125 protein-coding genes, 5 pseudogenes, 1 riboswitch and 1 other annotated feature (1 of these 132 cut by a window edge) are annotated in these 115343 nt (G+C 35.3%); of the genes and pseudogenes, 37 read left to right on the plus strand and 93 right to left on the minus strand.

Annotation, left to right across the window (positions count from 1 at the left end; translation table 11 throughout):
* Positions 1-19: 19 nt before the first annotated feature.
* The gene (locus MHB74_RS16045; protein WP_061679193.1) at positions 20-595 is read right to left on the minus strand and encodes a TetR/AcrR family transcriptional regulator; all 576 of its coding nucleotides are present in this window, start codon (positions 593-595) and stop codon (positions 20-22) included.
* A gap of 216 nt (positions 596-811) precedes the next feature.
* Between MHB74_RS16045 and MHB74_RS16050 the strand changes: the two genes are divergently transcribed.
* The 3 genes from MHB74_RS16050 (at position 812) to MHB74_RS16060 (ending at position 2455) form a co-directional block, all read left to right on the plus strand.
* Entirely contained in the window at positions 812-955 is a 144-nt protein-coding gene (locus MHB74_RS16050; RefSeq protein WP_175562460.1) for a hypothetical protein, read from the plus strand.
* Positions 956-1020: 65 nt separating this feature from the next.
* The gene (locus MHB74_RS16055; RefSeq protein ID WP_061679192.1) at positions 1021-1785 is read left to right on the plus strand and encodes a MerR family transcriptional regulator; all 765 of its coding nucleotides are present in this window, start codon (positions 1021-1023) and stop codon (positions 1783-1785) included.
* A gap of 13 nt (positions 1786-1798) precedes the next feature.
* On the plus strand, positions 1799-2455 hold the full coding sequence (locus MHB74_RS16060) for a GAP family protein (RefSeq protein WP_061679191.1): 657 nt from the start codon (positions 1799-1801) through the stop codon (positions 2453-2455).
* Positions 2456-2766: 311 nt separating this feature from the next.
* On the opposite strand, the gene MHB74_RS16065 is transcribed toward MHB74_RS16060, so the two are convergent.
* The 7 genes from MHB74_RS16065 to MHB74_RS16095 all read right to left on the minus strand — a co-directional run bounded on the left by MHB74_RS16065 (position 2767) and on the right by MHB74_RS16095 (position 8671).
* Positions 2767-3738 (minus strand): alpha/beta hydrolase family protein, encoded by a 972-nt coding sequence (locus tag MHB74_RS16065; RefSeq protein ID WP_061679190.1) that lies wholly within the window; start codon positions 3736-3738, stop codon positions 2767-2769.
* A gap of 15 nt (positions 3739-3753) precedes the next feature.
* Entirely contained in the window at positions 3754-4878 is a 1125-nt protein-coding gene (locus MHB74_RS16070) for a helix-turn-helix domain-containing protein (protein ID WP_061679189.1), read from the minus strand.
* A gap of 329 nt (positions 4879-5207) precedes the next feature.
* Entirely contained in the window at positions 5208-5717 is a 510-nt protein-coding gene (locus MHB74_RS16075; protein WP_061679188.1) for a DUF6141 family protein, read from the minus strand.
* Between the two features lie 25 nt (positions 5718-5742).
* Positions 5743-5925 carry a hypothetical protein gene (locus tag MHB74_RS16080; protein ID WP_000875162.1) on the minus strand — a complete coding sequence of 61 codons (183 nt, stop codon included), beginning with the start codon at positions 5923-5925 and terminating at the stop codon, positions 5743-5745.
* A 269-nt stretch (positions 5926-6194) separates the two neighbouring features.
* On the minus strand, positions 6195-6671 hold the full coding sequence (gene ybaK, locus MHB74_RS16085) for a Cys-tRNA(Pro) deacylase (protein ID WP_061679187.1): 477 nt from the start codon (positions 6669-6671) through the stop codon (positions 6195-6197).
* Between the two features lie 562 nt (positions 6672-7233).
* Positions 7234-8589 (minus strand): transposase, encoded by a 1356-nt coding sequence (locus tag MHB74_RS16090; protein ID WP_270400964.1) that lies wholly within the window; start codon positions 8587-8589, stop codon positions 7234-7236.
* The gene (locus MHB74_RS16095) at positions 8582-8671 is read right to left on the minus strand and encodes a hypothetical protein (protein ID WP_161491756.1); all 90 of its coding nucleotides are present in this window, start codon (positions 8669-8671) and stop codon (positions 8582-8584) included. Before MHB74_RS16095 ends, MHB74_RS16090 begins: the two co-directional genes overlap by 8 nt.
* A gap of 204 nt (positions 8672-8875) precedes the next feature.
* Between MHB74_RS16095 and MHB74_RS16100 the strand changes: the two genes are divergently transcribed.
* Together MHB74_RS16100 and MHB74_RS16105 are read left to right on the plus strand one after the other, a co-directional pair.
* A complete protein-coding gene (locus tag MHB74_RS16100; protein ID WP_061680284.1) occupies positions 8876-10150 on the plus strand; it encodes a histidine--tRNA ligase in 1275 nt (424 codons plus the stop codon).
* Between the two features lie 162 nt (positions 10151-10312).
* Positions 10313-10624 carry a hypothetical protein gene (locus MHB74_RS16105; RefSeq protein ID WP_061680285.1) on the plus strand — a complete coding sequence of 104 codons (312 nt, stop codon included), beginning with the start codon at positions 10313-10315 and terminating at the stop codon, positions 10622-10624.
* 122 nt (positions 10625-10746) lie between these two features.
* On the opposite strand, the gene MHB74_RS16110 is transcribed toward MHB74_RS16105, so the two are convergent.
* Positions 10747-11127 carry a winged helix-turn-helix transcriptional regulator gene (locus tag MHB74_RS16110; RefSeq protein ID WP_000340656.1) on the minus strand — a complete coding sequence of 127 codons (381 nt, stop codon included), beginning with the start codon at positions 11125-11127 and terminating at the stop codon, positions 10747-10749.
* 129 nt (positions 11128-11256) lie between these two features.
* On the opposite strand from MHB74_RS16110, the gene MHB74_RS16115 reads away from it, so the two are divergent.
* The gene (locus MHB74_RS16115) at positions 11257-11940 is read left to right on the plus strand and encodes an NAD(P)H-dependent oxidoreductase (protein WP_061680286.1); all 684 of its coding nucleotides are present in this window, start codon (positions 11257-11259) and stop codon (positions 11938-11940) included.
* A 155-nt stretch (positions 11941-12095) separates the two neighbouring features.
* Positions 12096-12380 carry a DUF1292 domain-containing protein gene (locus tag MHB74_RS16120; RefSeq protein WP_098375618.1) on the plus strand — a complete coding sequence of 95 codons (285 nt, stop codon included), beginning with the start codon at positions 12096-12098 and terminating at the stop codon, positions 12378-12380.
* Positions 12381-12427: 47 nt separating this feature from the next.
* On the opposite strand, the gene MHB74_RS16125 is transcribed toward MHB74_RS16120, so the two are convergent.
* From MHB74_RS16125 to MHB74_RS16165, 9 genes are all read right to left on the minus strand, one after another.
* Positions 12428-13486, minus strand: coding sequence for a pyruvate kinase (locus MHB74_RS16125; protein ID WP_061680288.1), 1059 nt, complete (start codon positions 13484-13486; stop codon positions 12428-12430).
* 138 nt (positions 13487-13624) lie between these two features.
* Positions 13625-14239, minus strand: coding sequence for a hypothetical protein (locus MHB74_RS16130; RefSeq protein WP_061680289.1), 615 nt, complete (start codon positions 14237-14239; stop codon positions 13625-13627).
* A gap of 259 nt (positions 14240-14498) precedes the next feature.
* Entirely contained in the window at positions 14499-15368 is an 870-nt protein-coding gene (locus tag MHB74_RS16135) for a LysR family transcriptional regulator (protein WP_061680290.1), read from the minus strand.
* Between the two features lie 110 nt (positions 15369-15478).
* Positions 15479-16183 (minus strand): aspartate/glutamate racemase family protein, encoded by a 705-nt coding sequence (locus MHB74_RS16140; RefSeq protein ID WP_061680291.1) that lies wholly within the window; start codon positions 16181-16183, stop codon positions 15479-15481.
* A gap of 372 nt (positions 16184-16555) precedes the next feature.
* Positions 16556-17266: a hypothetical protein gene (locus tag MHB74_RS16145; RefSeq protein WP_061680292.1), complete on the minus strand. Its 711-nt coding sequence runs from the start codon at positions 17264-17266 to the stop codon at positions 16556-16558.
* A 338-nt stretch (positions 17267-17604) separates the two neighbouring features.
* Positions 17605-18363, minus strand: coding sequence for an SDR family oxidoreductase (locus MHB74_RS16150; RefSeq protein WP_061680293.1), 759 nt, complete (start codon positions 18361-18363; stop codon positions 17605-17607).
* Between the two features lie 56 nt (positions 18364-18419).
* Positions 18420-20078, minus strand: a complete 1659-nt coding sequence (locus MHB74_RS16155) for a putative ABC transporter permease subunit (RefSeq protein ID WP_061680294.1) — start codon at positions 20076-20078, stop codon at positions 18420-18422.
* Positions 20071-20796: an ABC transporter ATP-binding protein gene (locus tag MHB74_RS16160; protein ID WP_048525168.1), complete on the minus strand. Its 726-nt coding sequence runs from the start codon at positions 20794-20796 to the stop codon at positions 20071-20073. Before MHB74_RS16160 ends, MHB74_RS16155 begins: the two co-directional genes overlap by 8 nt.
* Before the next feature lie 89 nt (positions 20797-20885).
* Positions 20886-21080: a hypothetical protein gene (locus MHB74_RS16165; RefSeq protein WP_061680295.1), complete on the minus strand. Its 195-nt coding sequence runs from the start codon at positions 21078-21080 to the stop codon at positions 20886-20888.
* Positions 21081-21412: 332 nt separating this feature from the next.
* Between MHB74_RS16165 and MHB74_RS16170 the strand changes: the two genes are divergently transcribed.
* Positions 21413-21772, plus strand: coding sequence for a DUF3796 domain-containing protein (locus MHB74_RS16170; protein ID WP_061678928.1), 360 nt, complete (start codon positions 21413-21415; stop codon positions 21770-21772).
* Entirely contained in the window at positions 21760-21960 is a 201-nt protein-coding gene (locus MHB74_RS16175) for a helix-turn-helix transcriptional regulator (protein ID WP_061678929.1), read from the plus strand. The genes MHB74_RS16170 and MHB74_RS16175 overlap by 13 nt, the downstream gene beginning before the upstream one ends.
* Before the next feature lie 50 nt (positions 21961-22010).
* Here the strand turns inward: MHB74_RS16175 and MHB74_RS16180 are convergent, their stop codons facing one another.
* Both MHB74_RS16180 and MHB74_RS16185 read right to left on the minus strand, forming a co-directional pair.
* Entirely contained in the window at positions 22011-22973 is a 963-nt protein-coding gene (locus tag MHB74_RS16180) for a tubby C-terminal domain-like protein (protein WP_061678930.1), read from the minus strand.
* A 110-nt stretch (positions 22974-23083) separates the two neighbouring features.
* Positions 23084-23794 carry a YjjG family noncanonical pyrimidine nucleotidase gene (locus MHB74_RS16185; protein WP_061678931.1) on the minus strand — a complete coding sequence of 237 codons (711 nt, stop codon included), beginning with the start codon at positions 23792-23794 and terminating at the stop codon, positions 23084-23086.
* Positions 23795-24114: 320 nt separating this feature from the next.
* Here MHB74_RS16185 and MHB74_RS16190 point away from each other — a divergent pair, with 320 nt between their 5' ends.
* Complete coding sequence (locus MHB74_RS16190; protein WP_081110311.1) at positions 24115-24540, plus strand: DUF1648 domain-containing protein; 426 nt, start codon at positions 24115-24117, stop codon at positions 24538-24540.
* 37 nt (positions 24541-24577) lie between these two features.
* On the opposite strand, the gene MHB74_RS16195 is transcribed toward MHB74_RS16190, so the two are convergent.
* From MHB74_RS16195 to MHB74_RS16205, 3 genes are all read right to left on the minus strand, one after another.
* Entirely contained in the window at positions 24578-25600 is a 1023-nt protein-coding gene (locus tag MHB74_RS16195) for a tyrosine-protein phosphatase (RefSeq protein ID WP_061678933.1), read from the minus strand.
* Between the two features lie 89 nt (positions 25601-25689).
* Complete coding sequence (locus MHB74_RS16200; RefSeq protein ID WP_061678934.1) at positions 25690-26529, minus strand: hypothetical protein; 840 nt, start codon at positions 26527-26529, stop codon at positions 25690-25692.
* A 51-nt stretch (positions 26530-26580) separates the two neighbouring features.
* Positions 26581-27303, minus strand: coding sequence for a GNAT family N-acetyltransferase (locus MHB74_RS16205; protein WP_061678935.1), 723 nt, complete (start codon positions 27301-27303; stop codon positions 26581-26583).
* A gap of 123 nt (positions 27304-27426) precedes the next feature.
* Here MHB74_RS16205 and MHB74_RS16210 point away from each other — a divergent pair, with 123 nt between their 5' ends.
* Together MHB74_RS16210 and MHB74_RS16215 are read left to right on the plus strand one after the other, a co-directional pair.
* A complete protein-coding gene (locus MHB74_RS16210) occupies positions 27427-28266 on the plus strand; it encodes a DUF2785 domain-containing protein (RefSeq protein ID WP_061678936.1) in 840 nt (279 codons plus the stop codon).
* An 18-nt stretch (positions 28267-28284) separates the two neighbouring features.
* Entirely contained in the window at positions 28285-28734 is a 450-nt protein-coding gene (locus tag MHB74_RS16215; protein WP_061678937.1) for an NUDIX hydrolase, read from the plus strand.
* Between the two features lie 42 nt (positions 28735-28776).
* On the opposite strand, the gene MHB74_RS16220 is transcribed toward MHB74_RS16215, so the two are convergent.
* The 4 genes from MHB74_RS16220 to MHB74_RS16235 all read right to left on the minus strand — a co-directional run bounded on the left by MHB74_RS16220 (position 28777) and on the right by MHB74_RS16235 (position 33277).
* Positions 28777-31266 carry an FtsX-like permease family protein gene (locus MHB74_RS16220; protein ID WP_061678938.1) on the minus strand — a complete coding sequence of 830 codons (2490 nt, stop codon included), beginning with the start codon at positions 31264-31266 and terminating at the stop codon, positions 28777-28779.
* The gene (locus tag MHB74_RS16225) at positions 31263-32021 is read right to left on the minus strand and encodes an ABC transporter ATP-binding protein (protein WP_061678939.1); all 759 of its coding nucleotides are present in this window, start codon (positions 32019-32021) and stop codon (positions 31263-31265) included. The genes MHB74_RS16220 and MHB74_RS16225 overlap by 4 nt, the downstream gene beginning before the upstream one ends.
* Complete coding sequence (locus MHB74_RS16230) at positions 32014-32163, minus strand: hypothetical protein (RefSeq protein ID WP_081110313.1); 150 nt, start codon at positions 32161-32163, stop codon at positions 32014-32016. Before MHB74_RS16230 ends, MHB74_RS16225 begins: the two co-directional genes overlap by 8 nt.
* A gap of 76 nt (positions 32164-32239) precedes the next feature.
* The gene (locus tag MHB74_RS16235) at positions 32240-33277 is read right to left on the minus strand and encodes a tryptophan--tRNA ligase (RefSeq protein WP_141658071.1); all 1038 of its coding nucleotides are present in this window, start codon (positions 33275-33277) and stop codon (positions 32240-32242) included.
* A gap of 4 nt (positions 33278-33281) precedes the next feature.
* Positions 33282-33490: a binding site (T-box leader), on the minus strand.
* Positions 33491-33642: 152 nt separating this feature from the next.
* Between MHB74_RS16235 and MHB74_RS16240 the strand changes: the two genes are divergently transcribed.
* A complete protein-coding gene (locus MHB74_RS16240) occupies positions 33643-33957 on the plus strand; it encodes a hypothetical protein (RefSeq protein WP_061678941.1) in 315 nt (104 codons plus the stop codon).
* Positions 33958-34032: 75 nt separating this feature from the next.
* Here the strand turns inward: MHB74_RS16240 and MHB74_RS16245 are convergent, their stop codons facing one another.
* Together MHB74_RS16245 and MHB74_RS16250 are read right to left on the minus strand one after the other, a co-directional pair.
* A complete protein-coding gene (locus MHB74_RS16245) occupies positions 34033-35154 on the minus strand; it encodes an AI-2E family transporter (protein WP_061678942.1) in 1122 nt (373 codons plus the stop codon).
* 63 nt (positions 35155-35217) lie between these two features.
* Complete coding sequence (locus tag MHB74_RS16250; protein ID WP_000539721.1) at positions 35218-35466, minus strand: GlsB/YeaQ/YmgE family stress response membrane protein; 249 nt, start codon at positions 35464-35466, stop codon at positions 35218-35220.
* 136 nt (positions 35467-35602) lie between these two features.
* Between MHB74_RS16250 and MHB74_RS16255 the strand changes: the two genes are divergently transcribed.
* On the plus strand, positions 35603-36070 hold the full coding sequence (locus MHB74_RS16255; RefSeq protein ID WP_061678943.1) for a GNAT family N-acetyltransferase: 468 nt from the start codon (positions 35603-35605) through the stop codon (positions 36068-36070).
* A 33-nt stretch (positions 36071-36103) separates the two neighbouring features.
* Positions 36104-36246, plus strand: a riboswitch (cyclic di-AMP (ydaO/yuaA leader).
* Positions 36247-36343: 97 nt separating this feature from the next.
* Complete coding sequence (locus MHB74_RS16260) at positions 36344-36487, plus strand: hypothetical protein (RefSeq protein ID WP_000945246.1); 144 nt, start codon at positions 36344-36346, stop codon at positions 36485-36487.
* A gap of 54 nt (positions 36488-36541) precedes the next feature.
* Here MHB74_RS16260 and MHB74_RS16265 read toward each other — a convergent pair whose 3' ends face one another.
* The 4 genes from MHB74_RS16265 to MHB74_RS16280 all read right to left on the minus strand — a co-directional run bounded on the left by MHB74_RS16265 (position 36542) and on the right by MHB74_RS16280 (position 43069).
* Entirely contained in the window at positions 36542-39055 is a 2514-nt protein-coding gene (locus tag MHB74_RS16265) for a BC_3345 family exosporium-associated protein (RefSeq protein WP_081110315.1), read from the minus strand.
* Positions 39056-39074: 19 nt separating this feature from the next.
* The gene (locus MHB74_RS16270; protein ID WP_141658072.1) at positions 39075-41582 is read right to left on the minus strand and encodes a collagen-like protein; all 2508 of its coding nucleotides are present in this window, start codon (positions 41580-41582) and stop codon (positions 39075-39077) included.
* 146 nt (positions 41583-41728) lie between these two features.
* A complete protein-coding gene (locus MHB74_RS16275; protein WP_061678945.1) occupies positions 41729-42484 on the minus strand; it encodes a class I SAM-dependent methyltransferase in 756 nt (251 codons plus the stop codon).
* 42 nt (positions 42485-42526) lie between these two features.
* On the minus strand, positions 42527-43069 hold the full coding sequence (locus tag MHB74_RS16280; RefSeq protein WP_061678946.1) for a CGNR zinc finger domain-containing protein: 543 nt from the start codon (positions 43067-43069) through the stop codon (positions 42527-42529).
* A gap of 112 nt (positions 43070-43181) precedes the next feature.
* Here MHB74_RS16280 and MHB74_RS16285 point away from each other — a divergent pair, with 112 nt between their 5' ends.
* Positions 43182-44378 carry an MDR family MFS transporter gene (locus MHB74_RS16285; RefSeq protein ID WP_061678947.1) on the plus strand — a complete coding sequence of 399 codons (1197 nt, stop codon included), beginning with the start codon at positions 43182-43184 and terminating at the stop codon, positions 44376-44378.
* Positions 44379-44460: 82 nt separating this feature from the next.
* Here the strand turns inward: MHB74_RS16285 and MHB74_RS16290 are convergent, their stop codons facing one another.
* From MHB74_RS16290 to MHB74_RS16310, 5 genes are all read right to left on the minus strand, one after another.
* Positions 44461-45375, minus strand: a complete 915-nt coding sequence (locus MHB74_RS16290) for a tetratricopeptide repeat protein (protein ID WP_061678948.1) — start codon at positions 45373-45375, stop codon at positions 44461-44463.
* A gap of 166 nt (positions 45376-45541) precedes the next feature.
* Entirely contained in the window at positions 45542-46090 is a 549-nt protein-coding gene (locus tag MHB74_RS16295) for a DUF2179 domain-containing protein (RefSeq protein WP_061678949.1), read from the minus strand.
* A gap of 200 nt (positions 46091-46290) precedes the next feature.
* Positions 46291-46704 (minus strand): ATP synthase subunit I, encoded by a 414-nt coding sequence (locus MHB74_RS16300; protein ID WP_061678950.1) that lies wholly within the window; start codon positions 46702-46704, stop codon positions 46291-46293.
* A 51-nt stretch (positions 46705-46755) separates the two neighbouring features.
* Positions 46756-48084: a hemolysin family protein gene (locus MHB74_RS16305; RefSeq protein ID WP_061678951.1), complete on the minus strand. Its 1329-nt coding sequence runs from the start codon at positions 48082-48084 to the stop codon at positions 46756-46758.
* Positions 48085-48204: 120 nt separating this feature from the next.
* Entirely contained in the window at positions 48205-48612 is a 408-nt protein-coding gene (locus tag MHB74_RS16310; RefSeq protein ID WP_000285637.1) for a MerR family transcriptional regulator, read from the minus strand.
* 357 nt (positions 48613-48969) lie between these two features.
* On the opposite strand from MHB74_RS16310, the gene MHB74_RS16315 reads away from it, so the two are divergent.
* The 5 genes from MHB74_RS16315 (at position 48970) to MHB74_RS16335 (ending at position 53763) form a co-directional block, all read left to right on the plus strand.
* Entirely contained in the window at positions 48970-49683 is a 714-nt protein-coding gene (locus MHB74_RS16315) for a hypothetical protein (RefSeq protein ID WP_061678952.1), read from the plus strand.
* A gap of 99 nt (positions 49684-49782) precedes the next feature.
* Entirely contained in the window at positions 49783-50550 is a 768-nt protein-coding gene (rfbF, locus tag MHB74_RS16320; protein WP_061678953.1) for a glucose-1-phosphate cytidylyltransferase, read from the plus strand.
* Between the two features lies 1 nt (position 50551).
* A complete protein-coding gene (gene rfbG / locus MHB74_RS16325) occupies positions 50552-51607 on the plus strand; it encodes a CDP-glucose 4,6-dehydratase (RefSeq protein WP_061678954.1) in 1056 nt (351 codons plus the stop codon).
* 12 nt (positions 51608-51619) lie between these two features.
* The gene (locus MHB74_RS16330; RefSeq protein ID WP_061678955.1) at positions 51620-52843 is read left to right on the plus strand and encodes a class I SAM-dependent methyltransferase; all 1224 of its coding nucleotides are present in this window, start codon (positions 51620-51622) and stop codon (positions 52841-52843) included.
* A complete protein-coding gene (locus MHB74_RS16335) occupies positions 52840-53763 on the plus strand; it encodes an NAD-dependent epimerase/dehydratase family protein (RefSeq protein WP_061678956.1) in 924 nt (307 codons plus the stop codon). Before MHB74_RS16330 ends, MHB74_RS16335 begins: the two co-directional genes overlap by 4 nt.
* On the opposite strand, the gene MHB74_RS16340 is transcribed toward MHB74_RS16335, so the two are convergent.
* Positions 53732-54517, minus strand: coding sequence for a glycosyltransferase family 2 protein (locus tag MHB74_RS16340; RefSeq protein WP_081110317.1), 786 nt, complete (start codon positions 54515-54517; stop codon positions 53732-53734). The two genes, MHB74_RS16335 and MHB74_RS16340, sit on opposite strands and share 32 nt — an antisense overlap.
* 333 nt (positions 54518-54850) lie before the next feature.
* Between MHB74_RS16340 and MHB74_RS16345 the strand changes: the two genes are divergently transcribed.
* Positions 54851-55735, plus strand: coding sequence for a DMT family transporter (locus tag MHB74_RS16345; protein WP_061678958.1), 885 nt, complete (start codon positions 54851-54853; stop codon positions 55733-55735).
* 18 nt (positions 55736-55753) lie between these two features.
* Here the strand turns inward: MHB74_RS16345 and MHB74_RS16350 are convergent, their stop codons facing one another.
* Positions 55754-56290 (minus strand): hypothetical protein, encoded by a 537-nt coding sequence (locus MHB74_RS16350; protein WP_061678959.1) that lies wholly within the window; start codon positions 56288-56290, stop codon positions 55754-55756.
* A 20-nt stretch (positions 56291-56310) separates the two neighbouring features.
* Positions 56311-57132, minus strand: coding sequence for a pentapeptide repeat-containing protein (locus tag MHB74_RS16355; RefSeq protein WP_000181451.1), 822 nt, complete (start codon positions 57130-57132; stop codon positions 56311-56313).
* Positions 57133-57327: 195 nt separating this feature from the next.
* Between MHB74_RS16355 and MHB74_RS16360 the strand changes: the two genes are divergently transcribed.
* Positions 57328-57504 (plus strand): DUF1272 domain-containing protein, encoded by a 177-nt coding sequence (locus tag MHB74_RS16360; protein WP_002146550.1) that lies wholly within the window; start codon positions 57328-57330, stop codon positions 57502-57504.
* Positions 57505-57626: 122 nt separating this feature from the next.
* Here the strand turns inward: MHB74_RS16360 and MHB74_RS16365 are convergent, their stop codons facing one another.
* The 17 genes and pseudogenes from MHB74_RS16365 to MHB74_RS16445 all read right to left on the minus strand — a co-directional run bounded on the left by MHB74_RS16365 (position 57627) and on the right by MHB74_RS16445 (position 74309).
* On the minus strand, positions 57627-58685 hold the full coding sequence (locus MHB74_RS16365) for a lactonase family protein (protein WP_061678968.1): 1059 nt from the start codon (positions 58683-58685) through the stop codon (positions 57627-57629).
* Positions 58686-58819: 134 nt separating this feature from the next.
* Positions 58820-60361, minus strand: coding sequence for a gluconokinase (gene gntK / locus MHB74_RS16370; RefSeq protein ID WP_061678960.1), 1542 nt, complete (start codon positions 60359-60361; stop codon positions 58820-58822).
* 245 nt (positions 60362-60606) lie between these two features.
* Positions 60607-61275 (minus strand): fructose-6-phosphate aldolase, encoded by a 669-nt coding sequence (gene fsa / locus MHB74_RS16375; protein ID WP_061678961.1) that lies wholly within the window; start codon positions 61273-61275, stop codon positions 60607-60609.
* Positions 61276-61314: 39 nt separating this feature from the next.
* Positions 61315-62208 carry a phosphogluconate dehydrogenase (NAD(+)-dependent, decarboxylating) gene (gnd, locus tag MHB74_RS16380; RefSeq protein ID WP_061678962.1) on the minus strand — a complete coding sequence of 298 codons (894 nt, stop codon included), beginning with the start codon at positions 62206-62208 and terminating at the stop codon, positions 61315-61317.
* Between the two features lie 96 nt (positions 62209-62304).
* Positions 62305-63789, minus strand: a complete 1485-nt coding sequence (zwf, locus tag MHB74_RS16385) for a glucose-6-phosphate dehydrogenase (RefSeq protein WP_061678963.1) — start codon at positions 63787-63789, stop codon at positions 62305-62307.
* Positions 63790-64174: 385 nt separating this feature from the next.
* A complete protein-coding gene (locus MHB74_RS16390) occupies positions 64175-64651 on the minus strand; it encodes a heme-degrading domain-containing protein (protein WP_061678964.1) in 477 nt (158 codons plus the stop codon).
* 223 nt (positions 64652-64874) lie between these two features.
* Positions 64875-65326 (minus strand): annotated as a pseudogene (locus tag MHB74_RS16395) (STAS/SEC14 domain-containing protein).
* 141 nt (positions 65327-65467) lie between these two features.
* Positions 65468-66787 (minus strand): aromatic amino acid transport family protein, encoded by a 1320-nt coding sequence (locus MHB74_RS16400; protein WP_061678966.1) that lies wholly within the window; start codon positions 66785-66787, stop codon positions 65468-65470.
* Between the two features lie 1130 nt (positions 66788-67917).
* Positions 67918-69218 (minus strand): annotated as a pseudogene (locus MHB74_RS16405) (IS4 family transposase).
* A 243-nt stretch (positions 69219-69461) separates the two neighbouring features.
* Entirely contained in the window at positions 69462-69797 is a 336-nt protein-coding gene (locus MHB74_RS16410; protein ID WP_061680326.1) for an IDEAL domain-containing protein, read from the minus strand.
* Between the two features lie 125 nt (positions 69798-69922).
* On the minus strand, positions 69923-70336 hold the full coding sequence (saiR, locus tag MHB74_RS16415; RefSeq protein ID WP_001083471.1) for an Rrf2-family transcriptional regulator SaiR: 414 nt from the start codon (positions 70334-70336) through the stop codon (positions 69923-69925).
* Between the two features lie 194 nt (positions 70337-70530).
* Entirely contained in the window at positions 70531-70665 is a 135-nt protein-coding gene (locus MHB74_RS16420) for a BA3454 family stress response protein (RefSeq protein WP_061680327.1), read from the minus strand.
* A 30-nt stretch (positions 70666-70695) separates the two neighbouring features.
* Positions 70696-71091 (minus strand): transcriptional regulator SpxA, encoded by a 396-nt coding sequence (spxA, locus tag MHB74_RS16425; RefSeq protein WP_000236195.1) that lies wholly within the window; start codon positions 71089-71091, stop codon positions 70696-70698.
* Positions 71092-71447: 356 nt separating this feature from the next.
* Positions 71448-72014, minus strand: coding sequence for an SGNH/GDSL hydrolase family protein (locus MHB74_RS16430; protein ID WP_061680328.1), 567 nt, complete (start codon positions 72012-72014; stop codon positions 71448-71450).
* Positions 72015-72030: 16 nt separating this feature from the next.
* Positions 72031-72855 carry a hypothetical protein gene (locus MHB74_RS16435; protein WP_061680329.1) on the minus strand — a complete coding sequence of 275 codons (825 nt, stop codon included), beginning with the start codon at positions 72853-72855 and terminating at the stop codon, positions 72031-72033.
* A gap of 29 nt (positions 72856-72884) precedes the next feature.
* Positions 72885-73442, minus strand: coding sequence for a DUF7010 family protein (locus MHB74_RS16440; RefSeq protein WP_061680330.1), 558 nt, complete (start codon positions 73440-73442; stop codon positions 72885-72887).
* A gap of 27 nt (positions 73443-73469) precedes the next feature.
* Positions 73470-74309, minus strand: a complete 840-nt coding sequence (locus tag MHB74_RS16445; protein ID WP_061680331.1) for a phosphotransferase family protein — start codon at positions 74307-74309, stop codon at positions 73470-73472.
* A 175-nt stretch (positions 74310-74484) separates the two neighbouring features.
* On the opposite strand from MHB74_RS16445, the gene MHB74_RS16450 reads away from it, so the two are divergent.
* Entirely contained in the window at positions 74485-74694 is a 210-nt protein-coding gene (locus tag MHB74_RS16450; protein ID WP_000801653.1) for a hypothetical protein, read from the plus strand.
* A gap of 119 nt (positions 74695-74813) precedes the next feature.
* On the opposite strand, the gene MHB74_RS16455 is transcribed toward MHB74_RS16450, so the two are convergent.
* From MHB74_RS16455 to MHB74_RS16475, 5 genes are all read right to left on the minus strand, one after another.
* On the minus strand, positions 74814-75518 hold the full coding sequence (locus MHB74_RS16455) for an SDR family NAD(P)-dependent oxidoreductase (protein ID WP_061680332.1): 705 nt from the start codon (positions 75516-75518) through the stop codon (positions 74814-74816).
* On the minus strand, positions 75515-76078 hold the full coding sequence (locus MHB74_RS16460; RefSeq protein WP_061680333.1) for a GNAT family N-acetyltransferase: 564 nt from the start codon (positions 76076-76078) through the stop codon (positions 75515-75517). The genes MHB74_RS16455 and MHB74_RS16460 overlap by 4 nt, the downstream gene beginning before the upstream one ends.
* Positions 76079-76260: 182 nt before the next feature.
* Positions 76261-76809: a GNAT family N-acetyltransferase gene (locus MHB74_RS16465; RefSeq protein WP_061680334.1), complete on the minus strand. Its 549-nt coding sequence runs from the start codon at positions 76807-76809 to the stop codon at positions 76261-76263.
* A gap of 166 nt (positions 76810-76975) precedes the next feature.
* The gene (locus tag MHB74_RS16470; RefSeq protein ID WP_061680335.1) at positions 76976-78475 is read right to left on the minus strand and encodes a class I adenylate-forming enzyme family protein; all 1500 of its coding nucleotides are present in this window, start codon (positions 78473-78475) and stop codon (positions 76976-76978) included.
* Positions 78476-78608: 133 nt separating this feature from the next.
* Complete coding sequence (locus MHB74_RS16475; protein WP_061680337.1) at positions 78609-79142, minus strand: NAD(P)H-dependent oxidoreductase; 534 nt, start codon at positions 79140-79142, stop codon at positions 78609-78611.
* A 124-nt stretch (positions 79143-79266) separates the two neighbouring features.
* Here MHB74_RS16475 and MHB74_RS16480 point away from each other — a divergent pair, with 124 nt between their 5' ends.
* Positions 79267-79590: a winged helix-turn-helix transcriptional regulator gene (locus tag MHB74_RS16480; RefSeq protein ID WP_001072996.1), complete on the plus strand. Its 324-nt coding sequence runs from the start codon at positions 79267-79269 to the stop codon at positions 79588-79590.
* A gap of 245 nt (positions 79591-79835) precedes the next feature.
* Here MHB74_RS16480 and MHB74_RS16485 read toward each other — a convergent pair whose 3' ends face one another.
* The 5 genes and pseudogenes from MHB74_RS16485 to MHB74_RS16505 form a co-directional block, all read right to left on the minus strand.
* A complete protein-coding gene (locus MHB74_RS16485) occupies positions 79836-80102 on the minus strand; it encodes an ArsR/SmtB family transcription factor (RefSeq protein ID WP_061680336.1) in 267 nt (88 codons plus the stop codon).
* A 175-nt stretch (positions 80103-80277) separates the two neighbouring features.
* Positions 80278-81627 (minus strand): anti-sigma factor domain-containing protein, encoded by a 1350-nt coding sequence (locus MHB74_RS16490; RefSeq protein WP_340844312.1) that lies wholly within the window; start codon positions 81625-81627, stop codon positions 80278-80280.
* Positions 81620-82342 (minus strand): RNA polymerase sigma factor SigI, encoded by a 723-nt coding sequence (sigI, locus tag MHB74_RS16495; protein WP_061680273.1) that lies wholly within the window; start codon positions 82340-82342, stop codon positions 81620-81622. Before sigI ends, MHB74_RS16490 begins: the two co-directional genes overlap by 8 nt.
* A gap of 490 nt (positions 82343-82832) precedes the next feature.
* Positions 82833-82919: pseudogene (locus MHB74_RS16500) on the minus strand (glycosyltransferase); the annotation flags it as partial.
* 333 nt (positions 82920-83252) lie between these two features.
* Positions 83253-83906: a CPBP family intramembrane glutamic endopeptidase gene (locus MHB74_RS16505; protein ID WP_061680274.1), complete on the minus strand. Its 654-nt coding sequence runs from the start codon at positions 83904-83906 to the stop codon at positions 83253-83255.
* A 647-nt stretch (positions 83907-84553) separates the two neighbouring features.
* Here MHB74_RS16505 and MHB74_RS16510 point away from each other — a divergent pair.
* Positions 84554-85144: a TetR/AcrR family transcriptional regulator gene (locus tag MHB74_RS16510; RefSeq protein ID WP_061680275.1), complete on the plus strand. Its 591-nt coding sequence runs from the start codon at positions 84554-84556 to the stop codon at positions 85142-85144.
* 254 nt (positions 85145-85398) lie between these two features.
* On the opposite strand, the pseudogene MHB74_RS29215 reads toward MHB74_RS16510, so the two are convergent.
* The 3 genes and pseudogenes from MHB74_RS29215 to MHB74_RS16530 form a co-directional block, all read right to left on the minus strand.
* Positions 85399-86182, minus strand: a pseudogene (locus tag MHB74_RS29215) (LysE family translocator).
* Between the two features lie 85 nt (positions 86183-86267).
* Positions 86268-86525 (minus strand): DUF3963 domain-containing protein, encoded by a 258-nt coding sequence (locus tag MHB74_RS16525; protein ID WP_061680277.1) that lies wholly within the window; start codon positions 86523-86525, stop codon positions 86268-86270.
* A 146-nt stretch (positions 86526-86671) separates the two neighbouring features.
* On the minus strand, positions 86672-87151 hold the full coding sequence (locus MHB74_RS16530; protein WP_061680278.1) for a GyrI-like domain-containing protein: 480 nt from the start codon (positions 87149-87151) through the stop codon (positions 86672-86674).
* Positions 87152-87261: 110 nt separating this feature from the next.
* Here MHB74_RS16530 and MHB74_RS16535 point away from each other — a divergent pair, with 110 nt between their 5' ends.
* Positions 87262-88221 carry a helix-turn-helix transcriptional regulator gene (locus MHB74_RS16535; RefSeq protein ID WP_061680279.1) on the plus strand — a complete coding sequence of 320 codons (960 nt, stop codon included), beginning with the start codon at positions 87262-87264 and terminating at the stop codon, positions 88219-88221.
* A gap of 146 nt (positions 88222-88367) precedes the next feature.
* On the opposite strand, the gene MHB74_RS16540 is transcribed toward MHB74_RS16535, so the two are convergent.
* The 8 genes and pseudogenes from MHB74_RS16540 to bla2 all read right to left on the minus strand — a co-directional run bounded on the left by MHB74_RS16540 (position 88368) and on the right by bla2 (position 97108).
* Positions 88368-89117 carry an ABC transporter permease gene (locus tag MHB74_RS16540; protein WP_061680280.1) on the minus strand — a complete coding sequence of 250 codons (750 nt, stop codon included), beginning with the start codon at positions 89115-89117 and terminating at the stop codon, positions 88368-88370.
* Positions 89118-89879 (minus strand): ABC transporter ATP-binding protein, encoded by a 762-nt coding sequence (locus MHB74_RS16545; RefSeq protein ID WP_061680281.1) that lies wholly within the window; start codon positions 89877-89879, stop codon positions 89118-89120.
* Positions 89880-90034: 155 nt separating this feature from the next.
* Complete coding sequence (locus MHB74_RS16550; protein WP_061680282.1) at positions 90035-90376, minus strand: DUF1048 domain-containing protein; 342 nt, start codon at positions 90374-90376, stop codon at positions 90035-90037.
* A 75-nt stretch (positions 90377-90451) separates the two neighbouring features.
* Complete coding sequence (locus tag MHB74_RS16555; protein WP_000429486.1) at positions 90452-90772, minus strand: PadR family transcriptional regulator; 321 nt, start codon at positions 90770-90772, stop codon at positions 90452-90454.
* A 617-nt stretch (positions 90773-91389) separates the two neighbouring features.
* Positions 91390-92700 carry a condensation domain-containing protein gene (locus tag MHB74_RS16560; RefSeq protein WP_061680283.1) on the minus strand — a complete coding sequence of 437 codons (1311 nt, stop codon included), beginning with the start codon at positions 92698-92700 and terminating at the stop codon, positions 91390-91392.
* 493 nt (positions 92701-93193) lie between these two features.
* Positions 93194-94036 (minus strand): annotated as a pseudogene (hcp, locus tag MHB74_RS16565) (hydroxylamine reductase); the annotation flags it as partial.
* A 287-nt stretch (positions 94037-94323) separates the two neighbouring features.
* Positions 94324-95679 (minus strand): transposase, encoded by a 1356-nt coding sequence (locus MHB74_RS16570; RefSeq protein WP_270401889.1) that lies wholly within the window; start codon positions 95677-95679, stop codon positions 94324-94326.
* Positions 95680-96337: 658 nt separating this feature from the next.
* On the minus strand, positions 96338-97108 hold the full coding sequence (gene bla2, locus MHB74_RS16575) for a BcII family subclass B1 metallo-beta-lactamase (protein WP_061677625.1): 771 nt from the start codon (positions 97106-97108) through the stop codon (positions 96338-96340).
* A gap of 195 nt (positions 97109-97303) precedes the next feature.
* Between bla2 and MHB74_RS16580 the strand changes: the two genes are divergently transcribed.
* Positions 97304-97594 carry a DUF3784 domain-containing protein gene (locus tag MHB74_RS16580; RefSeq protein ID WP_061677626.1) on the plus strand — a complete coding sequence of 97 codons (291 nt, stop codon included), beginning with the start codon at positions 97304-97306 and terminating at the stop codon, positions 97592-97594.
* Positions 97595-97623: 29 nt separating this feature from the next.
* On the opposite strand, the gene MHB74_RS16585 is transcribed toward MHB74_RS16580, so the two are convergent.
* Complete coding sequence (locus MHB74_RS16585) at positions 97624-97905, minus strand: hypothetical protein (RefSeq protein ID WP_061677629.1); 282 nt, start codon at positions 97903-97905, stop codon at positions 97624-97626.
* 133 nt (positions 97906-98038) lie between these two features.
* Between MHB74_RS16585 and MHB74_RS16590 the strand changes: the two genes are divergently transcribed.
* Both MHB74_RS16590 and MHB74_RS16595 read left to right on the plus strand, forming a co-directional pair.
* Positions 98039-98233, plus strand: a complete 195-nt coding sequence (locus tag MHB74_RS16590) for a hypothetical protein (protein ID WP_061677630.1) — start codon at positions 98039-98041, stop codon at positions 98231-98233.
* A gap of 109 nt (positions 98234-98342) precedes the next feature.
* The gene (locus MHB74_RS16595) at positions 98343-99380 is read left to right on the plus strand and encodes a serine hydrolase domain-containing protein (protein ID WP_061677632.1); all 1038 of its coding nucleotides are present in this window, start codon (positions 98343-98345) and stop codon (positions 99378-99380) included.
* Between the two features lie 36 nt (positions 99381-99416).
* Here the strand turns inward: MHB74_RS16595 and MHB74_RS16600 are convergent, their stop codons facing one another.
* The 5 genes from MHB74_RS16600 to yeiL form a co-directional block, all read right to left on the minus strand.
* On the minus strand, positions 99417-99665 hold the full coding sequence (locus tag MHB74_RS16600) for a hypothetical protein (RefSeq protein WP_061677634.1): 249 nt from the start codon (positions 99663-99665) through the stop codon (positions 99417-99419).
* A 285-nt stretch (positions 99666-99950) separates the two neighbouring features.
* Positions 99951-100994, minus strand: a complete 1044-nt coding sequence (locus tag MHB74_RS16605; RefSeq protein WP_061677636.1) for a flavin-containing monooxygenase — start codon at positions 100992-100994, stop codon at positions 99951-99953.
* 139 nt (positions 100995-101133) lie between these two features.
* Complete coding sequence (locus MHB74_RS16610) at positions 101134-101871, minus strand: metallophosphoesterase family protein (protein WP_061677637.1); 738 nt, start codon at positions 101869-101871, stop codon at positions 101134-101136.
* A 42-nt stretch (positions 101872-101913) separates the two neighbouring features.
* A complete protein-coding gene (locus MHB74_RS16615; RefSeq protein WP_061677639.1) occupies positions 101914-102267 on the minus strand; it encodes a glyoxalase superfamily protein in 354 nt (117 codons plus the stop codon).
* A gap of 13 nt (positions 102268-102280) precedes the next feature.
* Entirely contained in the window at positions 102281-102973 is a 693-nt protein-coding gene (gene yeiL, locus MHB74_RS16620; protein ID WP_061677641.1) for a transcriptional regulator YeiL, read from the minus strand.
* 109 nt (positions 102974-103082) lie between these two features.
* Between yeiL and MHB74_RS16625 the strand changes: the two genes are divergently transcribed.
* The 3 genes from MHB74_RS16625 to MHB74_RS16635 all read left to right on the plus strand — a co-directional run bounded on the left by MHB74_RS16625 (position 103083) and on the right by MHB74_RS16635 (position 104591).
* Complete coding sequence (locus tag MHB74_RS16625) at positions 103083-103529, plus strand: DMT family transporter (RefSeq protein WP_061677643.1); 447 nt, start codon at positions 103083-103085, stop codon at positions 103527-103529.
* Between the two features lie 13 nt (positions 103530-103542).
* Positions 103543-104007, plus strand: a complete 465-nt coding sequence (locus MHB74_RS16630; RefSeq protein WP_061677645.1) for a DMT family transporter — start codon at positions 103543-103545, stop codon at positions 104005-104007.
* A gap of 89 nt (positions 104008-104096) precedes the next feature.
* Positions 104097-104591 carry a hypothetical protein gene (locus MHB74_RS16635; RefSeq protein WP_141658052.1) on the plus strand — a complete coding sequence of 165 codons (495 nt, stop codon included), beginning with the start codon at positions 104097-104099 and terminating at the stop codon, positions 104589-104591.
* A gap of 40 nt (positions 104592-104631) precedes the next feature.
* Here the strand turns inward: MHB74_RS16635 and aiiA are convergent, their stop codons facing one another.
* Positions 104632-105384 (minus strand): quorum-quenching N-acyl homoserine lactonase AiiA, encoded by a 753-nt coding sequence (gene aiiA, locus MHB74_RS16640; protein WP_061677651.1) that lies wholly within the window; start codon positions 105382-105384, stop codon positions 104632-104634.
* A gap of 188 nt (positions 105385-105572) precedes the next feature.
* On the opposite strand from aiiA, the gene MHB74_RS16645 reads away from it, so the two are divergent.
* The gene (locus MHB74_RS16645; RefSeq protein ID WP_061677653.1) at positions 105573-106592 is read left to right on the plus strand and encodes a zinc-binding alcohol dehydrogenase family protein; all 1020 of its coding nucleotides are present in this window, start codon (positions 105573-105575) and stop codon (positions 106590-106592) included.
* Positions 106593-106640: 48 nt separating this feature from the next.
* Here the strand turns inward: MHB74_RS16645 and MHB74_RS16650 are convergent, their stop codons facing one another.
* Positions 106641-108032 (minus strand): amino acid permease, encoded by a 1392-nt coding sequence (locus MHB74_RS16650; RefSeq protein ID WP_061677655.1) that lies wholly within the window; start codon positions 108030-108032, stop codon positions 106641-106643.
* 630 nt (positions 108033-108662) lie between these two features.
* Positions 108663-109862, minus strand: a complete 1200-nt coding sequence (locus MHB74_RS16655) for a multidrug effflux MFS transporter (RefSeq protein WP_061677657.1) — start codon at positions 109860-109862, stop codon at positions 108663-108665.
* A 363-nt stretch (positions 109863-110225) separates the two neighbouring features.
* Between MHB74_RS16655 and MHB74_RS16660 the strand changes: the two genes are divergently transcribed.
* On the plus strand, positions 110226-110777 hold the full coding sequence (locus MHB74_RS16660) for a DUF5823 family protein (RefSeq protein WP_061677659.1): 552 nt from the start codon (positions 110226-110228) through the stop codon (positions 110775-110777).
* A gap of 106 nt (positions 110778-110883) precedes the next feature.
* Positions 110884-111312 carry a cytidine deaminase gene (locus MHB74_RS16665; protein ID WP_061677661.1) on the plus strand — a complete coding sequence of 143 codons (429 nt, stop codon included), beginning with the start codon at positions 110884-110886 and terminating at the stop codon, positions 111310-111312.
* Between the two features lie 111 nt (positions 111313-111423).
* Here MHB74_RS16665 and bshB2 read toward each other — a convergent pair whose 3' ends face one another.
* Together bshB2 and MHB74_RS16675 are read right to left on the minus strand one after the other, a co-directional pair.
* Positions 111424-112086 (minus strand): bacillithiol biosynthesis deacetylase BshB2, encoded by a 663-nt coding sequence (gene bshB2, locus MHB74_RS16670; RefSeq protein ID WP_061677663.1) that lies wholly within the window; start codon positions 112084-112086, stop codon positions 111424-111426.
* Positions 112087-112101: 15 nt separating this feature from the next.
* Positions 112102-112452, minus strand: coding sequence for a YojF family protein (locus tag MHB74_RS16675; RefSeq protein ID WP_000407039.1), 351 nt, complete (start codon positions 112450-112452; stop codon positions 112102-112104).
* 262 nt (positions 112453-112714) lie between these two features.
* On the opposite strand from MHB74_RS16675, the gene MHB74_RS16680 reads away from it, so the two are divergent.
* Positions 112715-114040 carry an ArsB/NhaD family transporter gene (locus tag MHB74_RS16680; RefSeq protein ID WP_061677665.1) on the plus strand — a complete coding sequence of 442 codons (1326 nt, stop codon included), beginning with the start codon at positions 112715-112717 and terminating at the stop codon, positions 114038-114040.
* A 171-nt stretch (positions 114041-114211) separates the two neighbouring features.
* Here the strand turns inward: MHB74_RS16680 and MHB74_RS16685 are convergent, their stop codons facing one another.
* The 3 genes from MHB74_RS16685 to MHB74_RS16695 all read right to left on the minus strand — a co-directional run.
* Positions 114212-114439, minus strand: a complete 228-nt coding sequence (locus tag MHB74_RS16685; RefSeq protein ID WP_001047302.1) for a hypothetical protein — start codon at positions 114437-114439, stop codon at positions 114212-114214.
* Between the two features lie 99 nt (positions 114440-114538).
* Entirely contained in the window at positions 114539-115090 is a 552-nt protein-coding gene (locus MHB74_RS16690) for a GNAT family N-acetyltransferase (protein WP_061677666.1), read from the minus strand.
* Positions 115091-115303: 213 nt separating this feature from the next.
* On the minus strand, positions 115304-115343 hold the end of the coding sequence (locus tag MHB74_RS16695; RefSeq protein ID WP_061677668.1) for an iron-hydroxamate ABC transporter substrate-binding protein. The gene runs 869 nt beyond the window's last position; the window shows 40 of its 909 coding nt (coding positions 870-909); its start codon lies beyond the right edge, outside the window; it ends in the stop codon at positions 115304-115306.

A 115343-nucleotide genomic window follows, 5' to 3' on the forward strand; every position in this document is an offset into this window, starting at 1 on the left:
AATGTTTAAAAAAGAAAGACTATAGGTCTGCAATAGTCTTATCTACTAGACGATAGGCTAAATTTTTTTCTTTTTTATATTTAGACATTATATTCAGGCTATGATTTAAACTTAATAAAGAATATGCAACTAATTCAGTATCAGCCTCTTGTGAAATTTCTCCTCTCCTTTTTCCTTCTTCGATAACTTGCTTAAATATTTTTTCAAGTTCATTAAAATCATTTATGAGTATTTCTTCTATGGCAGGATCAATTTGTCCAATAAGCAAAGAAGAATTAGTTATAATACAGCCTTCTGGAATTTCATCTGAATAGCATTTTTCAATATGTTGATAAAAAAAGGATGTAAGTGATGCTTTTGTGTTTATACCGCTAAAAAGTAAATTTCTCTTTTGAGAGCCATAGTTTTTATAATGTTCCAAAACTAGTTTAAATAGTGCATCCTTATCTCCAAAACTATCGTAGAGAGTAGAGCGACTTATGCCCATCGTTTCAATAAGATCTGATATATATGTAGCATCATAACCTTTCTCCCAGAATAAATGCATCGCTTTATTTAAAGCATGTTCTTTGTTAAAACGAATCTTTCTACCCAATTAACAACACCCCCTATTATATAATTTAGTATAAATATTTCGGAACGATAAGTCCATAAAAACATTTTGAAACTTAGCCTTCAGTTAAAGAGTTATATAAATTTATTAATAAAACTCAAAAACACTTGAAGTTGACGTTGGGTCATTTTATATACTGTTAAGTAGCTACTATTTAGCAATTTCATAAAAGAAATTAGAAAAATAGGAGGTTTTTAGATGAAACAAGGCGATATTATTATTTATGGATGTGTCATTATAGGTGCAGGAATCGGACTGACATTGGATCATGCATTTCCTGGTGTGCTAATTGGATTAGGAGCAGGCTACTTACTTAAAAATCTTTTTAGTAAAGAAGAATAGATGTGGTATGAAGAAAATAATCGTTAACAATAAAACCTTAACGTTCAGAAAGGTAGGTTTATCAGTTGATACACATTAATAAAGTTGGAGAATTGACTGGTGTTACAGTAAGGACACTGCGTTATTACGATAAAATCGGATTATTAAAACCAGCATCAAAAACAGAAGGTGGCCATCGTTTATATACAAATGAAGAAATAAAAAAACTACAGCAAGTTCAATTTTTAAAAAAAGTTGGATTTCCGTTGCAAGAGATTAAAAATATGCTCGATTTCAATGAATGGGATTGGTCGGATAGTTTACAGAGTCAATTATCTTACGTAATAAAAGAGCAGGAACATTTAAAGAAAATAGAATTATCCTTACGGGAATTGATAAATGGAATTGCGATAGAAGGGGAAGAAAGCTGGATTGCGATTCAGAAGATTATGCAATTATCCAGCAAAGATAAAGATAAAGATATACAACAGTATTATCGCGAATCAATATTTAAAGAAAAAGAAATAAAGCTATTGGAAAAGGTTCCTAAAATGGCAAGTGACTGTCCTGATTCACTTGAATGGATTGCTCTCATCGGCCAGTTAAAGCGTTATATGAAGGATGGCCCAAAAGCAACAAAAGTTCAAAATATCATGAGAAGAATGGAGGAAAAACGCTTAGAAGAATTTGAAGGTGAGGATGAATTTCTAAATAAGCTTTGGGAGATAAGGATGTCTCCAAAACAATCAGAAAAACTTAGTTTATATCCAATTGATCAAGATGTGCTTCAGTTTATGAACGAGGCATATGACATTTTTATGACTGAAAAAAATAATCCTGAGCCGAAATAAGGGAGAACGAGCGATGGGTACAGAACAACTTCTCCTAATAGGCGGATTAGCTATATTGGACACGCTAAGCCCTACTACAATAGGAGTAACAATATATCTACTTTTAACAGATAAAGAGCGTCTTACGAAACGTTTATTTGTTTATTTATTGACGGTAGCTGGATGTTATTTTGCTGTTGGAATTTCACTAATGCTAGGATTAGATTTTTTGTTTGAGATTTTTTCTGGCGTATTTCAAAACCGAATCGTAAGCTGGACGTTCTTTATTATTGGATCCCTATTATTCATCGCAAGCTTTTATATTCCACCAAAGAAACGTTCAAAGCTCTCTTCACCAAAATCAAATAGCATTCTTTCAATAATTGCGCTCGGATTCACTACTACATTAATTGAAGCGGGGACTGCCTTTCCTTATTTTGCAGCAATTGGCATACTAACTACTTCTAATCTATCATGGATAGCATGGTCTTCTATTTTAGCTGGATACAACTTTATCATGGTATTGCCCTCTCTCTTGCTGTTTCTCCTCTATCTCCTATTTGGTCGATGGATGCAAAAACCTCTCGAGAGGCTTCGAATGAAAATCGCTAATTATTCAGGATCAGCTCTGTCATGGATTATGTGTATAGTTGGCCTCCTCCTAATATTAAATAGCCTGGATTATTTATAGGGGGTTATATAATTGTTCTAACTTTATTTTGAGCCTACACCTATATTGATTTAGATAAAAGTTTTGAAGCGGAATATGAATTTATACTTCGAACCTTATATAAACACCCCTATACAAAATTTAGTAGTATATTGAATTGATTAAGAGGATTTACTATAGCAATCTAATAATAAAAGCTTATTATCTTACTATAGAATGTACGGTCAGGGAGATATTCTTGGAACTACTAAAGAACTTATACCTATTATTAATCTAAGCTAATCCGTCTTTTACAGACAGTTACTCTCCTTTCCATCTCCCTCATATTCACTTCATGTTGATGTAGGGCTCTTATGCGAGATAAAACGCGCATCCATCCAATTCACAATTATCCCTTCTAACTCTGGATGAAGCGGCTTATCTGCACCTTCCGCATAAATCTTTTTAAATTGTAACGCTTTAAAATCACCTTCAAAATATTTTAAGGTATGATCCATATTTTTTACTACATATACTTCAGAATCGCCTTGTACATAATCACCAATTCTCTTCGCTTTTTCAGGGTTCGCCTGAAAGTCTTTATCACCAGCAATCGCTAATACTGGGCACGTTACTTTCATTAAATCTTTATAAATATCATGCTGAAAATGCTCTCTATACCATTTTGCGTTCATCGGTTTAAAACCAATTTTAACAATATCTTTTTTTGAGTTTATCATTTTCTCTGTTGCTTTTTGCGCCTGCTTTTCTCCTCGTTTCTCAATATTGAGAAGACGCATTAACTTTCCTTTTATTCCTTTTTGTTCTTTTAACTCCTTATAAATAATCTCTCTTTGTCTTTTCGTAGCTTCTTCTAACGATTCCGCAGCTCCTGTAAGAAGTATGAGTCCATTAACTGGTGTTCTTGCGTTTACTACAGTTGCTAACATACACCCTTCACTATGACCCACTAAAATGATATTTTCCGGATCAACAAATGGTTGTTCTTTCAAATACGTAATCGTAGCCTCTATATCACTAACTAAATCCCACATTCCAGTCTTCTGAAATTCCCCTCCACTCTTTCCTACCCCGCGCTTATCAAAGCGGAGCGTTACTACTCCAAGTCTCGCTATTACATGTGCTAAATCTTTGTAAATATTCGACGCAAGCTTTAACGGTACGATCATTCCATCACGATCAATTTCTCCAGATCCAGCGATAATGACAACAGCAGCATACTTCCCATCAGCTTTCGGTTTCGTAATCGTACCGCGCAAAGTAAATTCACTATTTATCACTACCTCATATTCATCAAAGGCCATAATTTTGTCCTCCCTCTATTCTTTTATATCCAATTTAAATTTCAAACTCGCTATTATATTTTTGTACTCTCTTACATCTTTCATCGGAGCAAAAACTGGATTCTCTGCAATACTTTTTAACATGCTCCGCTTTATAATCTCTTCATTTCTAACCGTTTTAGCACCGAGTGGAAATTCTGCAAACCATCCATCAATCGCATCAAAATAGGAATCGCCGTGTAAATGCAGACTATTTACTGTGAAACTAGCTGCACAAACTGTTGCGTATTTCTGCAACATTTCTAATGTTCTTTCAAAATTCCCTTGCATACAATATACTTGTGCAGCAGCATAGTATACTTTTAAAGTCATATTGGGATGTAATGTTTCTATTTCATATATATCTATTAACATGAAAGCTCTATTTAAAATTAACTCTACCTTTTCAGCGTTTGAAGCATTTACTACTACATAATTCGGTATTGTTGCAACGAGTTGTATTAAATGTTGATACATACTAATCTGCATAATTTCATTCGCCTTTTCAGTATTTCCAAGCATTTGATACGCCTGTGCGATTAGATCTTCCGCTGGGACGTTAGGACGTATCGTTTCGCCAAGTAATTGAAGCACCTCATTTGGTCTATTGAGTATAAGATAGCAAGTTGCTTGAAACGATACCGCCTCTTTCACAAGAGAAACATCGTCACTTTCTCCCTGCACCCTGCTAAAAAGAGACATTGCCTCTTCTAAAATTTCAATTCTTTTATCCGTATCCTCTGTTAACATATGGTGGTTTATAAAAAGTAGTCCCATTTGAAGTAATAACGGAAAACAAGAATAATATTTTTTAATCATTTCTCTGCACTCTATCATTACTTTATCAAACGGTTCTTCACTAAAAGCTTCCGCTAGTCGATGATATAAATTTTTAATATCTTCCTGTTTCATTTGCGGTGTATAACAGATTAGTTCATCTATACTTATGTTAAAGTACGATGCTAACAATGGTAAAAATGTAATATCCGGATAACTCTGCCCTGTCTCCCACTTAGAAACAGACGCCTTCGTAATACCGATATACGCCGATAACTCTTCCTGTGTAATTCCCTTTTGTTTTCTCTTATCCGCAATAATTTTATGAATGTTTATCTCCTTCACATCATCACCTCATACTTTTATTATATGCTTTTATTTCACACAAAATATGGATTTAAAGTCGACTTTCGTTAACAAAATCAACTGTTAGGAAACATCTCTTTAAAATTAAAGGCAGGAACATATTTGATATGTTCCTGCCTTTTTATTGTGGGGTACCGGTACGTGGTCATCTAGCTAAGATTTTGAAGTGCTTTAAAATCAAACATTTCATCTCACCACAGATTTTTTACATAATTTTCAATATAGGAAGTAAATTTAAGTTCTTTTTAAAGTAGGTATACCTAGTAGAAATTGTTGAATTGTGCCCGTTTGTTAAAGTTTAATTTTCATTATACTTTTTGTACTGAGTCCAGTGCTTTTTTTAATTCGCCTGATTTTTGAGTGCCGATTACTACTGTGTTATATTGCAACTTTAACTCTATTCCTTTATTTCCATTCATGTTATAGGCTTTTTCGTTCTTAAGGTTAAAACGAATTCCCCATCCTCCAAATCGTTTTATTGGACTGTAAGTAATGCATTCATAATGATGTATATCTTTGAAAAAGTACTGCTTATATTGAAAATGAAAAGGAACAAAGCGGACATAAAGACCTTTTTCACGGACCTCAATGATCAGTTTCAATACTCCAAGCATTAATACAGGAAAGGCAATCCCGAACAACAACCACATAACAATTAAGACACCATTAGGAGCTGGTTTATCTCCAAACGGGATATCAAGAATTATTTGTTGAATAAATCCATACCACATCAGCATGGAGATCCCTAATATGAGTATCCATACCCAAATTGGGGATCGCTGAACCTCACGAAAGATAACTTGTTCTTGTTGTTTCATTAATGATTATAACCTCCTAAAAGGTTTATTTTTTCTCACTCATTTTAAGCCGTTTTGCACTTCCAAAAAATGCGCTCCCAATTATGAATATAACGGAAGAAAGATACATTGTTATCCCTGAGTATTTATTATCAAAAATTGTGAAATTAAGTAAATTAATGAACATCATCAATATAAGTGATATGTACAATCCATTAATATATTTCATTTATCCCCCCCCTTTACTTTTTGAAACCCCCTATATGATAAATAGTGGTTTCTAAAGGTATTATTCAGAATGACCTTTTCCCTATTTTACCATTTTATAGAGTTGATATGTTGTTTGTTTTCGGTTGAATATTGTATACACACCCGGTTAACATAACGTCTCATTATCAGTAGCAAGAAAAAAGGATAATCCGTCCTCATAATGGACTAATTATCCTATAAATCTTTATCTAAATTTAATAAAACAAGAACTTCTTTTCCTATGTATATTTACTTCGTTATTTCACCAAACTGTGCTCTCGTCACTTTCGCTAAGCCATCCACTTTCAGCTCAATTTGTATACCAATTTTCCCGCCGCTTACTATGATCGTTTCAAGCGATTGAGCACTCTCATCAATGCATGTTGAAAATAACTTCTTCATTCCGACTGGTGAGCAACCACCGCGAATGTATCCTGATACTTTCGTAATATCTTTTACAGGAATCATTTCAATCTTCTTTTCACTAACCGCTTTTGCAGCAGCTTTTAAATTTAGTTCTTCATCTACTGGAATGATAAACACATGATAATTTTTACTATTCCCTTGAGCGATTAACGTTTTATATACTTCTCTCACTTCTCGTCCAATTTTCTCAGCTACTGATACACCATCAATTTTTCCGTCTTCCGGATCATATGACATCATCGAATATTCGATCTTTTCTTTATCTAATATTCGCATCGCATTTGTTTTATCTTTTTTCATAGTGATCTCCTTAAAAGGTTATTTCATATTATTAAGTTTTATTATACACTCTTTTCCATTTCTCCTACATAACTTCACGTATATTTCAAAACTAAAAATATCGATAATTCAAAAATCACCTGATATAATTTGGAAAAACTTATGTTAAGGAGAGATTCGTCATGCGAAATATTAATACTTCTTTCCAACTTCATCATCATACGTAACGCCGTGTATCCGAAGAAAAATTTTTCTTCGTGGGTACAGGGCTTTTCCTGTTGACCCACGAAGCGTTCGTCAACTACCCCCACTGAGATGAATCGTTTCAGTGGGGGCTTGAGTTCGAACGCTAGGTCTTTTCGTCTATCTCTAGACAGTTGACGCTCTAGCATCCATGCCACCTTCCGGTAACACCCCAAGTATGTTTTTGGTTGGTACTGGCAACGAACGATTGTTTTCCCACTTGCACCACCCTTTCGAAAAAGAGCAGTTCTTCCTTGTGGAAGAAGCCACCACTCAGATGAATCCGGCGTGTGCTACAAGCCCCGACAAGTCGCGTACACATGGATGGTTGACGCACCCACTAAGCTATGCGCGAAGCAACAGCCTTACGTTTTTGCACTTCTAATAGAATCGGCGTTTTTACTTTAAGATTTTCATCCAATTGTACCACTCTTGATTTTTCCAACGTATTCAGTGCACCATTAATATCAGCATGGATACATGTTCCTGCTTTACTTTGGTACAGACCACGAGTCATTCGTTTGCCACTAAAGTAATAATGGGTCCTATCATCCTTAGACCAAACTGGAACCGGATCTTTATCCAGAAAACTAGCTTTTGAAGTATAGCTTTCTTCTTGTTTTAAAAATCGGATGCCTTCTTTTACACATTTATTCTCAATTGCCACAATCAGTTTATGAAATGGGATTTGAACAAATTGTTGATTATTCTTTTTCCCCATACCAGATTTTTGTTTCCAACCAGCGTTATACCCTACGACAACCGTATCAATGTTAAATACTTTCATCTTTTTGAACAACAGGCCTACAGTTTGTGAAATGTAACCATTTATTTGTCGTTCTCGTTTATGCCAAAGTGTAGCCATTTTGTTCGTTACAACGCGTTTTGAAATTCCATTTTCTATATTTTTTTGCTGTAAATTACGTATCTTTTTGTTGAAGTACTGGTTAATAGATTTTAATTTCTTCCCATCCATTAAAAATGCATCACCTGTATTCGTTACGCAACTTACTAATCTATCTACACCTAAATCGCAACTCAAAGCATTACTCGTGGTCGTAGATTGTTTCTTCATTTGAGATACGTGCATTTCATATGTGTAATGCACCTCAAAGAACCGACCTTTTTGCTTCGGTACAATCTCAATGTAGGAGATTTTTTTATTTCTTAAGTTCTTTGGCATACGTATTTTAATGGAACCGAATTTTTTTCTGAATGCAACATTCATTGGGATTATCCAATACCCGTTATCATCCACTTTTGGAACTTGATAGATTTCAATAATTCGTTTGTCAGTCGAACGAGAATAATTCGGAAACTTAGGACGACCTGTGAAGGTTTCAGGTTTTTTCTTCCATTGTTCCAATGCCTTAAAAAAGCTTTTTACTTCTGTAAATAAGGCTCTACGAATAGCCTGCACAGAGTTTGATTGCATGCCCCAGTAGTTCATATCGGCTTGCATAGCAGTGTCCACTTCTTTTACAGTAGCTATATTGTTATGATTCAAGTAACTTTGTTTAATCGTATACAATCCAACATTTCGCAACGCTTTGGAACTATGTGACATACGTTGCAGTAAGCGGAATTCTTTAGCCGTGAGACAAGCTCGTCCGATATTTTGTTTCTGCGTGAATCGTTGCATAGTTTCTCTTTTCTTTTGTTTACGTAATACTTTCACTGCTTTCTTTCTAGCCATTGTTTTCACCACCTTTCTTAGAGAGTTCATTAAAATTATTAATTACTTTTGACAAATCAATACTTGGAACGAAACGGAACAAAATATGAATATGGTCTTCAGCGTAATTCCTTTTGGTTCAAGTAACTGAATGATGATTATTATCCAATTTCGTTATCTTAAGATATATTCCCTCCTTATTTCCGACATATCGTAAGACAAAAGAAACACATATTCTCCCTTGGAAAATTGTTATGGACGAAACCAAAGAGTTCAGCCTTATTGACTGACGGCAATTCATCTCCACCTGAATTGTTGGGTTTCACCCGTAACACAAATCAGATGGAGTCTTCTTGCCGAAAAGGATAAAATTAAAAGAGCTTGTGAAGACACGTTCGAACGATACGGATGTAAACCGTTAGAAACACCAACGTTAAATATGTATGAGCTTATGTCTTACAAGTACGGCGGTGGCGATGAAATTTTAAAAGAAATATATACGCTTAAAGATCAAGGAAAACGCGACCTTGCCTTACGCTACGATTTAACAATTCCATTCGCAAAAGTCGTGGCAATGAATCCGAGCATCCGCTTTCCTTTTAAACGGTATGAAATTGGAAAAGTCTTTCGAGATGGGCCAATTAAACAAGGAAGATTTCGTGAGTTCATACAATGTGACGTTGATATCGTTGGTGTAGAATCAGTCATGGCAGAAGCCGAACTTATGAGCATGGCGTTTGAACTGTTCCGAACGTTAAACTTAGAAGTAACGATCCAATATAATAACCGAAAATTATTAAATGGTATTCTCCAGTCTATTAACATCCCTACTGAACGAACGAGTGACGTCATTTTATCATTAGACAAAATCGAAAAAATTGGGATTGATGGTGTACGAAAAGATGTATTAGAGCGCGGAATTACTGAAGAAATGGCTGATACGATATGTAATACCGTTTTATCTTGTCTAAAGCTTTCAATTGCTGACTTTACAGAAGCTTTCAATACTCCACTCGTTGCCGAAGGAGTAAACGAATTACAACAATTACAGCAATATTTAATCGCCCTTGGAATAAATGAGAATGCTATATTCAATCCATTTTTAGCACGAGGACTTACAATGTATACAGGTACCGTGTATGAAATCTTTTTAAAAGATGGATCGATTACATCCAGCATCGGTAGTGGCGGTCGATACGATAATATTATTGGAGCATTCCGTGGTGATGATATGAGCTATCCAACAGTCGGTATTTCATTCGGTTTAGACGTTATTTATACAGCACTATCACAGAAAGAAACAATATCATCTACAGCGGATGTATTTATCATCCCACTCGGGACAGAATTACAATGCTTACAAATCGCCCAGCAATTACGTGCTACCACTTCCCTAAAAGTCGAACTCGAACTAGCAGGACGCAAATTAAAACGTGCCCTTAATTATGCAAATAAAGAGAATATCCCTTATGTGCTTATTATTGGGGACGAAGAACTTAGTACAGAAACCGTTATGCTGCGGAATATGAAGGAAGGTAGTGAAGTGAAGGTTCCCCTTTCTTCTTTAAGTAGTTATTTATAATACGAACCACCCTCGTTTGGGTGGTTTTTCTATTTAATAGATAACGAAACAATTAGTTAACATAAAATAATTATATTCTACTAAAAACCACAAGTATTTAATATCCAATCACCTATCAATTTTGGTAATATATAGATATGAATAATTTTAGGAGGATTTACTTTGAAAACTTACATACAAGCACTAAAGTGGACCACAGGGATCTATCATCTTTTATTGATTCCTTTTTGTTTTTTATTTCTAAGTCGTGTTAACCTTTATGGGATACCTTTACTACTATTAATCGCTTTACATATCACTACTATTTTATTATCTAAAAAAGAAGGCATGAATACGTATCCTCATTCTATCGGTATTATCGTTACCCTATTTGCCTTCTTTCCTTATATAGAACTGGTTCTACATTTTATAGCAGCCGTTTTCCTTTTATTAGATGCTGCTTCTACTACTAAAAAGGAAGTTTTTGATTCATAGCAAAATCAATAGTACATCCCAAGAATAGATTCTCATGCATTTTAATTACAACCAAAATTTTAGAAAGTAAAAAAATAAAAGGTGTCTTCACATATGGAAAACACCTTTTATTTCTACAACTCTTAACTATTATTTTTTGTATTTCTACTCTCCAAAACTTTCTCCATATTATGAGTTGCCCATTCCATCATTAATAAAATCATTGGACGTAGTGATTCACCAAGCTCAGTTAACGAATATTCTACTTTCGGAGGAACTTCACGGTATACTTCACGATGTATGATGCCGTCTGCTTCAAGTTCTCTCAGCTGCAGTGTTAACATTCGTTGTGTGATATTAGGTTTTAATCTTTTTAATTCATTAAACCTCTTTGTACCATCTAATAAATGATACAAAATAACCCCTTTCCATTTCCCACCAATAACCTCAACCATAGCTTCAACTGGACAAGAATATTTATTTAAAAATGGGTAATTTATATTATTTTCATTCGAACAATCCATCATAAATCCCTTCCCTTACCAATAGTATCTTTTTTGATACTATAACACATAAATGTGCGTACTTGTATCTATGTTACTTTAAAAATATAATTTACTTACAAAAATAAATTAATGAAAAGAGGTACTTTTATGACAAATACAAAACAAATTACAAAAGAAAAAATTATGGAGGCTTTCCATTTCAGACATGCATGTAAAGATTTCGATCCTATGCACAAAATTTCAGAAGAAGATTTTCATTTCATTTTAGAAACAGGCAGATTATCTCCTTCTTCTTTTGGTTATGAACCATGGAAATTTATTGTCGTACAAAATAAAGAATTAAGAGAAAAACTACAACCGTATTCATGGGGCGCTGGTGGGCAACTTGCAACAGCTAGTCACTTTGTTATTGTTCTTTCAAGAAATATTAAAGATATGCATTATGATGCAGAGTATATTAAATATATGATGAACGATATTATTGGATTACCTGAAGACACTCAAAAAATTAGATATGAATTCTTCAAAAAGTTCCAGGAAACAGATTTTAACTTATTACAATCCGATCGTGCTGTATTTGATTGGTCATCTAAACAATCTTATATTGCTTTAGGGAATATGATGACGAGTGCAGCTCAAATTGGCATTGATTCTTGTCCAATAGAAGGATTTGATAAAGAGAAAATAGATTCTTTACTTCGTCAAGAAGGCATTATAAAAGACGATAATCTTGAAGTGTCTGTTATGGTTGCCTTTGGTTACCGTAAAGAAGATCCAAAGCGTGATAAAACAAGACAGACAATGGATACAATTGTTGAATGGATTAAGTAATATAGCACTCACAAATGAAACTCCTTCTAGCTAAATACTTATTCTATTGAAGACTCAGTTGTTTTTCTAATGTATGAAATTGATTTTTCATGGAAAGATATGTTAGTATGTATACAGTTTGAGCGCTCTATTTTTTAGAGTCGAACAGGAGGAGAATGGATATGTCTGATATTGAAGTTGGCGAAGTGTTTACACTTAGTGATGAGAATAATGAGGATCAGGAAGTAGAAGTACTAGGAGCAATGGATGTCGAAGGCGCAGAATATATTGCAGTTGCCTTCGTAGAAGATATTCAAACAGATTCTGAGGAAGACATTGATATTTTCTTTTTAAAAGTAGAAGAAGATAATGAGTTTTCATACATTGAAAATGATGAAGAGTTTGACAAAGTATCTGCTGCTTTTGATAAAATTTTGGACGAGCAAGAGCAAGAAGAATAGGAATGAAAAACACGAGGGCGGATGCTTATCCGCCCTCTTTTTATTTATCACTCATCTAGAGACTCATGCAGCAATTCCAGTACATCTTTCATCACAAAAGGACCGTCTTTTTTCACATGCTCAGCGAATTCAGAAACGAGACGTAATGTTTTTACACTTTCAATTGGATGCTCGCCTGACGCACTTTCAGCAGAAAGCATAACAGCATTCGTTCCGTCCAGCACAGCTTGAAACACATCAGTTACCTCAGCCCTTGTTGGAATAGAATGATCTACCATTGATTGAAGCATTTGTGTCGCTGTAATAACATATGTATTCGTTCGATTACATTCCTGAATCATCATTTTCTGCAAGAGCGGAATAAATTGATACGGCAACTCTACTCCTAAATCGCCCCTTGCAATCATAATTCCATCTGCTTCTTTACATATATCTTGAAAATTCTCGATTGCTTCCATCGTTTCTATTTTGGCAATTATATTAGGTGATGTTTCTTTATATTGCTGTATATAATCTCGTATTTCTTTTATATGACTAGGTTTTCTTACGAAAGAACACGCGATAAAATCAACATCCTCTTCTAACAGAAACTGAATGTCTTTTTTATCTTTCTCTGTAATAGCTGGTAAACTAACGATTGCCCCTGGTAAGTTCACCCCTTTATGAGATGAGATATTACCACCTGTTTTCACCTTTGTTTCTATTTTATCCGCACTTACCGTTTCAACGATTAACTCAACTTCGCCATCATTAATTAAAATTCTACTTCCAACTTTCACGTCATTCACAATTCCTTCATAATCAACACTTGCTTCTTTATTGCTCCCTGTAACTGGTTGTGTATGTAAAATAAAAGAAACTCCCGCCTGAAGTGTAATTTGTTCTCCTTTTACTTCACCTAACCTTATTTTAGGACCTTGTACATCGCCTAAAATTTTAATAGAATCGTCTAGCGATTTGACTAAACGAATAATATCTTTATGACTTTCATGCGTGCCATGTGATAAATTCAATCGTACTATTTTCATACCATTGCTTATTAACTGCGCTAACGTTTCTTTATTATTACTTGCTGGCCCAATTGTACAAACTCGATCGATTGTCATTTTTATCACTATCCTTTTTCGTTAGGATTCCCACTAAAAAATGATTCATTCTCGTTATAGATGCTGTCCCAAAATATAAATCGGATGACAAAATGAAGTTATAACTTAGAGCTTATCATTACTCACTTAAGAAAAACTCTATAATTTCTTATGTAATGCCTTCATCGCTTTTTCTATGTTCATAAGTTCATTACGAATACTGTGTACATGAATTCCTGATTTTGTTAAGACCGCAAATAACCTTTCAAAGGCACGTAAAGCATCTTTATTTATTTCTTGTTCAATTGCAGTTAGTTCTTTGTTCATATTACCGATAAATTGGATTCTTTCTTGATGAATTGCTTCTAAATTGGCTATAGGTTTTCTATTAAAAATTTCGTGTAAAATTCCTTGCCACTTTTCTTTCTTTATTTCTTCTTTCAAACCTAGTTGTTTCTTCATAACTATAACTAGATCATGTAAACTTTTTTCTAATTGACTAAATTCCTTCTTCGCAAGAATTTTCTTTAATTTATTTGTAACACGCCAGCTCTGTTTTAATCCGACAAAAGCACCTACTAGAGGCAATATTATAACAAATGCTCCTCCTGATACAAATATAGCATTTGCAGCAAAAGTAAAAGCTGCTTGTCCTGCAGCGGCTAACGATGCACGACTCGTTGTGTCAATAGCCACATTTCGTGCTGCAAGCTGTAGAGGTAATTGCTCCCCGTCTGCTGCCATTAATCCGTTAGCTAAACTTTTACCTACCATTCAACACTGCCCCCATTTCCAAAAAAATTTTATATTAATCATGTTAAATACGTTACATCTTTTATACCAATAATGAATACTACTCTTTATTAACTAAACTCTTTCCTTCTTTTACATTTATATATCTTTATGTAGGTGTATACTTAATATTAATTTTCATTAAATTTTGTTTGATCATTTCTCTAGAAGTAAACGTTTTTCCCCATGCATATGAACTCCAGAACAAAAACAAACTGATTGATAAACCAATCAGTTTGTTTTATTTACACATCTTTTCTTTTAAAAAGTCAATAAAAACAGATTTTGGTCTGCCTTTTAAATAGATAAAATCAATACTAATATTAATCTTCACTGGAGGTGTCATTTCCACTCTGATCAATTCTCCATTTTCTAATTCTTGTTTGACACAATGTTCAGGCAAGAAGCTAATGCCCATCCCTTGTATCACTAAATTTTTCGCTGTTTCCATATTATCTACTTCTAAAAATATAGTCGGGCTTACATCATTACTTGAAAATAGCCGATGAATCATTAGCCAATCCATTGATCCATAATCGAAGAAGATAAGAGGTTGTTTACTTACATGTTCTATTGTTACTTTTTCTTCTTTTAACAATAAATGATTTCGAGGCACAAAAAGGCCAATAGGGTCATTATAAAGACGAATTGACTCTACTTGAGGATGTGTTTCTGTTCGTACGATGCCGAAGTCAACTTCTTTATTAATAACCTTCTGTAAGATGTCTTGTGAATGACCAGTTACAATTTTTATTCTAACATCCTTAAATTCAGATTTGAAACCTGGTAAAATTTCAGGAAGGATATTATTAGATATTGATGAAGCACTCCCAATTACCAAGTCATATGGGAGTGTTACTTGTTGCAACCCATACTTTGCTTCCTGATAAGATTGCAAAATTTTTTGTGCATGTGGAAAAAAATAATCACCTTTTTCAGTTAAAGAAATCTTATTGCCATTTCGATGAAAAAGCTTTATATTAATTTCACGTTCAAGCGATTGGATACGTGCTGTTACAGAAGGTTGGGTTAAATAAAGAGCTTCGGCTGCTTTATTGAAACTACCAAGTTGACAAACATATATAAAAGCTTCAATATTTTCAATATTCATGTCTAAATGCTCCTTACTTTGGCTCCCTATTATAATTTACTATAACATGTGCACGTAAAATCGTATGCATCAAACATTCATAAAATAAGAATGCACTCTCAACTTCTAAATTACACTATTATTATTTCTTTCTCTGTTCTATTAGCTATTTTAATAACCATTTTAGCTACAATTTCTGTTGGATCAATAACGCAAATATTTTCGGATGATTTCAATACTAGAGGAACCTCTGTGCAACCTGCTATAATAGCCTCAGCTCCGCTATCTTTCAATTTATGAGCAACCTTTGAAAGATATAAACATCCTGTTTCTAAATTTCCACTTTTAATAGCATATATTCCTTCCATCACTTTTTCTTGCATTTCTTTATCAGGTTCAATGACATCAATCCTGTAACTTTGACAACTGTTTTGGTATAGTTTCGTCTTAATCGTCCCATCCGTAGCTAACAAACCTACTTTTCTAAAATTATTTTCTTGCACAAAACGAGCCGTTTCTAAGGGCATATGCAAGATCGGAATATTAACAGATCTTTTAGCTGCTTTATAGAAAAAATGAGCGGTATTACATGCAATAACAAGAAAATCCGCACCAGCGTTTTGCAGTCGCTGTGCTGATTGTACAATGTACGAGGTTGGATCCATTCCATTTCCCAAAATAGCCGTTGTCCGATCAGGTATTTGAGAATAGTTGTCTGCAATGATATGGATATGATCTTGATCTTTCATTGCAGGTGTATAAGAAATAATTTTGTTCATTAAATCAACAGTCGCTAAAGGCCCCATGCCCCCAATAATCCCCACAACTTTTTGCATTTTATTCACCACTTTTAAACATATTTTGAAAGTCTAATCTTAATAACATTCTTAGTATTTCTGTAAATGTATTTTGAATGATCGACTTAATTATAAGTTTCTTTTTAAGTAATGAATTATAGAAAGAATCTATACAACAATAGAAAATATGTATTGATAACTAATGCATAAGAGGATTTTGATAAAAACGCCCAATTTGACGTTTCTTTTTCCTGCCTATTTTTAAGCAGAACATTTAGCTTTTTGAAGAGTAGTTTTTCCTCCGCCTACTATCATTTCTTTTTGAAATGACAGTCCCTTAACTTGATGGGCATGACGCCTCCCTCCTTTAACACCATAAAAAAGCCTACTCGTGTAAGTAGGCTTTTCAAACTACGAAAGTTTCGTTAATAACTGATTTAAATCTTTTTTCGTTTTCGTCGTTAATGACTTCATTTTATTAATATCTATCTTTTCTTTCTCCGCTCCTACAATTAACGGATACATACTTTGTCCGATTGTTTTAGATTCAGCTGGATGTGATGCTTCTAACTCTTTCTCGATTACATCCCACTTTTCATTAATTTGTTTTCCAAGTTTATTTACTGTTTCTAATTTAGGGTTTGCAGCTAATTGCTTGTCTAAGCTTTCAATTAATGCAGCAACTTCTTTAACATTTGTTTTCACAGCTACGCTTTTCTTCGGATCTTTCGTTGTTTTTCCGTTTGAGTTTGTACTTGTACTTTGATCTGTCGTTTTTCCGCTAGTCGTTTGATCATTCGTTTTTCCTGTCGTCTCTTTTTCTTTTGTTTTCACATTCTCATTTTGAGATGACGTTTTACCGTTACTTTCTGTTCCTGATGATTCTTTCGTATTTTTTGCATCTTTATCTGTTTTTTCATTTGAAGAAGTATTTGTTTCTTTTTCATTATCTTTCGTTGTTTTTGACGTCTCATCTGCACTTGTCGTTTTTGCTTCTCCTTCATTTTGCGCTGTTACTTGTTCTTTCTTGTCTTTCTCTTTATCTGTTGAAGGACTACAAGCTGCCATAGTAAGCATTGTACCAATTGTTATCGATGCGATAGCGACCTTTTTCATTTTCATATAAATCCCCCTATGTTTATATAATTTATCCTCCTCTTTACGATTCGATTTTCCCTTAAAAAATCCCTTTTCATACGAATTACCATCTTTCCGACAGTAATCTTCATAATAATACGTACAAAAAACGATAAACCTATTTGAACATTCGAGTTTCTTCTACTTCATTTTTCTTCTCTGCAGCAAAAGAAAAAGAGTATATTGTCACATGAAGAATTACTATCTTCATATGACGATATACTCTCCTATCAAATTTTTATCTTTACTGACATTTTATTTAAACAAAAAAATAAAATTTTCTTTCATTTTTTTGTTTCTCAACAATTGTTAACATAATATATTTATGAGTAACCACCATTTGAATGTATGACTTGCCCTGTAATCCATTTTGCTTCTTCACTTACTAAAAAAGAAATTAAGCGTGCTGCATCCGACGGTTCCCCTACTTTACCTTGCGGGAACTTCCATACTAAATGATGCTTCAGCTCCTCTGTAATCCATCCTGTATTCGTCGGTCCTGGATCAACTGCATTTACTGTAATCCCCTTCTCCATCGCAACCGGTGCTACTGATTTTGTAAATGCTTCAATTGCTCCTTTCGTCGCTACGTATGCTAATTCATCTGGCATCGGGCCTAACGACTGCCCTGACGTAAGATTAATAATACTGCCACTCGTTTTCAGCTCATAATGTTTTATAAATAATGAACTTAATAACATAGTAGCGCGGACATTCACTGTATAATGTTTATCTAACTGTTCTACATTTAATTCTTCAATTCTCGTATGAGTAGCATACGCTGCATTATTAATTAAAATAGATGGATCACCTAAACGTTCTGAGACCATATAAAACAAACGATTTGGCGAATACGACTGCGATAAATTGATTTCTGCCATTTCACAACGAACACCTAAACTTTCAATCTCCTCTTTTAACAAAAAGGGCTCTTTGTCATGCATTCCCCACGGCATCGCTTTATCATACTGAGACCAGTACGTGAAAAAAATGTCTATCCCTTCTTGAGCAAGCACCTTGCATACAGCTGCACCAATTCCATTCAGACGAGTTGCCCCTGTTACAATTGCTATTTTCTTCACCTTTTCTCCTCCATCTATGGATAAATCCCCTGCACGAATACAGAGGATCTATCTTTTTATTCAATATTTGCCAATATGCGTTCTGCACCTATCTTTAATATTTTGATTAAAATATAGTTGGCAATGGTAAACAATACAAATAAAACAATAAACATAACCCACAGTCCTACTTGAAGGAAGAAGTATAATAAACTTACTCCCGCTACAATAACTAAAGCTATAAAAATATTCGCTAAAAAGTTCCACAAAGTTGTATATCGGCTCTTAAATAATTTCTGCTCTGTATCCCAATGTATATCTGCAGTTTGTGCATCCCAGCGTGTACCGATTAAATTAATTAACAATAACCCGTTCGCACTTAGTAAAAACCACAGTAACATGAACACAGGAGAAATCCCTGCTACAACTGCCATCGTAATACCGAATACTGCTAAAATAATCACATTAATTAACCAAGCAGTAATCGCTTTCGCAAAAAAGATATCTGAAGCTTTTACAGGTAAATAACGATTTACAAACCATGAACTTCCATCACGTGAAAATGATGTTGTTGCGATAACGTTACTTCCCATTAAAAATAGCGATGCACAAAGACCAACGCCAATTGCAAGACCTGCTGATTTTGGATTATCAATATACCCTGTGATCCACTTTAAGTTTCCATCTTTCACGAATAAAACAAAGAATAACATAATCGGCATAACGAAAGTTTGTACGATACAATTTAAGAAAAATTGCGGTGTACGGAATAACGTTTTAAATTCTTTTTTCACATACGCTTTCAAATGTGAACTTTGTACCGTTGATTTCTGTAAACCTTCAGCTGAAATAACCTCTTTTTTTGCTGTGCTCGTTGAAAGGCCAATAACCCCTTTTAAATATGTACGCTCTGCAATGTAATAAAACAACACAAAGAATACAAATGAAATAAGCGCAAAGATGATTACGTATAACGGACCTTTCCAATTTGCATTTTCTACTAATGCCACTGCTCCGAAATATGTAGTTGGAAAATAATTTGTCATTTGTACTAAAAGTGAAGATTGGTTGTTCGCAAGGTAATTCGTAATTGCATCTTCAGAAAACGAGCTTTTATTTTTCCACTGTAAAAATACATTAATTCCTACAATAAATAGTATACTTACGATTCCAATAAATATATTGCCTCGGTCTTTATTTTTCGCTATATTCGTATACCTCATAATAACTGTCATCAGTAATGAAGCTAATACTAACGGCACAATCGGGAAGAGTAAGTAAATAAAAATCATGTATATGTAATATGTAATAAATGCACCACTTTTTAACCCGTACGTAATAAAGATTGGTAATAAAATGAATGAACTCATTACGTATTGTGTTATTAATACTGTTAAAAATTTTGCCGAAATAATCTGGGCTGGTTTTAATGGTAATGGTAGTAACATTTCAATGTCATTACTATAGTAAAATACAGTTAAAATGTTCGTTATACTCATTAAAAATACCCATATACTCGCAATCGCAAGTCCCATTGCGATAATCATTCCTGGATCTTGCCCTAAATGTATCATTCCCTCATACATTGCGTGCGTGATAGAACCAAATAGTAAAAAGCCGACAAATAAAATGGCTGCAAATGAAAATACATACGCCCATCGCTTCTTCTTATCTGTTATAAAATCTGCATAATTTAATTTTAATAATACTTTCGTTAACGTCCAAATTTTACTCATTGCCCGTCATCTCCAAGAACATTTTTTCAAGTGATTCATTGGATTTAAAATGATCTCTCATTTCATCTAAATTCCCTTTAAACTGAAGATTCCCCTTATTAATAATTGCAACGCGGTCACATATTTTTTCTGCTACTTCTAATACGTGTGTCGAGAAAAATACAATCTTTCCTTTATCCGCATGTTCTCTCATCATTTCTTTTAAAATATATGCGGATTTCGGATCAAGCCCCGTTAACGGTTCATCTAAAATCCATATATCTGGCTCATGCACGAGCACACCAATAATAACGATTTTTTGTCTCATACCGTGCGAATAACTTTGAATTTGATCCGATAACGCATTGTAAAGATCAAATTTCTTCGCTAAAGACTCAATTCGCTCTTGTCGTACTTCTTTCGGCACTTCATACATATCTGCCATAAAGTTTAAATATTCAATTCCTTTTAATCGTAAAAACATATCTGGGCTATCTGGGACATAACCAAACGTCCTTTTCGCTTCCATCGGATTTTTCATAATATCTATACCATTAATCGTAATCGTTCCTTTGTCCACCCCATGAATACCAGTAATCATCTTAATTGTCGTTGATTTACCCGCACCATTCGGCCCTAAAAATCCAAAAATTTCTCCGCTAGGCACAGATAAACTTAAATCTTTTACTGCATAAGTAGACCCATTATAACTTTTCGACACATTCGTAATTTCAATCATTACATCCAATCCTTTCCTTAATTACCAAATAACTATATCAACATTATAGCATACTTCTATTTTTAGATTTTTATATTTTTTCAGTTTTTTTAACCTTTAAAATAAATATACACGCCTAATCCAACGATTAAAACGACAGCCAGTAAAATATAGATTATCGTCAGCCGTTTAATATTCCCTTTTGTCGCTTTACTATAATTCGCATCACCATTCCGCCCAATTAACACCGTTGCCACTACAGTAATTACTACAAGTAATACAACGATCATGATCCAAGTTAGCATTCCTTCCTCCCCCTCCTTACAACCATTTTACAATATTATCCTCTTTATTTCGCAGTATATTTCCTCTTTTTACTATTATTATGAAAAGAATTGGAAAACTATTATTACCACACATTTCTATATGTGATATATTTATAACATAACGTGATTTATCCCGCTTTAATGGGCAGTAAGACCCCCACCTCAAAATTCAGCGAAAGCAAAGAAGTTAGGTGGGGGATCAACTGCCCCTAAAAGTCCGATTGGTGAGGGCTGATAATCAGTGGGGGATGAAGAAAACCCCCACTGATTAAAGTTTCACTTTATTTCTAACATTGAAAGGAGAATCTATCGTGAAAACAACTTGGATTAAATATTTAGGATTTCTCGGTTTCTTCGGATTTCTCGGCTTTTTTTATGAAAAAGGATTGTTTACTATGTTTTGTTTCTTCTCCTTTTTTACAACGTATAGAACGGTTCAACACGATGAACTATTTGAACAAATCATCAATAAATCGTGCCGTAATGCCTTTATCGTTACATTACTAACTACCGCTATCATTATGTTTATTGAAATGTTATTTCCAAATCCGGTGCTACAAGAGATTGATATCGCTCTTATTTTCAGCACACTCATTCTTACGTTCGGCTTCTCTATATTCTTTTACGATAAACCTGTTGATGAAACGGAAGATGCGCCATGGCGTTCGTAACGAAAATAAAAGAATACCGCGCCAAATCGAACATGACACAAGAAGATTTAGCGAAAACTGTTGGTGTACGCCGTGAAACAATTAGCCATCTCGAAAAAGGAAAATATAACCCTTCCTTGCAGCTTGCTCACGATATAGCGAAGGCACTGCATAGTACGATTGATGAGATTTTTATTTTTGAGGATTAATGAAAAATACCGGTATTCTTTTCACAAAGAACACCGGTATTTCTCATTTATCAACCATACAAAACAGCATGAAATACGCCTAATAGTAAGTATTGATCCTCTATATAACCCTCATCATATACATTCATCTCGATGTCATACATATCTTCCTCAAGACGAATATTCCAATCTGCGATTACATAGCCGTTGCGTAATAACTTTCCAAGCCCAATTGTAGTTTTGTGAACAACATATTCTTCTGTCTTATATGTAAAGGTAAATAGGAAATTTGCATCTAGTAACTTTCCGTCACATACAAGTATTTCATGCTCTGCATCATTATGATCGATGTACGTTACTAAAATCCTTCTTTGACGTTGCCTACTTACATCCTTTGCAATGACGCGAATATTGTCTTTACTATCCTTTATTTCGTAAATGATATTACTACCAACCTTCGGAATAAAGTCTAGCACTTTCATCAACGTATTTTTATAATAGCCCCGTACTGCGCCTACTCTTTCGCTTTCATTGTAAACTTCTATCGACGTCGTATCCGCTTTACTATCACACAGTCGTTTGTAAGAAAGCTGCATCATTCGCTCTCCTCTTAAGTACTGATCAAATGTCACAGGATATTCTATCGCGCGCAGTTCCTTATTTAGCTCATATAAATAACGCCCGACGCTCTCTACTAATGTTGTCGTAGATATACGCTCTTGAAGTTCAAATTGTTGCCAACTAGAAGAAACTTTCCACTGATCGTCCTCTTCATAAAAGAATCCGAGAATTACTTCCTCACGGTCACTCGTTTCATAATTCATATGTACGTTTTGACCGTGTTGTACTTGTTCCATCCACTGTCCTAAATAAATACCGAGCTCTGCGACCTTCATACATGACTTCTGAAAAAGTACGCTGTCACTAACGCGAATCGTTAAATCCCCTTCAATAAAGCCCTTTGTATAAGCATCATACTTTGGCTCATCCTTCTGCGGAATAGCCTTGTCTAACTCAAATAAAAACGTTAACATTCTTTACTCACCTCTAGTTATTACACCTATCCTACCTATATATTGGCCGCAACTCAAATTATATCAACGATTTTTTCGATATATCGACTTATCGAAAAATATCAACACAATTAAAATGAAGCTACCTTTTCTTCCGCCACTTCCACAATTTCTAAAATTTGTAGCAGGCTCTCCACTTCATAAGTCGGCTTAACATCTGCCCTATTTTCTTTCAAACTCGGATTATACCAACACGTATCAATGCCGTAATCTTCTCCGCCTTTCATATCAGAAGTTAGCGAATCTCCAACCATTAGTACACTTGATTTATCAGTAATCCCAAACTTCTCAAATACATAATCAAAAATCTCACGTGCTGGTTTTTGATGACCAACCTCTTCTGAAATAATAATATGATCAAAGAAATTACATAAAGGCGAATTTCCAATTCTCGATTGTTGTACCTTCGTATATCCATTCGTAATAATACCTAACTTGCAATCTTGTAGTTTCTCACATAATTGCACTGCACCTTCTATAAGGTGTACTTCTTTCCCTAAGTTTTCAAGGTATACATCACTAAATTGCTGTGCATCTACTTCTATATTATGAAGGGCAAATAATTGTCTAAATCGATCTACCGCTAATTCACTTAGCGTAATCATTTTATTTTCTAAGTCTCTCCATAATCCATTACTAATCTCTTTATAACTTGCAAGATAATCATTATACCCTGTAGGCATCCCGAACTGTACAAACGCGTTATGCAATGCGTTTCTCTCCGTTTCAGGAAAATCTAATAATGTATCGTCTACGTCGAATAATATAATTTTATATTTCATTATGCTCTCCTCAACTAGTACGTTATTTACAACTTGTATTTTCTCATTAATTGGCTCTTAAGTCGAACTTTTTCCCTTTATAAATAGTAACTGTACAGAGAATTTAAAGTTGCTTTAAGGCATACGAGTTATGTTATTCAAAAATAATTAATTGTGAAAATACTATAAATTTGAGATAATTTGGATAATGAATCCAATTTTTAAAAAGGTAATACAGGAATAGAAAGGGGCGGAAAAACATAGTAAATTCATGGGAAAGACCTAAAGTACAAATCCCAAAAACAAAAAGTGAATGGATTGGAGATACCATTGGATATTCATTGTTCTTTGGATCAATCATTTTTTTGATCATCATTTGGGGAAAATTACCCGAGGAAGTGCCCGCACATTATAATGCATATGGGGCTGTAGATCGCTGGGGATCAAAGTGGGAACTTTTACTTCTGCCAGGAATAGGGCTATTCATACTCCTTTTAATGCAAACTTTAGAGAAGTTTCCAGAAGTACATAACTATCCACAAAGACTGAATGAATCGAATGCTAAACAGTTTTATTTAAACAGTAGAAAAATGCTAAATCAATTAAAAAATGTCTGTTTACTTATTTTTGCTTTCATCCAATTTGAAACCATTTCAATCGCTCTAGATTGGAGCGGCGGTTTTGGAAAATTATTTTTACCGATATTGTTAATTGGGACAGTTATTCCAATTATCATAGGAATAATAAGGCAACGAAAAATTTCATAATAGAAAAGGAGGCTAATCCAATTAGCCTCCCTCCTTCTTATTTCTCTTCTAGCAATAACACTTTCATTTCTTTTAGCGACTCTTTCGTAAAGCCAAGTGCTTTTTCAGCATACGCTTCAACTGAACCGTATTGCTTTTTCACTTCATCAATCGCAGCTTGTAAATATTCAGCACGCGCTTCAAACATCGCACCTAATATCGCTCTACTTTCATCGTTTTGTAATTTCGCCCCTAAAAAGGCCATCATTTTTTCATTTAACTTTTCACGAAAACCGTTACTTAGTAAATAGTCTTCCATTACTGTTTTTTCTGGTACACCTAGTAAAAGTAATAATAATGCCGATCCAAATCCTGTACGATCTTTTCCAGCTGTACAGTGGTTTACTAGCGGTAAGTTTTCTGGATTTTGCGCTAAGTTTAAGAAGCTCACGAATGCTTCATTACCACTTACGAAATCTTGATTCATTTTCACAAGATACTCACCTGGCTTCCCTAACATAGAAAGGTCACCAACTTGGAAAAATTCATTTATATTTAAGTCTTTCGCTAAATCTTGCATAACTGGTAAGCACACTTGACGAGCACCTGTAATATCCGGATTCGGCTTATGCTTCACTTCAAAATCTGTACGGTAGTCACAAATTAACTTTAAGCCAGACTTTTGTAAATAGTCGATGTCCCATTCTGTTAGTCCTGCTAATTCTTCAGAACGGTACAACTTGCCCCATTTTACTTTACGGCCTTCAGTCGTTTCATATCCTCCCATATCACGGAAGTTAAACGCCCCTTGTAATGGTAATCTACGCTCAGCTACTGTCACTGCTTGTCCATTACTTCCTACTAGTCTAAAATATGGACGCTCATTTTCACTCGGGTTTTCAATTGTACATGATGACTCTCCATTTATCGTTGCAAGTAATTCTCCATTTTCTTCAATATGCTCTGGTGAAGTACTCCAGTAAATACGAACTTCTTCTATATTATTTTCCCACTTTATATATAACGTATTATCTTCATTTCTTTCTACAGTCGCTTGTAACCAATTTCTTTGCTGCTCCATTCTTTCACCAACGCTTTCTTATATAATCGAATCTTTCTTTATTGTATTATAGAAATATCTATTTTGTCGTTCTCATTTTTCTTTTTATCTTACAAATAGGCAAGAAGTTCTTTTACTTGTTCATAAGTTGTACACGGATTCCCTCGAAATACGTATGCGATTTGTTCATCACCTAAATCTTCATATACAACTGTCCCGCGATCAGGGTGCGAATAAAACTCTAATCCATTTATAATTTGTTTTGGGCCATAATTCATTGTCCAAGAAGAAACAGGATAGTACGCTTTGTTTTTATGCCGACAAACCCAAAGTGCATATAGTTTACTATCTTCATCCCAGTATACATACTGTATTTCATCATTTCCGAAACCAACTGATTCAAGTTTCCAACTTAACTTTTCATGAATTGATAATTTAACATAGGATACGTCTTCAGGAGCATTCCACTCACGACATCTTCCTATCTCACCCATTTCACCTCTCTTCGCTTGAAAGCTTAATAAGTGAAATGGTGTATGTAATATCCTTTTCGCAAGCTCCATATTTACCGGTTGTAATTCAATTAGAAATCGTTCCATTTCATCTTGGTTTATATATCCGCTATCAACAGAAACTTCAATTTGTGTTTTCCATCGAGATGTAACGTAACTTTCTTTTCCTTTATAATTTACACCTTTCCAATACACAAGCCATTTATATTGAAAACAATCTCCTTTTGCTTGAGAAATACAACTATCTGGAAATACTGGCTCCATTATATCTAGAAAAAACTCTTTTACCCGAAACATTCCAGTTGGAGTAACAACCTGAAGCCAAAAAGTTTCCCACTTTTCACCTTCATAACGTTCTGAAACCTTTTCAACTTTCCAATTCTCTAACAATACATGTGGATACAGTAAAACGAATGAATGCATGGATTGCTTTATCATATATAGTCCCCTCCCGCTATACGAGTTCGAGAGTATACACCATTCATCCTCCTAAAACTTCCTCACATATCGCTCAGTAGAACTTAACAACTGACATCCGTTCTTTTCAAAAACATCCTTCATCCATTCATTTTGTACATTTGTCTCGCCAATATAATACGATGCACCTATTTCTTTTAAGACAAACATTGCTCCTGTAAAGAATGCTGCTTCATACCCTTTATTTCGCATATTTGGAGCGACTGCGAAATACATGAGTTTTCCTTCTTCTAAAGTACCTCTCTCAATATGCGGGATTACAATTCCTATCGGCTCTTCATTGATACTCGCTGTTAAACAATGTTCTTTCCATTGCTCACCGATTTCTTGCAACATCATATTTACAAATTGATCATAATCGATTTGTTCTCCCGTCACTTCATTCCACAGTGAGTAAAAAACGCCTTCGCCAATCTCTTCAATAAGCTTAAAATCAATCTCACTTTCTACATCTTCTACTTCATATATATCCTTAAACACAATCATATTTTCAGTAATATATTCAAATGCATACGTTCCGAAGCATTTTTTATACACATCATAATTTGGACTTTTTGAAGAAATCTCAAAATGTAAATTTTCTATTCCCTCTTTTTCAGCCTCAGTAACGCAATACTGCATGATTTCCTTTAATTGCTCTTCTGTAAAAGGCTCTGCATTATTTTCTTTTATCATAATAGAAGAAGCATTTCTTCTTATTTTAAAATGTTTTTCTAACTGTTCTATAGTCATCATATACTTCCCTCATCTATGTCATCCTAGAATTTCTACTTGTTCTCCTTGCATGAGCAGGATTGTCCTTGAATATATAGAATACTAGAAAACATCGCATCTTTAAAGTGCGGAGGAGGTTCTCCATTGGATATTACAGCATTGCAACAACAGTTAGAGCTTATACAACAAAATGACTATACGCAACTGCAACATATAGATATTAATGAGTTAACACTTAATATGCTTCAGTATGTCGGAACGACTGATAGTTATGTTCGTTACCAACTTATATATAAATGCTTTTCCTATTTCATTCATCATGAATTCCTTATGGATGATCAGCTGAAATTACTTCTGCAAACTTGTTTAAGCGATGAGTATTTATATTGTGATATTCACTCCCCACATACAGATGGGGTTTTCACACGTTCTTACACTGTTTCGTTAATCGCGCTAATACTCCAATTCGCTAACTCGCACTACTTTTTCACAGAGGAAGATATTGAAGAAATAAAAAACAAACTCATTTCATATACAAACTTAGAAACGGATTTTCGAGGCTATATTGAAAATAAAGGATGGGCTCATTGTCTTGCCCACGTATCAGATGCCTTTACTGAAATTGTTCACAATTCCTATACGACCTTTGAATGGTATGAAGAATTAATTCATTGCTTATTAAATAAAATTTTTATCCCATCTGATTTTTTTCACAATAACGAAGACGAACGCATTATTACGCCGTTACTAGCAATGCTGTATCATGACTTCCCGCAAGATGAGTTAGTCTCTATTATTCATAAAAAAATAAAAAGGCTTCCTCAAATTAGAAAACGCCTTTCGCTTAATGAGTATTGTATTTTATGTGCCAACATTAAAACCTTTTTACGCACATTATTTTTCAGAACGAAAGATGACCATAACTTAGCCTTTACTGCACGTAAAACAGAAAGAATGTTAAAAGAACTTCCTAACTATTATTAACATATAAGGAGAATAAGTATGGGTTATATTGAAGACATGAGAAATTTAGTAGGAAATCATCCACTTATTTTAATAGGTTCACACGCCATTATATTAAATGAGAAAAATGAAATATTACTGCAGCTCCGTACAGATTTTAACCGTTGGGGCATAATTGGAGGCGCCTTAGAATATAACGAAACGTTAGAAGACGCTTTAAAGCGAGAAGTATATGAAGAAACGGGACTTATTATTAAAAACCCAGAACTATTCCGTACATACTCAGGACCTGATTTCTTTCAAATCTATCCAAACGGCGATCAAGTACACGGTGTACTCGTTGTTTATATTTGTCGTGAATTTCACGGTGAGCTTGTATGCGACCAAACGGAATCGAAAGAACTATGCTTTTTTTCACTTGATGAGTTACCTAGTAACCTTCCTTTTGTTATTGAGAGGATTGTTACTGACTTTCGGAATTCGAATTGAATTGTTAATATAGTCAAGATGGAATTCATCTTGACTATATTTTTATTTATTATCCTTATTTAACTCTTGAACAATATCCCTTTTTCCTATTCTATTAGCAAAAGGTATAAAAATAATAAGGACCATTCCGAACATCCCCGCTATTACCGTTACGATAAGTTTGAAATCAAAAAATAAAGGTGTACGATCTATTATACTTACCATGTAGGTTAATAATATGCCTATAACAGCCCCTAGTATAGTCCCAATGAGTACATATAAATTAATTTGCGTCAAAATAACTTGTACAATCCCTTTTTTCTTAACTGTTATTGCTCGCAAAATAGCAAACTCTTTTCTTTTAGATTGAATATTATTTATAAGTGTATTACATACCCCTAATGTTACACTAAACAAAATTACTACAATAACAACAATGAAGATGGACCACCTTTGCTGAAACATTAAACTAGATTGTTTTAACGATTGAGTATAACTACTTATTTTTAATTGTGGATATTGACCTTTCAATTTCTTTAATTGCTCCAACGTCTCTCTCTCATTATTTGAACTAATAAATGCCCGCTCAAAAACTGTATAATTTTGTTTATATGTTACATTACTCCAATCCATAAGTACTGAAGGAGAATTCGGTAGCTCATTAACAATTAATCCGATTTCTACCTTACTAGTCGGTCTAACTTTTTGTTCCTGTTCTGAAAATAGACCCAATTGAACGATATCACCTACATGAAGTTTATACCGCTCCGCTAACTCTTTTGTAACAATTATACTATTCTCCAAATTTGCAGGTACTTCTGACAGTAATCCTTGCTTTTCCATTTCCTTTAAATCACCTAAATTATAGTCAAAAGTAATATAATTTTCACCTTGTTTTAATTCTGCCAGTGAGTTCGTACTAATTGTACTAGCTCCTTTTACACTACTTATTTCTTTAAATATATTTTGTATATGAGGTAAGGTAATGGTTGAATCATTAGTCAAACGATTTTCCACAACAATATGTGTTGGAAATTCTCGTTTTAAATATCTTTCATTATTTTTTTGCATCGTTTTAAATATAGTGGAGCCGAAGACAACTATCACCATCATTGTACTTATCATTAAGATAACAAATGTATTTTTCCTTACTTGCGGAATTACATTTTTAATAGCAACAAATGTATTCCTTCCAAATATTTTTTTCATCATAGGTAGACATAATTTTAATATCCAAGAAAGATAAATAGGAAATAAAACATACAACCCTAAAACGAGAAATATAGATCCAATTACTATCACTATCGCCTGCGTGTCTCCTGTATTTGCTACAAAGCCACCAAAAATTGTTAAAAATATACTACTAATTAAAAGGACTTTCCCCATCATACTGCGTGTTTTTTCATTAGAAAAGTCGGATTCTTCATTTTCGCGCATAAGCTTTACTGGTAATATTTTCGAACTTCTGTATGAAGGATATAACATAAACAGTTCAATAAAAAAGATACTACAAATCATTGTTACAATCGCTATTTTATAGTCAAAACTCATCGAATTAATTTGAAAAGCAAATAACTGTTCTAGCCAACTTTGTAAAAAACGGTTACTTATTACAGCTAGTAACAAACCAAATATTCCACCAAAAAAATTAATTACACTACATTGAATAAATATAACTGTAAACATTTGTTTCGTTGTTGCTCCCATTGATCGCATAATAGCAAATTGGTTTTTATATTTATATAAAAACACTTCAAAATTAGACATTAATAATAACGATGTAATAATAAGTATTAATACAGATACAATAACTATAAAAATATGTAATGACGCTAAGTTACTTTTTAAAAACTCATCTTCCTCCGCAATATCGATTCTTAATTCTTTGTCTATTTTATGAATTTGACTAGACAATGCTAATACATCGGCATTCTCTTTTGCTTTTATCAACACATAAGTAGCCTCATTGTGTTTACCTGTTTTTTCATATACGTGCTGTTTCACTGCACCTTCTGATAAAACAAGTATATCCGGAGCTGAACCTCCAGCTTCTATATCAGGTAACACTTCTTTTACTACATAGGATTTATTTTCTATTTCAATCCTTTCCCCAACTTCTACTTGTAAAGTTTCCGCTAATCCATCATTTAATGTTACTTCCTCATTTGATAGATTTTTAGAGAAGTGATATCGACTTTTAGATAACGAATCATTTTGAACACCTACTGTATAAATAGCTGTATTCAATTTATTTACTTGCAAATGATTTACTAAGACTTTTGACATGTATTCAATATTTTCTTTTTCCTTAATATTTTGTAGTAAAGATTTATCCATCAATTTATTTTGATCAGGGTTATATCCAACAGATAAGTCCATATCTCCATATACATTTTTCACTTCATTTATAACAGACTGTTTCGCATGATTCGAAAATACAATCATCGTAACAATTAGAGAAACAGCCAACATAACACTAACTATAGAGGAAATAGCAGTAAATTTATTCGTCTTAAAAAAGCGTAAACTTAATCCTCGTACTGATTTTATCATTTTGATTTCTCCATTAATTTTTTAAATTTATCTAAAATGATATTCATATCATTTACTCCATGAGTACACGTATAATCATCAACATTTTCTCCATCATGAAAGAAGAGAACCCGATCTGCATACGTAGCAATGTGAGGATCATGAGTAACAAGAATCATACTTTGATTGAATCTTTGTTTCATATCGACTAGTACTCGTAAAATATCATTAGACGTATTGAAATCTAAATTTCCAGTAGGTTCATCTGCAAGAACAATTGGAGGAGATGTTATTAACGCCCTACCAATTGCAACACGTTGTTGTTGTCCCCCAGAAAGCTGAACTGGTCGATGATTTCTCCAATTTACTAAACCAAGAACATCTAATATTTTATTTGTTTTTTCTCGTATCTCCTCTTCTGAAACAGATGATAATATGAGGGGTAATGCAATATTTTCTTCTACAGATAAATCCTTTAATAAATGAAATGACTGGAATATAAATCCAATGTTATCCCGCCTGTATTCTGTCGCATATGGTTCAACAAACATATTGTTAGGCACTTCACCATTTACATATACAACTCCTTCATCAGGCTTGTCTAAAGCACCAAGTATGTTAAGTAATGTACTCTTCCCAGATCCACTCGTTCCCATTATGGCAAGGAGTTCTCCTTTATTTAACTCCAAAGATACATTTTGTAACGCCCTAACATTTGTATCTACACTCTCATAAGTCTTACTTAAACCTTGAACTGCTAACACAACTTCACTCATCATTATTCACCTCAACATTATTAAGTTTTATTCCCTCCACCAAATTAACCTGAATTAGAATTTTTTCTTTTAGATTACTAGGTGGTACAATTTCTGTTCCTATTTGAACTAGCAACACTTTTAACTCGAGAGTTGTAATCATTTCTATCCCTCCTCACTCTATATTGGTAACAAATTGAAATTTCGTTCGGTTTTTTTGTAAAAAAATAAGGGAACGCTTAACGTCCCCCTTCAAATCCAATCCGTTTTTTAATTTCCGCTAAATTTACCTTCGCGATTTCTCTTGCCCGCTCGGCCCCTTTTTCTAACGCTTCGTATAATAAATTTGGCTCATTCATATACATAGCGTATTTCTCACGAGGTCCGGCTAATTCGCGGTCTACAACGCGAAACAACTCTTTTTTCACATCGCCCCATCCAATGCCAGTTTCATACTTTTCGCGCATCGACTGTATTTCATCTTCCGTCGCAAATTCTTTATATATCGTAAATAACGTTTCTAGTTCTTTCGGTTCATTTAGAAGTGAAGAATCTGTTTTGATTTTAAATATTAACTTTCGTAGTTTTTCTTGTTCTGCAAATAACGGGATTACATTTCCGTAACTTTTACTCATCTTCCTTCCATCAAGACCAGGTAATATAGCTCCTTCTTCTTGTATGACATACTCCGAAAGTGTAAATGTCGTGCCGAATGTACGATTAAAATACGTCGCAATATCACGCGCAATTTCAATATGCTGAATTTGGTCTTTCCCGACTGGTACATGAGTAGCTTGAAATAATAATATGTCAGCTGCCATTAAAATCGGGTACGTATATAATCCCATATTCACTCCCGCATCGACCTCTAAACCCGCTTCTTTATTTTGCTCCACCTTCGCTTTATACGCATGAGCACGATTCATAAGCCCTTTCGGAGTTAGGCAAGCTAATATCCAAGCTAATTCTAGAATCTCCGGCACTTCTGTTTGCCGATAAAAAATAACATCCTCTCCCAGTCCGAGTGATAACCAAGTAGCTGCTACCTCTTTCGTATAACTACTAAACTGACTCGGATCATGTACAGCATTTAATGCATGATAATCGGCTATAAAATACAATGCTTTTCCTTCATTACTCTTTGACATTTGCAGTGCAGGTTTAATCGCACCAATATAATTCCCTAAATGCGGATAACCTGTCGGCTTAATTCCTGTTAACATTATTTTTTCACTCAACCTAACTCCTCCTTTCTCAAAATAAAAAGAGCCCCTCATCCTTAAAAAGGACGAGAGACTCCCGCGGTACCACCTTCATTAGCTATCATTAATAGCTCGCTTCAACTTCGTAACGTGAAGTAACCGTCTTTGCCTACTCATTTCAGCTAGAAGCTCTAGAGCCCATTCCATATTCATCCCTTACTGATTTCCACCACACATCAGCTCTCTGAAAAGTTTCGAATATGTACTATTCTCTTTCATTGCTTTTCGTTATTTTTTACAGTTTATCACATTTCTCGTTCATCTAAAACTGAATTTTCTTTTTTTGTTAGATTTTAGCAATAGTGATTACCAATTTATTCCGAACGATATATAATCAATATATATAGAATCGATTTGCACTACAAAAACGAGGTGATGTTTTGGGTTGGTTTACTAAAAAGAATGATACGCTTAAGATTGATGAGTTTAAGAACGATGATAAAAGTCAAGATGATACTTTAGGGGTAATTATACATTTCACACCTATCGCTATATATGTATACACCTGCGATGAGTACATAGAAACATTTGACGGTGCGCTCACTTTTGAAAATGAGAACGGAAACCAAGTAGAGATCGGGGGTACTTTCATTTCTCTTGAAGTAGACGCTAATTTTCGCATAGACGATTTAATATTTGATTACAAACTAAAGGAAAGCAATCTACCTATTATTGAATTAAAAGCCTACGCATAAAGTGAATTTGTTTACTATAACAAAACTATAAATGAAAAAGAGCTAAAACAGTATTACCTGTTTTAGCTCTTTTTTTCACGTATTCAACTTAACAAATCGATAACCGTGCGTTACTAACACTTTTAATATCGCATACCCTGGAATTGCTAAAATAATCCCCATAATACCAAATAAATTTCCGGCAGTTAAAATAATGAAAATGATAGTAATTGGGTGAATGTCTAATTTTTTCCCCATGACTTGCGGTGAAATAAATTTACCTTCTGCTAATTGTACGACCATCATTACGATAATTACTTTTAAAACCATTGATGGCGAGTCAATAAATGCGATAATTAATGCTGGTGTAATTGCAATAATTGGTCCTACGTACGGAACGATATTTACAATCATCGCTAAAATAGCGAGTAGTACCGCATATTTAATACCAATAATAAGGTAACCGATTAATAGCATAATACCGATAAACAAGCTAACGATAATTTGTCCTCTAATATACGAGCTAATCGCATAATGCATATCATCTAGTATTCTCATCGCTGCTGGTTGTCTTTGCTCTGAAATAAACTTTAAAAAGTGGTTCGGTAATTGTTCACCATCTTTTAAAAGATAGAACAATATAAACGGAACCATTACAAACGTTAAAACAACCTCTGTAATAGTACTTAAAAATCCAGTTACATTTCCAGTTACTGATGATAGCGACTTCGTAAAATCAACTGTGTAGTCTTTTACCATACTCGCTACATCAATATTTAAATTCTCTTGAATTTTGCCTAGTAAATTACTTTCCCCGAATCTACGTGCCGCTCGTTCAATTTCATGACCGAAATACGGTAAGTTATCTATTAATGCATCAATTTGATCTTTAATAATCGGGATTACTGTTACAACTAAAAATACAAATAATCCTAGTACTATTATATATATAGAAGCGATTGATACGATTCTGGAAACACCTTTCTTTTCTAAAAGCGAAACGAATGGATGCAAAATATAAAATAGCACGCCCGCTAATAATACGGGGAAGAAAATTGTTTTTAAAAAGACGATAAACGGAGTAAAAACAAAAGAAATTTTCGTTAGCAGTAATATGTTAATAAACAATAACGCAAAGCCGAGTAACACCGCTAAATAATTTTGTTCTCTAAAAAACTTTTTCAACTTATCTCTTTTTCTAATATTTAATTTCTCCAATGAAACCACCTCTTCGAATGATGAAAAGCCCTTATTCAGGGCTTTTCATCATGATCTATATCTTTATTTTCTTGCAGCTTTCACTACAAATGATACAATAAGAATTAATACGATTGCACCTAATAATGCTGGCACGACATGAATCCCACCAAATGACGGCCCAAAAGATCCAAATAATCTACCACCTAACGAAGCACCTAATAAACCTGCGATAATATTTCCAAACATACCACCCGGAAAATTTTTACCCGTTATAGAACCTGCAATTGCACCTATAATAGCACCAACTATTAATGTGATAATCCATCCCATTTTTAGCCCTCCATTTCTATTATGGTGTATTTCTTTTTAATACTAAATTTTTATGTAACTATTATAATTATTATATCCAATAAAGAAAAATCTTGTCAAATCTATGAAAATATAGCCTACAAGGAGGTTTTACCCTATGATTCAAAAATTAATTACAACTTCTCACAACACTGCTACTTCTATTTTAAACATTCAAATACCCGCTTATGAAATTGAAGCAAAATATATAAATAGTACGGCCATCCCTCGTCTTTATGATACTGTAGCTGATATTCAATTATGTGATGAAATTTTTTATGGCTATTTTTATGAAGATACACTTGCCGGGTTTATTTCTTTTAAAATGGATGAAGAGGAAGTTGATATTCATCGTTTAGTAGTATCCCCTGATCATTTTCATAAAGGAATTGCAACTAAACTACTACTATATGTATTTGACATGTTCTCCCCTTCCAAAACATATATTGTACAAACAGGGAAAGAAAATACCCCTGCTCTGTCTTTATATAAAAAACATGGTTTTATTGAAATAAAGGATATCATATTACCCGATGGTGTAATTTTAACCTCCCTTGAAAAAACCAGAAAACAACAAATAGTTTGACTAATTAATTTATTCATGTTATCTTTTACTTTATAAAACCTTTTGCTGAGTCCAAATTTTGGAGCGGGGGAACCATTTTTGTAGCCATGCTACTTGGGGCGAATCTTATTTAAGTAGGGAAACTCTCACTTCCCGAGTCCGACAGCTAACCTCGTAAGCGTAATGGGAGAGGAAGGTGCTTTTTGCCTATGTTACACATTTTGCCTCCTTAATTATAAATATGGAATCGATGCCAATTAGTCACCTATATTTATAGAAAAGGAGAAATGTAAAATGTTACGTTTATCTGATCACGCAATAAAAATGATGGAGCAAAGACTTCGACTTGAACAACACCGCACATATCAAGCAAATAAAGTTGTAGATAACTTACATCACAAATACTTCTTTCAACATATTTTTCAACCGAAAAGATAAAGAGAAAAACACAAGGTGTGTCTATACAGACATTCCTTGTGTTTTTTATATTTCTTATAAAATTCTCACTACATTTAAACTTGCCGTAATCGCACCTGCTATAGTGGTCACATGCCCTACACCTAACGGACCATTTTGTAATATTAATGTTGAATTTGCACTCGTTACATTCACAAGGAGTGTATTTGAAATGGCAGGTTCGATTACTACAGTTGATGTCGTTACGTTTTGTATAAAACTCCCTGTTAGTTGAGCTCCATTTAATAATAATCTGACAGATACTGTCTCATTCCCAGCACTTGCATCTCCTTGAAAATAATAACTTACCAAATATATTCCTGGTGTAGATACGGTAACCGTTGTGGCATTAGTTAAAGATACACCAGTTCCATATACAGTGGATCCAGAATTAATTGGGATGTTGGCATTTGCTGCAATTGCACTCGTTGAGGTAGAAAAGAAATAACCGCCCCCTGTTGATATTGCAGATGATCCGGTTGCTCCTGTTAAGCCTGTTGGGCCCGTGGCACCGGTTGGGCCTGTTACTCCCGTTCCCCCTGTTGCTCCTCTTATTCCTTGTATGCCTTGTATTCCTGTCGGCCCTGTCGCACCAGTCACTCCCGTCGCTCCCGTTGATCCGGTTGCTCCCATCACACCTTGTGGACCTTGAATTCCTTGGATTCCTTGTGGGCCTGTTATTCCAGTCACTCCGGTTGCTCCCGTCGGACCCGTTATCCCTTGTGGCCCTTGGATTCCTTGCACGCCTTGTGGACCGGTTGCTCCTGTCTCGCCTGTTGCTCCCGCTTGCCCCGTTACCCCTTGCGGCCCCTGAATTCCTTGGATTCCTTGTGGACCAGTTGCTCCCGTCGGTCCTGTTGCCCCAGTTGGACCGGTTGCACCTGTTGATCCGGTTATTCCTTGGATTCCTTGAGGTCCAGTTGGGCCTGTTGGACCAATCGGACCTTGAATTCCTTGCAGACCTTGAATGCCCTGTGGACCGGTTGGACCCTGAATTCCTTGGATTCCCTGTATTCCTTGCGGGCCTGTTGCACCCGTTAGACCAGTTGGACCCTCTGGACCTTGCACGCCTTGAATTCCAGTCGCACCGGTTGGACCTATACCTCCTTGTGGCCCCTGAATTCCTTGTATTCCTTGAGGACCTGTCGGACCAGTTATTCCACTTGGACCTTGCACTCCTTGTAAACCTTGAGGACCTGTTGGACCGATTGGGCCTTGGATTCCTTGCAGACCCTGTAAACCTGTTGGTCCAGTAGCTCCCATTACTCCTTGCTCACCTTGTATTCCTTGTATTCCTTGCGGGCCGGTTGGACCAATTGGCCCTTGTGCCCCTTGCACTCCTTGTTGACCTGCCTGACCGGTTGCTCCTATTGGTCCTTGTACTCCTTGTAAACCTTGTATTCCGGTTGGGCCGGTTGCCCCCTCTACTCCTTGTGGACCTTGAATCCCTTGGTCACCCGTTGGACCTGTTGCCCCCATTGGACCCTGTACGCCTTGCAAACCTGTTAAACCTGTTACCCCTGTCGGTCCCTGTATTCCTTGTACTCCTTGTATTCCAGTCGCGCCTATTGCTCCTGTCGCCCCAGTTGCCCCCGTTGCTCCAGTTGGACCGGTTGGACCTCCCGGCGATCCGGCTGGACCCGTTGGACCGGTCGGGCCTCCTGGCGGACCGGTTGGACCTGTTGCTCCGGTTGGACCCGTTGCAGATCCTGTTGGACCAGTTACTCCCGCCTGACCTGTCGATCCTGTTGGACCTGGATCACCTTGCAAGCCAGTTGCCCCTGTTGGTCCTATTACACCTTGCACTCCTTGTATCCCCTGAGAACCAGTTGGGCCGGTTAGGCCCATATCACCTTGTGGACCTTGTAAACCTTGAACACCAGTTGCACCTGTTGGTCCCATCAGCCCTTGTTCTCCTTGTATTCCTTGTAAACCTGTTGGACCGGTCGGCCCCATCGGACCTTGAATACCTTGTATACCTGTTACACCTTGTAATCCACTACCTCCTAAATTCCCTTGAACACCTTGTATACCCGTATTTCCCGTTGGACCAGTCGGACCAATTTCACCTTGCACTCCTTGTATACCTTGTATTCCGGTTGGACCCGCCTGCCCAATTTCACCTTGCATACCTTGTATACCTTGTATTCCGGTTGGACCTGTTTCTCCCATTGGCCCTGGTATTCCTTGTATACCTTGTATTCCGGTTGGGCCAGTCGGACCAATTTCACCTTGTATACCTTGGACTCCTTGTATTCCCTGTGGACCTTGTTCCCCCATCGGCCCTTGACTACCTTGAGGACCCCGTGGTCCTGTTAAACCAGTTGGACCAATCGGACCAATCTCTCCCTGCACCCCTTGCACTCCTTGAATTCCTGTAGGACCCGTTGGACCAATTGGCCCTTGTACGCCTTGTATTCCTTGCGGGCCAGTCGGTCCACCTAAAGAACCTGTAGGACCCGTTGGTCCTGTTGGTCCTGTGATACCTGAAGGCAGAAAAGGAATAGGTGCTTGAAACTTACTACACTTATCTTGATCCTTCACAAGCATCTCCCCCCGTTATAACGTATCAAACTATTTTTAATACATTTAAACTAGCAGTTATCACACCAGATAATGTCGTTACATGCCCAATAACTAATGGGCCATTTTGTAAAGATAAAGTAGCATTTGAAGAAGCAACATTAATGACCATCGTATTAGAAATCGCTGGTTCTAATACAAAAGTCCCTCCTGTAACATAAAAAATAAAACTTCCTGCGACTTGCGTTCCATTTAAAGTAAGCCTCACGGAAATCGTTTCATTCCCCCCATTTGGATCACCTTGAAAATAATAGCTTACTAAATATATTCCCGGCGTACTTAACGTTACAGTTGTTGCATTTGTTAAACTCACATCAGAACCAAAAACTGTAGATCCAGAATTAATTGGTATTAACGCATTCGCTGCAATTGCACTCGTTGAAGTAGAAAAGAAATAACCGCCTCCGCTTGGTAAACCAGTCGCTCCTGTTGCACCTACAATTCCTAAAAAGCCTATAGCCCCTTGACTACCAGTTGCTCCGGTAGGTCCTACAGCTCCAATCGGTCCTTGACTACCTTGCGTTCCGACTGGGCCTACACTACCACTAACCCCTGTCATTCCACTTACTCCAGTTGGGCCTTGGATACCTTGTATGCCTTGGACTCCTTGTATTCCAGTTACTCCCGTTGCTCCAGTTGGGCCGGTCACTCCTGTATTTCCTTGTATTCCCATAATCCCTTGAGCACCTTGTATACCTTGCGCACCGGTCGCCCCTGTTTCTCCCGTCGCTCCTGTTTCTCCCGTTTCCCCCGTAATCCCAACATTTCCTTGTGGTCCTTCAGGTCCCTGATTACCTTGTGCACCTTGCACTCCTTGTGATCCTGTTATCCCGTTTTCTCCTAGATTCCCTTGAGGCCCTCTAATTCCTTGTGCACCTGTCGGACCTGTTATTCCTTGTATCCCTTGCATACCTTGAGAACCTTGCGCTCCTGTTGGGCCTACTATACCTTGTGTTCCTTGAGTTCCTTGCAAACCAATCGCACCAGTTGGACCGATTATTCCTCGTACTCCTTGAAGGCCTTGAGCACCTTGCACACCAGTTAATCCAATTACCCCTTGTATTCCTTGAGGTCCTTGTATCCCTTGCAATCCAGCTGCTCCTGTTTCTCCTTGTATTCCTTGAGGCCCTTGTATACCTTGTGCTCCAGCTGCTCCTGTTTCCCCTCGTATTCCTTGTGGACCTTGGGCTCCTGCCGCTCCTGTTGTGCCTGTGGGACCGATTATTCCTTGTAACCCTTGTATTCCTTGTGCTCCTGCCTGACCCGTTATCCCTTGTATTCCTTGCACACCTTTAGGACCTTCTGCACCAGTTGGACCAATTTCTCCCTGTGGACCTTGAGTTCCTTGGGGACCTTCTGCACCTGTTGCTCCTGTTACTCCTTGGTTACCTTGAGAACCTTGTGCACCTTGCATTCCTGCTACACCAATTACCCCTTGAGAACCTTGTGCTCCCCTTACACCTTGAGGGCCAGTGGGACCAGTTATACCTTGTAACCCTTGTACTCCGATTGCACCAGTTCCGCCTGTTACACCATGTGCACCAGTTTCACCTGTTGGACCTGTTGGACCCCCAGGTGGACCGGGTGGGCCAGATGGACCAGTCACTCCACTAGATGGACCAATTGGACCGGTTGTTCCCGTCGGAGCACCCGGAGGGCCTTCTGGTCCTTGCATACCAATACTTCCAGTTGCTCCTGTTATCCCTCGTACCCCTTTTACTCCTTGAAAACCTGTGGATCCGCTTACTCCTTGTATTCCTTGAATACCTTGTGGACCTTGAGGGCCTATTGCACCTGTTATCCCCTGTATTCCACTTATACCTTGAGGACCTTGTATTCCAGTAGAACCAGTTGGGCCTATTACACCTTGTATACCTTGATCACCTTGGTGCCCTTGCTCTCCGGTAATTCCTTGTATCCCTTGGGGGCCGTCTTCTCCTTGTATACCTGTAGTTCCGTCCTCCCCTTGTATTCCTTGCACTCCTTGAGGACCTTGAGGGCCCGTTACACCTGATATCCCGGTTACACCTATTTCTCCCTGCATTCCTTGCGCACCCGTTTGTCCTCGCTCACCTATTTCTCCTTGTATTCCTTGCGCGCCTTGTATACCTTGACTACCAGCAGGGCCTGTAATTCCTTGTATACCTTCTACTCCTTGTAAGCCAATATCACCAACTGGACCTTGCTCTCCAATTAATCCTTGAGGACCTTGTAAGCCAATCGAACCAGTAATTCCTTGCTCTCCGGTATCACCAATGGCACCTTGTATTCCTTGAGCTCCTGTTGTCCCTCGTGGACCTTGTATTCCCTCGATACCTTGAGGACCTTGTGGACCAGTTGCTCCTCTAGGTCCAGTGATTCCTGGAGGCCCGATCGGACCTTCATGCCCTCCAGTTGGACCAGTTGGGCCACTATCACCAGTTGGGCCAGTTGCTCCTATAAGTGGAAGAGGCAGTGCCACTCCAAATTTTTTGCACTTTCTATGACGATGCACAACAATCCCCCTTCCTAAAAATAATTACACCTTTTATATGAAATGCATTTTTATAAGAAAAGTACACACCTGACCTCATTTTTTAAAAATAAAGAAGCCTATCATTTCATGTGTTTGAAACGATAGGCTTCTTTATGTAAAACACTTTATTTTCTCGCCTTAATAATAAAGGTAGTCGGCACCATTCTAGCTTTATGTAAAGAATAATATTTCGTAGAAGGTTCAGCTCGTTCTTCATCAAATAAGCTCGATGGTTCAGGCTCTTCTATTCTCTCAATTATAAATCCCGCTCTATTTAACTCATTTATGTATGTACTTATTTTTCTCTTATATAATGTCGCTTGTACATTTTCCCCTTTAAATGTTTCAAACGTAATAGGGGTTTCCTCATGATAAGAAGACTTAAAAGCAATTTTTTCTGTACCATACTGTAAATTTGAATATACTGGGTGCTCCCAACTAAAAATAAAACTTCCTCCTGGCTTTACATACGAATAAATCAGTTCCAACGTTTTTCTTAAATTCGAAGTCCATCCTAATGCGTAAATGGAGTATACAATATCAAAATACCCTTTCGGAATATCCACTTCCTCTTCCATTGCTCCGCATATTAACTTTGGATTCCAACACTTTAACGTTTCATTCGCTGTTTTAATTTGTTCACTTGAAAGATCAAGACCCCATACTTCCTCTGCCCCATGTTCCGCCATATATTGCAACGAATGCCCACTTCCACATCCAATATCAAGAACCTTTTTATTTCTAATTGAATCAAACAAATGAATCTCATCTTCAGACGCTGTATACGGGCCATATTTCGGTAAACAATCTACTTGAAAAAAATATGGTGCCACTGTATCCCAGCACTTTTTATTTAAAGCTAACATTTGTGTATCTTTCATATTCTACATTCCCCCATCCCATTTTCTTCTCCTACTTATAAATTACACATCATAATCCGATCTTCCTTTTCTCTTCGCTCGGTAATTTTTCACTTTGGCGATTGTCCCGCACGCTCTTCCTCCTTCTTCTCCAGCGTACATACCGCACCATCTTTTACTTCCATTTCGCGAATTGTCATAAAATACCCAGCGGCAATCTGGGCATGCTTTTAACCTCCCCCACAAATTTTCTTGAACCGCCATTAAAACAATACTTAATACTTTTGTATATATATTTTCTTCGTGTATTGGTTTATACGTAATACCTTTCATATCTTCCATTACATGTACATGAAATGGATATTTCTCTAACCACTTTTGCAATGATTCTCCGCCTTCAATTGTACCCCGAATATCTTCTCGAAAACTTTTTAATTCCTCTATCGTATGAAATGGAAGCTCTTCATAAAAATATTCTTTCATAAAAAGCTTTATATCCTCTTCTGTTTGTAGCAAGTCCATTGGCTCTCTCGTATCGTTTGGTATTTTCCATGTATTTAAAAATTCCCGAATATATTCTAATTCATTTGGTGCATTTTGATTCAATTCCATCCACCTTCTTCTTAAAATTTACTTTTTTCTGACTTTATGTATAATTATAATATAAAATAGTTAACCATCAAATCATTTTACTGGTTACATTATTAGGAGGAGTTCTATGAAAAGTTTCTCAATACCGATACGTTTCATGCTTATTTCGTCATTTTTTATGTCTTTTGGGTATTTTGCGGTATACGCATTTTTAGCTATTTATCTATTAACCTTTCTTCATTTTTCAGCTGTTCAAGTAGGAACAGTATTGACGGTTATGACAATCACATCACGAGTTATCCCTTTATTCTCAGGATTAATTGCTGACAAAATAGGCTATATCATTATGATGATAGCCGGATTATTTTTAAGAGGTATCGGATTTATCGCTTTAGGAATATGCTCTGATTTCTATACAATTTCTATTTCTTCGGCACTTATCGGCTTCGGAACTGCATTTTATGAACCTGCTGCGCGCGCCATATTCGGCTCACAACCAGCTCATTTAAGAAAAAATTTATTTACATATTTAAACCTTAGTTTTAATTGCGGTGCAATAATTGGACCAATTGCGGGAGGGTTCTTACTCTTACTTGATCCAATCTATGCCTTCTCTCTAACAGGACTACTTATGCTGTTATTCGCTTTTATCTTTTACTTACTTAAAAATCACTTCCAAGTTACTACTGAAAACACGTCTATTACATTAGGAATACAGGCTATCTTACAAAACAAGCATTTTCTTCTGTTTTCATTTATCATGATTTTCTTCTATATTATGTTTACTCAGCTTACTGTCGCACTTCCACTTCATATGAAAAACATTAGTAATAGCAATCAGCTTGCTACACTCGTTATTACGATAAATGCAATAACAGGCGTCATATTTATGGTGTTATTCCGAAAACTATTTCATAAATACAACACACTTTCGATTATTAAATACGGTGTTTTATTAATGAGTATTTCCTTTTTACTAATTCCTTTATTTCAACACCCGTATTGGCTATTTATTTGTGTAATTGTATTTACTATCGGTGAAACGCTCGTATTACCTAACGCTGATATTGCTATTGCAAATTACAGTAACGAATCCTATACAGCTACTTACTTTGGATTCTATCAACTATCACTCGCATTTGGTTTTATCATCGGTAATTATACTGGTACATCTTTTACATCCAATTTAAGCGGGATATATACACCATGGCTTATTTTCGGTGGAATAGGACTTATTGGTTTTATTTCACTACATATTTTAAATATAAAAAAAGGATTTCCTAAAGAAGATATATACCTATGTAATGATACGAAACACCTTTAACAAATTTCAGTCGAGATGGTACCTTTAGACAAGCGACCTATAATAAAAAGATTCGACCATCATATGTGACAGTCGAATCTTTTCACTCTCCATATTCAAGATGATTATGTCTTTTACAACCAAATAAATAGCAACCCCCTAAATGATAAGTTTCAAATTCTAACTCTGGAACATATCCAGATTTGATACGTGCTATCATTGCTTTATAACAATTATTCTCTTCTGTATATTCCTCAATTAACTCTTTCTTATCTTCTTCTGTCCAGTTTTCTTCTACTTCTTCATTTTTAACATCTTCTATTTCTGCTGTTTTCGCTTCGATAGATTCCCGTATCACTTCATTTATACGCGTGAAATTATTAGCTTTATATAGAGCATAAACAAATCTACCAATCCAATCTGGGCTTTTCCAAACTTCTTTGTATCCCTTTTCGAAGCATTGAATGGCTTCTTTATAGCACTTCAACTCAACGTATAAATCTGCTACATTAATTTCTCCTACAAAATCATCAGATTTCCTGTTAAAAGCATCTAACTTCTCTTTCGCTTCTGTCGTTCGTCCTAAATCAATTAAACATTTTACATAGATATACATGATATAGTCCGAATCCCCTGCAACTCGCAAGAAAAATTCCGAAGCTTTTTCAAACTCTCCAAGGTTATAATGTGCTACAGCTAAATTGTGAAATGCTTCATCCGATGGTTGAATCGAAATAGACTTTTGTAATACTTCTTTCGCTTCTTCCCATCTTTCTTGTTTTATGTAAATGTCCCCTAAGATGTTATAAGGAAAGTATGAGGAAGGATTCAACTTAATAACTTCTCTTATTAATTCAAGAGCTTTATCATCATCCTCTTCCTCATAAAAATACATCCAAGCAAGATTATTGAGAGATTGTACACCTCTAGATTCATGTACTGCTCGTTGAAACAGTTCCATTGCTTCCTCACATTTATTTTGTTCAAACGTTTCAATTGCCTTCTCGTTAATGTTCAAGTAACTACCTCCGAAGTGAATGAATTCATCTATTCCCTATCATTATTTTAAAATGTAAAAACTGTAATTTCCATGAAAAAGAGAGGAACCTTTTTCAAAATAGATTCCTCTTTTTTTTATTTTTGAGATTATGCCATGCTTTTAAAGCTGCACTACTCCCTCGTCTTTACGATGCATGATGATCTTTCTTCTTCATTAATGCTCTCTTCTTCATTGCCTTCGTTAAATATCCGCCTTTAAATGAGCGAATTTCATAAGAAGACATAAACGCTTTCGGTGCAATTTCATTAATAATTTCTAACAGTTCTTTTTCTCTAGAACGCTTTGCAACGATATCTAAGCGATAACGGATTGAATTAATACCTTCACCTTCAAATACTGTAACTCCAAATCCAGAGTGACGTAATTCATCTACTAATTCATTACAACGGTCTAGTAAACTAACTTGATACGTAATATAACCAATTGCTAATTTGTTCTCTATATAACCGCCTAATAATAGTCCCGTACTAAAGCCAATGACATAGGCAATAATGTTCATCCAATTTGATAAATCTTGAAACACAATACCTAAACTGACAATGTAAATAGCTCCTTCTAACAATCCAACACCAGCAGCGGATCTTGTTTGATTCTTTACAAGCAAAATCGTACGGATTGTCAAAATTGGAACGTAAATAATTTGAAGCACAAAAATAAGTAACGCTTGTAACATTGGTATCCACCTCTTTCAAAAAGTCTTTTGTCATAATAACATACATAACCTTTAGAAATCGATGGGTTTTTTAATTTTTTTACATTATTTTTCATACTATTGAAAAACGTAAAAAAGAAGCGTATTATATTTGTCGCAAATTTGATTCCTTTCATTAGCTCGCTTAAATACAAAAAAGGAACCCCATTAGGCCCCTTTCATCATAGCTCTATGTTTTTCGAAGCATGTTCCCTTTGCTTCTCTTCCTCTTTCACTAACTGTATATTTGCATAAGCTAAATTTGCAATCATTAAAAAGTGACCACCTAAAATGCCTGTACCAAATGCCCACATTTCCATTTCATGCTCAATTTCATACATGATAATGGCTCCTAAAATGGCTGCTGCAAATCGGTTTAAAACTCCTAATCCAGGAGCCTTTTCTTTCATTACGATACTTTTCCCCAGTTTCTCCACTCTGCGAGCTAATAACCAAAGACAATATGCACTTACAGCTAATCCGATACCAAACCCTGTTACTTGTTTTCCAAACGGAGTAATCGTCCACATAAGTAGTAAACCACTAAAGATCGCATACAATTGTAATCGATATACACGTAAGGCTGCTTGAATCAAAATATCCGCTCCTAATTTCGCATTTTTATACTCTAGAAGAAAAGCAGCAACTTACACAGTTGCTGCTTTCTCTTCTTCTTGCTCTTGTTCCATCTTACGAATTTCAACACGTTTAATTTGGTAAGCGTCTTTTTCTAACACTTTAAATTCATAGCCTTCTGCCTCAACATGTTGTCCTTCTTCAATTTCATGATTTTGCATCATGATCCAGCCACCAATTGTATCCACATCGTCTTCTTCAATGTGCAATCCAAATAAATCTTTCACTTCTGAGATAAGCACTTTTCCATCAACAATGATATGTTGCTCATTTACATGTTGAATTGGTGGTGCTTCATCTTCATCATATTCGTCACGAATTTCGCCGACGATTTCCTCCAAGATGTCCTCAAGCGTTACAATTCCAGCTGTTCCTCCGTACTCATCATATAAAACAGCCATCGGAATTCGCTTCTTCTGCATTTGAAGTAATAAATCGTGAATTGGAGTCGTTTCCATCACTTCAATAATCGGACGCATATACGAGCGAATAGATGATAAATCTTTTTGATCTTCGGTCATATATCGAATAAAGAAATCTTTTACATTGACCATACCGATAATATCATCTTTATCTTCTCCAAAAATCGGATAACGTGTGTATCGCTCATTTTGGATTACTTTCATGTGTTCTTCTACTGAATCTTCCAGGTAGAAACCAACGATTTCTGTTCGCGGTACCATAATCTCTTTTGCAATACGATTATCAAATTCAAAAATGTTATTTACATACTTGTATTCAGCCTGATTAATTTCGCCACTTTCATAACTCTCTGAAAGGATAAGACGTAATTCTTCTTCTGTATGAGCTACTTCATGTTCTGAAGCTGGTTTTAAACCGAACAAGCCAGTTACAACACGAGCTGAACCGTTTAATACCCAAATAAATGGATACATGATCTTATAGAACATCATTAACGGCGTTGCCAATAACAACGTTACTTTTTCAGCCTTTTGAATTGCCATCGTTTTCGGAGCTAATTCCCCTACTACAACGTGTAAATACGTCATTAACATAAAAGCAAGACCAAATGTTAATACTGATGAAACAGAAGGATTTAAGTTCCATTTCTCAAATAACGGGTGTAGTAACTTTTCAATTGTCGGTTCACCTAACCAACCTAATCCCATAGCTGTAACTGTAATACCTAATTGACAAGCAGATAAATATTCATCTAAATTTGTTGTTACTTTTTTCGCTGCTAAAGCACCGCGTTTTCCTTCCGCAACAAGCTGATCAATACGACTTGAACGTATTTTTACAATCGCAAACTCTGCTGCTACGAAAAATCCAGTAAATGCGATTAAAATCGCAACCATGACTAAATTAAATATTTCCAATGAATCCCCTTAGTTTAAAAAACTAAGGTGTCCACCTCCTGTATACTATAATGTTTTCTTATTTGTTTCTTAGAAAACATAGCCCGATACAAAAATTAAAGAGGTCGGATTTCACTTTTTCTATAATAATAGAGCAAGTGTCTGTATTAAAGCTGTCGTTTGACCAGATAAAGATTTCGATATTTTTTCACGTTGTGAATCAGTCAATCCATCTAAAAGCGGCTTTAACTCCGTTAACTCTGCTTCTAATCGATGAATATGGTCTGTCACTTCATTCACTTGTTTCGAAACGTGTTCATTGATACCGAGCAGCTTCTTCTTCTCCTCGATTTTCTCTTTAATCTCACAAAGCGGCATATGCATTTCTTTGCACTTCTCAATAAATTGTAATGTCTCAAATGCTGTTTCGTCGTAATAGCGATAATTAGATTGAGATCGCTCCGCTTTTAAGATTCCTAGATTCGTATAATAATCAATCGTTCGTTTCGACACGTGAGCCATGAGAGCCAACTGTCCGATTCGATACACCTTCCCAACGATCTTCCCCCCTTGTTTATATTACTCCCATCATACAATACATAAACTGTACAGTCAAACGTGACGGTTTCTTATTCATAATTTATACAAAATTTCACATGCCATCTAAGTATGTAGTATATTCACACTCTATAATTCTATCTATATAGTTTTATTAGTGTTTTTTTAATATAACGATACAAAAATATAAAAATGGAATCACACGTCTCTTTCAACCTTACTTAAGATAAAACATATGATAATAATATTGAAATAAAATCATTATTTATGTAATTGGAGGAGATTAAAATCACTAGGACAATTATCTCTCACTTTTATAATGAGGAATATTTATTACCATGGTGGCTTATGCATCATACAAAAATATTTGATCACGGCATATTAATTAATAGAGGTTCTACAGATCGTTCCGTTGAGATTTGTAAATTATTTGCTCCCAACTGGGAAGTACGAAATTCGAGATTTCTTGATTTCGATCCCACTAATACTGATATTGAAGTGATGGAAATTGAAAGAGAAGTTTCAGGTTGGAAGATGGTATTAAATACTACGGAATTTCTTTGTTGTAATAATGTAGATAAATTTTTCTCATCACTTCATACGCTAAACCAAAATATGTATGCGATTAGAATGATTGTCATGATTGATAAGCATGATTACAATTATTCAAAATTAAGATATGCTATCCCGTTAGTAGAACAACGGTATCATGGACTTTTCCCTTATAATCCAGCATTGGGATGTGCCTGGAGATTTATACACAACCATCATGATGGCGCGTATTTCCCTGGTAGACATTATTCGCGACACCAACATATCGTTTATAACTACCCTTCTTTCATTTTAAAATTTTATTTTAGTCCTTGGAATGATCGGGCAAAGGCAAGAAGACTACAAATTACACCTACCCTTTCAAAAATGGGTATTCAAATGGGACTCCAAACACATTATGGCCAGTCCTCTGACGAACTTGAAACTCGATTTTTAACCCTTAATAGCTCAATACAAGACCTACGTAACCACCCTGAATTTCAACAGTTATTCCCCAAATTCAAACCTTAATACTCTTCACATATTTGTATTCACTTAGTCAAAAACAAAAGCGTTTGCATACAATATGAATACTGTATATGCTATATTTTTTATTTTAGGAGGAAAAAAATGAAAGCTGTTATTCTTGCTGGTGGATACGGGACTCGGATTGGGGAAGAAACACATTTAAAACCAAAACCTATGATTGAAATTGGAACAAAGCCTATTCTATGGCACATTATGAGCTTGTATAGTCATTACGGCATTACTGAGTTTATTATTTGCTTAGGCTATAAAGGATATGCAATTAAAGAATTCTTTCTAAATTACAACTTACACATGTCAGATTTCACAATCCATTTAAGCGACAATACAATTACTAGCCATTCTCATCGTATTGAACCGTGGAAAGTTACACTGATCGATACCGGTCTAAATACTGAAACGGGTGGACGGGTTAAAAAAATACAAAATTACGTTGGGGATGAACCTTTTTGCCTTACTTATGGTGATGGATTAAGCAATGTAAATATACAAGATCTTATTGCATTTCATAAAAAACACGGAAAAATAGCTACTGTTACAGCCGTACAACCTCCTGGGAGATTCGGTTCTCTCGTCTTAGATAAACAGTCTGTCACATCTTTTCAAGAGAAACCTTTAGGTGATGGTGGATGGGTTAACGGTGGATTTTTCATTTTAAATCCTGATGTTTTCAATTACATCAGTGGAGAGAAGTCAGTTTTTGAAACAGACACTTTAGTTCAGCTAGTAAACAAAAACGAATTAGCCGCATTTCAGCATACTGGTTTTTGGCATCCGATGGATACATTGCGCGATAAAAATAAATTAGTCGAGCTATGGGAAAATAATAACGCTCCGTGGAAGGTTTGGTAATATGGCTTCATCATCTTTTTGGAATAAGAAAAAAGTATTTATTACAGGACATACCGGTTTTAAAGGCTCATGGCTCACCCTTTTTTTAACTTCATTAGGTGCAGAAGTAATCGGCTACTCTTCTCATCCTCCATCAACTCCTAACCTTTTTGAACAAGGTAACGTAGCAAAAGAGTGCACATCAATTAATAGCGACATTACAGATTACGATTCTTTATTCCGTGCCCTACAGCAACATAACCCGGACATACTATTTCATTTAGCAGCCCAGCCGATTGTCACCATTTCATACAAAAATCCTATCGAAACATTTAAAACGAATGTTTTAGGTACTGTTCACGTATTGGAAGCGGCAAAACAGATAGACAGTATACGGAGTATCATTAATGTTACAAGTGATAAATGCTATGAAAATGACGGGAGCGGTAACCAGGCATTCGTGGAAAGTGACCGGTTAGGTGGTTTTGACCCTTATAGTGCTAGTAAAGCGTGTGCTGAACTAGTTGCAACTTCCTATCAAAAATCATTCTTTCGCACTAACACTCAGAATCTTGCCTCAGTAAGAGCAGGTAACGTCATCGGCGGTGGTGATTGGGCAGAAGACCGATTATTCCCAGATGTCATTCGTGCATATTTACAAGATGCTACATTAAATATTAGAAATAAACACGCTATTCGCCCGTGGCAACACGTATTAGACCCTTTACATGGCTATACCCTTTTAGCTGAGAAGCTGTGGAAAGACGCTGAATATGCAGAAGCGTGGAATTTCGGTCCGATGAATGAACCTAACAGAACCGTTCATGATGTCATTCAATCTATTATGAAATTATGGAATCAACCACTAACAATCCTTACTCCTCATACAGACACTCCTTATGAATCACCTATCTTAACACTCGACAGTACAAAAGCAGTAAATAAACTCGGTTGGACACCTAAGTTATCAACAGACCATTCTATCGCTTGGACTGTTGATTGGTACAAAAAATATGCATCTGGTGAAAATATGGAATCTTTCACACGACAACAAATCGATGCATTCAAAAATTTATAAGGGGGCTATAAAATGGAACAGAAAAAATGCCGTTTTTGCCACTCATTACTAACAAATACTTTTTTAGATTTAGGAGTTTCCCCCCTCGCCAACTCATTTGTCGCTCCTGAAAACTCATATAAAATGGAACCATTTTATCCGCTGCACACATTTGTTTGTAACTCTTGTTTGCTTGTACAATTAGATGAATTTGAATCTCCGCACAATATTTTTCATGACTATTTATACTTCAGTTCTTACTCATCAAGTTGGCTACTACACGCTAAGCAATATGTAGAAATGGCGATTAAGCGTTTTAATTTAACAAACCATTCGAAAGTAATTGAAATCGCGAGTAACGATGGATACTTATTACAATACTTTCAAAAAGAAAATATCGAGACGTTAGGAATTGAGCCAGCAAAAAATGTAGCAGAAATCGCTATCCAAAAAGGTATTCCTACTGAAGTAAATTTTTTCAGCAATGATTTAGCAAAAAAGTTACCGCAAGCAGATTTAATCGTCGCAAATAACGTATTAGCACACGTTCCGAACTTACATGATTTTGTCGCCGGTTTAAAAACGTTATTAAAACAAGATGGCACGATAACAATTGAATTCCCGCACTTATTAAATCTTATATCATGTAAACAGTTTGATACTATATACCATGAGCATTTCTCCTATTTCTCACTTATAAGTCTTCAAAAGGTTTTAGCTCACCATCATTTACAAATTGTTGATGTAGAAGAACTTTCAACGCACGGTGGGTCATTGCGTATTTTTATAAACCATCATAATGACTCATCCACTATCCATTCCAATGTTACAAACTTAATCCAAAAAGAAGTAGATCACGGACTAGATACATTAGATTGCTATCTCCTTTTCTCTAAACACATCGAACAATTGAAAATAAATATTTTAAAATTTTTTATCGAAGCAAAAGCTTTAAACAAACAAATTATAGGTTATGGTGCTCCCGCTAAAGGAAACACCCTTTTAAATTATTGCGGGATTGGAAAAGAATTTCTAGCTTATACAGTAGATAAAAACCCTCACAAACAAAATCTCCTTCTACCAGGAACCCGCATTCCAATACAATCTCCAGAAGAAATTAAGCGTACAAAACCTGATTACATCCTCATTCTCCCTTGGAATTTAAAAGATGAAATTATGAAAGAATGCTCTTTCATTCGCGAATGGGGCGGCAAATTTTTAGTAACGATACCAGAAGTTGAGGTAATTGAGCCATGAAAAAAATCCTTATAACAGGCGGTAGTGGATGGATTGGTAAATATGTTGTAAATTCTCTTATACAAAAGGGCTATGAAGTGCACGCCACTTACAATACAAATAAACCTTCTCACCTTTCTTGTCATTGGCATAAAGTAAACTTACTTTGCGATGAAGAAGTAAAAAAACTCATTTACGACATGAAGCCTAGTCATCTCATTCATTTAGCTTGGGAAGCAGTGCCACCAGCGTGTTATGTGTCTATTCATAATTACTATTGGCTTACATCTAGCATCTCATTAATTCAACACTTCACAACATGCGGCGGAGAGCGAGTCGTTGTTGCAGGTACTGGCGCAGAATATGAATGGTTTAACGGCGTACTATTTGAAGATTCACCGCTTCTTTCCTATAAAACCCCGTATTCATTATGTAAAAACGCACTACATTCCTGGCTACAATCATACGCTGAGCAAACAGGCCTCAGCATGTGTTGGGGCCGCATTTTCCATATGTATGGCCCTCACGAACAAGGTAATCGGCTCGTTTCTAACATTATCACTTCCTTATTAAAGAATGAGGAAGCACTATGTACACATGGAAAACAATCAAGAGATTTCCTCCATGTGGGTGACGTCGCTCACGCTCTCGTAACAGTATTGGAACACGACGTTATAGGCACAATCAATATCGCTTCTGGTCAATCTGTACAAATTAAAGAATTAGCTTCTATCATTGCTAAAAAGATAGGAAAAGAACATTTAATTAAACTAGGTGCGATCCCTTTCTCTAAAGATGAACCTTTATTCGTCGGCGTTAATGTAGAACGTTTAAAAAATGAAGTAAACTGGAAACCAACATACGATCTAAATACAGGAATCGAAGAAACAATTTTATGGTGGGAATCATTTATAAAAAAACATAACGATACGCACCACTAAAACGTAAATCCTTCGCTCCTCTCGCTAAATCCTTATACCATTCTTCTAATTTTTCAGGTGTAATAATATGATGCGTTCCCATCCCACCATGCTTACTAGCTTCAGAAAGAGTCGGACCAATTTGTAACTTTCTCTTTCTCATCGCATCATTCCACGGACTAAATCCAAACCATAATATACAAGCAAGTGGCGGATAAATCATAGATTCATGTGCAGATAAATGTCTTCCAACCGTATAACTTCCGTGTGCATGATTATGAATAAATCTACCTCTTCTCCATAACGCCCAATCTTCTGGTAAATAGCCGTGAAATCGCTGTTTCATTAAAGGTATTCCAAAGTTAAGATCCGGATAATTATAGTTAAGATCATCGACCATAATAAGCCCTTCCAGCCAATACATCCTCCCTCCCAATGCATTCAGTGATTTCCAAAACTGATTTTTATCTTGTACACAAAGAAACTCAGTCGTATTTAAAATCATTTTCCATCCCTTTACTTCTTGTTCTACCATCATCACTTCATGATCTGTCGCTAGTGCATCAAATTCCGGATTTGCAGAATCTCGCACTTCCCAGTGTGGTGCGAATTTTTTACAAATTTCAACCGAACGATCTGTTGAACCTTTATTAATTAAAATGCCATGATCAAACAGTTTCGTATGATGAGCAAGCCACCACGGTAATAAATACTCTTCGTTATAAAAATGAGAAATAACGGTTGTAGTTATAATAATCTCCTCCTCTTTCTCTATTAATCTACTTTTTCATCCTACTCTTACTATACTTATCAGTTATGTAATTGGTTTCTTTTATTTTAAAAATATGTTTTTCTACCATATACTATGCTTTCTTAGACAACCACCATTTCCATTTTCTAAAGAAACACCACTAATAAACTGAAAATTAAGTTATAATATCATTATAAAATTATGAAGGAGGAATGCACTCATGTACTACAACACTTCATTCGAAAACGATCAACCTGTAGGCCGTCTATAAACTAAGGCGGGCCTTCCTATAACACGTACACTATGCCTCGTCTTAGGGAACTCATAATACCCTAAAAATAGACGGAGGTACTTTACATGAAACAAACAATTTTAGGAGCTATATGTTTATCACTAGCAGCAAGTATATGGGGCGGTATGTACGTTGTTAGTAAATACGTACTCGACTTTATCCCACCACTGACACTCGTTTGGCTACGCTTTATCATAGCTTTTGTTGTTTTATATGCAATTTTGAAATTAGCTGAGACAAAGCAAAAGAAGAAAGTAACCATTCGCAAAAAAGATTGGCTTTTATTCGCTTGGATTGGATTTATCGGCTATTTCATTTCGATTACATGTCAATTTATCGGAACAAAATTATCTGACGCTCATACAGGCTCGTTAGTAACATCAGCTACACCTGCATTTATGGTTATATTTGCAGCGATCATTTTAAAAGAAAAACTAACTGCCCGTAGACTTCTATCTATTATCATAGCGACAATTGGTGTCATTATCGTCATTGGATGGGATATTGAAATTGGCTCCTATTTTATCGGTACAATCATATTGGTCGGGGCAGCTATTACGTGGGCTTTACTATCCATTTATGTGAAGATTGCTTCCGCTCAATTTTCATCTTTAGTGATTACAACGTACGCCATATTCTTTTCACTCTTTTTCATCACACCTTTTATGATATGGGAACTACAATCAACCTCTTTCGAAACAGTAAATACGTACGTAATATTAGGCGTAGTTTACTTAGGAGTCGTCTCAACAGCAGGTGCCTTTTTCCTTTGGAATAAAGGATTGGAATTAATGGACGCCAGCATCGGATCATTATTTTTCTTCTTCCAACCTATCGTCGGGTCGTTACTTGGTTGGCTCTTATTAAATGAAACATTAAATAGTAACTTTTTTATCGGTGGTATTCTTATTGTATGTAGTGTTTTCATTACTACTTTTGAAAAGAAATGAAAAAACAGGCAGAGATTTTTAATCTCTGCCTGTTCGCATAATTGGGTCTTGATCATGAAAACCAATGCAAATTGGTATACTACTTTGAACATCATTACATGCACTTATAAAACTACATACCGTTCTGGCAATTAAATATAAAGTTATCCCAATTGCCTTTTCATTCGTATCAAAACCATTTTCAACATACATATCTGCTAATTGTATAGACTTCGGTCCCTCAACATCATATGTCCATTCAGAAGCCCAATCATCATCCTCTTCTTCTAGCGGAACATACTCCTCACAAATATAAAACTGGCTATTCCACTCGTTATCAAGATCATACTCAAAATAAATCGCTTTTGCTTCTTCATTAGTAGCCATTTCTACAGCTGCATGCAAACCTACTCGAATACTTTCCTTATATGACTCTAAATCAATTGCTTTAATTCGTTCTGCATGTTCTGCAGATGCTAACATGCTACAAATTTCAAAATACTTCAATTCTATTCTCTCTACTGGTAACGAAAATATATCTTCTTGCATTTCTTCTAAATACTGAAACATATCCAAACTATTTCATTCCACATTCTTTACGCACTCCAATGCGATGGACGGGACAACATTTTCGGTAATTTCGTATGTGTATCCCCTTTCGCCGCGTTAATTTGAACTTGCGTCAGAAAAATACTATTTGTAAAATCTGCTCCTCGAATATCTGCATCTCGCAAATCAGCTCCGATGAGATCTGCTCCTCTTAAGTTTGCTCCATTTAAGTTTGCCGCAATTAAGTATGCTCCTCTTAAGTTCGCTCCTTGCAAATCTTTCTTTTTCAAATTTGCCCCCATAAGGTCTGCCCCGCGGTGACTCATTCGTTTTTTATGCGTTGCATTCATTTCCTTCCAAACTAGCTCACTCGTTTCTAAAAGTAACACATTTATTTCTGCACGGTGTAACGGAATATTTACTTTCATTAACTCGTCCGCATGTAAATTTGAAAGACGCTCCGTCTCTTCAATTGCTTTACTTAGTTCTTTATGAATCGGTTGTGTCGCCTGTAAAAGAATAGCCTCATTCAAATACCAAAGCATTTCATGAAGCTGATGCATAATCGGAAAAGCATCATACATTTTTCTCGCATGCTTAGCATCTTTCCGCCAATCAATCCCGTTAAATGTAACTTGCGAAATCTTCTGCCCAGCACCGAAACACTCAAATACTGTACAACCTTTATAACCTTTTCCTCTAAGATTTTTATGTATGCTACATTTAAAATCTGATTGTAAGTTAGTACATGGCTTCCCGCCATCTTTATTCACCGCAAAATCTACCGATGCTGCGAATGGTAACGCCACGCAACATAAACCGAAGCATTTTTCGCAGTTTGCTTTTAAATGATCGTTATGATTAGTCAAAATATATACCCCCTGTTGTCTTTTGACTATTTCATAATATTCCAACTGCACTAAATAATCAATTTTAAAATAAAATAGCATCTTTCATTTCAAATCATAACTTTCTCATTTGATTTCCTTTCAATTGAAAAGGACTAACTCTGCTCATTGAATTATAATTAAATTATAAATTTTCAAACTAAAAGGAGACTTACTATGGCACTCGAAATGAAAACAAACTGTCAAATTTGCGATCAATCTCTCGAATCAAATTCCGAAGCTTACATTTGCGTGTATGAATGTACATTTTGTGCACCCTGTACAGAAGAAAGACAAAACGTTTGCCCAAACTGCGGCGGCGAATTAGTACGTAGACCTAAAAAGAAACAATAAAAAGCAAAGCGATATCGCTTTGCTTTTTTACTGTTTTGGGGGATTTGAAATTATATCAACGACTTTTTAATATATCGAATTACCGACAAATAACGACACTACTTTATGCATTGAAACTCCAATTAAACATTCAAAAACTTCACACAAACAGGCTCTGGTACAACAACATCAGATTGCAGCAGTGTTAACTTCCCTGTCGTTTCATTTCTTGAAAATAGCACAAGATTATGTGACTTTTCATTTGTAGCAATAAGAAACTTTTCAGTCGGATCTAATACAAAGTCCCTCGGCCAATTTCCCTCTGTAGATGTATGTGCAACAAATGTAAGCTCACCTGAATTTTGATCCACACTGAAAACAGCAATACTATTATGACCACGGTTCGCTGCATATACAAAACGTCCGTCAGAAGAAATATGAATCGCACTTCCTTGACTATTGTCATCAAATTCTTTCGGAACGGTAGAAATATATTGCAACTCTGTAAAGGACCCTTCTTCCGGATTATATGATAATGCAATAACTTCCGAACTAAGTTCAGTCATCACATAAGCATACTTTCCGTTCGGGTGAAAAGCAATATGTCTCGGACCACTTCCTGGGTTCACAGACAAGCTATTCACTTCTTTTAACTTACTATCTTTTATTTCATACGTAAGTATTTTATCAATCCCTAAATCAACACCTACCACATATTTTTCATCAGGAGTATATCCCGCGTAATGTGCATGTGGTTTTTCTTGTCTTTCTTTATTCGGACCTGAACCTTTATGTGTAATAATAGAGGCAGCATTAACAGTCCCATTTTCCTCATCTACTACAAAAGACTCAATCGTTCCTTTATGGTAATTCACTGTAACTACCGTACGATTTCCACTATCGACACTAATATGACAAGGAGAAGCGCCTTCTACTACTTGTCTGTTTTGTTCTGTTAACTCTCCAGTATGACTATGAATCGAATAAGCAGCTACACCACCATATTCGCCTTCCTTCACAACAGAATAGAGATATTTATTATTTTTGCTAATCGTTACATATGTAGGGTTATCCAGCTTAGCCGCAAGTGTTACATGACTAACTTTTTGCGCTGCCGTGTCTAACGTAAACTTATATATCCCTTCACTATTTTCTTTCGTGTACGTTCCAACATATCCAATAAACTCTTTGTTATCCGCCATTTTCATAACCCTCTCCCTATAGTTTTTGTTCATCATATTTTTTACAGAACAACCTTAAACTATTTTTTGAAAGAACATCTAAAAAAACTTGAGTACCTCTTTATAAGTTACCATATTTCCCTGCCAAATAGCCTCTAAACCCACTTTTTTTGAAAAGCTGCTATACTTTCATATTCTTCTTCCAGATGACGTGCCAAACGAATATAGATCGGTGTTAACTCTTTATATTTCTCCACACTTTCCATGTTTGGCTCATGATAAAAGTTGGCACCTACCATTTCAGAAACTACGTGTAATGAGTCTACTTCACCTAAACTATATAACCCAAGGATTGCCGCTCCTAAGCAAGAGCTTTCGAAACTTTCTGGAACGTATACGTCTTGATGAAAAATATCTGCCATCATCTGTCTCCAAAGTTTCGATCTTGCAAAGCCACCTGTCGCTTGAATTTTTTTCGGTTCACCAATTAGCTCTTTTAAAGCAAGAAGCACTGTATACAAGTTATAAATGATTCCCTCTAAAACAGCACGGATAAGATGTTCTTTCTTATGATGTAGTCCAAGCCCAAAGAAAGACCCCCGCGCATTCGCATTCCATAAGGGAGCTCTTTCTCCTGCTAAATATGGATGAAATAATAAACCGTCAGATCCAGGATTCACTTTTGCTGCTATTTCCGTAAGCAATTCATAAGGATCTTTTCCTAAGCGCTCCCCTTGCTCAACTTCTAACGCACATAACTGGTCACGAACCCACCTAAAAATCATACCGCCATTATTCACCGGTCCACCAATTACCCAAAGGTCCTCAGTTAACGCGTAACAAAAAGTCCTACCCTTCGGATCCGTTACAGGCTGATTTGTGACAACTCGCACCGCACCGCTCGTACCAATTGTAATAGCAACTACTCCAGGTTCTATTGCATTTACACCTAAATTCGATAGTACCCCATCACTCGCACCGACTATAAAAGGAGTAGTAACAAGTACATTCATCTCTCTTGCAAGTTCTTCATGTATCCCGATTAAACTGTGCGTCGTTGGAACAACTGTAGATAGCTTTTCATCTGTAATTCCTGCAACACGCAAGGCCTCTTCATCCCATTTTAAAGATTTCAAATTGAACATTCCTGTCGCTGATGCAATAGAATAATCAATTACATATTTCTGAAATAACTTATAGAAAACATACTCTTTAATAGAGATGAATTTATAGCTCTTTGCAAATAACTCTACATGTTCATTCTTAAGCCAAACTAATTTCGAAAGTGGTGACATAGGATGGATTGGTGTTCCAGTACGAAGGTAAATTTCATGCCCATTCATATCATTCTTTATTTTTTCTGCCCAGCTCGCGCTTCTATTATCTGCCCAAGTGATACATCTCGTTAACGGCTTCCCTGCTTCGTCTACAGCAATGACACTATGCATGGACGAACTAAAAGAAACACAAAGAATATCACCTGGCTGCACATTACTTGATTGTATAGTTTCTTTAATCGTATGTATGACCGCTTGAAAAATCTCTTCTGGATCTTGTTCTGCTGTTTCTGGCGTAGGAGAATATAAAGGATATTCAATTCCATGACTTGCAATAACAGATCCATCAACCGAAAACAAAACTGCTTTTGTACTAGTTGTTCCAATATCTACACCAATCATATATTTCGAACCCACTATGTAACCCCTTTCAAATTATTCCGATAACAAAAAAGACACTCCATTATGAGAGCTACGTTTTCATAAACTTCACTCTCATAATGGGGCCTTTTTATAACCATTGTGCTGTTTTGAAACTGCATGGTGTCTTTTCATATTGCTGCTTTCATGTAATAAGTTACCAAACTCGGGATTTATTTTACAGGATGAAGTTACATAGAGATTGGTCCTCTCATGAAATAGAAATTTGTGAAAACTTTACTTCCTTATAACTTAGGCGCTTTCGCCCAATCCGCAGCAAACTTTTCAATACCTTGATCTGTTAATGGATGCATAGCAAGTTGTTCAATTACTTTATAAGGAATTGTTGCAATGTGAGCACCTGCCATCGCTACACGCGTCACATGATCTGGGTGTCTAACAGAAGCCGCAATAATTTGTGTATCTAATAGATGAACATCGAATAATTCAGCAATTTTAGCAACTAATAATACGCCATCTTCAGAAATATCATCTAAACGCCCTAAAAATGGAGAAACGTACGTTGCACCTGCTCGAGCAGCTAATAGAGCTTGGTTCACAGTGAAAATAAGTGTAACGTTCGTTTTCACACCTTTTTCAGCAAGGTAGCGACAAGCTTCTAACCCTGCTAGTGTCATCGGAAGTTTTATTGTAACTTTTTCATCGCCACCGTTAATTTTAATCAGTTCTTCTGCTTGAGCAATCATCTCTTCGGCTGTAACAGCATCTGGCGTTACCTCTGCCGAAACAGATTCAACGTTAGGTACTGCCTGACAAATTTCTGCAATACGGTCTTCAAACTTAATGCCTTCTTTCGCTACTAAAGACGGATTCGTTGTAACACCAGCTAAAACACCTAGTTTATATGCCTTTTTTATGTCCTCAAGATTTGCAGTATCAATAAAAAACTTCATGTTTTATTCCCTCCATTTTTTAAACGTTAACGAGTTATATTATTTCTTCTCTACTGCATGTCCACCAAATTCATTGCGCAGTGCTGCTACAACTTTTCCTGTGAATGTATCATTGTCTAATGAGCGGTAGCGCATTAATAAAGACATTGCAATAACAGGAGTTGCAGTTTGCAGGTCTAATGCTGTTTCTACTGTCCATTTCCCTTCACCAGAAGAATGCATAACGCCCTTAATTTCATCCAGTTTCGCATCTTTAGAAAATGCATTTTCAGTCAACTCCATTAACCATGAGCGAATAACTGAACCGTTGTTCCATACTCTTGATACTTTTTCATAATCGTAGTCAAATTCACTTTTCTCTAAAACCTCAAATCCTTCACCAATAGCGGCCATCATTCCGTATTCAATTCCGTTGTGAATCATTTTTAAAAAGTGACCACTACCAGCTTTTCCAGCATATAAGAATCCATTTTCTACAGCTGTATCACGGAAAATAGGTTCAACGATATCCCAAGCTTCTTGATCTCCTCCGATCATGTAACAAGCACCATTACGAGCGCCTTCCATTCCGCCCGAAGTTCCTGCATCCATAAAGTGAATGCCATCTTTCTTTAGTTGCTCATATCGACGAATAGACTCTTTATAATGTGAATTACCAGCTTCAATTAAAATATCTCCTTTTGATAACAGCGGTGTAATCTCATTAATAACAGAATCAACAACAGCATGCGGAACCATTACCCAAAGAATTCTTGGTGATTCCAATGATTGAACAAGTTCGCTTAAACTAGATGTACCTGTAGCACCGTACTCTTTCATTTCTTCCACTGCACTCGTATTTAAATCAAATGCTGCTACTTCATGTTTATGATCAATTAAATTCTTCCCTAAATTTAATCCCATTTTTCCTAAACCAATTAATCCTACTCTCATAATATAATTCCTCCTTGAATTACCTTTCATCATAAATACATGTTAATACAATGATGAATATCTTTTTGTCATATTGCTTCACTTGTAAGAATGTACTTATTTTTTCAATTCCTCATCTAACCACCATTTAAACTCACTTTCTTGTAACAGAGCATTCGCAGCATCTGGACCATACGAACCCGACTTATATTCATGAAGTGGTAACAAGTTTTCCTCGAATGCTTCAAGTATTGGCTGTACCCATTCCCATGACAATTCAACTTCTCTCCAGTGCGCAAAGAATGTAGAATCTCCACATACAGCATCATAGATAAGTCTTTCATAAGCTTCAGGTATTCCCACTCCTGTTTGCTCACAAGTAAAATGAATACGGATCGGTTCAAGCTCGCCATTGTTCAATGGATTTTTACTATTTAATTGGAGTGAAACATTTTCATTTGGGCTAATTTCAATGATTAACAAATTAGGCTCCGCATTTGGATTACTATCTTGATATTGCTGTTTTAATGTATTTTTAAATTCAATTACAATACGAGTAGATTTTTCTTTCATTCTTTTTCCTGTTCGTATATAAAAAGGAACGCCCGTCCAAAATGAGTTATCGATCCATAGGCGAGCCGCAACAAATGTGTCTGTTTGAGAAGAAGGATTTACTCCTGGCTCCTCTCTATACGCTGCAACTTGTTGGCCCTTTATCTCCCCTGAAGCATATTGTCCGCGAATGATATGGTTCTGAACGTCTTCTTTTTTCACTTTACGAAGAGTCTCCATTACCTTTCGTTTTTCCTCACGAATTTCACATGCATTTATCTTTTCCGGCAAATTCATTGCAGTCATCATTAATATTTGCAACATATGATTTTGAACCATATCGCGAATGGCCCCTGCATGATCATAATATGCTGCTCTTTCTTCTACCCCAACCGTTTCACTCGCTGTTATTTGTACATTCGCAATATGTTCTTTATTCCAAATCGATTGGAGAACAGGGTTTGCAAATTCAAGTGCTTCAATATTTTGAACCATTGGCTTACCTAAATAATGATCAATACGATATATTTCGTCTTCTTCAAACGTTCGGCTAAGCTTATCATTCAGCTCTCGAGCAGATGGAAGATCATGACCAAACGGTTTCTCAATCATTAGGCGCTTCCAGCCATCCGTTTCATCGAGTCCACTTCCCTTAATATTTAAAGCAATGGTCTCAAAGAAGTCAGGAGTAACTGAAAGGTAGAACATTCTATTCCCTTGTATATTTTGTTCTTCTTCCCTTTCACGAACTACTTGTAATAACCTTTTATAGTCTTCCGGCTTATTCACATCTAACGGACAATAACGAAAATACTCTAAAAAATCTTCTACTTCCGGAGTACCTTCTTCCCTGCGACGAGAAAAAGTTTCTATGGATTCTTTTACTCTTTTTTGAAAATCTAAATGAGATACTTCACGTCTTCCAAGCCCAATAACGGATATTTGCTTTGGAAGCTTTTGATCTCTATATAAATTATATAGCGCGGGGTAAATTTTTCTTTTAGCTAAATCCCCTGTTGCTCCAAATAAAACAAAGGTCATTGATTCCAATTTCAGTCCCCCTCGTGATGTATAGTCATTGTTACTATAGTAAAAATGCATTGTACAGAAGCTACCATTATTGTTGATTCACTCTTGCTTCTTAACTTTTAATTTTTTATATTTGCCGCTTTCTAATTGTCCCCAATATTAATAGTGGCAATTCAAAGCATTTTTACCACATACTACTTACTCGCCTTAACTTACATAACGTAACTTAATTACTTTCAGTAATTAAGTTACGTTATGTCCTACATATTAACTACATAGATTATTATCGTCAAGAAAACTGTCTCGAATTAAAGATATTAATTCCGTAACATCTTATTAGAAATATGTTGAACTGAATAATAAAAAGGCAAGACCGAACATATTCTTGTTCGATTTTGCCTTTTTACTATTGCTTCAAATGATTTTTAACCGCTCTTATAACTAATTCATGATCCTCTTCTGGTGGTAATCCTGAAACTGTTATCATTCCAATAACCCCTACATCTTTTATTTGGACCGGAAAACATCCACCAAACGCAGCATAATCCGACCTATCTAAAAGATACTTTTCATTATATGGAACGCCCGTTATTTCACTTTGTATCTGCATATAATACGAGCTATGATTATGCAAAGAAACAACTCGTTTTTTACGCTCAATCCATTGCGTATTTTCCGCAGTTGTCCCTGTCATCTTGAAATGAAATAGTTGCACACCATTTTTCGCTATATCAACAGCAATCAATTTCCCTTCTTGCCTCGCCGTTTCAACGATAAATAAACCTATTTGCAAAGCATCTTCATTTGTAAAAGAGGAAAATTGAAGTGTTTCCTCCTCTATTAAAATTTGTTTACTGATTTCATTCAAATTTGAAGTACTCATATGTTTATCCCCCTTACTCACTTTATGCGACTCTATCGTACGACCTTTCCATATAACTAATACCGTAAAACGTACTCTTCTCTTCTTGGTGCTATTATGAATTATATTTAACTCATTAAAAATGTATGTCCTCTAGTGCTAAACATTTCGTATAGCAGTTTTCTTCCTGCTACATACAAGCATAAAAAAACCAGTTACTTAAGCAACCGGTTCGCTAACAGTTTCATATCGGATATTCATTCAACCAAAGGACTGCTTGTTCACGATCATCGAAAAATTTTACAGATTCTTTTGTATTGGATTGTTGTAAATAATTCAGTATCTCCCCTTCTTCAAGAAGAAAAGCAATTGCCTTACTGTGTTTCAAAATCGTTTCATTGAAAAACTTATCTTTCCATACTTTTTGAACAGAAAAATGATCTGGCGTATATCCTTTTCTATCCACCAACACCTTGTATTTCCGCCCCTCGGAAATGAATTGCTGACAAACTTGCTCGAAGCCATTAAACCATTCATAAACATCATCTGTTTTAATCTTGCCGATAAGACTGGTAACAATTATATCTCCCGAAACTGTTGTGCTAATATTCAGTTCACTCAACCTAGAATCATCTCCCTTAGTTACAATTATGCGGAAATATCACGTAAAATCAATAAGGTAAAATTGTTACGCATTAAAGCAACCTTATATACGAAAGGAGCCTATGTAATAGATGACCTTTTGTCACTCATTAAAAAAGGGACAGACTCTCCAAACGGAGAAGCCTGTCCCAAAATCGTTCTATTTTATATTGCATTAGAACTAACAATCGTGAATTAGAATAATGATTTAATACTTGCTAAAACAGTAAGTACACCTACAATAATAACAAATACGTTACTCATTTTCCCTTTGTATTTAGCTAGTACTGGTACTTTATTGATTGCATACATCGGTAATAGACATAAGATAGCAGCAACTAATGGACCGCTTAGAGAATCAATAAGTCCGAGAATACTTGGATTTGTATAAGCAACAAACCAGCATGATAATACAACAAAAGTAAGGACGATTGTCTTAATTGTTTTTTCTTCAATTACTTTTCCACGCGATTTACCGAACTTAATAATTATGTCACGCATTACTTCAAATGCTCCGATATAATGGCCAAGGAAAGACTTTGTAATAGCCACAAAAGCAATGATTGGAGCTGCAATCGTGATTACAGGTGAATTAAGCTCATTCGCAAGATATGAAAGGATTGATAAGTTTTGCTCTTTTGCCATTTTTAAATCCTCTGGAGTCAAGCTTAATGTACTACTCCAAACAAAGAACATAACTACAGCGAATGTCATGATATAACAAACTTTTTGTATTTGCGCACATTTAGCATCAGTAGCTTCTATGCCATACGTAGCTCTCTGCTTCACAACAAATGATGAAATCATAGGTGAATGATTAAATGAGAATACGATGATTGGTAGAACCAACAATATCGTTCCAAAATATCCTGTTCCTGTTGAAGCAGTAGAAACAGCTGAGAAGCTAAGCATTGACGTATTCCACTGTGGAATTAAAGATATTGCGATAAACAGTAGAGAAGCTATGAATGGATACACTAGCATACTCATGATCTTTACAGTAATATCTTGACCAAAATTCAATATAGCGATAAGACCAAGAACTAATACAAGTGATAAAATAGCTCTTGGAGGCTCTGGCATGTGCAATTGATGCACGATAAAACTACTTGCAGTATTTGTAAGCGCAACCGAATACATTAGTACGATTGTATAAATTGAACCGAAATATACGATGTTAAAAATGATACTTGCTTTATTTCCGAAATACTCTCTAATTGTACCTGTGATCCCCTCATCAGCAGAATTAGAAGCGTATATCATTTTAGCAAGTGCCCTATGTGAGTAATACATAACTGGATATGCAAGCAATGTAATTAGTAGTAATGATAATAATCCACCTGAACCTGCATTAATCGGTAAAAAGAGCACCCCTGCTCCAATTGCAGTTCCAAATAGGCTCAATGCCCATGTAGTATCCTGCTTATGCCACTTTTTCGGATCTGCATATTGCTCATTTTTTAGTGCGGTATTTTCAGCTTGAACTTCTATTTTCTTTGCAGTATTCCCGTTCATATAATAGCTCCCCCTTGTATTCTATTCTCGCGTCTCTCTTTATCGCTAACGAACATTTCCTATTTTAGAAAATGAATTCCTTACAAGTTGCCCTACATTGTATGTCCTTCATCAACATGAATCCAAATTGAAACACTCGCTAGTTAGCGTCCTAATATAATTGTTAGCGTTCACAAAATTGTTTACTCGTAATATCCGCTCTTTATATAAAGACCGCTTAAGAGAACAATATAGAATAGACTTCATATAATACGTTGCAACATTTTTAATAACAGTGTATTACTTTAATGGTTTCTCTTTTTTACTTTTAACAGTAATTTTAGCTAAACCAGCCTCTCATCATTTGTGAGGCATTTCTTTCTCAATTCTATACATCACTTTAATAGCTTCGGCAGCATTTATGGTATTGATTACACAAGCCACTGAAGCACTTTACATACATTTCGCCTCTAACCACACACCCTTCTTACTAATAATCGCATTTTTTATATTTTCTCCAGAGATAATAAAATTTCTCTCAACGCACTCATTATAACGTGTATATTTATAAAATTAATATTTTTATATTTTCAGAAATATTAATTGGATATAATTTTACATGGATAATATTTTACAGTTAGCACGAAACCCTTGTTCCTATCACTTATAACGGAATTGATCAGCAAAAAACACAGTAAAATATTGTTTATCTAAGTTACTTATTTTAAAAATACTTATATATTTCTTTACCGAAAAATTTTATTTTGATTTAAAAAAGATATTCTAGTAAATAATTAATGTGGTTAAAAAGAAGTATCCCTTCAAATACATAAACCAATTTTCAGGATATATATTGCAGAAGTTGCATTCATATACATTTGTAACTTGATTGGTAACGAGAAAATCGCTAACATTTCGCTAAACAAAAACATAAAATAAGCTGCCCATATACGGACCATAGCCATCAAGTTAAAAAAATGAGTCCGATGCCTTTTGGCATCGGACTCATTTTTTTACAATAGGGAGTAGAAGAGTACGGTTTTGGACATACTCAAATAAGACTCTCCGGATTTCGTATTTTTTATACGGCTTTGTGAAGTCTTTTCGTACATTCTTGAGTGATACTAAGGATATCGAACGGTGTACGACACTTATACCTTCGTGCTTTTCTTCCGTTTTTGACAAGATCCTGAAAGAGCCTGGTTAGCACTGATACAGGATGTTGAAAGGTTGTGAAAAGCACGTCGTGTATACTAGAGAAGTAAATTTTGACGATATATGTACACTTATACTCACTAACCTCTTTTTGTTTTTTCTCCCATATAAGTCTTCTCATTCGATATGTAATGCTAGCTACCAAACACAAACCAATTAATTGCCCATATAAATGACATTGAAATCGTTCCAGTTTCACAGGTTTCACTTCATGAATTTTAAAAATAGACTTCCATGTTTTAAATATAATTTCAATTTGCCACCGCAAAGAATACAGTTCATACACTTCATTGTGCGGAAGGTGTTTACTAGATACGTTCGTAATAAGAAGGTTGATCCGACTTGCATATTTCGGCATCCTCTTTTTCGCTTTCTTGTGATGTTCCAAACGTTTCGCCCACTCAGTTTGTGTTAGACGATATATGACAAGGCGTGTTTTATGTTTTTGGCGAAGTCCTATATAGATTTCTGGTAATTCTAATATTTGTCCTTCAGCTAGATCTTTCGTCAATTTTTCTAAATCGAGAAGAGTCCATTTTCCATCTTTCTCTTTTTGATAGACTTGTGTATTCCAGCGAATACGTGACACATAAAATGCTTTTCGATCCGCAATTTTTTCTAAATCATAAATAGAAAAATAACCAAGATCACGAAGAGAAAGTTCCCCTGGCTCTAATGTTTGCGTACGTTCCTGTCCATAACGGCAATCGCTACTTGTTCCATCGCTTACAGCTGTTTCTAAAAATTCTCCAGAAATCAGTTCATACTCTAATTGAATTTTCACACCAGCTTCTGAACCACCACCCCCTATCCCTTTGTAAGAAGATGCATATTGAGCTGGAAGCTGAAAGGCTGTTGAATCTAGTATACGGATACGTGTAAAACGGTTAGATAAAGGAGTCATTGGAGAAAACTTCTTTCGAAATACTTGTAAAAACAATTCCTTTAAGAATTGTACAGTCTGTGCATTAAATCGTTCGTTCAGACCTTGACTAGATAATTGGATTCCCGTAGCTCTAGTTAGTTTCGCACATAAACTAACTAGGGATTCTGTCCCAATTGCTTGGCTGAGAAACACGCATAATGAAACGAGGTCTTGTGCTCTACACTTTCGTTTTCGTCGAATCATTCCAGTTTTAACTGCTAGTAGTTGTAAGTGGTGAATCGAAAATTTACTTTTAAATTCTTCACCTAGTAAACGTAACTCTTCTTGTGTAACATCATTAATTTTATACATAAAATGGGTCATCCTTCCTTGCGGTATGCATGGAAGGATGACCCATTTAGTTAAATTTTATTCATTTCCTTAAGTTGATGGCTATGGCCCATATACGGACAGCTTATTTACATTATTATCATTATTAGGAGTGAGCAAGCAAATCACTTCAATGTCATCTTAATTTTAGTTTTTTCAACTCTTCTTCAGGGATATTTCTATGTTTGTAATGATTCATCCTATTAAAGGCAAGTAATGTAATCTTTAAAATCCTTCATTAACTAGCTCTTTTATCGAGTTTAATTTTGCAGAGAGCTCAATAAACCATTCTTCATCCCCTGTTAATAATGCAAGGTCTATAAGATATAGGATTTGTTCCTTATTTATTACCTTTGATTCAGGGAGTTTGTTAACGTGTTTACTAAAGAGTAAAATCGCTTCGTTCTTTGTGTACTTGTCGTCACGTTTCACAATGCTAACTGTAACCACATCTTCCACTTCATCAAGTGATACAATGTAACCAACTATGAATTCACCCTCATTTGATATTCCACGAACCCAATCTCCCGTTTTTAAAACATGATTATTATTTGACAACATACTTTTTCACCCTCTTATAAATATTTTTTGTAACGATAAAAAAGATATAAAAACCATTTTAAACTGTAATGTTTTTTATTACATTTAATTTTTAAGAACTCACGGCTACATAATAATTAAGCCGCTTAACGTTCTTGATTAATAAGGTCAACAACTTCTTTCATTGTATAATTCTTTAAATATTCACCTAGATGTTCTTCCGCACCTAAGAAAATAGCAAAAAGAACTTTCCGCATGTTCGAACCTACAATACACTGATCATTTGATTCTGGACACTTCGGCTGCAATGCACCTTCAGAGGTTATTTGATACATATTCCAAAGATTAATTTCACTTAAATCACGGGCAAAAATAAAACCTCCACCAGTTCCCTCTTTTGATTGTATAAACTTATGTTTTTTTAACAAACTTAGCACTTTTCGAATGCGTACTGGATGAACACCTGCACTTTCTGAAATAGCATTACTTGTTGACATCCGATCTGGCTGTAAAGCTAAATAAGTTAAACTGTGAATGGCCAAGGTAAAGTCGCTGTTCATTATTGTCCTCCTACGATAAAAAATATGATTTCTCGCTTAGTAACATACTGTAGCCATAAATATTACAGATAGGTTAGTCAAACGTTAAAATATATAAGAAACATACTTAGCATGAAAAAATAAATCCCTTTATATTCTATCAGAACTCCCCTATATCTCCTAACTTCATTTAACTTTTTAAGTTGCAAATAAATTTAAACAGTCCACTGTTTCTTAACTTGTTCTTCTGCCAATTGTTTAATTTTCGTCCAAATCGTATCTTTACTCACAATAACATTTGTGCGATAGTTTCTATCTTTATAATTAACTGTAACACATACTTCAATCACTTTTATTTCCTCCTTTCAAAATATTACTTATTAATTAGCCATTTTTTGCAATTCCATATTCAAAAATGTTCGAACGCTACGCGGTAAAAATTTTCGAATTTCATCCTCATTAAAACCAACCTGTAATCTTTTTTCATCCAGCATAATTGGACGACGTAACATTTGAGGATACTCAATTATTAATTTATAAAACTCATTAAGCGAAAGCGCCTCAATATTGATATTTAATTCCTGAAAAGTTTTAGATCTAGTTGAAATAATTTCAGTAGCACCATCTTCAGTTAAACGAAGAATGGATTTAAGTTCATCAACTGTAAGCGAATTTGATACGATATTTTTTTCGGTATAATCGATTTGATGTTCTTCAAGCCATGCTTTTGCTTTTCGGCATGAACTACAGCTTGCTGTCGTATATAAAATCACCATATTTTACACACACCTTTACTTTTTAAAATTATTATATAGATTATTGAAATGTATTAAAAAAAATTACAGTTTAGAATGAAATACACGTTATATTATTTATTCGAGAATATTTAATTTATCTGTTTTTTACAAACGATGGCAACTCACTTCTAAAAACTATACTGTAATTTTAAACTTTACAGTTCAATTAATCAACTGTTAAGTCTTGGGTACATTCCATTAGCGGAACAAATCATTTTCTTTTGTACGAGTGTTACAGCTAACCACTTCTTTAAAGTACATTTTATCCCACTATTTGAGTGCACCGCCTCAAAATTTGGCAAGAGCAAAAAAGCAAAGCGCGCACACTTTGCTTCTTACAAAATCTCTTTTAACTTTTTACCAATTACCCCCGCTAAATATTCATAACCTTGTCGACCAAAATGTAAACCGTCTTTTTCAGCATCTTCTACAAATTTTTTATAATTCTGTTCTTGAATCATCTCAGCATATAAGTTTAGAAAATAACTTCCTGTTTCCTTCGCCAATTCCTCTACTACGTCTGCATACTGACCAAGTACTTTATTGGTTCTATTCTGCTGGCGTTCTTCATCAACTGGTGCAGGACTAATAAGTAATACTTTTTCTGGTGAAATCATACTTACAATCTTCTCTAAATTGGCTTTGTATATTTGTAATGTTACTGGATCAAATAATACCGAATCATTCGTACCAAGAAAAACAGTTACAAAGTCTGGTTTATGGGATAGTACATCATCTTTAACCCTATGTAACGCATCGAACGTATTATCACCTGGAACACCCGCATTTACTACCTTCCAATTTGAAAACATCTCTTGCAGACGCGGTGTTAACCTCGGCGTTCCATCAAAAAACATTTCATCAGCTGTAATACTATCACCAAAGCATACTAACGTTTTCATAGAGCCAATTCTCCTTTTACGTACGAAATAACTTCCCTTCTACCGCCTTAATATATCTTTCAGCAGAACGTTCTACTGCCTCATTTGCATTCTCTTTCACTACTCGGTGAAACGCATTATATAAACGATTAAACTGTAATGGCTTCACGCGATTCGCCATTTCCTCTACTTTTCTCGCTGGTAATGGAATTAAGTTTGGATAACTGTACATGAAGCTCACCCACTGCCTATCCGCTACGACTTGAATAATGTCACCTGTTAACAAAATACCTTTCCTATCATTTCCTTCTTCCCAATGTAATACAGAACCGCCGCTAAAATGTCCTCCGAGACGATGAATAGTAATTCCGTCCGCTAATTGTAAAGACTCGCCAGACCAATAAATAATACGACTACTCGGGCGTACTACCCACTCTTTATCGTCTTCATGTATATAAATTGGTACATCAAACGTTTCTGCCCATTCTACTTGTGTTGAATAATAATGAGGATGAGATAGTGCTATCGCATCTAACCCGCCCCACTCCTTTATCTTCTCAATTGTCGTTTCATCTAAATAAGTAATACAATCCCATAGTAAACGATACGCTTCCGCTTTTACTACATATCCCGTTTGACCAATCGCAAATTCCGGTTTTGTCGTAATACTATAAAGCCCATTTTCTTCTTCTATCATTTCATTTTTATATGTGCCACTCGATTGCAAGTTTTCTAAAGTTGTCCAAGACTGCCCTTTCGGATTCACATATTGTCTCTCCTCATCACAAATAACACAACTTACCGGTTCTTCCACACTCGCTGCATACTGTACGCCGCACGTTGTACAAACGAAATTTTTCATAATAATTCCCCCTAATCCCTATATTTTTATTAAGCTGTTTTTTGTTGATAGTGATCTACTTTTTTATTTTCGATTAATAAACCTATTAGAGTCAGTAAATAGACAGCTGTAACTGACAATGGAATGACAGTAAATCCATTGTCTGCAAAAAGAATTCCGCAAACTGACGTGACGAATACAGTCCCTATTGACAATAAACCATAACTTTTACTCTCATAAATCCATACGTACGGTACGAAATGAACACCTATTAACATTGCTACTACAAAAGGTAACCACTCTGGAAATTGAAGATAGGCAAGTAATACAAACGGAATATTTAATACATTTATCCCGCCAATTAATCCAGCTAAAGTCCCTAGCGGATTTCCTTTCGCAAACATATCAATTTTTAATATGGCAGCTATCATTAAACCTAAAGGAAACACACAACCCATACCAATTAAATACACCCACACAACTTGCTTTTCAGAAAGAAGGATACCCGTTACACTCGCTACAATCCAAAACAAAATACCAGCTATTATAACAGGAACTCCCTTCTTCGTTTTTTGCGCTAAATCTTTTTTTGCTTCTGCTATGTTCATTTCACTATCTCCCCCCAACTATTTGTACTATAAAGCCGGATTGATTTCGTCCATCCAATAACGCCAAGCTACTAAATAATCTTCTAAATCTTTCGGGTGGTGCCTCAAACATGTATCTATACGCAAATATAATCCTATGACTATCTCCTCGTACAAATCTCGTTCTTGTTTATGAAATACACATTGTTTCATCACATAATTAATCGTTTCTTTCGTTATATCTTCCGGAGTTGAACAGAACGCGTAAATTAAGTCATATAAAGGATCTCCCAGCACTGGAAATGGATCAATTACTCCATGCAGCTCATTCTCTTGGAAGATAAAATTATGAAATCCGAAATCACCATGTAATAAAAATGGCTGATTTACTCCGGCATCCCTATTTGCTAGTTTAAGAACTGTTCTATACTCTTTCTCACTTATGTAACGTTTTACATTTTCATAAGCTGTTTTCACGTTTCCCGTTAAAAATTCATTCCAAGATTGAACCGGATTTTCTTTCCATCCCCAGCCATCTGCCTCTGGAACAATTTTATACTTATTAATAACTTCTTTTACAAGTGTACGAAGCGTACTTCGTTTATATCCTTGTTCGTACGACGTACTGCCTTCAAGGAAAGAATACACGAAATATGTATGGAAAGGTTCCTTATACAAAAGCTTTGACAATAAAGTATTCCCCTCATAAAACGAAAGAAAATGAGATTCTTCACGTATTACTTCCGCTTCATTCAGCTTTACTACATATTTTTCATCCAACAAATATACAGTACTTGTCGTTCCTCCGTTCAACACTTTCACACTATTTGGATAATGTGAAATCACTTTCTCCTTAACGAGTTGTGCAGCAATTATTGAAATGTCCATTTTCTCACCCTTTAATCCCGAAGATTCCCTTAATTAAAAAGACAACTTTACTATTATTTGACAAACAAATAGGAAACCCCTTCAAAAATCTTAATATAACAAAAATTCATTTACTTTTATATTTCAAAAATGAGGAAATACTAACAACAACGTTACATACATATAGGAGGACACTATGAAACCTGAATTTTTAAAAGCGGTACATGATGCCATTGGAAATGTCGAACACATTCATATAGAAGAAAGCGGTGCTGACAGCTTACTTATCCATCATGATGATGCACAGCAATTACAACAAGTCGCTAAAACGTTAGAAAACAACAATTTCCGCTCTGCTTTAAGAACAACTGGAGATGCTTCGTATATTGAGGTATTGAACAGATAATGAAAGTCCGGATGTATTCTGGGCTTTCTTTTTTTATCCAATTGTACTTATGTGTAGCAAACCATTTCATATTATCCATAAAAATCCAAATAGTTATTGAATACTTATAAAATCACACTTTACCACTTCAATTCCCCCACACCAGGCTCAATAAACTTCCCTGAAGCATCCCCATTTGAATCTATTACCCAATCATATATATTTTGTGCACCTTCAGCCGGAGTCATATTCGCATCAAAGGCACCAATGTCAGTCTTTAATTTTCCAGGATGAATTGCCGTTACACGAATTCCTTTACTTTCAAACTCTTGTTGTAAGCAGAGTGTTAACATATTTTGCGCTGCTTTAGCAATTCGATAGGAATAGGAGAACTGGCCTTGTGGAAATTCTTTGTTCGCCATTTTATATAATGATCCTAAGCGAGAGGACACATTTATTATTCTCGGATGATCCGATTTCTCTAAAGATACATATGTACCTTTTACAGCTCGAATTACACCTAAACAATGAATATTAAATAAGTCCGTTAACTCTTCTGAATTCGTACGTAAAACCTCAGTCTCCTTTCCAGTAATGCCAGCGTTATTTATAACTAGATCCAAATACTCTGTATATTCTTCGAGCTGGTTCTTAATTTGCTCCGTACTCTCATCAATCGATAAGTCTGCCAATATAGGAAAACATCTACAACTAAACATTTGCTTCAATTGCGTTACCGCAGCCTCAGTTCTAACTAACGGATAAACGACATGCCCATTTTCATGAAATATTTTGACTAGCTGTAACCCTAATCCGCGATTTCCACCTGTAATAAACACTCTCATATATCCATCTCCTTATTTTTATAATAAATAAGAAAATCCATCCACTTACCATTCTCTAAAGAAAACGCCTCTCTCTTACATTCAAAAGAAAAACCTGCTCGTTCCGCAAGGCGAACGGATGGCTCATTATCAACATGTATATGTAATTCAATTCTATGAAAATGAAGACTATTAAAAAATAATGATAACGCAGCTTTCACACTTTCCATGCCATACCCATTTTTCCAGTATTGATTATGTATGGAATACCCCATCATCGCCCATTGATAGTCCATACGTAAAATTTTTATAAGCTCTAGCTTTCCAATGTTAGCCCCGTCTTCTTTACGAAAAATACCTAATACATACATCTCATCTCGATGTGCTGCTTCATCAAACCCTCTTATCCATTCCGTGAACCATTCTTTTGTTGATGATGCCATAACTTGATAGCCATCGTCATATTTGTACTGCGATGGTAACCTCTTATGAAATCCATCGAACCAACTTTCATAATCATCATTTTGGAACGGACGAATCATAAGTCTCTCTGTCTCTATTTGTAATGGCGGCAGCTTCATTTATATCTCTTCCTTTAATTATTGATTGAATATTCTTTATCATCTTACAAGAAATAGAAAATCTAGTAAATTATTATGTTTTTGATGAACAGAGCTCTGTCAAACTACAATGCCGATTTTTAAGACATACAAAAAGGAAACCCCGTTCTGAAGGGTTTCCTTTTGCCATCACACTACCAATGTTATCTATGATTTAAAAAGGTATATTCTGTCTTTAATATTCCATAAACATCGACATCTTCATATGTATTTAATAAAAGTCTATTCTGTCTCAATGTGCCTTCTTTACACAAACCCGACTTTTCTAACACCTTAATCGATGATCTGTTTCTGGAAATAGCAGATGCCCAAATTTTATTTAGACCTAATTCAATAAAGCCAAAATGAATCATTCTATTTACAGCCTCGGTTGCAAAACCTTTCCCCCAATAATTCTTACCAATCCAATAACCAAGCTCACCTCTATTGTTACCTTTGTCAATTCTTAGTGTAATTGTACCTACAATTTCTCTTGATTCTTTAGAAATGATTCCTAAAGGATATTCGATTCCTTGCCTCATAATTTCTGGTTGCATATCGACCCAATCTTGCGCGAACTCCAATTTATATGGGTGTGGAAGCCCAAGAATATTGGCTAATTCCTTGTCATTAGCTAATTCTTTAATTCTACATACATCATCATTGGTAAAAGGTTCTATACATAAATTCTCAGATTCTAATTTTATAGCCACATTTTCTCCCCCTTGTACTGAAATTAATTAACTTCCTTTATTTTCAATATTACACTAAAAATAAACAAAAAGTTTCAAATATTAACAATATCCACTAACAGAATCATAAACAAAAAATCCAGCTATGCTTTGTACATAACTGGATTCCTCATCATCTAATCACTTTTTATTTTACAAGTACACCTTCTCTTAATTCCCTCTTCAATACTTTCCCTAACGCATTTTTTGGTAATTCTTCCATAAATACAACTTCGGGTATTTTATAACTTGCTAGTTTTTCTTTACAGTGCTGTATAATTTCTTCTTCCGTTAAAGGCGTTTGCATATCTTTTACAATGTACGCTGTCGGAATCTCTCCCCAAAAGTCATCCGGAACTCCAACTACCGCAACTTCTAAAATACCATGTAGTTCATGAATGACATCTTCTACTTGATCTGGATATACGTTATCACCACCACGTATGATAACGTCTTTATATCTTCCCATAATATGCAGGAACCCGTCGTCATCTATCATGCCAGCATCGCCCATGTTAAACCAATTATCTTTTACTACCTTCTTTGTCGCCTTTTCATTATTCCAATACCCTTTAAACATGTATGGACTTCTTACATGAATCTCTCCGACTTCATTTGCTATTAGTTCATCACCTGTTTCTGGATGAACAATTTTTAACTCTACATGTTTCAGTGTTTTCCCTACAGAAGACATCTTTTCTTTTCCCATCATTGGATGCCATGAAGTTACAACCCAACCTTCTGTACTCCCATAGCCTTGCACCATATAAATTCCTTTTTCCATATATTTTTGAATAAGTGTTTCTGGCACTTTTGTACCACCGCTTTGTGCTACTTTAAAAGTTGAAATGTTTCGTTCCTTTTTATTTAGCTCATCAAGCATGTAGCTATAAACAGCTGGGAACGCAAGCATCGTCGTAACCTTCTCTTCTTCAATCTTATCCCAAATAAGAGTAGGATTCGAATCAGCTAAGAAGATCATCGTAACACCATGATAAATACAATTTAAAATAGACAGCACGCCACTCATATGAAATAAAGGATGCACGGATAAAAAGCGTTCACCTGCTGGAAATTCTCTTTGGCCCGCAATTTCAGTAAAATAATGATGTAAGTTTTTATGTCCAATTACACATGCTTTTGCCTGTCCAGTCGTTCCTGAAGTAAATAAGTAAATCGCATCATCATCTTCATGAACTTCTACGTTCGGTTCTGTCATTGGCTGTTCTTGTAATGTTACTTCAAATGTACCAAAGCCTTCTTCTGTCGTTTTAATTACATAAGGAATTTCTTTAACAGCATCAATCTTTAGAACTTCATGAAATTCTTCATCAATAACTAATACTTTTAATTTTGCTTCTTTTACAATCGTTTCTAATTCATACGCAGTAAGCTGATGATTTAGCGGAAGACATACAGCTCCAATTTTTAAACTTGCCATCATAACGCTTGGAAACGGATGATTATTTTTGCATAGTATTCCAATGCGATCCCCTCTTTGTACACCGTTCTGTAACAAATAGTGTGCAAGCTGATTTACGCGTTCATTATACTGTTGAAACGAATACCTTTTCTCTCCGCCTACAAGCGCTTCCAAATTTGGTGACAGCATTGCTCTTTTTTGTAATAATTTTTGTATCGTTCTCAAGTAAAACTCCCCTTTATATATGTTAGGTTTTTTATTTTACCAGATTAACTATTAATTTACTAAAGATTACACTTAGTGAATATAAAATCAATAAAAATAGCCATCTACTTAACAAGTAAATGGCTATTCCCTTTTATATATTAGAATACTGCTTATTCATCACATATCGTACATACTCAGGCGCACTTTTATCAATCTCTTCATCACTTAATTTATATTCGGCACCATATAAATAAAATGAAGGTATAAATTTCATGTCTGTATATAAGCACGTAGCTTGAAATGGTTTCGTCAACTCATCCATCGTAATTCCGCTATTTTCATAGTCTTTTTCTAATCCACCTATAGAAATAGCTAAACCAAATTCTTTCCCCTTCACTTTATCTCCTTTTGATCCGTACGCAAATCCATATGTTAATACATCATCAAACCATTTTTTTAATAATGGTGGTGCGCTATACCAGTAAAGCGGAAATTGAAATATATATCGGTCGTGTTCTACTAACAGCTTTTGCTCTTCTTCCACATTAAACTCCCAATTCGGTGCCACTTTATACAATTCATGCACCGTAATTTCATCCGAATGTTTCTCAAGTTCTTCTATCCATCTTTTATTAATTTTTGATTTTTCAATATCAGGGTGTGCTACAATTACAAGTGTTCTCATCATTTCCCATCCCCTTTTCAAATTATTCAATCCTTTACGTATTAGTATGAGTGAGTCACATATAATTGAAAAGTACGTACTTTAAAGTGCTATAGGAACCTTAAAGTACCTTTGGAGGTGTTATATGAATCAAAATGAAGACTGCCCAATTGCAACGACACTTGATGTAATCGGCGGAAAATGGAAAGTTCATATTTTATGTGTTTTGATGGATGGAAAAATGCGAACAAATGAAATCCGGCGAGAAATCCCAAACATTACGCAAAAAGTTCTTACACAACAACTTCGGCAACTTGAAGCTGACGGGATTATCCATCGTACTGTATATCAAGAAGTACCACCAAAAGTTGAATACACAATAAGCGAGTACGGGAAATCTTTAATGCAAATTATGGATGAACTATGTGAATGGGGAAAAGATCATCAAATCAAAAGATTACATGACTAAAAAAACGTACCCATTTCTTTACAGACTAGCGGGAACGGCACATCACTATCAAGCTAACAAAAAGACCTTAATAAGAAAGCTTTCATTTTTACAGTCCATTTAAAATTTAGCTTGATAGTGATACGGCAAGACCCAAATAAAGAAATACATTAGACAAATAGAAAAACAACAACAAATACGACTAACGTTACTAAGAACATTACAGTTACTGAAGTGCTTTCTTTTGAAGTCTAAACAGTCACCCTTTAAGCTAAACTTAATAATATCGCTTTTGTACGGTTATCCGTTACTTCATAATAAATTTCTAATCCTTTCCGAGTACCTGTAACGACTTTAGTAGCTTTTAGTTTAGATAAATGTTGACTAATTGTACTTTGAGGCATTTGTAATGTTTCATACATTGTCGTTACGTTAATAGGACCTTTTGCAAGCATTATTTTTACTAATGATAAACGGACCGGATGCGCCAGCACCTTTAATACTTCAGTGATTTCTTCATACATTTCTCTCATATTTTTTCTCTCCTTTTATATAACTATTAATGATATCCATATATATAATTCGAAAGGATATACGATTTTATGTCCGTCATTTTAAAAAAATATTAAAAAATCTCTTCAGATGGAGGGAATCCTCCCTATTCTATAGATTATTCTTTCACTCGATATTATCTGGTAGGGGCCTTCCTTACTGAGACCCTCTGCCGTTGCTCCCTTGCTGGTGCCCATTATTCCCTTGCGATTCTCTTCCGTTGTTTCCTTGACCATTTCCATTATTCCCTTGCGACCCTCTACCATTGTTTCCTTGGCCATTTCCATTATTCCCTTGCGATTCTCTTCCATTGTTGCCTTGACCATTTCCATTATTCCCTTGCGATTCTCTTCCGTTGTTTCCTTGACCATTTCCATTATTCCCTTGCGATTCTCTTCCATTGTTTCCTTGACCATTTCCATTATTCCCTTGCGATTCTCTTCCGTTGTTTCCTTGACCACTCCCATTATTCCCTTGTGATTCTCTTCCGTTGTTTCCTTGACCATTTCCATTATTCCCTTGTGATTCTCTTCCGTTGTTTCCTTGACCATTTCCATTATTCCCTTGCGACCCTCTACCGTTATTCTCTTGCTGGTGCCCATTATTTCCTTGCGAGCCTCTTCCGTTATTCTCTTGCTGGTGCCCATTATTTCCTTGCGAGCCTCTTCCGTTATTCTCTTGCTGATTCTCATTATTTTCTTTTATCTGCTTCGGTTGTTGTTCCTTATATTGCTTTTGTTCTATATACTCTTTCTTCTCGTTGCTTTCTTCTTTTACAGGAGGTGCGTCCGATGATGCATCAGAAGATGACTTTTGTTGTTCTTGATTAGACGGCAGTACAGGTGGAGTAAGCGATTTTTTCTTCTCATTCTCTTGTTTTATATAAACGCCCGTTCCAACTCCTGCTTTCTTGGCATCCTCCCGCATTTGCATCGTACTGCTTTGATATTCAACTGTAATATGTTTTATCTCATACTCTTTCTTTAATTCTTGCAAAGCTTTTTCCAACTGTGGTTCTAGCGATTTGTCCTTTGCAACAGCTGTTAGCATAACTTTCTTATCATTTGTTAAGTACTTATCCTCTTGACTCTGCTTTATAATAGTACGTATTACATCTTGCAGATGCTCATTTTCCCATCCTTTCATTTCTTTTAAAATACGCCTTCCGTCATCATTACAAGCCCGTAAATCTATAACACGAAGATCCTCCGTTACGCTCGCCTCTAAACTTGGATTTATATCAACTGAGACATAAGCAAACACTTTTTCTTCTGGTTGATTGTAGAAAAACAGCAATACGCATAGAAAACCAGCAACAATGACTGTTGTAGGCTTTAAGAAAGGTGGTATTGAAAAACGCGGAACTCTTTGTTCTTGTTTGTTAAACGAGATTTCCTCTCCTATCATGTATGGGTGCGCTTTTCTTTTAAATGTAATAAACTCTCCATTTGGAGTTAAAACAACTACGTTTTGCTTTTTTATATCCATCACAATTCCTTTATTCATCATGCTTTTCCCCTCTTATGTAATCAAGAATATATGTATAGTTGTTTGCAAAAATAATGCACATTGCAATAATGTATTTTCTATGTCGTTCCAACGTTTTACGACTTACCCTAACACGTGGTTCAATATCTTTTAAGGGTAATTTTTTCTTTCGGAAGAGCTCTTCCATCATTTCCTCTTCTTTTATAATAATCTTCACAATTTCTATTAGGTGCTCACGCGTATCACGATGCTTAGGAGATTCTTTAGCAAGCTCTGAAAATGTGATTTTAAACTCAGCTAGCACACTTTGAAAATGAAGAATTTCCTCCTTACGGTTACTGTTTTCCATCTCTTTCATATACTCCGTGAGCGATACTTGCATTTCTAACATTTCCTCTTGCTCATCTTCTTTTAAAAAGACAAAGTTATGTTTAGACTCCTTACGTATATAGTCAATTACATCTCTTTTTATAAGAAGATCAGCAAACGCTAAAAAAGATTTCCCTTTTTTATATGAATACTGTTCAATTGCTTCGTTAAACGCAAACAGTCCAATACTATATTCATCATCCTGTTCTGTAATATATCGGCGACAGACAGACGATATTGATTTTCTAATAAAAGGCTGATACTGTACGATAAATGCTTCCTTATCTCCTCCATTGTTTTGTATGTCACATACGATATCTTCTATTTTCGGTTTTCTTAGGATCTTCATTACTAAACTCAACACTAGTAATCTCCCAGCCTCCTTCAAATAGCAAAAAGGTCACTAAACAAGTGACCATTCAACCACATTTTGTTAGTACTTTTCTTGAGGTTTGTCCTCTTGCTGTTACTTATATTTTTCGAGACTAACTTTTTTCACCGTTTTCCTAATGATTGCTCTTTTCTCTCGACACTATAGTTAAGCCTATATTTTAATGTACTTTCTTATTTTCTTCCGCTTGTTTTGCTTACTCTTTTTCTATTTTATCTGCAATACTTGAATAACTCTTCTCTATACCATTGGTAATTTCATCCTTTTATTTCGGATGCCCACTTAACCTAGTAATTTATTAACACTTCAATGTTCTTTCATCATCATTTTTCTTCTATTAATTTTCTTCACTAATATATATTCGGAGGAATACAAAGTTTTATGGGGGTCAAAAAATATTTTTTATAAAAATATATATTTATTTCAAAAATAAAAACCATTGATTTGAAAAAGGCTAATCAATGGTTTTCTTTTTATATGCCTCTGATACCTTTGTAATTAAATCCAAACATTTCCTACTGTACTTTTCTTCATTATGTGCAGGGATTATAACAGAAAACTACATATCTGTTATACATAACATATATCGAAATTTATTAAGTTATATTATAAAAAAAATACCTAAAACAATATGAACATATTAATTTAAATGTATTAGGGCTCTTGCCACATCTCTATCAAGCTAACAAAACAAAAATTGAAGTTGTATGAGTTTAGATTAATAACGATGTGTTGGGTCTCTCTATAAAAAAACCACAGTTTACACCTAAACTGTAGTTTTTCAACGTACAAGGAATTACATAAATCATTAGTTGGCTGTCTAATGATTTATCAGTATCTGTTTCTAGTTTTTTAACTCTATAATAGATGCAAGGCTAATTGCTTACAGTATGAAACCAAGGCAATTGTTTAACATATGTATCGCCATGACATATGCAAGGGATCTTTTAGAAATCAGATAAGCAATAGTAAGTATCACCGCGCCTGGTAAATAAATGGCATAATCCGAAAGCTGGTTCGTATGAAGGAATGTAAAGATTAGAATCGAAATGATAGATGCAATAGCAGTACCAATATAATGTGAAAAGCGATTTATTAAAATATGACGAAACACAATTTCTTCAAGTATTGGACCCAGAATACCAAATACAAGCAATGTAAATATAAGAGGTACCTCCGCACCTGCTTCAAGGAGTTGTTCTTGGTTCTCTGGCTGACCAGTTGCTAGAAAATGCATAATAGAATTCTCAATAATTATCATAAGTAAAACCACCATAGGAATACTTACTATTTTCAAAAGTGTTTTCTCTTTAAAATATGCAAAACTCTCAATAATTTCGTTCTTAAATAAAATTATTCCAACAATAGCAGGTACAGTAAAACCGATGGCACCAAGAGCAAATTCTGATTCAACTAAATTGTTGTTAGTTAAAAGTGATATGCCAAATAATATGAACAAACCCATTTGAAATGGTAAGAACAGTGTTAAAATTACTAGCATAATAAGTTCTTTTTTATTCATTTTTATAAAGTTCATTTTATTATCCTCCTAATTAAATTACCTACAATCTTTGATTTTTCTTTCTGCATAAAGTTCTCCTTCCAAATATATTCATATAATTCACCGAACCGGACCGTTCGGTTCGGTTTCAGTGTTCAATAATACTATATGTTTCTAGTTTTTTAAACCCTTTTTACAAAGTATTAACAAAAAATATGTTAAAAACCAAATATATTTATTTCTCAGTTGCTTATTTACAATCAAATTCCAGTAATTATTAATGATTAATCGTTTATAGAATGGAGTGAAAGTGGGAGTAGCCCGCCCCCTTTAGCTTTAGTTTTAGCTAATCCTATTAATAAAAATTAGATATAATAGTCATATGTTTATACATTAAAATTAACGATATTTTTACTTATTCTATGATTTTAGGTAAAATTAGTTGTATAATATGACTGAATTAACCAATTGGTCATATTATAATTGACAGAAAATTCATTCGAATAATATAGATAATATAATTTAATTAACCTCAAACTGTATTGTTTTAAGTTCCCATAAGATAGGGATTGATAAAATATTTTTACTTTAAACTTATTTTTACTTACAATAAAAATTCAAGAAAAATCATAGTAAAAATCACCTTAAATATTAAGTTCGTTTTATTAGGAGGGCCACAAAGCATGACTAAAGTTGATAAGGTAAAAGAAAAGATTATTGAAACATCTTTATATTTATTTAATACTAATGGGATAACTTACACATCCATCCAGGATATAATGACAGCTACTGAACTATCTAAAGGAGCTATTTATCGTAGATTCAAAAATAAAGAAGAAATTGTCCTTGCTGCCTACGACAAAAGTGGTGAGATTATGTGGGGGCATTTTCATAAAGCAATGGAAAATAAAAAGACAGCAATCGATAAAATTCTTGCAATTTTCCTTGTATATCAAGATGCAGCTAATAATCCTCCTATTGCTGGAGGCTGTCCATTGCTTAATAGCGCAATTGAAAGTACTGGAGTATTTCCAGAATTACAAACAGCAGCAGCAAAAGGTTATGATGATACAGTAATGTTAATGGCTTCTCTCATAAAAGAAGGAATAGAGAAACATGAACTTAAAGAAGATATAGACATTAGATCGCTCGCTTCTTTTCTTGCATCTTCAATGGAGGGCGCTATTATGGCAAGTCGAGTATCGAACGATAATATACACCATCAATATTTTATTGAACAAATAAAACATCATCTTCTCACTTATTCTAGATAAGTGAGAACTTGCATTGCTTTTATTCCATTTTTAATAGCCTTAAATTGAATAAACCCCTCTCATAAAAAGTATTTTCTGTTTATGAGAGGGGTTTATTCATATATTTATATAAAAACTGACTTATCGCTAGTAAGTAGGAATTTCATTTATCATTGTATATTCTTCACATACCTCTCCTTTTTATCCTACCCTTAAAATAAAAAATGACATTCCTGCCGTAACATTAAAATAGACCTTCAAATTTTTAGATACTCCTACTGTCGGCGTTCAAAAGCAAGACGTACAGCAAGACCCGTCAACACACTTGCCATAAGCCAACGTTGTACTCGCAGCCACGTTGGGCGTGTGCTAAACCATGTTGCAATTTTACTTGCTGTAAACACAATTAGAAGGTTGACTATAAAACTAACAGTGATTTGCGTAAGGCCTAAAACTGCACCTTGTATAAGTAACGATCCCTTCTCAGGATCTTCAAATTGAGGTAACAGTGACACATACAAAATAGCAATCTTTGGATTTAGAAGATTAGTCATAAGCCCCATCAAAAATAATTTCCGTGGTGGCTCATTAGAAATAGTACGAGGTTCCATAATAGAAGTAGCACCCGGTTTTATCGAATTCCAGGCGAGCCAAAGTAAATAAGCAGCACCTGCCCATTTGACTGCTTCGTAGACAGCGGGTACTGCAAGGAATAGCACTGTAAGTCCGAACATTGTTGCGATTATATAAAGTGAAACTTTAATCAGTGGGGGGGTGTTCATCCCCCACTGATTATTAGTTGAACCAATCGGACTTTTATGGGCAGTTGATCCCCCACCTAAATTCTTTGCTTTCGCTGAATTTTGAGGTGGGGGTCTTACTGCCCATTAAAGCGGGATAAATTACAAATCCGAGCATAATGCCCAAGAGAGAAATAAATCCTGCCATACGTCCTTGCGTAATGGAACGAGAGATAAGATAAATCATATTAGGCCCAGGTGAACAAACCATGCTAAGTGAAACAATTACAAACGCTAACAAAGTACTAAAGCTGACCATGAATCTTCCCCCTTCATGTTACATAAAACTTCCTATTGTAAATCTTATCATGCCTGTGGAAAGAAAAGATCAATTAAGTAAAGGTTTAAAAGTACCCTATCCATAGTGATACTGCAGCAACTACTAACAAAGCAAAACAAATTATGATATTTCGAACCCACTTCTGGATATCATCAAAATACCGTTCTATAAATATAGCGTTGATATAAACGATAAGAAATAGAACAACGAAAGTAAAAGACCCCAATTTATCGTTGAATTTTTCATTGGTATACGTGCTTACATGAAGGAATAGAAAAACAAACACTACTATGAATAGCTCAAATATCCGTCTTTTATTCAATCTGCCACCACCTTACATTAATTTCCTTTTATTCCATTTTATCAGAACATAATGTGTAGCAGTATATGAATATTATATTCATGTCAAAAAGGCTAACAATTCAAAATTGTTAGCCTCTACTTTCCATATTCGTACCTTTTATCACTTTACTTCCTAACAACTGGGATCCACATTTCACCAAATACTAAGCCGTCTCTTTGCCCCATCTCAACTGTTGTATTTGGCCCACCAACATAAGCAAAATCTGTTGCTTCTCGTAAAGCTTGACCGAAGGCGATGCCAGTCAGCTTATTACTTAGCTCTTCAGCCTTTTTATCTTCCCCTTTCACTACTAAGTATTCTCCCTTCGGAAACTGGATCACTCTAGATTCTTCTTCTATTTGTGCTTCTGTCATGACACCAGCATAATACATCATCTTGTTATTCACTGCTTCGCTCACAGAAAAAATGTATTCGTTTGTAGCTAGAGATTTTAAAGTGTCCAACCTTCCATCTTCTTTAACAGCTGACCAAAAGTCTTCCTTTTCTTTATTGATTCCAGCAAAGTCTGTATAGTCACTCTTAATTTCAGTTCCAATACCTAACACAATAAAGCTATCTTTTTCTTCTATCGTATAATTTTTCATATTTAATACCTTCCTTTTTTTAAAATGAATCAAACGATTTATCTTTTCATCTGATGAGTTTATAATAACTTTAAATCATGTCAAAAAATGATACTGTTTAGGAGACTCCAATGAAAAAAGTTGAACGGATTAATACAATTATGCGGTATATCAACAATCGCTCTCACTTTACAATTACTGAAATCATCCGAGAATTTAACATATCACGATCGACAGCTATTCGAGACATTAGAGAAATTGAAGCTATGGGCATGCCACTTGTCGCTGAAGTTGGGAGAACTGGTGGATATTTTGTCATGCATAATTCTATCCTGCCCGTTGTTCGTTTTACTGATAACGAAGTCAAAGCTCTTTTTATTGCCTTTATGGCTACAAGAAACCAACAACTTCCCTATCTAAAAAGTCGCCAATCTTTAGCCGAAAAGCTACTAGGTCTCATTTCAGAAACCCAGCAAGATGACCTTGTTCTTTTAAATCAACTTTTTCTTTTTGAAGGGACTAACCCTCATAATCCCGACCTACTTGAGCTTTCTGACCTCCCTCACCCTATGTTAGAAAAACTCATCCAAATCCTTCTTTCCGATAGACATTTATTGATTACCGTCAAAGAAGAAGAAATCAAGTCTTATCCAATTTATCTATTACACCTTTATCAAGAAAAAAGCCATTGGATCATTGAAGGGTTTGACTTAAAAGAAGAAAAGAAGCTGATTTTTCCTGTCGATGACCTCATCAATATTGAACCGTACACAACGAAAAAAAGGTTAAGTAAGAAAAAGATTTTAGAAGAACTAAGTAGGAAGGACGAAATAATCAATCTCGTACTTGAGTTAGGACCGAAGGCGATTGCCCAGTTCAAAAAATACCACCCTTTCAAAGTTTCAATATCTTACACAAACCCTTACCAATCTACAGCCATTTTAAAAACATTTATCGATGTTAATAATTCCGATAAACTGACAGAGTTAGCAAATTGGCTGCTTTTCCTAGGGAAGGATATTACAATCAGGGAAATGCCTGAAGAAGTATTAAACGATTTACAAGAGCGACTATCCTTATATTGCCCTTGAGCGATAATCCGTTAAATCAAAAATATTGAGTTTAATTCGTTAACAGTTGCCCATATTTTTTACCGTGAGAGCACAATACATAATAAAAGCATGGAAAACCTCCCGTGCTTTTTCAAATATATATAATTTCGAGTGACTTAATTCACTTATCCTAACTGACGTTTAAATGCTTTACTAGCGAAAAAGTAAGAGATGATCATGATGCCTACGCACCAAATGAGTGCAATCCATATATCATTGCCAACAGTACCGTTATATAAAAGGGCACGAATCGCATTCACGATTGAAGTTACAGGCTGATTCTCTGCAAACGCACGAATAATTTTTGGCATCGTTTCGGTAGGTACGAAGGCCGAACTAATAAATGGAAGAAAAACGAGTGGGTACGAGTATGCTGTCGCCCCTTCCATAGACTTCGCTGTCAGCCCTGGAATGATAGCTAGCCATGTTAGCGCTAGCGTAAACATCCCCAGTATTCCAGCTACTGCAAGCCAATCTAGCATATTAGCACTAGAACGAAAGCCCATTAAGAGCGCAACAAGCATAACCACCACGATAGTAAGCACATTAGCAACAAGAGAGGTTAAAACGTGAGCCCATAATATCGATGAGCGCTTAATAGGCATCGTAATGAATCGTGCCATTAGCCCACTCTTTATATCTGTAAATAATCGTACAGAAGTGTAAGCCACACCGGATGCGATGGCCATTAGCAAAATTCCCGGCAATAAATAATTGACGTAGTTATCCGTTCCTGTCTTTATAGCCCCACCAAATACGTAAACAAACAATAGCATCATCATAATCGGTGTAATCGCTACAGTAATAATTGTATCTGGACTACGCATAATATTACGCATTAAGCGCCCTAGTAATACCCCTGTTTTACTTTTCATTTACATCTCCCCCTTTTTACCGATAATCGCAAGGAAAATTTCTTCCAATGTCGGCTGCTTCTCGATATACTCCACTTTAGCTGGCGGGAACATCTCTTTCAGTTCAGTAAGGGTACCTGTCGTAATAATTTTTCCGTTATGCAAAATTGCGATACGATCTGCTAGTTGTTCGGCTTCCTCTAAGTACTGAGTCGTGAGCAAGATAGTTGTGCCGCTGCCAGCAAGTTCCTTAACTGTATTCCACACTTCGATCCGCGCTTCAGGATCAAGTCCAGTCGTTGGTTCGTCAAGAAAAATAACTGCTGGTGCCCCGATCAAACTCATCGCGATATCAAGTCGGCGCTTCATCCCGCCGGAATACTGATCAGCTCTTTGGTTGGCCGCATCTGTCAGGCTAAATCTTGCAAGTAGATTGTCAGCAACTTGGGCGGGACTGGAAACACCACGTAACTTGGCAATCATTATCAAATTTTCCCTCCCAGTAAGCATGCCGTCTAAAGCTGCGAACTGTCCTGTCAAACTGATGCTTTGACGAACATGATCTGATTGACGCTGGACGTCAAAACCGCAAATACTTACTTCACCATCATCTTGTTTCATTAACGTCGAAAGGATATTGACCGTTGTCGTCTTTCCCGCTCCATTTGACCCTAGCAGCGCGAAAATTTCGCCACGCTGCACCTCAAAATCCACACCCTTTAAGACTTCTTTATCTTTAAAAGATTTTTTTAACCCTATTATAGAAATCGCTGCGTTGCTCATACTTTTTCCCCCTTATTAAAATAGGTTACCTACACCCTCTATTTAGTATCACCGATAATCTGTATTACTTAGTAGTGATTTAAAAATATAACTGAATAGCGATGGCGGCATTTCACATTGGTAACCAGCTAATCAGTCGGTATGACTTATTCCACTTATTTTTTTCTCAATTTCTTCATAATGCTTTCATTCAAATCTTCACGATACTTGGAGACGTACGTTTTCGCATTTGCCACAAGTTCATCAGCAAAAGATGCTACGTCCTCCCCAGTAATATCAAGCACTTGTCTGCCTTCCGCTGCACCAGCTTCAAACAAATCGATTAATTCATACTGTATGTGCAGCATATCCATCCCATTACCCGTTGAGAAATTCCACATGTAGTTTTGAATTTTCTTAAACACAAACTGATAATCTTCCGGTAGTGCTCCAACACGTGCCATCATCATTTTGTACTCTTTTTTATCACCAATTAATTTTTTAAACATTTCCAACATCTTATTTTCCTCCTTTTTTATAAAGCAGAACAAGGAACTCTCCAATTATGGGCCGAAACATTTTATATTATGAGGCTAGTTTGACTTCAAGACGTTAATTTTTGAAGATACAAAATCCCATTTTTTCCAAAACAATTCAAGCTCCTGACGGCCATCCTCATTTAATGAATAAAACTTACGAGGCGGTCCCATATCTGATGGCTTCTTTTCGATATTTACAAGCTTTTTCTTTTCTAATCGTACGAGGATAGTATAAACCGTCCCTTCTACAACTTCAGTAAACCCAAGATCATTCAGGTGGCGGGTAATCTCATAGCCATACGTTTCACGGCGGCTAATGATTTCCAGTACACACCCTTCCAGTGAACCTTTCAGCATTTCAGTTAAATTTTCCATGTCCTGATCCTCCTTTACCCCCTATTCTGTCTGACTTATATTCAGTATCACAGAGTACTAAGGCGAATTTTTACTGAACAGTTTTTGAGTGAAATCACACTATTCAGTATTACTTATTACAACTACATTGTATGACTAAGTAGCGATGAATGTCAACTCAATTTTCAAAAAAATTTAAAATCCGCTTTACCCTACCGGATACAACCTACTTTTTTAGCTTACTATCCATATAGCTAGTAAGCTAAAAAAGCTCTTACAACAAAAATATGTACATTTTTGTTGTAAGGGCCATCAACCTAGCAAAACAGAAATGCTCCAAACCGAAAAGATGAGAGCATCTCTGTTTTATATATTTAACCTTATTTCCTTATTTATATACAGCTAGCTTTTATAATAGTTGTTCTTTTATAATCAGTCATTCGCTTGCAATATCAGCTCTTTTTTTATTGTTTCTATACCGATATATCTTTTTTCACGATATAAATTGTTTCTCACTACAATTTCCCATACACATAATACATAAAGGCAAGTGCGATTAGAGAAACTTCCCAAAGATTAGCCGTACATGATACAAGGCCCTAAAATACAATTCTGCTAGAAATTTTTTCTTTTTTATTTTATTTGGATAGTTGATTCACAACACTATCTAAAAATTCTTCTACCTTTTCTTTTGATGTATCCGGCGCGTGATAACCAATCGTAAATGTAAGTCTTTCATTATAAGAGCTTGCTCCCATTGAAAAGAATGGTGCATACATAATGGGTGATGTCATATACCCGTCCTTAGCTTGAATTTCACCAAACTGAATAGGTTCATCAGCAATCACTCCGAAATTTGTCAGTAACGGCAACGCCATCCCCATTTGTACAGCCTGTTCGTATTGCTGATTATACATTTCCTTCACCATAGATAGCTTCATATCTGCCAGTAGCTCCATTCCTGCTGCTGAAGAAAGACCTGGATTTTGAGACTTTATTTTATCCATTGATTGTTTAACTCGAACAAGAGTCTGATTAAATGTTTCATCGTCTTCCATTTTAATCACTGGCATTTCCATACCAGATAAGTTGCAAATAGCACCAGTTGTATAATTAGGCAGATATCTACGTAAATCAATTGTCAAACCAATCATTTTTTCTGCGGTGCGAGGTTCTGCATACACAGTGAAATGTGATAAAGCTCGGAAGTATGCAGTCATGATTACATCATTCAAGGTAGCCTGTTGTTCTTTTGTCCATTGGGTTAGACGTAAAGTTTGCTCATGGCTCAACCGCCTTACGGATATCTGGGGGAATTTATTTTTGTTAGGTTGAGATGGAAAAGACCATAACGATGCCTGTTGTTCTTTGTTAGGACGATACGCACTTTTTATGTCCGATACTCCAGCATATTTGAATACATGTGATTGATCCCGACAACTCTCATTTCCCTCACCAAATTCCTTTATAATTTGATTCTTAGATCGTCCCAATGAAAGGTGAGTATATATTGTTCCAAGTAATTTAATATATTCCTTGACTCCTGCACCATCTGAACATAGATGAGATAATTTCAGAACTAACATATCTGTTGTAGTGCCCCGTAATAATTTTGTTTGAACCATAGGCCCATGAATACGATCACCAGGTCCCTTAATAAAATCTATCGCCATTATTTCAATTTCTTGATTATTTCCTTCTGCAAAAAAGCAAACAGATGAGTTAGTGTCAGATGAATGTTCCTCCCAGTAAGGAATATCATTTTCTACAAACCGACTATTCAAAACTGGCTGCAATTGTAACGTTATCCCTACTGATTCTTCAAGTATTTCCTTTGATATACCTACAGGAAAATAAAGAACTGCATTAATTTGTTGATCTGCAGAATAAAGACCTAATACATAATTCATTCGATCTTGAGGTGTTACTGAATACTTTCTTTGTTCCATAATCCCGTCCCCCTTTAGGATTTTTTGTATACCCCTATTTTCCATATGCTTGTAACTTTTCTAACCATTTTTCTTCAAGAGCTAATAACACTTATTTTTTGAACTTTTTAACGAAATCATCTTCTCCGTATTGGTTTCATTCTTCTTGCAGATGATATATCCACCATTCCCTTAACATTATCCACCTTAAAAACCAAACAAAAATAAGTTAAGTTTGAATATACATAAACATTTTATAATAATGTTTATCCATTATCAACAAGACAAATGAATCATTTTTATATCTGTAAATAAAAAACAATATATTCAAGGGCTACTTCATACTAAAAGGTTGATAAGCATGTGGTGGATACTTTAAAAATTTTATAAAATCATGAAATTTATAGATATAGTAGATTCTCTTTATTAATAAAATAAATCATTTGTATGTACGTTTATTCACGCACATACAAATGATTTATAAAGGCATAATTAAATGCAAACATCTTTTCTGTTACGATAGCATCATTTCCATATCTTCTGCTGCATTTGTAATCAGTTTCAAACCGAATGTTTCTTGTAATACATCAAGCACGCCAGGTGAAATAAATTCAGGCGCCTTTGGACCGATGCGAATATCTTGAATACCAAGACTAAATAGTCCAAGTAAAATGGCAACCGCTTTTTGTTCAAACCATGATAGGACAATACTTACTGGCAATTCGTTCACTTTGCATTGAAAAGCATCCGCTAAAGCTGCTGCTATTTTCACTGTAGAAATTGAATTATTGCATTGCCCTAAATCAATGTAACGCGGAATCTCTGTACCAGGTACAATACCGTAATCCACATCATTAAAGCGGAATTTCCCGCAAGAAGTCGTTAAAATAACGGTTTCTTGCGGAAGAGACGTTGCTAATTCACGATAATATTCTCCGCCTTTTCCCGGGGCGTCACAACCTGCGATGACAAAGAAACGCTTAATCTTTCCTTCTTTTACTGCCTCAATAATTTCTGGAGCTAATGATAATACTGTATTATGATGGAACCCTGTTACTAACTGCTCATCCGACTCCATATGTACTTCTGGAAGTTCTAGCACTTTTTGAATCAACGGTGCAAAATCATCTTTTTCAATTTTTTGTACACCCTCTAAACCGGCAATATCATATGAAAAGAATCGATCAGAGTATGATCCTTTAATTGGCATAACACAGTTCGTTGTCGCTAATATGGCACCTGTAAATTTTTCAAAAAGACGTCGTTGATCATACCATGCCTTACCAATGTTCCCTTTTAAATGTTTATATTTTTTCAGCTGCGGATAACCGTGTGCTGGCAACATTTCAGAATGCGTGTCAACTACCCCCACTGAGATAAAGCATTTCAGTGGGGGCTTGAGTTAGAACGCTAGGTCTTTTCGTCTATTGCTAGACAGTTGACGCTCTAGCATTCATGCCACCTTACGGTAACACCCCAAGTATGTTTTTGGTTGGTACTGGAAACAAACTATTGTTTTCCCACTTGCACCACCCTTTCGAAAAAGAGCAGTTCTTCTTTATGGAAGAAGCCACCACTCAGATGTATCCGGCGTGTGCTACAAGCCCCGACAAGTCGAGTACACATGGATGGTTGACGCACCCACTAAGCTATGCGCGAAGCAACAGCCTTACGTTTTTGCACTTCCAATAGAATCGGCGTTCTCACTTTAAGATTTTCATCCAATTCTATAACTCTTGATTTTTCCAATGTATTCAATGCACCATTAATATCAGCATGGATACATGTTCCTGCTTTACTTTGGTACAGACCACGAGTCATTCGTTTGCCACTAAAGCGATAATGCGTACGATCACCCTTAGACCAAACTGGAACCGGATCTTTGTCTAGAAAACTAGCTTTTGAAGTATAGCTTTCTTCTTGTTTTAAAAATCGTATACCTTCTTTTATACATTTATTCTCAATTGCTGCAATCAGTTTATGAAATGGGATTTGAACAAACTTTTGATTATTCTTTTTTCCCATATCTGATTTTTGTTTCCAACCAGCGTTATATCCTACTACAACCGTATCTACGCTACATTCTTTCACTTTTTTGAACAACAAGCCTACAGTTTGTGAAATGTAACCATTTATTTGTCTTTCCCTTTTATGCCAAAGTGCAGCCATTTGATTCGTTACAACTCGTTTAGAAAGTCCATTTTCAATATTTTTCTGCTGGAGATTACGTATCATTTTGTTGAAGTATTGGTTTATGGATTTTAACTTTTTCCCATCAATTAAGAATGTATCACCTGTATTTGTCACGCAACTTACTAATCTGTCTACACCTAAATCGCAACTCAAAGCATTATTCGTAGTCGTGGATGGTTTCTTCATTTGAGAAACGTGCATTTCATATGTATAATGCACCTCAAAGAACCGACCTTTTTGCTTCGGTACAATCTCAATGTAGGAGATTTTTTTATTTCTTACGTTTTTAGGCATACGTATTTTAATGGAACCGAATTTTTTCCTGAATGCAACACTCATCGGAATCATCCAATACCCGTTATCATCCACTTTTGGAACTTGATAGATTTCAATGATTCGTTTGTCAGTGGAACGAGAATAATTTGGAAACTTCGGACGCCCTGTGAACTTCTCAGGATTTTTCTTCCACTGTTCCAACGCTTTAAAAAAGCTCTTCACTTCTGTTAATAAGGCTCTACGAATGGCTTGAACAGAGTTTGATTGAATGCCCGAGTAATTCAAATCGGCTTGCATGGCAGTGTCCACTTCTTTTACAGTAGCCATTTTATTATGGTTCAGATAACTTTGTTTAATCGTGTACAATCCAACATTTCGCAATGCTTTTGAACTATGTGACATGCGCTGAAGTAAACGAAATTCTTTAGCTGTGAGACAAGCTCGTCCGATATTCTGTTTCTGGGTGAAGCGTTGCATGGTCTCTCTTTTCTTTTGTTTACGTAATACTTTCACTGCTTTCTTTCTAGCCATTGTTTTCACCACCTTTCTTAGAAAGTTCATTACTTTTGACACATTCATATTGGGGCCTTCATCGCAATTCCTATTAGCTCAAGTAACAAAATGATTATGATTATCCCATTTCGTTGTCTTACAATCTATCCCCCGCTTATCTAAGCGGTAGATTGTATCGTAGACAAAAAGACAAATATTTGCCCGGGGACATCGTTATGAAAGAAATTAAAGAGTGCAGCCTTATTGACTGACTGCAATTCATCTCCACCTGAATTGTTGGGTTTCACCCGTAATACAAATTAGATGGAGTCTTCTTGCCGAAAAGGATAAACTCCCCCTTTCTTTACAATATATTTACACTATCTTAACATTACTTACATTATTTATATGATATATTTATGATAGAAACTACTTAAGAAATTTCATGTACATTGCAATCTTTATAATCTCTTATCTAATTAATAAGAGATTATGTTATATTTTCATACCAGGGGTGAATTAGGATGACTGAAACTTTAAAAACACTTATAATGCTTGATATTACTTACGTTGTTATAGCAATTATGACAGTACTGGTATTTGTATACTTGGAATTAAAATCTCAGTAACGTATGCAGACTTTGCATTTAAATATAGTTAGAAGAAAACGAGGAGAAATTTGTTTCTCCTCGTTTTTTTATTTCAACAAATCCAATGTATGTAAAAGTAATCCTCTGTCCCCTACTTCTCCATGACCAGGCACTACTGCATTTATATTTCTATATCGCGTCAGCACGTTCTCAATCGATGTAGACCATTCATTTACATAAGCATCAGCAACGTTTCCTAAATCTTTAGCGGACGCTGATTTCACTAAACAGCCTCCAGCTAAAATGTTGTATTGCGGTAACCATACGACAATATTATCTTCTGTATGTCCTTTCCCTGGATAGAACGTTTCTACTTTCATATTTCCAAACTTCAAATTTGTAATGGTCTGTAAGTCTCCAAGTGGTTCTTCATATCCATTTTTCTTTGCTAGTTCTGCAGTTAGTGCTGTACTATGTGCTCTAATTCCTCTTTCTTTCAACGTTTTTATTCCGCCAATTCGATCAGCGTGCGCATGTGTAATAATGACATCCGTTACGCGCTTCTTAAATTTCTTTTCTACCATCTCTATTAATTCCTTCGTTAGTTTATCATCCCAAGAAGAATCGACAAGCACTAATCCTTTAGAAGTAGTAAGAACTAGACCGTTCGAAGGAACTGCTTCTCCGCTAAAATAACCTAACTCCGTATGAACCCACACATTTTTATTTAACTGAGAAATTGAAATAGTTCCTGCCTCATTTTTTATTACTTTTTGCTCTAGCGTATGTTCCGCTTTCACAGAAGAAACTGTACTAACAAGTTGAATTGTTCCTAGTAAACTAACACATACCCCTAATTTTAATAATGTAGTTTTCATTTTCTCCACCCTTTCTTTCAAACGAAATAGTTATTACCTATGATAGACAATTCACCTTAACAATTTGTTCCATTTTTTCTTACATATTTTCATATCATTAATAAAAAGCACACAAAATTTTGTGCGCTTTAATTTTGTTAAACGTTAACATTCATACTATAATTTATTTACAGCCCTTTAACGGAGGTGTTTTCAATGACTCTCTTCGCTTCCCCATCATTATTCATACTAGCAATCATTTCATTTGCACTAGCTTATTTCATCGGAGTTAAGCAATACACTTGGCTCTTATCAGGATTCAACGAACGCCGTGTATCAGATAAAGTTAAGTTATCAAAAATAGTGGGTCTTTATAATTTAATTGCTGGTGCTATTGCCACAATTGGCAGTGTCTTCACTACTCCTAATGCAAAAATCTTATTTCCTATCATTATAATTGGCCACGTTATAATCGCTGCTTATGTAAATACACGCATGGTACAGTGAAAAAAGATCATCCAAATGGATGATCTTTTTTATAATTTATCAACATATTGCTTCGCTTCTAGTAAAGAAAACCCAAAAGCCTCTCTTACTCTCTTAACTGCTGTAACTGTTTTTCCTTCTTCCATAAGCTGACGCAACTCTTTATTAATTTCAGGTTCTCTATCTATAATTCCCATTTCTTTCGTAATTAGCTGTAATCTATCTTCCATTCTCTTTAAACGTGCATCCGTTTTCTTTTCGATTCTATTTAATTTTTCAGCGATATAAATAAACCCAAAGACCGCTATCGGTATGATCATCCAAAATTCCATGACTATTCCTCCTCATTAGCTTTCATTTGTTTTATTTCACTAACTTATGTAAATTTTACCACAGGACACATTTAATGTATAATAGTAATATACAACACTGTTGATAAAACCTTTTATTTTAGGGGGACACTTTATGAAAAGATTTTTTAAGACGTTACTACAATTTGCAGTTCTTTCAATTGCACTACATTTATTATTTGATATCGTTGGCTGGCTTGTTTTCAATGCGCCAATTCAAAACAAACAAAGTATTATTTCCTTACTAACAGCCTCATGGTTAATGTACATGTACCGAGATAAATTTTTTAAAGTATTCACTTCGAATTAACTAAAAAACTTCATCGATAAAAGATGAAGTTTTTTCTTTTTCTCTTATTCTCTCTATTAACTACTGTATAATAGAACTAACATTCTGTCTTTTTAAGAAAGGAGTCACTATGAACTTAAAAAGTAACAATATATACGAAAAAATGAACCAATATTCCGTTGCAGGTTTAAGCCTTGCCGCTATACGTGATGGTATACTAGACGAAGTCGCTGCTTTCGGAACACTTGAATCTGGAACAACTAGAACTGTCACTGCGAATTCTATATTCAACTCTTGTTCAATTAGTAAATTCATCACTACAATGCTCGTACTAACGTTATCAGATCAAGAAATCATACATTTAGATGAAGATGTAAATGATAGACTTACATCTTGGAACATACCTACCACTCTATTTACCTCACAGAAAAAAATTACATTACGAAATTTATTAAGTCACCAATCTGGAATTATTGATCCTCCTAATAGTTTTGAGCATTATACACTTGCACAAGGACGACCAAACATGTCCGAAATCCTTGCTGGTAAAACATCATATTGCTCCGTACCTATTGAAGTGACCTATAAACCAGAAAGTGAATTTCACTACTCTGATGCAAACTTTTGTATTATCGAACTACTACTTGAAGATATAACTGGAAAACCATTCAATCTTTTACTTGAGGAATATATCTTTCAGCCACTCCAACTGAAAAATAGCATGCTATTCTCTACTGCAAATATAAATAAAATGGAGGCCTTTGCTTGTGGACATAATAAGGATGGGATTGTCACAGATGAAAAATATCCATTTTATCCATTCGCAGCTGCTTCAGGTATTTGGACAACACCAACAGACTTATCAGCTTTAGTTATCGAAATCATTCATTCCTTACAAGGAAAGGGCAAACTAAAACTTTCTCCAAAAACAGTACAAGATATGATTTTACCTCAAGGTTGCTCAAAATGGACTGGGTTAGGGGTTTTTCTAGATGATTCGAATGAAGACTTACAAATGTATTCACTTGGATGGGGCGTTGGATTTCAATGTATGCTAGTATGCTATCCATACCGAGGTAATGCTGCTGTTATAATGACGAACACTGACTTAGGTGTTCATCAAATGGAAGGGATTATTGGTGACGTCTTAAAAACGTTATCCTTATAATGAAAAGAAAGAAGCTGTTCCTTCCAGCTTCTTTCCTTATATTATATTTTTCGCAACAATTTTTATATGTTCTGGTGCGATAATCTCCGTTATACTTTCTTGGAAATCTTCCTGCAACATTTCTTCAACATGTTCTAACTGCACTTCAACATGTGTGCATTCTAAATTATGTATATTTAATAATGCATAATGATCTTTTTTCTTAATTACTAAATATTGATTTTCCTCTGTTACAAGTACAGAGCCTAATCGTACCCCTAGCAAGCGTTGATCATCAAACTTCACAACCATTTCCCCCTTCCTTAATCCAAAACGCGACCTCTATGTAATAAAATAACATTTTAGATAATCTATTCTTTATAAACTATATCACAATTTATTAAAATATAAATATCATATTTCTTTTTACTAAAAATCCCTATTTTTTTATATATTTCGATACAAAAAACTTTCTCAACATAAAATTAGAATTTTCAGTTTTTATTATTATGAAAATCTATTATAATAAAGTTAATAAATGATTGACCTCTCCTAATTCATGTACATATGGATGATCAGTAGCTGCTGTTGCTACTGATCTATTTTTTTGATTTCAGAAAGTAAATACGCTGCATCCTTTCCTACACCACAAATAAGTGCAGAGCCCCTTTGAGATTGCCACGGCAAACCGATATAATATAATCCTTTTACTGGACTTATTCCTCTTACATGATTAGGAAATCCATTCCCATTCACTGCCTTTTCTATTTCAATCCATTTATAGTTCTGAATAAAACCAGTTGACCATATAATGCTTTCTGCACTATATGTGCCACCATTTTGAAACATAATATTATTCTCTGATGCACGAACCACTTTTTCCTCTAGTTTAATTGCCCCACTACGAATAAGTTTTTTACCTGCAAAACCAAAAATAGGATCCTTTCTCTTCTGAAACCACTTTCCCCTCTTTGTATTTAGCTCAGCGTACAATAAACCCAATTTTTCTAACCAACTAAAAATACTTTTTCCAAAAAGATGTAACGGTAAAAATGTTAGCGGATGACTGATAGACATTGTAACTTCATGAGTTTTTGCAAGTTCTACTGCGATTTGCATTCCGGAATTCCCGCCACCTACTACTAGTACTTTTCCCTTAGGAATTTGTGATGGTGATTTATATTGTGATGAATGTACTTGAAAAACATGCGATGAAAGATGTTGTGAAAATGAGGGGATGTATGGTTGCTGAAAACCACCTGTTGCGATAACAACCTTTTTTGATTGTAAAGTTTCTGTAGGAGTATGTAATTCGAATATATCTTTTTCTTTCTTTATTTTAAAGATTTCGGTTTGCAATTGGACCGGTAATGTAAAGTGCCTTGCATATTCTTCTAAATACGTTGCCATTTCATCTTTACATGGAAATCCCTGTCCTTCTCCTTTTACTATCATACCTGGTAAACTACTGTATTCCCTCGGTGTGAAGAGCTGTAAAGAATCATATCTGTTTCTCCATGAATCCCCAATTCGGTTTCCTGCCTCAAGTAATAAAAAATTATACCCTTCTTGCTTCAAGTAATATCCCATTGTTAATCCAGCTTGACCAGCTCCAACGATAATTATATCTTTCATTTTAATCCCCTCCCTCTCACAATACATGAATACTTGTTCATATATTCATACGTTTCTGTAATCATAACACTTTATTTTTACATCATTCAATATTTACTCAAAATAAAAAAGAGCAGTTTATTATAAAGTAAACTCCCCTTCATTCTATCTTCCCAGTCTTTAGTGCCTGTGCCCAGTCATGCCTTTCCTGTTGAACAGCTAACCCCACAGCTTCTTCCCAATTATAAGGAACTGAAATTTTTTCAATTATCCATTCTCCAAAAACCTCTTCTATCACTACATATTTTGCGTGCGGGGTTCCCGACTCCATTTTATGTATAACAGGTAATTCATCTTTGTATGCAGGAAGTCCTACACTCCCTGGATTTATAACTATCTTACCGTTTGCCAAATAAACAACTCTAGGAATATGCGTATGACCACATACTATTATTTTTTGTTCTATATTTTGGAGTTGATCCAATATATTTTTTTCACTCTTTAATACTGCACCATTCTCGTCCATCTCTTCTAGTAAATACACCTCATCTGAAGTTGGTGTACCATGACAAAATAAAATATCGTCTACAATACATTGCGAAGGATGTTGTTTTAGCCAATCTATATGACTTTCTGTTAATTGATTTTGGACAAAAGTTAGTGTAGCAGACTGCTCTTGTATAGGTTCCCAAAGCATGCGATCGCAGTTTCCCTTAATATGTATCATCTCGTTATTCATTAATATTTCAATTGTCTCTAAAGGATCTAACGGCCCATACACGCTATCGCCTAAATTGATTATCATTTCGACATTACGACGTGCAATATCTTTTAATACAGCTTTTAACGCGTGACTATTTCCATGAACATCTGAAATGATCGCTATTTTCCTATTCATTGTAGCACCTACTTTGATAAATTATTTAGGATATCTCAATTTCTAAACCTTTTCCTCATAAAATATAATTCTATTTGAAAACGGATCAATCACAGTTAATTCCATTGTATCCCACGGTGTTCTCTCTATATCAGGTTGTGAATACGCATATTCTTTATTCAATAATATGGAATGATAATCCTCTACATTATCTATTTTGACCCGAATCGCACCGCCTGGCGAAGCATCCCCATGATGTTCTGATAAATGTATTACAGCATCATGTAACGAAATTTGCATATATAATGGCATATGTTCCTCATACCGATGTTCCCAATCCATTTTAAATCCTAAAAAATCTATGTAAAATAGCTTTGCTTTTTCAATATCAAAAATTCTAAATATAGGTGTAATCATTTATAATCCCCTCCTATTTATAAACATCTGCCGCTAGTTCCCTCAAAACATCCACATTCACTACTTCAAAGCAACCATTGTTTTTCTTTATAATCTCTTTATCACAAAAAATATTTAATGTACGTAATAGATGTCGATAACTCGTTCCTAACAATTCAGCTGTTTCCGTTAAATTCCCACTAAACACAATTCGATTTCCGTGCTGCACCGCTCGTTCCCCCGCTGCTAACATGTAACTCGCCAATCTATTTTCAAGTGGATATAGTAAATTAATTGTACTATTTTTTGAAAGTCGATTTAACTTATGTGCTAATGATCCGCAAATACATCGTAAAAATTTCGCATCATGAAATAATTGATTTCTCACTTTCCCTAAAGGTAAACCAACACAATATGAATCTGCCATCACTTGTACGTTTGAAGCAGTCTTTTGGGAATGAATTAACTCCACATCCCCTAACAGCTGCAAACTATCATAAAAGCATAATAATACAGATTTACCGTTACTTAATGTATTAAACGCTTTCGCTTTTCCCTCAACGAAGAAAAATAAATAATCTATCTCTTCATTTTCTCTACAAATAAACTCGTTCTTTTTAAAAAATATGAGTTCCATATACGGTTTCATATCATTACTAAAAAAGGAGTCAATATTATTTTGTTTCATATACTCTGCTAATTTAATAGAATTACATATTTTCTTCATAGTTCCCCCGCCTTTACAACTCATCCCCATTGTAATCAAAATTTTCTTCTTTCACTATGACATATGTCATAGTAATACACAATTTCAGCATGATACAGTCATTACAAATATGAAAATTAAAGGGGATATTACATTGTATAACTTTCTTTCTGTCTTTATTGGTGTGCTCATCGCCGTTATGCTGCCATTGAATGGGATTTTATCTGAGTTAATTGGCAAGTATACAGCGAGCGTTGTCATTCACCTTGTCGGTTTAATTGCAGTTATTTTCGTTTTAATTATAAACAAAAATAAAATCCGTTTTGATAAAAGCATTCCACTTTTTCTGTATAGTGCTGGAGCGATTGGAGTATTCACTGTTCTTTTTAATAATATAAGTTTCTCTGTCCTTGGTGCCTCTATTACGATCGCATTAAGTTTACTTGGTCAATCCATTGCTTCCATCGTTATTGATCATTTCGGCTTATTAGGAATGAAAGTTGCAAAGTTTGAAAAGAAAAAACTAATTGGATTATGTTTCATCTCTTCAGGAATTATAATCATGACAATTTATTAATGGAGGCAGAAAAATGTTATATATTACGATTGCTATTTTAGCTGGTGTTTCTATCGTTGTGGCTAGAATTATTAACGCGAATTTAGCAGCGAAGATTGGAAATTGGGAAGGCACGTTTTTTAATTATATTACTGGATTATTTTTCTCTACATTATTTTTAATTTTCAGTTCAGATTCATTGTATATTCCAATGCAGACGTTACAATCAATTCCTATCGCTGTGTACTTAGGTGGATTAGTAGGCGTTATCGTCATCTCTTTATCGAACTATATTACTCCTAAAATATCAGCATTTTATTTAACGTTACTCATCTTTATCGGACAATTATTTGCGGGGACTATCATTGATTTCATCTTGTCACACGAACTCTCAATGGGCAAAGTCGTCGGTGGCATTTTCGTACTAATCGGGCTCACTTACAATTTACTCGTGGATCGTCCGATAAAAACTGTGGAACATAACCAAGTTCAACTATAATACTTTACGCTTACCTATCATATATTAATAGAAACGCTCTTCACACGAAGTAATAGAGAGGAGAATATTCTATTAAAAAAATCATTTTACTGCTAGGTAGCGCCTTGATTATTTTTAGTATCGTATGGTTTTTCAACTCTGGAAAATCTATTCAAGATTTCTATACAGCAAATAAACCAAAGAAGAAAGCTACTATCATTTCAACGCAAAGAGACCCAAATGAGCCCCCTGTCTTTTTAGGAAAACAGGAAATAAAAGATATACATGTCGAGTCAATTAAAACAAAAAAGGATATCTTTCTTACAAAAACAGATGAATTAAAAACATTCATTAACAGTATGGATACAGCCAAAAAAGGAAAATTAACATTAGATGAAGAAGGATCAGATTTAATAGATTGTGATATGTGGATTACTTTCGAAGATGGAACTTATAAAAAATATTTCATATGGATAGTTGACCATCACAACAACGAAGTGATGATTGCTCAGCAAGATACTCCTGATGATGTAAACCTTACGTACTATCAATTAAATGAAGATAATTCAAAAAAAGTTTATAACTTATTAAAAAAAATTATTTAAACGAAAAAGTCATGAGCGAATAAACTCATGACTTTTTGCACTATATATATTCAGGGAACACTTTACATCCCTTTTCCTGCTCTATATCATGCCCAAAGAAAACAATCGGCTTCTCTTTTATCACAACTTCTTTTAAACGTTTAATTGAAGATAAAGCTAATTCTGGATCAAATCCCGCAAACGGCACTTCATCTTCAAAATTCTCTTTCGTATAAGATGCATCAATCGTTAATAATACAGGACCGGATTTTTCCGTCTCAATTAATAATGACTGATGCCCTGGAGTATGGCCTGGTGTATGCAATAATTGAACTCCTGGTACAACTTCATAATCCCCTTCAATAATTTTGTAGTTTAAATTCGGCAATTTACATTCTTTCATATATTCTTCACTATGTTGTGCCGCCTCATATTCAGCACGCTGCACAATAATCGGTGTATTTGTAAAAGCACCATTTCCTCCTGCATGATCAAAATGCAAGTGCGAACTAATAATATATAGAAGGTCTTCTGGCTTATACCCTACACGTTTTAAAATAGTTACGATTCTATCTTCTTCAGTCATTTTCGGTAAAATCTGCCCTTCTACAAATGTCCCTTCAAACAAGTTTTCATTATTAACCGCACTTTCTGGCATACCTGTATCTACTAAAATAAGCCCCTCTTCTGTCTCCAAAAGATAACACCATACAGGTAAATTCAATAAATTCCCCGGCGAAAGCGTACTATTAACAGAAGAATGATCTAACATACAACGGCCTGCTGGAATGAAATAAAGCTTCTTTACTGTCATTATGTATCCACCTTTACATTTAATTTGAGATAAAGTAACACAGTAAAAAAATTCTGCTTTTTAGAAAGAAACTCCTTCCACACTTTCATACCACCATAAATAAAAAAGAGTGTACTTTTTTACATAATGGCATTTCACCATCTATAATAAAAGAGAAAATGACTCTTACTTTAATGGAGGGAATAGAAATGAAAGCAATTGGTTTACATGAATACTTACCTATTGAAGAAGAAAACAGTTTAATTGATATTGAAGTTGAAAGACCTGTTGCTACAGGAAGAGATATACTCGTTAAAATTAACGCTATTTCCGTTAACCCGGTTGATACAAAAGTTCGCTCTCCGAAAGATAAAAAAGAAGATGTAGCGAAAATACTTGGCTGGGATGCTAGTGGTGTAGTCGTACAAACTGGCGAAGGTTGTACGTTATTTAAAGAAGGCGACGAAGTGTTTTACGCTGGAAGCATTACGAGACAAGGTACATATAGTGAATACCACCAAGTTGATGAAAGAATCGTTGGTAAGAAACCTAAAACGTTAAATGATGCTGAAGCTGCAGCAATTCCTTTAACAGCTATTACAGCATGGGAAGGTTTATTTGAACGTTTAGGTATTGATTATAATAAGAAAGATGAGAATACATTCAAAAACATTTTAATTATAGGCGGTGCTGGTGGTGTTGGCTCGATTGCCATTCAAATGGCGAAATGGGCTGGATTGAATGTAATTACAACTGCATCCCGCACTGAAACGATACACTGGGTTGAAAAATTCGGTGCTGATTATATTATTAATCATCACCAACCTTTACAAGATCAAATATTAGAGTTTGGGATAAAAGATGTAGATTATATTTTCTGCTTAAACAATACAGATCAACATTGGCAAGCAATATGTGACCTCATTAAACCACAAGGAAAAATTTGCTCTATCGTAGAAAATGAACACCCTCTTGAAATGGGTATTTTAAAAAGTAAAAGTGCTACACTCGTTTGGGAGTTTATGTTCACAAAAGCGATGTATGAAACTGGTGATATGATTACACAGCACGAACTATTAAATAAAGTAAGTGAATTACTAGATGAAGGCATTTTTAAGACTACATTAAATGAAACACTAACACCAATTAACGCTGAAAACGTAAAAAAAGCACATGCCCTGCTTGAAAGCGGAAGTACAATTGGGAAAATCGTTTTAGAAAAGTTTTAATAATAAAAAGTCCGATTTCCAAATAAGAAATCGGACTTTTTACTATCTTTATTTACTTGAAATCTCTTGATCATTTGGAATATCTAACGGCTTTCGCTTCCCTATTCCAAAAGCATAGAAACTAATTGTTACAATAGCTAAGAACACAATACCTACAACTAGTGAAATACGAGTATCATCGTTAAACCACATTCCGATTAATACCATAATTAAAAAGGCAATTGTTAAATAGTTTGTAACAGGAGCAAATGGCATTTTGAACGGATGATCTTTCATCTCTGCCCCTTTTGCTTTTCTAAAATTAATTTGACTAATTAAAATGACGAACCATGGTACCATACCAGGGAGTACGCTCGCACTATATACATATACGAATAAGTTTTTCGGTGCAATATAACTTAATACAACACCAACCGCTAAACCGATAATGACACCAACTGTACCGAATAAAGGCACACCATTCCCAGAAAGTTTCGTGAAATATTTCGGTGCCTGTCCATTTACACCTAACGTATAAAGCATACGCCCCGCACTATAAATACCACTATTACAACCCGACATTGCCGCTGTAATAACAACGAAGTTAATAAGTCCAGCTGCTGCCGTAATACCGACTTTCGCAAAAGTTGCTACGAACGGACTACCAATTGTACTTAATTGATCCCACGGATACACAGTTACAATAACGAAAATAGCACCAATATAGAATATTAAAATACGCCAAATTGTACTTTGAATCGCTCTTGTAAGTGTCTTCTTCGGATCCTTCGCCTCACCAGCAGTAATACCGATTAATTCCACCCCTTGGTATGCACCAACTACAAGTGATAATGCAAAGAAGAATCCTGAAAAACCACCTGTAAAGAAACCACCATTTGACCAAAGATTAGATATACCAATCGCTTCTCCACCGTTACCAATTCCAAAGAAAATAAGTCCAAATCCCGCAATAATCATTAATAGAATCGTAACGATTTTTATCATTGCAAACCAAAATTCAAATTCACCAAATGACTTAACAGAAATTAAGTTAGCTGCGCCAAGAATAACCATCGCGATTACACCTGGTATCCAAGCTGGTAAGTCCGGGAACCAATATTTCATATATGCCCCAACCGCAATGATTTCTGACATCCCAACGATAACCCACTGGAACCAGTTACTCCACGCTGTCATATAACCAGCTAACGGATGAATATACTTGTGACCGAACGTCGCAAATGAACCTGTACTCGGCTCCATATACAACATTTCACCCATCGCACGCATAATGAAGAAGATAAAAATACCTGCAATTGCATACGCAAGCATTACTGACGGACCTGTCCATTTAATCGTGCTGGCTGACCCCATAAACAAGCCAACACCAATCGTTCCGCCTAAAGCAATCATTTGAATATGACGTGCTTCTAAGCCTCTTTTCAATTCTTTGTTTGCCACTTCATTTCCCCCTCTTAGATGATTCATAGCCGCATTTTAAAACAAGATGCTTTCCCCTAATTCCTTTCGGCCTGAAAATGATGAAGCAAACGTCATTTTAGACTAACTTTAAAGCTATCCTAAAATCGTTTTTTTGCCCCTTACAAAATTCTCAAAACCTTTCATCTTCCAATATTCTATAAATCTTAAAATTACTTACCTTATATTAATTCATTTATCTGAAAAGTTCAATTATTTTTTCGATAGATTATTATACATAAGTCTGATTAATTTTTAACTAAATTAACAATAAAATACATCTATTCAATATGATTCCGGCATGAATATTATTACAATATAAATAACCGAGGAGAGTATTTCTTCCTCGGTTTCATACTGCATATACTTCACTAATTATAGGTTGTACTATAATTGCTTACACATACAATTAACACATCACGTATAAATTTAATATATTAGTAAACTACAAAGTCACTAACTTCTGTATCTCCATCCCCTACTTTAAGAAAAATATAATTACACTTAAATCTACCAACAATACCTTTAATTTTTGTTCGTATATCCACTAATCATTTTCATAAAATATAAAAGAGTCTCATTAAAAAATGAGACTCTTTTACCATTTCATATTTATATCATTTTTGAAGTTTGTTTCCCTAAAATAAACACTTTAGTAAACACCATCATGATAACTACTATAGCTAGAAAATAAAGTGGCATCACGAGTAACGAGCCCGTATGCAACTGGCTCATTCCCCAAATCGTCATCGTTACAATTACATAGTACCCTAAGCTAAATAATGCTCCTGCTGTACCAATAACATCTTGAAAATCTACTAATGCTAAACTTAAACAGTTAGGTAACGCTACTCCAATTCCTAATAGCAATATAAACATCGCTACTAAAAATCCAATCATATATACTACGTTGGGATTTGATCCCACAAACGTAATAACAGATAAAAGGATAGCTCCTCCTGTCATTACGAGACAACCGATATATATAATCTTCTCTGGTTTATACGTGGCAAGCAATCGTTTCGAAACTTTCGCCCCAATAATAGAAGCAGAAGCAACAACAATTCCTAAAAGTCCATACATACTAGGCGATAACTGAAAGTATTCAATAAAGATAAATGGCGCTTCTGCATAATAGCTAAATAAAACACCATTCGCTCCTCCAATTAATACCCCATATGTTACAACTTTCGGATTTGTAACCAACCGTTTTAAAACAGAAAACACATTTATTTTATTCGTTACTGAGTCCGTTTTTGTTTCTGGAAGAGAAACAAACGTATACAGAAAAATTCCGAAACTCATAATTACTAAACTTAAAAATACGATTTTAAGTCCAAACATTTGATCAAGAAAGCCACCAATTAACGGTCCTATCGCTGGTGTAAAAGCAATGACTGCCGAGATTTGAGCAAACATAACATGCCTCTTATGCCCTTCTACACTTTCACGAAGAATCGTTTGTGTCACAACTGAGCCAGCACTTGCTCCAAACGCTTGAATAAAACGACTTAGCAATAAAACTTCAATGGAATTTGCAATAAAGCATAAGAAACTCCCAACGCCATATACAACAATTCCAAGTAACATTGCCGGGCGACGACCAATTATATCCGATAACCATCCAATAAAAAATACACCTAAAGCAAATCCAGCAAAATACACACTAAGCGTTAACTGCACTTCATTATTACTTACTTGTAACGCCTTTGAAATGTCAGGTAAAGACGGTGTGTAAATCGTTTCACTAATTTGCGGAAATGCGACAAGAATGATCATTAACAAAAGTGATGGTACTGAGACTTTTTTCATATTTCATACCCTCCTATAACTATGAAAATCTCAAAAATAAAAAGACTTTTCTTAGCTACGGAACGGGAGGGGCCATTATAGAAATTCGATCATAAAACAACAAAGAAAACACCTCAATTACGCATGTTAATACTTATAGGAGGGTAATATTAACATTGATTTTAAAATATACTTTTTCAATTATATTACATATTGCGATTCTTTTTCTAGTGTTTGGCCTTAGAATATTAGTTAAAAAGATAACTTGATGCTGCCACCTTTTTATGGAATAATTAGGAATAGTTTGAATTGATAGTACTAATTATTAAACAATAGACTAGCATTTTTAATGTCGTAAAGCTTACAAACAGGAGGCCTTTCGTAATGATTGAAATTTTAAAGACAGTAATAAATTTCCTGATCGCTCTATTCTCAGGAGAATTACCAATTGTATATTATGTGTGGATTATTACCCTGTTCCTAATTCAAATAAGCCAATCTACTCTGAATTATAAACTCTTTAACAAGAAAGATAATTTCAGCACTTATACATCAGAAGGATTACTTGCTTTTATTATTTTATTATTTGGAGGTATGTTAGTATCTAAGTTACTTGCTTACATAATAGACGATTCTACTATTAGTATGACCAATGTAACACATTATTTTATTTCTCTTATTATATTAACTATATTTGTCGTCATAAGCTGTCTTAAAGATTTTATAGAAACATCTATCAAAAATAAAAATGTGTCTCTTTTTAGCCTTTTAGTAGTTTCCTTAATAACAAGTATACTTTCATTCAAGTTTTTATCACCCTTAATCGAAGGTTCTTTTTCTCTTTCTAAATCTTTTATAACTACTTTAATCATTCTTGTAACTATATCAATTCCTCTATTAATTGCCTTAGAGGGAAAGTATGCAGATGAAAAATAATTCTTGCATTTATAGTTTGAAATTGAGTATCTATTCTTTTTTAGCCGTGTAACTAAAAAAATAACTGTCATTGAATCAAAATTTAAGCAGAAATGAGGAACTACAATTGAGCATTGAACAACAATTATATGATGCAGTGAAAAATTTAATTGAACAAAGGTATCCGCATAATTGGGGTGGAGCTGCAGCAATTCGTGTAGAAGATGGATCTATTTATACAAGTGTTGCCCCAGACGTAATAAACGCTTCAACAGAACTTTGTATGGAAACAGGTGCTATTTTAGAAGCACATAAATTTCATAAGAAAGTTACACATTCCATTTGTCTTGCAAGAGAAAATGAGCATTCTGAATTAAAAGTATTATCACCTTGTGGTGTATGCCAAGAACGTTTATTTTATTGGGGACCAGAAGTACTATGCGCCATTACAAATTCGAAACAAGATATCATTTTCAAACCGTTAAAAGAGTTGCAGCCATACCATTGGAGCGAAGCATATCATGATGAATTTACAAAAGAATGGAGTACACGATAAAGTGGAGGTTACTCTCAAATAGCGGAGAATAAAGATTATTCACTAAAAAAGCACCGTCACAAATGACGGTGCTTTTTCTATGTAAGAGCTACTAGAAGGTTCCCTTCTAGCCTACTCCCATTTATAAGTCCAAAATTGTTCAAGTTGCAGCCATTTTAATGTTGCTGCATCTTTGTTTTTGATTTTTACGTGTGTTTCTTCTAACATCGCTTCTGTTTGGGAACGATGCGCACCTAGTGCAGCTAATTTATGCTCGAATACTTCACTAATATTATTTACAACATCCGGCTCACCTAATACAGCTTCGCGATTTCTCGTAATCGCAACGGCATGAATGACTGGACGCTCTTCTTTTTGCATACGTGATACAGCACGAACAACTGCGCGGCCAAATGCATCATGATCTGGATGTACGCCGTGCTCTGGATAAAATGTAATAATTCGAGATGGATTTACTTCTTGAATGATTGCTTCAATTTTATCTGCAACGAAATTAACATCTTCAAATTCTAACGTTTTATCATGGAAACCAAGCATTCTTAAATCTTGAATTCCCATCGCTTCACATGCATCTTTTAATTCTTTTTCACGGATATTTGGGATCGTTTCACGGTTAGCGAATACATTTTTCCCCATGTTACGTCCCATTTGTCCTAAAGTACCGCACGCATACGTTACAGGTACTCCTTGATCTGTTAATAAGCGAATTGTTCCTCCCGCAGCAAATGCTTCATCATCTGGATGCGGAAATACAACAAGTACATGTCTCTCCATAAGTTTCCCTCCTTCTTACTTAAATGGTGTTAAGCTTAACTCAAGTGCAACTGCTAAGCGACCTTGATTATCATGCCCTGCAAGTAATAAACGCTCTTTATCGTCTACTTCCCAGTGCGTAATACCTTCTGCATATACCCAACCATGATCCATTTTCAAACCAACTCGGTATGGATTCGTTCCAGTAATCTTCCCGCGTTCAAAGCGAATAATTGCATTTCGAATGAATGCTCCAACTGTCATCATCTTTTCGTTAAAGTGTGACGCATACGCTCCGTTCGTTGTTTCTAAATGAATATATACATCTTTATTTACAAAACGTTCAATTTCATTTTGAATAAGAGAACTATCTTTTACTATTTCCATCGGAATTCACCTCTTTAAACCATTTTACGCAAAAATAATGTAAATTGCTATCTCTATATTAGAGGACAACGCCCACTTTTCCTAATAATTTGCACTGTGTTTTTTATATTTTTTATATCATATGTAAAAATCATATTTTTTCCTTCACTTTGTTAAATAGTTTTCTTTCTTTTTTGAATTTGCTACAATATATTTTATCCCGTATTTATGCAGCGAGATACATTTCGACAATTGAATACATACTTTAAAGAAGGTGACATGATTGGAACAATCAGCACATGAAGTAGCAAATTGGCAATATTATTTTGCAATTGCCGTATTTTTAATCACGTACGGATTTATTATTTCTGAGAAATTGAATCGTGCTGTAATTGCACTATTCGGCGCTGCTATTATGATTATTTTTGGAGTTGTAGATTTACATACCGCTTTCACATCACATATTCAATGGGAAACGATCACCCTTTTAATTGGGATGATGATTCTCGTACATATTACGAGTCAATCAGGCGTATTTGAATTTGTGGCCATTAAAGCGGCAAAAGCAGCTGGCGGAAAACCAATCCGCATTTTATTATTACTATCCCTATTAACTGCTGTCGGTTCTGCCTTTTTGGACAACGTAACAACCGTTTTACTAATCGTACCTGTTACACTGTCCATAACACGTATTTTAAAAGTAAACCCTGTTCCTTATTTGATTTCAGAAGTGCTATTTTCAAATATAGGCGGAACAGCAACATTAATTGGTGACCCACCGAACATTATGATTGGATCAGCAAATAAGCATTTAGATTTTAATGCCTTTTTACTGAACTTAGCTCCAATCGTAATTATTATTTCTATCGTTACACTCGGCATTATTTACTTTATGTATCGCAACAAACTAAAAACAACACCTGAGCAAATCGAAAAACTTATGATATTAAACGAAAAAGATTATATTAAAGATCAAAGCCTCCTTTTAAAATCGATCACGATTTTGGGACTAACTATTTTAGGCTTTATCCTTCATTCTGTTATTCATGTAGACGCTGCCGTTGTCGCAATGACAGGCGCTACACTTCTTATGCTAATTGGAGTAAAGGAACATGATATTGAAGATGTATTTGCCCACGTTGAATGGGTAACCATTTTCTTCTTCGCCGGACTATTCGTTCTCGTTGGCGGGTTAATTGATATCGGACTTATTTCTTCACTCGCAAAAGAAGTACTCGACGTGACAAATGGCGATATCGGTTTCGCTGCGATACTTATCTTGTGGGTATCAGGCATCGCATCTGCGACAATTGACAATATCCCCTTTGTCGCAACGATGATCCCGCTTATTCAAGATTTAGCTACAGGACTCGGACTATCTGTCGATTCTCCGCAAATCGAAGTACTATGGTGGGCGTTATCACTTGGAGCTTGCTTAGGAGGAAACGGAACATTAATCGGAGCATCCGCAAACGTAGTCGTTGCTGGTATTGCAAAACGTGAAGGACATGCTTTCTCGTATATGGACTTCTTAAAAATTGGCTTACCGTTAACTATCATTGCATTACTATTATCACATGCTTATATTTATTTACGTTATTTAATGTAAAAGTTGTAGTACGTGAAATTATATCGACGATTTTTAAAATATATCGATCGTTTCTTCAAATATATCAACGATTTTCTAATTATATCGACGATTCGACAGAGAATATCGACTTACCGACAAATAACGACAATGAAAAAGGTATGCAGCTCTACATTGCATACCTTTTTTCGTTCACCAAAATATACCGATAATTGCTAATCCACCTAATATCATACCACCAATTTGTCCAACGATTGCTGGTGATAATTGAACACCTTTTCTCACCTCAACAACCGGTCTTTCGTGCCTTAGCTGCTGCACTTCACTTTGAAGTTGATGTACACTTCCATGTAATTCTTTAATTAGTTCCTTTAATTCAGCGACTTCTTCATTTACTGGTTTTGCTTTTTCTAAATTCATTTTGCATAACTCCTTATAAATTCAATCAGTACACTGTAAATTTTCGCCAATTATCATTATATCTCCTGCATACTACATATATAATTTCGAATGTACTTTCTAACCTTGCAGCTCTATCCACTCATCCCGCAATATCCCCATAATGATACGATCAAAACACTTCCCATCCCTTTGAACTGCTTCTCTCATACAGCCTTCTATTTGAAAACCCATTTTTTTATACAACTCAATAGCAGCTTTATTATAAGAAATAACATCCAGACCGACGCGGTGCAAATTCAATTCATAGAAAGCATATTTTAAGATAAGATGGATCGCTTCTCTTCCATATCCTTTCCCTCTATCATTTGCATCTCCTATACCAATTGCTAATAAACCCGTTCTGTTATTCCACTCTATGCCATGAATTGCAACAAAACCAATTAAGCGATCATCTTGAACTGTCCTTAACATGAACGCGACACCATTCGATCTCCGGCCCTTTAATAGCCCATCACTCGCTATTTCCTGTAAAGATTGCGGGAATGCTACATCTGTATCGACGTTTCTTAAATATTCACTATCCTCTTGCCATATAACCATTACTTCAGCATCTGCTTCTCTAATAGCTGATAATTTAATCGTTTTATTTTGAAAAAGATTCATTGTTATTTCAAACTCCCCTTTTTTAATAACAGGGATAATTATTAGCCTATTTATCCCTTTATTCTATAAACTGCTTTATACATGGGATACTTACAATAAGCGCTGACATTGGCACATCTCCTCTACATTGAATTACATTCATTGTATAATTTTTTATTTATTCTAACAATAAAAAAAGACCCTCAAAATTTAGAGGATCTTCTTAACGACGAGTCAATATTATTTCGTAAACATTTTCTCCGCTTCATCCATTGCCATT

This window comes from Bacillus sp. FSL K6-0069, from assembly GCF_038007785.1.
In the GTDB taxonomy this organism is placed as follows: domain Bacteria; phylum Bacillota; class Bacilli; order Bacillales; family Bacillaceae_G; genus Bacillus_A; species Bacillus_A mobilis.

Coding starts and splice junctions, on each gene's coding strand:
- MHB74_RS16050 (WP_175562460.1), top strand. CDS start 812: ATGAAACAAGGCGATATTATTATTTATGGATGTGTCATTATAGGTGCA.
- MHB74_RS16060 (WP_061679191.1), top strand. CDS start 1,799: ATGGGTACAGAACAACTTCTCCTAATAGGCGGATTAGCTATATTGGAC.
- MHB74_RS16065 (WP_061679190.1), bottom strand. CDS start 3,738: ATGGCCTTTGATGAATATGAGGTAGTGATAAATAGTGAATTTACTTTG.
- MHB74_RS16075 (WP_061679188.1), bottom strand. CDS start 5,717: ATGAAACAACAAGAACAAGTTATCTTTCGTGAGGTTCAGCGATCCCCA.
- MHB74_RS16080 (WP_000875162.1), bottom strand. CDS start 5,925: ATGAAATATATTAATGGATTGTACATATCACTTATATTGATGATGTTC.
- ybaK (WP_061679187.1), bottom strand. CDS start 6,671: ATGAAAAAAGATAAAACAAATGCGATGCGAATATTAGATAAAGAAAAG.
- MHB74_RS16090 (WP_270400964.1), bottom strand. CDS start 8,589: ATGGCTAGAAAGAAAGCAGTGAAAGTATTACGTAAACAAAAGAAAAGA.
- MHB74_RS16110 (WP_000340656.1), bottom strand. CDS start 11,127: ATGGATTGTTCGAATGAAAATAATATAAATTACCCATTTTTAAATAAA.
- MHB74_RS16115 (WP_061680286.1), top strand. CDS start 11,257: ATGACAAATACAAAACAAATTACAAAAGAAAAAATTATGGAGGCTTTC.
- MHB74_RS16120 (WP_098375618.1), top strand. CDS start 12,096: ATGGATATGTCTGATATTGAAGTTGGCGAAGTGTTTACACTTAGTGAT.
- MHB74_RS16125 (WP_061680288.1), bottom strand. CDS start 13,486: ATGACAATCGATCGAGTTTGTACAATTGGGCCAGCAAGTAATAATAAA.
- MHB74_RS16130 (WP_061680289.1), bottom strand. CDS start 14,239: ATGGTAGGTAAAAGTTTAGCTAACGGATTAATGGCAGCAGACGGGGAG.
- MHB74_RS16135 (WP_061680290.1), bottom strand. CDS start 15,368: ATGAATATTGAAAATATTGAAGCTTTTATATATGTTTGTCAACTTGGT.
- MHB74_RS16140 (WP_061680291.1), bottom strand. CDS start 16,183: ATGCAAAAAGTTGTGGGGATTATTGGGGGCATGGGGCCTTTAGCGACT.
- MHB74_RS16145 (WP_061680292.1), bottom strand. CDS start 17,266: ATGAAAATGAAAAAGGTCGCTATCGCATCGATAACAATTGGTACAATG.
- MHB74_RS16155 (WP_061680294.1), bottom strand. CDS start 20,078: ATGAGTAAAATTTGGACGTTAACGAAAGTATTATTAAAATTAAATTAT.
- MHB74_RS16160 (WP_048525168.1), bottom strand. CDS start 20,796: ATGATTGAAATTACGAATGTGTCGAAAAGTTATAATGGGTCTACTTAT.
- MHB74_RS16165 (WP_061680295.1), bottom strand. CDS start 21,080: ATGCTAACTTGGATCATGATCGTTGTATTACTTGTAGTAATTACTGTA.
- MHB74_RS16175 (WP_061678929.1), top strand. CDS start 21,760: ATGGCGTTCGTAACGAAAATAAAAGAATACCGCGCCAAATCGAACATG.
- MHB74_RS16180 (WP_061678930.1), bottom strand. CDS start 22,973: ATGTTAACGTTTTTATTTGAGTTAGACAAGGCTATTCCGCAGAAGGAT.
- MHB74_RS16185 (WP_061678931.1), bottom strand. CDS start 23,794: ATGAAATATAAAATTATATTATTCGACGTAGACGATACATTATTAGAT.
- MHB74_RS16195 (WP_061678933.1), bottom strand. CDS start 25,600: ATGGAGCAGCAAAGAAATTGGTTACAAGCGACTGTAGAAAGAAATGAA.
- MHB74_RS16200 (WP_061678934.1), bottom strand. CDS start 26,529: ATGATAAAGCAATCCATGCATTCATTCGTTTTACTGTATCCACATGTA.
- MHB74_RS16205 (WP_061678935.1), bottom strand. CDS start 27,303: ATGATGACTATAGAACAGTTAGAAAAACATTTTAAAATAAGAAGAAAT.
- MHB74_RS16215 (WP_061678937.1), top strand. CDS start 28,285: ATGGGTTATATTGAAGACATGAGAAATTTAGTAGGAAATCATCCACTT.
- MHB74_RS16220 (WP_061678938.1), bottom strand. CDS start 31,266: ATGATAAAATCAGTACGAGGATTAAGTTTACGCTTTTTTAAGACGAAT.
- MHB74_RS16225 (WP_061678939.1), bottom strand. CDS start 32,021: ATGAGTGAAGTTGTGTTAGCAGTTCAAGGTTTAAGTAAGACTTATGAG.
- MHB74_RS16230 (WP_081110313.1), bottom strand. CDS start 32,163: ATGATTACAACTCTCGAGTTAAAAGTGTTGCTAGTTCAAATAGGAACA.
- MHB74_RS16235 (WP_141658071.1), bottom strand. CDS start 33,277: ATGAGGGGCTCTTTTTATTTTGAGAAAGGAGGAGTTAGGTTGAGTGAA.
- MHB74_RS16250 (WP_000539721.1), bottom strand. CDS start 35,466: ATGGGATGGATTATCACATTAATAGTTGGTGCTATTATAGGTGCAATT.
- MHB74_RS16255 (WP_061678943.1), top strand. CDS start 35,603: ATGATTCAAAAATTAATTACAACTTCTCACAACACTGCTACTTCTATT.
- MHB74_RS16260 (WP_000945246.1), top strand. CDS start 36,344: ATGTTACGTTTATCTGATCACGCAATAAAAATGATGGAGCAAAGACTT.
- MHB74_RS16265 (WP_081110315.1), bottom strand. CDS start 39,055: ATGCTTGTGAAGGATCAAGATAAGTGTAGTAAGTTTCAAGCACCTATT.
- MHB74_RS16275 (WP_061678945.1), bottom strand. CDS start 42,484: ATGAAAGATACACAAATGTTAGCTTTAAATAAAAAGTGCTGGGATACA.
- MHB74_RS16285 (WP_061678947.1), top strand. CDS start 43,182: ATGAAAAGTTTCTCAATACCGATACGTTTCATGCTTATTTCGTCATTT.
- MHB74_RS16295 (WP_061678949.1), bottom strand. CDS start 46,090: ATGTTACAAGCGTTACTTATTTTTGTGCTTCAAATTATTTACGTTCCA.
- MHB74_RS16315 (WP_061678952.1), top strand. CDS start 48,970: ATGCATCATACAAAAATATTTGATCACGGCATATTAATTAATAGAGGT.
- rfbF (WP_061678953.1), top strand. CDS start 49,783: ATGAAAGCTGTTATTCTTGCTGGTGGATACGGGACTCGGATTGGGGAA.
- rfbG (WP_061678954.1), top strand. CDS start 50,552: ATGGCTTCATCATCTTTTTGGAATAAGAAAAAAGTATTTATTACAGGA.
- MHB74_RS16330 (WP_061678955.1), top strand. CDS start 51,620: ATGGAACAGAAAAAATGCCGTTTTTGCCACTCATTACTAACAAATACT.
- MHB74_RS16335 (WP_061678956.1), top strand. CDS start 52,840: ATGAAAAAAATCCTTATAACAGGCGGTAGTGGATGGATTGGTAAATAT.
- MHB74_RS16345 (WP_061678958.1), top strand. CDS start 54,851: ATGAAACAAACAATTTTAGGAGCTATATGTTTATCACTAGCAGCAAGT.
- MHB74_RS16360 (WP_002146550.1), top strand. CDS start 57,328: ATGGCACTCGAAATGAAAACAAACTGTCAAATTTGCGATCAATCTCTC.
- MHB74_RS16365 (WP_061678968.1), bottom strand. CDS start 58,685: ATGGCGGATAACAAAGAGTTTATTGGATATGTTGGAACGTACACGAAA.
- fsa (WP_061678961.1), bottom strand. CDS start 61,275: ATGAAGTTTTTTATTGATACTGCAAATCTTGAGGACATAAAAAAGGCA.
- gnd (WP_061678962.1), bottom strand. CDS start 62,208: ATGAGAGTAGGATTAATTGGTTTAGGAAAAATGGGATTAAATTTAGGG.
- MHB74_RS16390 (WP_061678964.1), bottom strand. CDS start 64,651: ATGAGTACTTCAAATTTGAATGAAATCAGTAAACAAATTTTAATAGAG.
- MHB74_RS16400 (WP_061678966.1), bottom strand. CDS start 66,787: ATGAACGGGAATACTGCAAAGAAAATAGAAGTTCAAGCTGAAAATACC.
- MHB74_RS16410 (WP_061680326.1), bottom strand. CDS start 69,797: ATGTTGTCAAATAATAATCATGTTTTAAAAACGGGAGATTGGGTTCGT.
- saiR (WP_001083471.1), bottom strand. CDS start 70,336: ATGAACAGCGACTTTACCTTGGCCATTCACAGTTTAACTTATTTAGCT.
- spxA (WP_000236195.1), bottom strand. CDS start 71,091: ATGGTGATTTTATATACGACAGCAAGCTGTAGTTCATGCCGAAAAGCA.
- MHB74_RS16430 (WP_061680328.1), bottom strand. CDS start 72,014: ATGAAAACGTTAGTATGCTTTGGTGATAGTATTACAGCTGATGAAATG.
- MHB74_RS16435 (WP_061680329.1), bottom strand. CDS start 72,855: ATGAAAAATTTCGTTTGTACAACGTGCGGCGTACAGTATGCAGCGAGT.
- MHB74_RS16440 (WP_061680330.1), bottom strand. CDS start 73,442: ATGAACATAGCAGAAGCAAAAAAAGATTTAGCGCAAAAAACGAAGAAG.
- MHB74_RS16445 (WP_061680331.1), bottom strand. CDS start 74,309: ATGGACATTTCAATAATTGCTGCACAACTCGTTAAGGAGAAAGTGATT.
- MHB74_RS16450 (WP_000801653.1), top strand. CDS start 74,485: ATGAAACCTGAATTTTTAAAAGCGGTACATGATGCCATTGGAAATGTC.
- MHB74_RS16455 (WP_061680332.1), bottom strand. CDS start 75,518: ATGAGAGTGTTTATTACAGGTGGAAATCGCGGATTAGGGTTACAGCTA.
- MHB74_RS16460 (WP_061680333.1), bottom strand. CDS start 76,078: ATGAAGCTGCCGCCATTACAAATAGAGACAGAGAGACTTATGATTCGT.
- MHB74_RS16475 (WP_061680337.1), bottom strand. CDS start 79,142: ATGAGAACACTTGTAATTGTAGCACACCCTGATATTGAAAAATCAAAA.
- MHB74_RS16480 (WP_001072996.1), top strand. CDS start 79,267: ATGAATCAAAATGAAGACTGCCCAATTGCAACGACACTTGATGTAATC.
- MHB74_RS16485 (WP_061680336.1), bottom strand. CDS start 80,102: ATGAGAGAAATGTATGAAGAAATCACTGAAGTATTAAAGGTGCTGGCG.
- MHB74_RS16490 (WP_340844312.1), bottom strand. CDS start 81,627: ATGAATAAAGGAATTGTGATGGATATAAAAAAGCAAAACGTAGTTGTT.
- MHB74_RS16505 (WP_061680274.1), bottom strand. CDS start 83,906: ATGAACTTTATAAAAATGAATAAAAAAGAACTTATTATGCTAGTAATT.
- MHB74_RS16510 (WP_061680275.1), top strand. CDS start 84,554: ATGACTAAAGTTGATAAGGTAAAAGAAAAGATTATTGAAACATCTTTA.
- MHB74_RS16530 (WP_061680278.1), bottom strand. CDS start 87,151: ATGAAAAATTATACGATAGAAGAAAAAGATAGCTTTATTGTGTTAGGT.
- MHB74_RS16535 (WP_061680279.1), top strand. CDS start 87,262: ATGAAAAAAGTTGAACGGATTAATACAATTATGCGGTATATCAACAAT.
- MHB74_RS16540 (WP_061680280.1), bottom strand. CDS start 89,117: ATGAAAAGTAAAACAGGGGTATTACTAGGGCGCTTAATGCGTAATATT.
- MHB74_RS16545 (WP_061680281.1), bottom strand. CDS start 89,879: ATGAGCAACGCAGCGATTTCTATAATAGGGTTAAAAAAATCTTTTAAA.
- MHB74_RS16550 (WP_061680282.1), bottom strand. CDS start 90,376: ATGTTGGAAATGTTTAAAAAATTAATTGGTGATAAAAAAGAGTACAAA.
- MHB74_RS16555 (WP_000429486.1), bottom strand. CDS start 90,772: ATGGAAAATTTAACTGAAATGCTGAAAGGTTCACTGGAAGGGTGTGTA.
- MHB74_RS16560 (WP_061680283.1), bottom strand. CDS start 92,700: ATGGAACAAAGAAAGTATTCAGTAACACCTCAAGATCGAATGAATTAT.
- MHB74_RS16570 (WP_270401889.1), bottom strand. CDS start 95,679: ATGGCTAGAAAGAAAGCAGTGAAAGTATTACGTAAACAAAAGAAAAGA.
- bla2 (WP_061677625.1), bottom strand. CDS start 97,108: ATGAAAACTACATTATTAAAATTAGGGGTATGTGTTAGTTTACTAGGA.
- MHB74_RS16580 (WP_061677626.1), top strand. CDS start 97,304: ATGACTCTCTTCGCTTCCCCATCATTATTCATACTAGCAATCATTTCA.
- MHB74_RS16585 (WP_061677629.1), bottom strand. CDS start 97,905: ATGGAATTTTGGATGATCATACCGATAGCGGTCTTTGGGTTTATTTAT.
- MHB74_RS16590 (WP_061677630.1), top strand. CDS start 98,039: ATGAAAAGATTTTTTAAGACGTTACTACAATTTGCAGTTCTTTCAATT.
- MHB74_RS16595 (WP_061677632.1), top strand. CDS start 98,343: ATGAACTTAAAAAGTAACAATATATACGAAAAAATGAACCAATATTCC.
- MHB74_RS16605 (WP_061677636.1), bottom strand. CDS start 100,994: ATGAAAGATATAATTATCGTTGGAGCTGGTCAAGCTGGATTAACAATG.
- MHB74_RS16610 (WP_061677637.1), bottom strand. CDS start 101,871: ATGAATAGGAAAATAGCGATCATTTCAGATGTTCATGGAAATAGTCAC.
- MHB74_RS16615 (WP_061677639.1), bottom strand. CDS start 102,267: ATGATTACACCTATATTTAGAATTTTTGATATTGAAAAAGCAAAGCTA.
- yeiL (WP_061677641.1), bottom strand. CDS start 102,973: ATGAAGAAAATATGTAATTCTATTAAATTAGCAGAGTATATGAAACAA.
- MHB74_RS16625 (WP_061677643.1), top strand. CDS start 103,083: ATGAAAATTAAAGGGGATATTACATTGTATAACTTTCTTTCTGTCTTT.
- MHB74_RS16630 (WP_061677645.1), top strand. CDS start 103,543: ATGTTATATATTACGATTGCTATTTTAGCTGGTGTTTCTATCGTTGTG.
- aiiA (WP_061677651.1), bottom strand. CDS start 105,384: ATGACAGTAAAGAAGCTTTATTTCATTCCAGCAGGCCGTTGTATGTTA.
- MHB74_RS16645 (WP_061677653.1), top strand. CDS start 105,573: ATGAAAGCAATTGGTTTACATGAATACTTACCTATTGAAGAAGAAAAC.
- MHB74_RS16655 (WP_061677657.1), bottom strand. CDS start 109,862: ATGAAAAAAGTCTCAGTACCATCACTTTTGTTAATGATCATTCTTGTC.
- MHB74_RS16660 (WP_061677659.1), top strand. CDS start 110,226: ATGATTGAAATTTTAAAGACAGTAATAAATTTCCTGATCGCTCTATTC.
- bshB2 (WP_061677663.1), bottom strand. CDS start 112,086: ATGGAGAGACATGTACTTGTTGTATTTCCGCATCCAGATGATGAAGCA.
- MHB74_RS16675 (WP_000407039.1), bottom strand. CDS start 112,452: ATGGAAATAGTAAAAGATAGTTCTCTTATTCAAAATGAAATTGAACGT.
- MHB74_RS16685 (WP_001047302.1), bottom strand. CDS start 114,439: ATGAATTTAGAAAAAGCAAAACCAGTAAATGAAGAAGTCGCTGAATTA.